The organism is Novosphingobium beihaiense, assembly GCF_022832375.1.
Classification (GTDB): Bacteria; Pseudomonadota; Alphaproteobacteria; order Sphingomonadales; family Sphingomonadaceae; genus Novosphingobium; species Novosphingobium beihaiensis.
This window is the reverse complement of sequence record NZ_JALHLG010000020.1, coordinates 1-83,227: the sequence shown is the minus strand read 5'-3', so window position 1 is coordinate 83,227 and position 83,227 is coordinate 1. Positions and strand designations below refer to the sequence as shown.

General features: G+C 60.9%; 87 protein-coding genes, 2 tRNA genes and 1 pseudogene. 43 read left to right on the top strand and 47 right to left on the bottom strand.

Annotated features, from left to right (window positions below):
• From MTR66_RS13955 to MTR66_RS13935, 5 genes are all read left to right on the top strand, one after another.
• The coding region (locus tag MTR66_RS13955; protein ID WP_243922052.1) for an SPOR domain-containing protein at window positions 1-523 on the top strand (523 nt) is incomplete at its 5' end.
• A gap of 15 nt (window positions 524-538) precedes the next feature.
• Window positions 539-1,795, top strand: a complete 1,257-nt coding sequence (locus MTR66_RS13950) for a DUF418 domain-containing protein (RefSeq protein WP_243922050.1) — start codon at window positions 539-541, stop codon at window positions 1,793-1,795.
• Window positions 1,792-2,058 carry a (2Fe-2S)-binding protein gene (locus MTR66_RS13945; RefSeq protein WP_327194508.1) on the top strand — a complete coding sequence of 89 codons (267 nt, stop codon included), beginning with the start codon at window positions 1,792-1,794 and terminating at the stop codon, window positions 2,056-2,058. The genes MTR66_RS13950 and MTR66_RS13945 overlap by 4 nt, the downstream gene beginning before the upstream one ends.
• A 127-nt stretch (window positions 2,059-2,185) precedes the next feature.
• The gene (bfr, locus tag MTR66_RS13940; protein WP_243922048.1) at window positions 2,186-2,665 is read left to right on the top strand and encodes a bacterioferritin; all 480 of its coding nucleotides are present in this window, start codon (window positions 2,186-2,188) and stop codon (window positions 2,663-2,665) included.
• A gap of 28 nt (window positions 2,666-2,693) precedes the next feature.
• Window positions 2,694-3,749, top strand: a complete 1,056-nt coding sequence (locus MTR66_RS13935) for an NAD(P)H-dependent flavin oxidoreductase (protein WP_243922047.1) — start codon at window positions 2,694-2,696, stop codon at window positions 3,747-3,749.
• Here the strand turns inward: MTR66_RS13935 and MTR66_RS13930 are convergent.
• Complete coding sequence (locus tag MTR66_RS13930; RefSeq protein WP_243922061.1) at window positions 3,739-5,757, bottom strand: alpha/beta hydrolase family protein; 2,019 nt, start codon at window positions 5,755-5,757, stop codon at window positions 3,739-3,741. The genes MTR66_RS13935 and MTR66_RS13930 overlap by 11 nt on opposite strands.
• Before the next feature lie 202 nt (window positions 5,758-5,959).
• On the opposite strand from MTR66_RS13930, the gene MTR66_RS13925 reads away from it, so the two are divergent.
• From MTR66_RS13925 to MTR66_RS13915, 3 genes are all read left to right on the top strand, one after another.
• Window positions 5,960-7,099 carry an AI-2E family transporter gene (locus MTR66_RS13925; RefSeq protein WP_243922046.1) on the top strand — a complete coding sequence of 380 codons (1,140 nt, stop codon included), beginning with the start codon at window positions 5,960-5,962 and terminating at the stop codon, window positions 7,097-7,099.
• Between the two features lie 30 nt (window positions 7,100-7,129).
• A complete protein-coding gene (locus MTR66_RS13920; RefSeq protein WP_243922045.1) occupies window positions 7,130-7,672 on the top strand; it encodes a flavin reductase family protein in 543 nt (180 codons plus the stop codon).
• 242 nt (window positions 7,673-7,914) lie between these two features.
• Complete coding sequence (locus MTR66_RS13915) at window positions 7,915-8,868, top strand: alpha/beta hydrolase (RefSeq protein ID WP_243922044.1); 954 nt, start codon at window positions 7,915-7,917, stop codon at window positions 8,866-8,868.
• A 72-nt stretch (window positions 8,869-8,940) separates the two neighbouring features.
• Here MTR66_RS13915 and der read toward each other — a convergent pair whose 3' ends face one another.
• Window positions 8,941-10,317 carry a ribosome biogenesis GTPase Der gene (gene der, locus MTR66_RS13910; protein ID WP_243922059.1) on the bottom strand — a complete coding sequence of 459 codons (1,377 nt, stop codon included), beginning with the start codon at window positions 10,315-10,317 and terminating at the stop codon, window positions 8,941-8,943.
• Between the two features lie 139 nt (window positions 10,318-10,456).
• Here der and MTR66_RS13905 point away from each other — a divergent pair, with 139 nt between their 5' ends.
• Window positions 10,457-11,113, top strand: coding sequence for a CHAP domain-containing protein (locus MTR66_RS13905; RefSeq protein ID WP_243922043.1), 657 nt, complete (start codon window positions 10,457-10,459; stop codon window positions 11,111-11,113).
• A 24-nt stretch (window positions 11,114-11,137) separates the two neighbouring features.
• On the opposite strand, the gene MTR66_RS13900 is transcribed toward MTR66_RS13905, so the two are convergent.
• On the bottom strand, window positions 11,138-11,452 hold the full coding sequence (locus MTR66_RS13900) for a DUF3297 family protein (RefSeq protein WP_243922042.1): 315 nt from the start codon (window positions 11,450-11,452) through the stop codon (window positions 11,138-11,140).
• Between the two features lie 79 nt (window positions 11,453-11,531).
• On the opposite strand from MTR66_RS13900, the gene MTR66_RS13895 reads away from it, so the two are divergent.
• A tRNA-Val gene (locus tag MTR66_RS13895) sits at window positions 11,532-11,606 on the top strand.
• Here the strand turns inward: MTR66_RS13895 and MTR66_RS13890 are convergent.
• The 11 genes from MTR66_RS13890 to MTR66_RS13840 form a co-directional block, all read right to left on the bottom strand.
• A complete protein-coding gene (locus tag MTR66_RS13890) occupies window positions 11,585-12,070 on the bottom strand; it encodes a hypothetical protein (protein ID WP_243922041.1) in 486 nt (161 codons plus the stop codon). The two genes, MTR66_RS13895 and MTR66_RS13890, sit on opposite strands and share 22 nt — an antisense overlap.
• Window positions 12,067-13,077, bottom strand: a complete 1,011-nt coding sequence (locus tag MTR66_RS13885) for a recombinase family protein (protein WP_243922040.1) — start codon at window positions 13,075-13,077, stop codon at window positions 12,067-12,069. The genes MTR66_RS13890 and MTR66_RS13885 overlap by 4 nt, the downstream gene beginning before the upstream one ends.
• Window positions 13,074-13,532: a hypothetical protein gene (locus tag MTR66_RS13880; RefSeq protein WP_243922039.1), complete on the bottom strand. Its 459-nt coding sequence runs from the start codon at window positions 13,530-13,532 to the stop codon at window positions 13,074-13,076. The genes MTR66_RS13885 and MTR66_RS13880 overlap by 4 nt, the downstream gene beginning before the upstream one ends.
• A gap of 137 nt (window positions 13,533-13,669) precedes the next feature.
• Window positions 13,670-13,990: a hypothetical protein gene (locus MTR66_RS13875; RefSeq protein WP_243922038.1), complete on the bottom strand. Its 321-nt coding sequence runs from the start codon at window positions 13,988-13,990 to the stop codon at window positions 13,670-13,672.
• Window positions 13,991-14,010: 20 nt separating this feature from the next.
• Window positions 14,011-14,310 carry a hypothetical protein gene (locus MTR66_RS13870; protein ID WP_243922037.1) on the bottom strand — a complete coding sequence of 100 codons (300 nt, stop codon included), beginning with the start codon at window positions 14,308-14,310 and terminating at the stop codon, window positions 14,011-14,013.
• Complete coding sequence (locus tag MTR66_RS13865; protein ID WP_243922036.1) at window positions 14,307-15,902, bottom strand: type IV secretory system conjugative DNA transfer family protein; 1,596 nt, start codon at window positions 15,900-15,902, stop codon at window positions 14,307-14,309. The genes MTR66_RS13870 and MTR66_RS13865 overlap by 4 nt, the downstream gene beginning before the upstream one ends.
• Before the next feature lie 28 nt (window positions 15,903-15,930).
• The gene (locus MTR66_RS13860) at window positions 15,931-16,227 is read right to left on the bottom strand and encodes a hypothetical protein (protein ID WP_243922035.1); all 297 of its coding nucleotides are present in this window, start codon (window positions 16,225-16,227) and stop codon (window positions 15,931-15,933) included.
• A 75-nt stretch (window positions 16,228-16,302) separates the two neighbouring features.
• A complete protein-coding gene (locus tag MTR66_RS13855; RefSeq protein WP_243922034.1) occupies window positions 16,303-16,875 on the bottom strand; it encodes a hypothetical protein in 573 nt (190 codons plus the stop codon).
• Complete coding sequence (locus MTR66_RS13850) at window positions 16,872-17,810, bottom strand: hypothetical protein (RefSeq protein ID WP_243922033.1); 939 nt, start codon at window positions 17,808-17,810, stop codon at window positions 16,872-16,874. Before MTR66_RS13850 ends, MTR66_RS13855 begins: the two co-directional genes overlap by 4 nt.
• The gene (locus tag MTR66_RS13845) at window positions 17,803-18,078 is read right to left on the bottom strand and encodes a hypothetical protein (protein WP_243922032.1); all 276 of its coding nucleotides are present in this window, start codon (window positions 18,076-18,078) and stop codon (window positions 17,803-17,805) included. Before MTR66_RS13845 ends, MTR66_RS13850 begins: the two co-directional genes overlap by 8 nt.
• Before the next feature lie 168 nt (window positions 18,079-18,246).
• A complete protein-coding gene (locus MTR66_RS13840) occupies window positions 18,247-18,723 on the bottom strand; it encodes a hypothetical protein (protein WP_243922031.1) in 477 nt (158 codons plus the stop codon).
• Between the two features lie 25 nt (window positions 18,724-18,748).
• On the opposite strand from MTR66_RS13840, the gene MTR66_RS13835 reads away from it, so the two are divergent.
• Window positions 18,749-19,204, top strand: a complete 456-nt coding sequence (locus MTR66_RS13835) for a hypothetical protein (RefSeq protein ID WP_243922030.1) — start codon at window positions 18,749-18,751, stop codon at window positions 19,202-19,204.
• Here MTR66_RS13835 and MTR66_RS13830 read toward each other — a convergent pair.
• Window positions 19,201-20,472, bottom strand: a complete 1,272-nt coding sequence (locus MTR66_RS13830; protein ID WP_243922029.1) for a M48 family metalloprotease — start codon at window positions 20,470-20,472, stop codon at window positions 19,201-19,203. The genes MTR66_RS13835 and MTR66_RS13830 overlap by 4 nt on opposite strands.
• A gap of 370 nt (window positions 20,473-20,842) precedes the next feature.
• Here MTR66_RS13830 and MTR66_RS13825 point away from each other — a divergent pair, with 370 nt between their 5' ends.
• The 4 genes from MTR66_RS13825 to MTR66_RS13815 all read left to right on the top strand — a co-directional run bounded on the left by MTR66_RS13825 (window position 20,843) and on the right by MTR66_RS13815 (window position 22,976).
• Complete coding sequence (locus tag MTR66_RS13825) at window positions 20,843-21,385, top strand: hypothetical protein (protein ID WP_243922028.1); 543 nt, start codon at window positions 20,843-20,845, stop codon at window positions 21,383-21,385.
• A gap of 28 nt (window positions 21,386-21,413) precedes the next feature.
• Window positions 21,414-21,680 (top strand): ribbon-helix-helix domain-containing protein, encoded by a 267-nt coding sequence (locus tag MTR66_RS13820; RefSeq protein ID WP_243922027.1) that lies wholly within the window; start codon window positions 21,414-21,416, stop codon window positions 21,678-21,680.
• On the top strand, window positions 21,665-21,970 hold the full coding sequence (locus MTR66_RS21445; protein ID WP_407673054.1) for a type II toxin-antitoxin system RelE/ParE family toxin: 306 nt from the start codon (window positions 21,665-21,667) through the stop codon (window positions 21,968-21,970). The genes MTR66_RS13820 and MTR66_RS21445 overlap by 16 nt, the downstream gene beginning before the upstream one ends.
• 256 nt (window positions 21,971-22,226) lie before the next feature.
• Window positions 22,227-22,976: a hypothetical protein gene (locus MTR66_RS13815; protein WP_243922026.1), complete on the top strand. Its 750-nt coding sequence runs from the start codon at window positions 22,227-22,229 to the stop codon at window positions 22,974-22,976.
• A gap of 3 nt (window positions 22,977-22,979) precedes the next feature.
• Here the strand turns inward: MTR66_RS13815 and MTR66_RS13810 are convergent, their stop codons facing one another.
• Window positions 22,980-23,441 carry a hypothetical protein gene (locus MTR66_RS13810; RefSeq protein WP_243922024.1) on the bottom strand — a complete coding sequence of 154 codons (462 nt, stop codon included), beginning with the start codon at window positions 23,439-23,441 and terminating at the stop codon, window positions 22,980-22,982.
• Between the two features lie 341 nt (window positions 23,442-23,782).
• Between MTR66_RS13810 and MTR66_RS13805 the strand changes: the two genes are divergently transcribed.
• The 3 genes from MTR66_RS13805 to MTR66_RS13795 all read left to right on the top strand — a co-directional run bounded on the left by MTR66_RS13805 (window position 23,783) and on the right by MTR66_RS13795 (window position 27,861).
• Entirely contained in the window at window positions 23,783-24,307 is a 525-nt protein-coding gene (locus MTR66_RS13805; RefSeq protein WP_243922022.1) for a recombinase family protein, read from the top strand.
• 31 nt (window positions 24,308-24,338) lie between these two features.
• Window positions 24,339-24,833: a hypothetical protein gene (locus tag MTR66_RS13800; protein WP_243922020.1), complete on the top strand. Its 495-nt coding sequence runs from the start codon at window positions 24,339-24,341 to the stop codon at window positions 24,831-24,833.
• A 268-nt stretch (window positions 24,834-25,101) separates the two neighbouring features.
• Window positions 25,102-27,861 (top strand): hypothetical protein, encoded by a 2,760-nt coding sequence (locus tag MTR66_RS13795; RefSeq protein ID WP_243922018.1) that lies wholly within the window; start codon window positions 25,102-25,104, stop codon window positions 27,859-27,861.
• Window positions 27,862-27,979: 118 nt separating this feature from the next.
• Here MTR66_RS13795 and MTR66_RS13790 read toward each other — a convergent pair whose 3' ends face one another.
• From MTR66_RS13790 to MTR66_RS13780, 3 genes are all read right to left on the bottom strand, one after another.
• The gene (locus MTR66_RS13790) at window positions 27,980-31,453 is read right to left on the bottom strand and encodes a DEAD/DEAH box helicase (protein WP_243922016.1); all 3,474 of its coding nucleotides are present in this window, start codon (window positions 31,451-31,453) and stop codon (window positions 27,980-27,982) included.
• 114 nt (window positions 31,454-31,567) lie between these two features.
• Window positions 31,568-33,046 carry a DUF6883 domain-containing protein gene (locus MTR66_RS13785; protein ID WP_243922014.1) on the bottom strand — a complete coding sequence of 493 codons (1,479 nt, stop codon included), beginning with the start codon at window positions 33,044-33,046 and terminating at the stop codon, window positions 31,568-31,570.
• A 38-nt stretch (window positions 33,047-33,084) separates the two neighbouring features.
• On the bottom strand, window positions 33,085-33,792 hold the full coding sequence (locus MTR66_RS13780) for a gamma-glutamylcyclotransferase (protein WP_243922012.1): 708 nt from the start codon (window positions 33,790-33,792) through the stop codon (window positions 33,085-33,087).
• Here MTR66_RS13780 and MTR66_RS13775 point away from each other — a divergent pair.
• From MTR66_RS13775 to MTR66_RS13765, 3 genes are all read left to right on the top strand, one after another.
• On the top strand, window positions 33,760-34,890 hold the full coding sequence (locus MTR66_RS13775) for a DUF3800 domain-containing protein (RefSeq protein ID WP_243922010.1): 1,131 nt from the start codon (window positions 33,760-33,762) through the stop codon (window positions 34,888-34,890). The two genes, MTR66_RS13780 and MTR66_RS13775, sit on opposite strands and share 33 nt — an antisense overlap.
• A gap of 272 nt (window positions 34,891-35,162) precedes the next feature.
• Window positions 35,163-35,678 (top strand): antirestriction protein ArdA, encoded by a 516-nt coding sequence (locus MTR66_RS13770; RefSeq protein ID WP_243922008.1) that lies wholly within the window; start codon window positions 35,163-35,165, stop codon window positions 35,676-35,678.
• A 1-nt stretch (window position 35,679) separates the two neighbouring features.
• Window positions 35,680-35,970: a hypothetical protein gene (locus MTR66_RS13765; protein WP_243922006.1), complete on the top strand. Its 291-nt coding sequence runs from the start codon at window positions 35,680-35,682 to the stop codon at window positions 35,968-35,970.
• 260 nt (window positions 35,971-36,230) lie between these two features.
• Here MTR66_RS13765 and MTR66_RS13760 read toward each other — a convergent pair whose 3' ends face one another.
• The 3 genes from MTR66_RS13760 to MTR66_RS13750 form a co-directional block, all read right to left on the bottom strand.
• On the bottom strand, window positions 36,231-36,689 hold the full coding sequence (locus MTR66_RS13760) for a hypothetical protein (RefSeq protein ID WP_243922004.1): 459 nt from the start codon (window positions 36,687-36,689) through the stop codon (window positions 36,231-36,233).
• 63 nt (window positions 36,690-36,752) lie between these two features.
• Window positions 36,753-38,192 (bottom strand): relaxase/mobilization nuclease domain-containing protein, encoded by a 1,440-nt coding sequence (locus MTR66_RS13755; RefSeq protein ID WP_243922002.1) that lies wholly within the window; start codon window positions 38,190-38,192, stop codon window positions 36,753-36,755.
• Window positions 38,193-38,199: 7 nt separating this feature from the next.
• Window positions 38,200-38,550 carry a hypothetical protein gene (locus MTR66_RS13750; protein ID WP_243922000.1) on the bottom strand — a complete coding sequence of 117 codons (351 nt, stop codon included), beginning with the start codon at window positions 38,548-38,550 and terminating at the stop codon, window positions 38,200-38,202.
• Window positions 38,551-38,804: 254 nt separating this feature from the next.
• Between MTR66_RS13750 and MTR66_RS13745 the strand changes: the two genes are divergently transcribed.
• The 5 genes from MTR66_RS13745 to MTR66_RS13725 all read left to right on the top strand — a co-directional run bounded on the left by MTR66_RS13745 (window position 38,805) and on the right by MTR66_RS13725 (window position 43,498).
• A complete protein-coding gene (locus tag MTR66_RS13745) occupies window positions 38,805-38,996 on the top strand; it encodes a YgaP family membrane protein (RefSeq protein WP_243921999.1) in 192 nt (63 codons plus the stop codon).
• Between the two features lie 66 nt (window positions 38,997-39,062).
• Window positions 39,063-40,343, top strand: a complete 1,281-nt coding sequence (gene serS / locus MTR66_RS13740) for a serine--tRNA ligase (protein WP_243921997.1) — start codon at window positions 39,063-39,065, stop codon at window positions 40,341-40,343.
• 84 nt (window positions 40,344-40,427) lie between these two features.
• Window positions 40,428-41,192: a 5'/3'-nucleotidase SurE gene (gene surE, locus MTR66_RS13735; RefSeq protein WP_243921995.1), complete on the top strand. Its 765-nt coding sequence runs from the start codon at window positions 40,428-40,430 to the stop codon at window positions 41,190-41,192.
• The gene (locus tag MTR66_RS13730; protein WP_243921993.1) at window positions 41,189-42,454 is read left to right on the top strand and encodes a LysM peptidoglycan-binding domain-containing protein; all 1,266 of its coding nucleotides are present in this window, start codon (window positions 41,189-41,191) and stop codon (window positions 42,452-42,454) included. Before surE ends, MTR66_RS13730 begins: the two co-directional genes overlap by 4 nt.
• A gap of 9 nt (window positions 42,455-42,463) precedes the next feature.
• On the top strand, window positions 42,464-43,498 hold the full coding sequence (locus MTR66_RS13725) for a potassium channel family protein (protein WP_243921991.1): 1,035 nt from the start codon (window positions 42,464-42,466) through the stop codon (window positions 43,496-43,498).
• On the opposite strand, the gene MTR66_RS13720 is transcribed toward MTR66_RS13725, so the two are convergent.
• Window positions 43,490-43,882 carry a DUF1761 domain-containing protein gene (locus MTR66_RS13720; protein ID WP_243921989.1) on the bottom strand — a complete coding sequence of 131 codons (393 nt, stop codon included), beginning with the start codon at window positions 43,880-43,882 and terminating at the stop codon, window positions 43,490-43,492. The genes MTR66_RS13725 and MTR66_RS13720 overlap by 9 nt on opposite strands.
• Before the next feature lie 310 nt (window positions 43,883-44,192).
• Between MTR66_RS13720 and rimO the strand changes: the two genes are divergently transcribed.
• The 3 genes from rimO (at window position 44,193) to MTR66_RS13705 (ending at window position 47,314) form a co-directional block, all read left to right on the top strand.
• On the top strand, window positions 44,193-45,575 hold the full coding sequence (gene rimO / locus MTR66_RS13715) for a 30S ribosomal protein S12 methylthiotransferase RimO (RefSeq protein WP_243921987.1): 1,383 nt from the start codon (window positions 44,193-44,195) through the stop codon (window positions 45,573-45,575).
• 430 nt (window positions 45,576-46,005) lie between these two features.
• On the top strand, window positions 46,006-46,767 hold the full coding sequence (locus MTR66_RS13710) for a competence/damage-inducible protein A (protein WP_243921985.1): 762 nt from the start codon (window positions 46,006-46,008) through the stop codon (window positions 46,765-46,767).
• 4 nt (window positions 46,768-46,771) lie between these two features.
• On the top strand, window positions 46,772-47,314 hold the full coding sequence (locus tag MTR66_RS13705; protein ID WP_243922057.1) for a hypothetical protein: 543 nt from the start codon (window positions 46,772-46,774) through the stop codon (window positions 47,312-47,314).
• A 25-nt stretch (window positions 47,315-47,339) separates the two neighbouring features.
• Here the strand turns inward: MTR66_RS13705 and MTR66_RS13700 are convergent, their stop codons facing one another.
• Together MTR66_RS13700 and MTR66_RS13695 are read right to left on the bottom strand one after the other, a co-directional pair.
• A complete protein-coding gene (locus MTR66_RS13700; RefSeq protein ID WP_243921983.1) occupies window positions 47,340-48,188 on the bottom strand; it encodes a TauD/TfdA dioxygenase family protein in 849 nt (282 codons plus the stop codon).
• Window positions 48,189-48,330: 142 nt separating this feature from the next.
• The gene (locus MTR66_RS13695; protein ID WP_243921980.1) at window positions 48,331-48,792 is read right to left on the bottom strand and encodes a tRNA (cytidine(34)-2'-O)-methyltransferase; all 462 of its coding nucleotides are present in this window, start codon (window positions 48,790-48,792) and stop codon (window positions 48,331-48,333) included.
• A 199-nt stretch (window positions 48,793-48,991) separates the two neighbouring features.
• Between MTR66_RS13695 and MTR66_RS13690 the strand changes: the two genes are divergently transcribed.
• Window positions 48,992-49,828: a class I SAM-dependent methyltransferase gene (locus MTR66_RS13690; protein ID WP_243921978.1), complete on the top strand. Its 837-nt coding sequence runs from the start codon at window positions 48,992-48,994 to the stop codon at window positions 49,826-49,828.
• 113 nt (window positions 49,829-49,941) lie between these two features.
• On the opposite strand, the gene rplA is transcribed toward MTR66_RS13690, so the two are convergent.
• The 3 genes from rplA to MTR66_RS13675 all read right to left on the bottom strand — a co-directional run bounded on the left by rplA (window position 49,942) and on the right by MTR66_RS13675 (window position 52,289).
• On the bottom strand, window positions 49,942-50,643 hold the full coding sequence (gene rplA, locus MTR66_RS13685) for a 50S ribosomal protein L1 (RefSeq protein WP_243921976.1): 702 nt from the start codon (window positions 50,641-50,643) through the stop codon (window positions 49,942-49,944).
• 4 nt (window positions 50,644-50,647) lie between these two features.
• Entirely contained in the window at window positions 50,648-51,079 is a 432-nt protein-coding gene (gene rplK / locus MTR66_RS13680) for a 50S ribosomal protein L11 (RefSeq protein WP_243921973.1), read from the bottom strand.
• Window positions 51,080-51,245: 166 nt separating this feature from the next.
• Window positions 51,246-52,289 (bottom strand): acyltransferase family protein, encoded by a 1,044-nt coding sequence (locus tag MTR66_RS13675; protein ID WP_243921971.1) that lies wholly within the window; start codon window positions 52,287-52,289, stop codon window positions 51,246-51,248.
• Between the two features lie 143 nt (window positions 52,290-52,432).
• Here MTR66_RS13675 and MTR66_RS13670 point away from each other — a divergent pair, with 143 nt between their 5' ends.
• Entirely contained in the window at window positions 52,433-52,930 is a 498-nt protein-coding gene (locus tag MTR66_RS13670) for a MarR family winged helix-turn-helix transcriptional regulator (protein WP_243921969.1), read from the top strand.
• A complete protein-coding gene (locus tag MTR66_RS13665) occupies window positions 52,927-53,628 on the top strand; it encodes a GNAT family N-acetyltransferase (RefSeq protein ID WP_243921967.1) in 702 nt (233 codons plus the stop codon). The genes MTR66_RS13670 and MTR66_RS13665 overlap by 4 nt, the downstream gene beginning before the upstream one ends.
• A gap of 24 nt (window positions 53,629-53,652) precedes the next feature.
• Here the strand turns inward: MTR66_RS13665 and nusG are convergent, their stop codons facing one another.
• The 4 genes from nusG to MTR66_RS13645 all read right to left on the bottom strand — a co-directional run bounded on the left by nusG (window position 53,653) and on the right by MTR66_RS13645 (window position 56,367).
• Window positions 53,653-54,189, bottom strand: a complete 537-nt coding sequence (gene nusG / locus MTR66_RS13660) for a transcription termination/antitermination protein NusG (protein WP_243921965.1) — start codon at window positions 54,187-54,189, stop codon at window positions 53,653-53,655.
• 34 nt (window positions 54,190-54,223) lie between these two features.
• A complete protein-coding gene (gene secE / locus MTR66_RS13655) occupies window positions 54,224-54,418 on the bottom strand; it encodes a preprotein translocase subunit SecE (RefSeq protein ID WP_243921963.1) in 195 nt (64 codons plus the stop codon).
• A 136-nt stretch (window positions 54,419-54,554) separates the two neighbouring features.
• The gene (locus MTR66_RS13650) at window positions 54,555-56,075 is read right to left on the bottom strand and encodes a hypothetical protein (protein WP_243921961.1); all 1,521 of its coding nucleotides are present in this window, start codon (window positions 56,073-56,075) and stop codon (window positions 54,555-54,557) included.
• Between the two features lie 216 nt (window positions 56,076-56,291).
• Window positions 56,292-56,367: transfer RNA gene (locus MTR66_RS13645), tRNA-Trp, on the bottom strand.
• A gap of 94 nt (window positions 56,368-56,461) precedes the next feature.
• Between MTR66_RS13645 and aat the strand changes: the two genes are divergently transcribed.
• Window positions 56,462-57,250, top strand: coding sequence for a leucyl/phenylalanyl-tRNA--protein transferase (gene aat, locus MTR66_RS13640; protein WP_243921959.1), 789 nt, complete (start codon window positions 56,462-56,464; stop codon window positions 57,248-57,250).
• Window positions 57,251-57,285: 35 nt separating this feature from the next.
• Here the strand turns inward: aat and MTR66_RS13635 are convergent.
• Window positions 57,286-57,468, bottom strand: a pseudogene (locus MTR66_RS13635) (DUF2155 domain-containing protein); the annotation flags it as partial.
• 248 nt (window positions 57,469-57,716) lie between these two features.
• The gene (locus MTR66_RS13630) at window positions 57,717-58,118 is read right to left on the bottom strand and encodes an NADH:ubiquinone oxidoreductase subunit NDUFA12 (RefSeq protein WP_243921957.1); all 402 of its coding nucleotides are present in this window, start codon (window positions 58,116-58,118) and stop codon (window positions 57,717-57,719) included.
• Between the two features lie 99 nt (window positions 58,119-58,217).
• Here MTR66_RS13630 and MTR66_RS13625 point away from each other — a divergent pair, with 99 nt between their 5' ends.
• Window positions 58,218-59,693 (top strand): MFS transporter, encoded by a 1,476-nt coding sequence (locus MTR66_RS13625; RefSeq protein ID WP_243921954.1) that lies wholly within the window; start codon window positions 58,218-58,220, stop codon window positions 59,691-59,693.
• Between the two features lie 10 nt (window positions 59,694-59,703).
• Here the strand turns inward: MTR66_RS13625 and MTR66_RS13620 are convergent, their stop codons facing one another.
• Window positions 59,704-60,816 (bottom strand): PLP-dependent cysteine synthase family protein, encoded by a 1,113-nt coding sequence (locus MTR66_RS13620; protein ID WP_243921952.1) that lies wholly within the window; start codon window positions 60,814-60,816, stop codon window positions 59,704-59,706.
• Window positions 60,817-61,016: 200 nt separating this feature from the next.
• On the opposite strand from MTR66_RS13620, the gene MTR66_RS13615 reads away from it, so the two are divergent.
• Both MTR66_RS13615 and MTR66_RS13610 read left to right on the top strand, forming a co-directional pair.
• Entirely contained in the window at window positions 61,017-61,469 is a 453-nt protein-coding gene (locus MTR66_RS13615; RefSeq protein ID WP_243921950.1) for an Lrp/AsnC family transcriptional regulator, read from the top strand.
• A 72-nt stretch (window positions 61,470-61,541) separates the two neighbouring features.
• On the top strand, window positions 61,542-62,303 hold the full coding sequence (locus MTR66_RS13610) for a YkgJ family cysteine cluster protein (protein WP_243921948.1): 762 nt from the start codon (window positions 61,542-61,544) through the stop codon (window positions 62,301-62,303).
• Here the strand turns inward: MTR66_RS13610 and MTR66_RS13605 are convergent.
• Both MTR66_RS13605 and MTR66_RS13600 read right to left on the bottom strand, forming a co-directional pair.
• Window positions 62,273-62,803 carry a DUF192 domain-containing protein gene (locus tag MTR66_RS13605; protein WP_243921946.1) on the bottom strand — a complete coding sequence of 177 codons (531 nt, stop codon included), beginning with the start codon at window positions 62,801-62,803 and terminating at the stop codon, window positions 62,273-62,275. The genes MTR66_RS13610 and MTR66_RS13605 overlap by 31 nt on opposite strands.
• Window positions 62,804-63,349 (bottom strand): regulatory protein RecX, encoded by a 546-nt coding sequence (locus tag MTR66_RS13600; RefSeq protein WP_243921944.1) that lies wholly within the window; start codon window positions 63,347-63,349, stop codon window positions 62,804-62,806. It lies immediately after the preceding gene.
• Window positions 63,350-63,498: 149 nt separating this feature from the next.
• Here MTR66_RS13600 and MTR66_RS13595 point away from each other — a divergent pair, with 149 nt between their 5' ends.
• Complete coding sequence (locus MTR66_RS13595) at window positions 63,499-65,259, top strand: fatty acyl-AMP ligase (RefSeq protein ID WP_243922056.1); 1,761 nt, start codon at window positions 63,499-63,501, stop codon at window positions 65,257-65,259.
• Window positions 65,260-65,327: 68 nt separating this feature from the next.
• Here the strand turns inward: MTR66_RS13595 and MTR66_RS13590 are convergent, their stop codons facing one another.
• The 5 genes from MTR66_RS13590 to MTR66_RS13570 all read right to left on the bottom strand — a co-directional run bounded on the left by MTR66_RS13590 (window position 65,328) and on the right by MTR66_RS13570 (window position 69,888).
• Window positions 65,328-66,602 (bottom strand): MFS transporter, encoded by a 1,275-nt coding sequence (locus MTR66_RS13590; RefSeq protein WP_243921942.1) that lies wholly within the window; start codon window positions 66,600-66,602, stop codon window positions 65,328-65,330.
• A 95-nt stretch (window positions 66,603-66,697) separates the two neighbouring features.
• A complete protein-coding gene (locus MTR66_RS13585; protein WP_243921940.1) occupies window positions 66,698-67,138 on the bottom strand; it encodes a DUF2721 domain-containing protein in 441 nt (146 codons plus the stop codon).
• A 16-nt stretch (window positions 67,139-67,154) separates the two neighbouring features.
• The gene (locus tag MTR66_RS13580; RefSeq protein WP_243921938.1) at window positions 67,155-67,967 is read right to left on the bottom strand and encodes a class I mannose-6-phosphate isomerase; all 813 of its coding nucleotides are present in this window, start codon (window positions 67,965-67,967) and stop codon (window positions 67,155-67,157) included.
• A 13-nt stretch (window positions 67,968-67,980) separates the two neighbouring features.
• A complete protein-coding gene (locus MTR66_RS13575) occupies window positions 67,981-69,024 on the bottom strand; it encodes a mannose-1-phosphate guanylyltransferase (protein WP_243921936.1) in 1,044 nt (347 codons plus the stop codon).
• A gap of 129 nt (window positions 69,025-69,153) precedes the next feature.
• Window positions 69,154-69,888, bottom strand: coding sequence for a TonB family protein (locus MTR66_RS13570; protein ID WP_243921934.1), 735 nt, complete (start codon window positions 69,886-69,888; stop codon window positions 69,154-69,156).
• A 125-nt stretch (window positions 69,889-70,013) separates the two neighbouring features.
• Here MTR66_RS13570 and MTR66_RS13565 point away from each other — a divergent pair, with 125 nt between their 5' ends.
• Both MTR66_RS13565 and MTR66_RS13560 read left to right on the top strand, forming a co-directional pair.
• Window positions 70,014-70,727, top strand: coding sequence for a dienelactone hydrolase family protein (locus MTR66_RS13565; RefSeq protein ID WP_243921932.1), 714 nt, complete (start codon window positions 70,014-70,016; stop codon window positions 70,725-70,727).
• A gap of 371 nt (window positions 70,728-71,098) precedes the next feature.
• Window positions 71,099-73,603 (top strand): TonB-dependent receptor, encoded by a 2,505-nt coding sequence (locus MTR66_RS13560; protein WP_243921930.1) that lies wholly within the window; start codon window positions 71,099-71,101, stop codon window positions 73,601-73,603.
• 74 nt (window positions 73,604-73,677) lie between these two features.
• On the opposite strand, the gene MTR66_RS13555 is transcribed toward MTR66_RS13560, so the two are convergent.
• Window positions 73,678-74,748, bottom strand: a complete 1,071-nt coding sequence (locus MTR66_RS13555; RefSeq protein ID WP_243921928.1) for a phosphotransferase — start codon at window positions 74,746-74,748, stop codon at window positions 73,678-73,680.
• A gap of 149 nt (window positions 74,749-74,897) precedes the next feature.
• Here MTR66_RS13555 and MTR66_RS13550 point away from each other — a divergent pair, with 149 nt between their 5' ends.
• The 4 genes from MTR66_RS13550 to MTR66_RS13535 all read left to right on the top strand — a co-directional run bounded on the left by MTR66_RS13550 (window position 74,898) and on the right by MTR66_RS13535 (window position 79,058).
• Complete coding sequence (locus MTR66_RS13550; protein ID WP_243921926.1) at window positions 74,898-76,112, top strand: CaiB/BaiF CoA transferase family protein; 1,215 nt, start codon at window positions 74,898-74,900, stop codon at window positions 76,110-76,112.
• A complete protein-coding gene (locus MTR66_RS13545; RefSeq protein ID WP_243921924.1) occupies window positions 76,112-76,540 on the top strand; it encodes a Zn-ribbon domain-containing OB-fold protein in 429 nt (142 codons plus the stop codon). The genes MTR66_RS13550 and MTR66_RS13545 overlap by 1 nt, the downstream gene beginning before the upstream one ends.
• A complete protein-coding gene (locus tag MTR66_RS13540; protein ID WP_243921922.1) occupies window positions 76,537-77,721 on the top strand; it encodes a thiolase family protein in 1,185 nt (394 codons plus the stop codon). Before MTR66_RS13545 ends, MTR66_RS13540 begins: the two co-directional genes overlap by 4 nt.
• Before the next feature lie 137 nt (window positions 77,722-77,858).
• Window positions 77,859-79,058 carry an amidohydrolase family protein gene (locus tag MTR66_RS13535; protein ID WP_243921920.1) on the top strand — a complete coding sequence of 400 codons (1,200 nt, stop codon included), beginning with the start codon at window positions 77,859-77,861 and terminating at the stop codon, window positions 79,056-79,058.
• Window positions 79,059-79,094: 36 nt separating this feature from the next.
• Here MTR66_RS13535 and MTR66_RS13530 read toward each other — a convergent pair whose 3' ends face one another.
• From MTR66_RS13530 to MTR66_RS13515, 4 genes are all read right to left on the bottom strand, one after another.
• Window positions 79,095-80,135, bottom strand: a complete 1,041-nt coding sequence (locus MTR66_RS13530; protein WP_243922054.1) for a phosphotransferase family protein — start codon at window positions 80,133-80,135, stop codon at window positions 79,095-79,097.
• 190 nt (window positions 80,136-80,325) lie between these two features.
• A complete protein-coding gene (locus MTR66_RS13525; protein WP_243921918.1) occupies window positions 80,326-81,159 on the bottom strand; it encodes an IclR family transcriptional regulator in 834 nt (277 codons plus the stop codon).
• Window positions 81,160-81,276: 117 nt separating this feature from the next.
• Window positions 81,277-82,851 carry a class I adenylate-forming enzyme family protein gene (locus MTR66_RS13520; RefSeq protein WP_243921916.1) on the bottom strand — a complete coding sequence of 525 codons (1,575 nt, stop codon included), beginning with the start codon at window positions 82,849-82,851 and terminating at the stop codon, window positions 81,277-81,279.
• 192 nt (window positions 82,852-83,043) lie between these two features.
• On the bottom strand, window positions 83,044-83,227 hold a 184-nt coding region (locus MTR66_RS13515; RefSeq protein WP_243921914.1), incomplete at its 5' end, for a short-chain fatty acyl-CoA regulator family protein.

Sequence of the window (83,227 nt, the reverse complement as noted above, 5' to 3'; positions counted from 1 at the left end):
CGGAAGCCCTAGTGCCGCAGCGGCCATGCCGCCAGCCGGGATGGCCATCTCAGTGCCCCCGTCCGGTTCCGCTCCCAAGCATATTCGCGTGCCGCAAACATCCTCGCCGGAGACGGCGATCGCCAGCGCCGTGCACGTGGCCGGAAACGACAGCCCGGCCACGGCAGGCGCGGACTATGCCCGCCCGCTCGCTCCCCCGGCGCCTGTCACAGCGGCTCCCGCCAGCCGCCCGGCCCCTGCCCGGCCAGCCCCCGCGCCGCACAGGACCGCCGCCGCCCCTTCCGTTTCGGCTTCCGGGCCATGGCGCGCGCAGCTGGGCGCTTTCGGCGTTCCCGGCAATGCCGATGCGCTCTGGGCGAAAGTGAAGAACCGCCCCGAACTGTCCGGCCATGCTAAGCTGCTGGTTCCGGCCGGACGGCTGACGAAGCTGCAGGCTGGCGGTTTCGCCTCGCATGCGGACGCCAGCGCGGCCTGTTCCCGCCTGACGGCAGGCGGGTTCACGTGCCTCGCCGTGCGGAACTGACACTGGGCGGCATCCTTGCCTGAGCCGCCGCCGGAAACGCAGGCTCCGGCTGCCGCCTCGCATCGGCTCGGCTCGCTCGACCTGATCCGCGGCATTGCCGTGCTGGGTATTCTGGCGATCAACATCGCCGGTTTCGCCGGGCCGATGATCTCCGCCACGTCGCCCAGCCTGCCCCATCCGGCCAGCCCTATGGACGAGGCCGCCTTCGCCTTTTCCTTCCTGTTCTTCGAAGGCAAGATGCGGGTGCTGTTCTCACTGCTGTTCGGCGCGGGCCTTGTCCTGTTCTGGGAACGCAGCGAAGCGGCAGGGCGCGACGGGGACGTGCTGCAGGTGCGGCGGCTGTTCTGGCTGATGGCGCTCGGCGCGCTGCACTACCTGCTGTTGTGGTGGGGCGACATTCTCTTTCTCTATGCCGTGTGCGGCCTCGCCGCACTGCTGCTGCGGCCGCTAAGGGATCGCACGCTGCTGATCATCGCGCTGGGGCTCTATTACGTCTGGCACTTGTGGGGCCTGTTCGATTCGGCCGCCGCCATCACCGCAGAAACCGCCGTGCGCCATGGCAATGCCACGCCCGCACAAGTTCATCTGCTATCCGAATGGCTCCAGCCCATGCGCGACTGGGCCGCGCAGGAAATGCGCGAAAGCCATCTTGGCTTCCTGGGCCTGCTGCGGGCCAAACTGGAACTGCGGCCGTTCTGGCAAGTGCAGATGGTCTCGGGCAATTTTTCCGAAACCCTGCCGCTGATGCTGATCGGTATGGTGCTCTACCGGCGCGGCTTTTTCACCGGCACGCTGTCCCGCAAACGGCTGGTGGCGGTGGGCGTGGCCTGCACCGCTGGCGGGTTGGCATTGACGGCGCTGTTTCTGGGCTGGGCCTGGCCCCGGCACTTTCCGCCGGTGGCGATGCACGCCGCACTCGTGTGGGGGCTGGCCATGCCGCATCTGCTGTGCGGCTGCGGCTATGCCGCGCTGCTGGTCATGGCAGCGCCGCGCCTGATCCCCACCGCGCTGGGGCAGCGGCTGATCGCGGCCGGGCGCATGGCCTTCAGCAACTATATCCTGACCAGCCTCGTGATGACTTTCGTGTTCCACGGGTGGGGCCTTGGCCTGTTCGGAACCGTGGGCCCTGCCGGGCAGATGCTCTTCGTGCTGGCCGGGTGGACACTGATGCTCGGCTGGAGCGCGCCGTGGCTGCGCCACTGGCGGCGCGGCCCCCTGGAATGGCTGTGGCGATCGCTGGTTGAACGTAAAGTTCTAAAAAACAGGCATTGATAATCATTCGCAAAACTGTTGCGATCAATTCTCATTTGCGTATAGTGGGGATTGAAGAGGATTCGCTCATGTACGTCTGTATCTGCAACGCCATTCGGGAAAAGGATTTGCGCACGGCCGCACGGTGCTGCGGCGGCAGCGCACATGCAGTTTACGCGGCACTCGGCCACATACCGCAGTGCTGCCAGTGTCTGGAAGAAGCAGAAGACATCATTACGGAAGAGGTTATCGCCGGGGACACAATCGTTTCAGCCGCTGCCTGATCAGGCGCTGCACACGCGGCACACTGTCGATAATACCAGGTGTAGTTAATTCTTGCGCCCTGGTGGGCTTGTGCTCATTTCCCTGAGACTGCATAGTACGCTTTCTCAGACACAGGAGTTGCGCCCCATGCAAGGCGACAAGCAAGTCATCGATTTCCTCAACAAAGCCCTGTTCAACGAGCTGACCGCCATCAACCAGTACTGGCTGCATTACCGCATGCTGGACAATTGGGGCATCAAGAAGCTCGCCGAGTACGAGCGCCACGAATCGATTGACGAGATGAAGCATGCGGACACGCTGGCGGACCGCATCCTGTTCCTCGAAGGCCTCCCGAACTTCCAGGCACTGGGCAAGCTGCGCATCGGCGAAGGGGTGGAGGAAATCCTCAAGGCCGATCTCGCGCTCGAACACGATGCGGTGCCGCTGCTCAAGGAAGCCATCGCCCACTGCGAAGCCGTGCGCGATTTCGTGAGCCGCGAGATTTTCGAGCGCATCCTTGAGAGCGAGGAAGAGCATATCGACTTCCTCGAAAAGCAGTTCGACATGATCGAGCGCATGGGCCTGCCCAACTACTGCCAGCTTCAGAGCAAGCCTGCCGAAGACTGATCCCCAAAGGCGTGCAGCCCGCTCGGTTATGGACTTGATTGCACGCCTCGGGCTTTCCGTTCCCCTGATTCAGGCACCGATGGCGGGCACGTCCACGCCCGCTCTGGCTGCTGCTGTCAGCCATGCGGGCGGGCTCGGCTCGATCGCGGTGGGCACGCTTTCGCCCGATGGCGCCCGGCGCGATATCGCCGCCGTGCGCGCCGCGACCGGGCGGGCCTTCAACGTCAATCTCTTCGCCCATGCCCCTTGCGAGCCCGATCCGGCGCGCGAGGCGGCGTGGCTCGATGCCCTGCGTCCGGCCTTCGCACAGTTCGATGCCAGGCCGCCAGCTGCGCTGGAGACGATCTACCCCACGTTCACCGGCAACGCGGAAATGCTGGCAGCGCTGGTGGACACGGCCCCGCCGGCAGTGAGCTTCCACTTCGGCTTGCCCGAACCGGCCGCCGTGTCCGCGCTCAAGGCCGCCGGATGCCTGCTGCTGGCTTCCGCCACTTCGCTTGCCGAAGCGCGGCTGGCGCGTGAAGCTGGAATCGATGCCGTGGTGGCGCAAGGCTGGGAAGCTGGCGGACACCGGGGCGTGTTCGATCCCGATGCGCCCGACGGCAGGCTGGGCACGATGGCGCTGACGCGGCTGCTGGTGGCGCAGTCCGGCCTGCCGGTGATCGCGGCAGGCGGCATCATGGATGGCGGGGGCATCCGCGCCGCGCTCGATCTCGGCGCCGTGGCCGCGCAGCTCGGCACCGCCTTCATCGCCTGCCCCGAAAGCAACGCGGACGAAGCCTACCGCGCCGCGCTGGCCAGTAACGCTGCGGAACACACCACGATGGTCCATGCCATTTCCGGGCGCCCTGCACGCTGCCTCGCCAACCGCTTTACCGCCTTAGCCGAAACGCCAGGCCTGCCGCCCGTGGCGCCCTACCCGCGCGCCTATCACGCGGGTAAAGCCCTGAACGCCGCCGCCAAGGCCAAGGGCGAGGGCGGTTTCGGCGCGCAATGGGCGGGACAAGGTGCGCCCTTATCCCGCGCCCTGCCGGCGGCAGAGCTGGTGGCCCTGCTCGCCGGAGAGCTGGCCGCTAGTCGCTGACCAGCGGCGGCTTCTTCGCCTCGGTCCGGTACTTATCAAACCATGCCAGCACAGCCGAAGCCTTGGCCGCCGCTTGCGAGGGCCGTGCGGCAATGCCGCCGTGGCTCGCGTCCGGCACCTTGACCATTGCGGTGGGCACGCCCCGGATTTGCAGCGCGGCGTAATACTGCTCGGATTCGCTGTCCGGCGTGCGGTAGTCTTTGGAGCCGACCACCACCAGCGTCGGCGTTTTCACGTTGCCGGCAAGACTGAGCGGCGAGCGCTTCCAGTAGCTCATCGGGTCTTCCCACGGCTTCTTGTCGAACCAGTAGCGCGAGGTGAAGGGCGTGGCATCCATCGTCAGCGCTTCGCTGATCCAGTTGATCACGGGCTTTTGCGCCGCCGCCGCCTTGAACCGGTCCGTCTTGCCGACGATCCATGCGGTGAGCACGCCGCCGCCCGATCCGCCAGTGACGAAGAGGTTGTCGGGATCGGCCACGCCATCGGCAATCGCGGCATCGACGGCGGCCATCAGGTCGTCATAGTCGGTGCCGGGATAGGCCCGGTCGATGAGGTTCGCAAATTCCTCGCCATAGGACGTGCTGCCGCGCGGGTTGGTGTAAAGCACGGCATAGCCATGCGCGGCATAGAGCTGGTCGTCGGTCGAGAACGAAGGGCCATAGGCGGCGTTCGGGCCGCCGTGGATTTCGAGGATCAGCGGCACCCGCTGCCCCGGCTTGAGCCCCGGCGGCGTCACCAGCCAGGCATCGATCGCGCGGCCGTCCGGCGCCGTCACCGGCAGTTTGCGCACCGGCGCCATCGCCTTGGCATCGATCCAGGTGCCGTTGAGATCGGTGAGCTTCTTGCCGCCCACCCAGAGGTCCGCCGGTTCGCGAGTGCTGCCCTTGGTATAGGCAACCTTGCCCTTGGCCGAAACGCTGAACGAACCGCCGGTATAAGGCCGGTCGAAATGCGTGCCCGCCGTCAGCCCCTCGGCCACGGTTTTCATCGAACCGTCGAGCGAGACGCGCGCGACCTTGGTTTCTCCATGATCGTCATACTGCACGTAGATCGCGCCGTTGCCTGCCCACGCCAGCCGGTCAATCGAGCGGTCGAGCTTCGGCGTCAGCAGCCGCACGCCGCTGCCGTCCGCGTTCATCACGTAGAGATCGAAATTCTCGTAGGAGCGGTTGACGTCGTCGTAGCCGGTATAGGCGATATGCTTGCCATCGGGCGAAAGCCGGGCGCCGCCGTCCGGCCCCTGACGGCTGGTGAGCGCGGTCACGGCGCCGCTCGCCAGATCGACGCTGTAGACTTCGCTATTGTTGATATCGCGCTGCCAGTCCGCGTGGCGGTTGGCGTTGAACACGATGCGCCGCCCGTCCGGGCTCCAGGACAGCGGGCCGCCATCGTCGAACTTGCCAAACGTCACCTGGCGGGGCGCGCCGCCTTCGGCCGAGACCACGAAAATGTGATCGAAACCCGCCGGGAGATAGCCCGCGCCGTCGAAACGGTAGGTCACGCGGTCGATCACTTGCAGCGGATCGGCCCACTTCGCGCCCTCGGGCTTGTCCGCGGGCTGCGAGCCCAGCTTCATCGGTTCGCCGGGAACGCGCATGGTATAGGCGATCCGCGTGCCGTCCGGCGACCAGGCGATGGCGCCGGGGCTGTCCGGCAATTCGGTGACTTTCACATTCGCCCCGCTTGCCAGCCACAGCACATGGAGCTGCGGCGCCCCCTTGCCGTCGCTCGACACATAGGCGAGCCGCTTGCCATCGGGAGACCAGCGCGGCGAGACATGCGCGCCCGGCCCCGTCACCAGCGGCCGCTGCGCGCCCGAGGCCGCATCCACCAGCCAGATCGAGGGCACGTCGCGATCAGTCATGATATCGCCGCTGGAGCGGACATAAGCGATTTTCGAGCCGTCCGGAGAAATCTGCGGATCGGTCGCGCCGTCAAGCTTGAACAAGTCCGCAGGGGTAAAGGCGCGCTCCGGGCCATCGGCTTTCGCCGGGCTATCGGCCGCCATGGCAAAGGGAGCGGGAACCAGCGGGCAGACCGCCAGCGTGATCGCGGCGATGCGGGAAATTCGGATAGAGGACAAAAGTCGCACTCCTGTAAAAGGGAGGATGGCGCACGTCTTGCCCGGTTCGGCGAAAAATTCCAATCCACCGCCCCACTTTATCAGGCAGATAGCTGGCAAAGCAGGAAAACATGCTAAAGACTTGGCTATGAGAGCATCGCGCAAGCGCACATTCGAATTCGAGGACGGCGGCTTCATCACGCTTGTCGTCCTGATCACCGTTGGTTTCGCCTATCTTCTGGCGCCTTACTTCGGCGCCGTGCTGTGGGGCGTGATCGCCGCGATCATGTTCCAGCCGATGACGGCACGGCTGGCCCGCATGCTGGGCGGGCGGGCGAATCTGGCCACGTCGATCGTGCTGCTGGGGCTGGTCGCCGTCTTCGTGGTGCCGACGATCCTGCTCGGCATCAGCCTCGTCAACGAGGCGACCAACCTCTACGGCCAGATCAGCAGCGGCCAGATCGACATCGGCAAGATGATCCACGATCTGCACGCCGCCCTGCCCGAAAGCGTGCAGCGCTTCATCGCGCAATATGGCCTCACCGATTTCGGCAGGCTGCGCAGCGAGTTCGGATCGAGCATCTCCAGCAGCCTGCAAAGCATCGCCGGGCGGCTGCTGACGGTCGGCCAGGGCGCGCTCAGCTTCGTCGCGGGGCTCGGCGTCATGCTCTACCTCAGCTATTTCCTGCTGCGCGACGGCGAGCGCTACGGCAACCTCGTGCGCGATGCCCTGCCGCTGCATGACGACACACGCGATTCGCTGATCCAGCACTTCCTGCTGGTGGTGCGCGCGACGATGCGCGGCACCGTGGTAGTGGCCGTGGTGCAGGGCCTGCTGGGCGGCGTGATCTTCTCGCTGCTGGGGATCGAGGGCGCGCTGATCTGGGGCGTGATGATGGGCTTCTTCTCGCTGCTGCCCGCTGTGGGCACCGGCATCGTCTGGGTGCCCACCGCAATCTACCTGTTCGCCACCGGGGAACTGGGCAAAGCCGCGATCCTGGTGTTCTGCGGCGTGTTCATCATCGGCATGGTCGATAACGTGCTGCGCCCGATCCTGGTCGGACGCGATACCCGGATGCCCGATTTCGTGGTATTGATCGCCACGCTGGCGGGGCTTGAGCTGTTCGGGCTCAACGGTTTCGTGATCGGGCCGGTGATCGCCGCGCTGTTCATGGCCGTGTGGACCCAGCAGCGCGACCGCAAGCTGGCCGCCTCCCGCGCCGCCAGCGAGGCGGCCAACGAGGCTCGGCGCACAGCGGAAGCGAATGCGGAGGCGCATCCTTCATAGCAACCGGCGGGCGCCGGAAAGCGAGGCGACATGGAAGAGCTGCCACTCAGCCGGGCCTTCACCCTGATCGAGCCGGGACCTGTCATTCTGCTCACCACGCACGATGGCCAAGCGGACAACATCATGACTCTGACCTGGAGCATGGTTCTGGATTTCTCCCCCACTTTTGCCATCGCCACCGGCCCGTGGAATCATTCCTACGCGGCGCTGCGCGACACTGGTGAATGCGTGCTGTCGATCCCTTCCGCCAGCATGATCGATACGGCCGTGGGCATCGGCACTTGCTCGGGCGAGAACACGGACAAGTTCGAGAAGTTCGCTCTCACTCGCGCCAAGGCCCGTCACGTGCAGGCTCCGCTCATCCGCGAGTGCATCGGCCAGGTGGAATGCCGGGTGGCCGATATTACCGGCCGGCACAACATCATCGTGCTGGAAGGGCTGGCAGCCTGGACCGGCGGCACGCACGCAGACCAGCGCATGATCCACGCTGTTGGCGACGGCACTTTCATTGCCGATGGCGAACGGTTTGACCGCAAGGACATGATGCGTTCCAAGCTGCCTGGCGGACTGTAAGAGCGGGATCTGAGAGGCATGGAAAGAATGGAGAAATTCCAGCCCTCCGGCGAACATCCGTGCGCCTGGTGCGTTCTATCCGAAGCGTCCTTTGTGGGGCTGAGGGCAGGCCTCTCATTCGTGCAAATGAAGGAGCTTTGAAAAATCAGGAACTAATTTCAAGGCAATGACCTGCCGATCTCACAAACAACGCCGTTTCCCCGGCCCTTGCGCCGGGACATAGAACTTTGGAAGGATACGCAATGGAACTCTCTCAGGACTGGGACAAGACATTCCCGAAGAGCGACAAGGTCGAGCACGAGAAAGTCACCTTCACCAACCGCTATGGCATCACGCTGGCGGGCGATCTCTACACGCCCAAGGGCGATGGCCCGTTTGCCGCGCTTGCCGTCAGCGGCCCGTATGGCGCGGTCAAGGAACAAGCTTCCGGCCTCTATGCGCAGACCATGGCCGAACGCGGGTTCGTCACCCTGGCGTTCGATCCTTCCTTTACCGGCGAAAGCGGCGGTGAACCGCGCAACGTGGCCTCGCCCGATATCAATACCGAAGATTTCAGCGCCGCCGTGGACTGCCTCGGCCTGCTGCCGCAGGTTGACCGCGAACGCATCGGCATCATCGGCGTGTGCGGCTGGGGCGGCATGGCGCTGAATGCCGTCGCCGTGGACAAGCGCGTCAAGGCCGTCGTCGCCAGCACCATGTATGACATGTCGCGGGTTCAGGCGAAGGGCTATTTCGACAGCACCACGCCCGAACAGCGCACCGAAGCGCTGGAGCAGATGAGCCGCCAGCGCTGGGAAGACGCGAAGAACGGCACGCCTGCCTATGGCCCGCTGTCGCTGGAACTGCAGGGCGGCGAGCCGCAGTTCGTGGTGGACTATGCGGCTTACTACAAGTCGCCGGATCGCGGCTTCCATCCGCGTTCGATCAACTCGAACGCCTCGTGGACCGTGACCACGCCGCTCTCGTTCATGAACATGCCGCTGCTGACCTACATCAGCGAGATCGCGCCGCGCCCGCTGCTGCTCATCCACGGCGAAAAGGCGCATTCGCGCTACTTCAGCGAGGACGCCTACAAAGCGGCGGCCGAGCCCAAGGAACTGATGATCATCGAAGGCGCCAGCCATACCGATCTCTACGATCAGCTGGACGTGATCCCCTTCGACAAGATCACCACCTTCTTCAACGACAACCTGTAACGCGAAAGCCGGGGCCGCCTGTGGGCGACTCCGGCCCTAGCCACGACTCGCGAATGACCCGGCGGCCTGCGCTCAGGTCTTCTTGAACGGGTTCTTCGGGCTGCGCAGCGTCAGGCGGATCGGCACCGCCTCGAAACCCAGTTCGCGGCGGATGCCGTTCACCAGATAGCGCTTGTAGCTTTCGGGCAGCATATCCAGCCGGGTGCCGAACAGCACGAAGCCCGGCGGGCGCGTCTTGGCCTGGGTGATGTAGCGCAGCTTGATCCGCTTGCCGCCCGGCGCCGGCGGCGGATTGGCGGCCAGCGCATCGTCGAACCAGCGGTTGAGCCCGGCCGTCGGCACGCGGCGGCTCCACGCCTCGCGGATCGAGAAGGCCGCGGCGATCATGTCGTCCAGCCCCTTGCCGGTGCGCGCGGAGACCGCCAGCAGCGGCACGCCGCGCACTTGCGCCAGCCCTTCGTCGAGCGCGGCGCGAATGCCGTTGAACAGCTTGCTCGCGTCCTCGGCCACGTCCCACTTGTTGATGGCGATCATCAGCGCGCGGCCCTCCTCGATCACCATCGAGGCGATCTTGAGATCCTGATGCTCCAGCCCGCGCGTGGCATCGAGCAGCAGCACCACCACTTCGGCAAAATCGATCGCATGGCGCGCATCGGCCACGGCCATGCGCTCCAGCTTCTCGATCACTTGCGCTTTCTTGCGCATGCCCGCCGTGTCGATCAGGCGCACCGGACGGTCCTCGTCCAGCTTGGAATCGTGCCAGGTCCAGTCGATCGCGATCGAATCGCGGGTGATGCCTGCTTCCGGCCCGGTCAGCAGCCGGTCTTCCTTCAGCAGCTTGTTGATGAGCGTGGACTTGCCCGCGTTCGGACGCCCGACGATGGCGAGCTTGAGAACCGACTTGGGATCGAATTCCCACTCGTCCCCGCCCTCTTCATCCTCGGCAGGCTGAAGCGGGTCGAGATGCGGCAGCAGCGCTTCGAACAGATCGCCCATGCCCTCGCCATGTTCGGCGGAGACGGCGACGGGATCGCCCAGCCCCAGCGAATAGGCCTCCAGCAGCCCGCCCTCGCCCGCGCGGCCTTCGGCCTTGTTGGCGAGCACGATCACCGGCACCGGCGAAGCGCGCAGCCACTGGGCGATCTCCTCGTCGAGCGGCGTCAGCCCCGCGCGTGCGTCCACCACGAACAGCGCGACATCGGCGGTTTCGAGCGAAGCCTCGGTCTGCTGGCGCATGCGGCCGGGCAGCGTTTCGGCCTCGTCGTCCTCCCACCCGGCGGTATCGACGATCTGGAATTTCAGCCCCAGCAGCTCGGCATCGCCAAAGCGGCGGTCACGCGTGACGCCGGGCTGATCGTCCACCAGCGCCAGCTTCTTGCCGACGAGCCGGTTGAACAGCGTGGACTTGCCGACATTGGGCCGGCCGATAATGATCACTTGAGGAAGCATATGGATACGCCGCTTGGTCATTTTGCACGGGTTTGGCAAGCATAGGCGGCAAATCCGGCAAACAAGCGGCATATCCTTGCCGCAATATTAACCTATCTTTGCAGGATAGCCCTAACCTTGCTCCCGTATTCCGGGTGGCATGAAGATAGTCAGAAAAGCCATCTTTGTGGGCGCTTGCGCAATGCTGGTTTCACCGGTTTTCGCCCGTTCGGCCATCGACCGGATCGTTTCCGGCAACTATGCCCGCGGCGGAATTACCGGAACGGTAAGCAGTTCCCCTTCCGGAGATCTGCAATGCGTGCCCTATGCCCGCCAGCTTTCCGGCATCCAGATCTATGGCGATGCCCATACCTGGTGGAAGCAGGCGAAGGGCCGTTACGCCCGCGGACATGTGCCGCGAGTCGGCGCGGTCATGGCGGTTCGCCCTTTCCACAATTCGCACCTTGGCCATGTCGCCATGGTCAGCGAAATCGTCGATTCGCGCACGATCCTGCTCAGCCACGCCAACTGGTCCTATCCCGGCAAGATAGAACGCGATGTCACTGCGCTCGACGTTTCCCCGGAAAACGACTGGAGCGAAGTGCGCATCTGGTACGGCCCGAGCCAGAACCTGGGAGCTACCCATTGGCCTGTCGCGGGCTTTATCTACAACGCCAAGCCGGGGGCCATTCCGGACCTTGGCAGCGACCGCCTCGCCCAAGTCGCCGCCCCCCCCAGGACAGCGCTTGAAGCGAAGACGGCGCGCAAGCACCGGCATGCCGATCCCATTGGCGAGATCATTGCCGGTACATATTGAAGAACGGCGCTTGCCTGCGAAAGTTTAGTCTTTTTTCGCAACCGGCGGATTTTCGCCGAGATCCTCGTACCAGGCCTCGACCGGGCCGGTCAGCTTGATCGTCAGCGGCTGCCCCTTGCGGTCGAGCGTCTTGCCCGCCTGCACGCGCACCCAGCCTTCGGAAACGCAATATTCCTCGACATTGCTGCGCACGGTGTCCTTGAAGCGGATACCGATACCGCGCTGCAGCTTTTCGGCATCGAAAAACGGGCTGCGCGGATTGATCGCAAGGTGATCGGGCGGCACGTCAGCGCCGGATTGCTGCGGGGCCTGCTCAGGCGTGCTGGTCTCTTCGGTCATGGCGGAGCGCTTTAGAGTGAGATCAGTGCTTGTCAATTCGATCCGAGTTGTTTAGGGGCGCGCTTCCGCAACGGAAAGCGGGCGCGTAGCTCAGCGGTAGAGCACACCCTTCACACGGGTGGGGTCACAGGTTCAATCCCTGTCGCGCCCACCATTGCGCAATTCGGGTAAAAATTGGCCAATTTCTGGCCCTAAAGCCCTGAATGGCAATGATAATTTCGGAGTTCTATAACCGTCAAACCGGTCATAGGATAAATGCTCTGAAAACACGATTCTGAGCACCAGTCTCCTGATCTCAAACACGCCGGAACTCCATATTTTATAAGGACTTGCGAGGAACCTCAGCGCGAGTTCTAGATTTTCTTCGAAGGGTGGCGGCGGACGAGCTGAATCAGCGGCCTTTTCCGTCAACAAAAGCTTATGCCGCTCCAGTTCGGAAATCTTGTTCTCCAGTGCGCGCGCCACCGAATCGTTATTGGTTTCGACAATCCGATTGACGAGTTTGCCGATCTGCAATTCGGTTTCCGCAATTTCAGCCTTGATGGCTTGTGCGTTTTCGTTAGCGCGCGCGACCTTCATGTCCCAATAGGTGCGGAACATGGCAATCGTGACCTTCACGAGGTTCCTGGCAGGCTGAACACTTTGCAGCAGTTCCTCGAATTCGCCCTCGATCTTGGCGCGTGGGATTGACTTGCCGTAGTAGTCGCAGCCCTTTCTTTGAGATGTCCACCGCACGAAGCGCAGGAGACCGCACCCCGAAGCACGAAGCCCCGGTTCAGGTCGCGCCTTGCCGCAGCCTTTTTGCGTGACGTGAGCCGTTCCTGATTTTTGGCGAAAGTTGCTTTGCTGATGAGGCCTTCATGCTTTCCATCACGCATCGTGACGCCAAGCTCTTTGGAGACGACGTAGCCTGCGTAAAGCGGCTGTGTGAGCATGTCGAAGACCTTCCCTTTCCGCACCGTGCCTCCGGGTGCGTGTTTGGGAAACCCCGGATGTGCGTTCAGAAAATTAGCTACTTCGACCTGCGTTTCAAAACGTCTGGATGCAAACCCCTCCAATGCCTCTTTTACAATCGGGGCGTGCTCGCTTGGCACAAGCACCTTGTTGCGCCCGTGTTGGGCCTTCACATACTTGTACCCGACGGGTGGGCGGCTGTAGACCGCATAGCCTGCTTCAAGCCGTGCAATTTGCTTCTGGCGCGATTGGCGAGCGATGGTTTCGCGGTCCAGTTCGCCGACTGCCGCGTTGATCGTTTCGTTAAACCGGCCTTCCGGCGTGTCATCAAAGTTGAAGTTGAGACATTCTCGGGTGGCGCCACGCTCTTTCATCATGCGGCGCAATTTCAAGTGAAACTCGGTGTCACGGGCATAGCGTCTGAGATCGTCAAAGATCACGACGAAGTTCTCTTCTGGGTGATCGTCGAGAAAGCGCAAGAGCTTCACCATGCCCTCACGTTTCATGAAATCGCCACCGCCCGTAACCTTATCGTAAAATACTTCTACGACGTCGTATTGTTTGGCGTCGGCATACTGACGGCAACGATGTTCCTGACTGCCAAGACCTGTCTGGCTCTTGTCCGAAATCCGGCAATAAAGAACCGCTTTACGCTTCTTATCAACGATCATGCTTTCCTTTCCGGCAGCGACTTCGTTGCGGCGGCCTTTTCTTGATTGTGCGAGAAATGAATACCCTCACAGTTTAGCATAAATCCCTTGGTCTGATGCTGACTTCGAGGACTTTTGCCATTCGACTCACAGCCAATTTTCGCCACCGGTGAGCGCATGCACTCCCACCGGAAATCGATAATTCCTACCACGACATTCCAAAGCGTTTGCAGGAACTCTTGCCGTTGATCAGCGGACATTCCGGGCTCATTCAGCACGTCTTCAAAGGAACGCAATTCTTCAGCATTGAGCCGGTGATTATCACTCAAAATAGCGGCGACGATGCGCTCGACCTCAAGACCACTGCCACCTTTCACTGCATCAGATTGGTTTTCCCAATCTGAGCTTGGAGTTGGATCATCCTGGGCAGCTTTGCGAGCAAAGCTATTGGCTAAATCGTTATCACGGTGGTCCATGCTTCTTGCCTCCTTGCGGCTGGTGCGGGTTACCTTCTCATTCGATCTCCTCTTCTTTCATCGAATAGAACAAAAGAGGAACATTAAGCCAAAAATCAAGCATTTGGTCAAGTTGAATTTGCTCTTGGGAAGCGGATTCAGCGCGAATGCTCGGAGCCACGTGAGCCGCGATCTTGCTGTGAGCGCTGAGCCGTAAAAGCCTCCCGCTTTTCATTCCGGCTTGGTGCGTTTTCCCGGTGCAATTCGCGAGTACGGTCGTATGCCTTGCGAGCCAGCTCAGACAGGCGCAACAACTCGTTTCCGGCAAAGCTATGGCTGTCGCGCGGCTGGCCTTGATCGTCGGTGTAAGTGCGGGCGAAGGTCGTCGAATAGAACGGCCCTTTCTCACCATCGTTGCGGAACACACTGGCTTTGAGGTTTGAATCGCGCAGCACGTCTACAGGTCGGCTCTTTTCCATGTCGTCTTCTCCTTGGGTGACTATCGGTCTCGCTGGCGGGTACGCTGGCGCTCAGCTTCCCAATCAGCATTGAAGGCGGTTCCGTCCGGCCCCAGCGCGAGGCCGGGGCGCGGACGCTGTACGGGTGCGGGCCGCTGGCGCTTGGCGAGGAAGGACACACGCCGCTCCTCGCGGCTGGCTTCCGGCTCCATACGTTCAGCCTCGAACGCGGTGCGGGCGGAAGGTGCGCGGGCATAGAGCGGATTATCAGCACGCAGCTCTGCCCGTTCATGTGTGAATGACAGCCGCGTTGTCGTTGAGGGCGTGGGCGTGTCGGTCATGCTGCGATCCTCGTCCAGAATCCGTCAGCGTATTGCGGCATGTCAGCAAATTCTTGGGGGACTGGCTCGCGGATCACGCGCTTCCATGCATGGCCCAGCAGCGTCTTCACGCGCACTTTGTCGAGCGGAGGGAAGAAGCGCGAGGGATGAAAATTGCCTGCCATCCAGCGCTGTTCGTAATATGGCCAACGTTCAGCATAAATTGAATGTTCAAGCCCATCGGCTGAAATCCACATCCGATTGCGCGGCATGCCGAGTATTTCGGCAGGCGTTTGCAACAAGCGTTGCTGGCAGGAACGATGCTGCGAGGCACGGCGGTAATGTTCCGCCCGCATGCCTGCTTCGATGGGGTCGCCACCGCTAATGATATCCCGAACGGCCTTCTTTCTGGCCATGTCGGCTTCATGCTGACGCAGGGTATCGTCGAAGTATAGAGATTGCATGCCCAAGCGCTGGGAAAGACGTTCTGCGCTGGCCGTGTCCCTTATGCCGAACTGCCATGAAAGGCCTGCGCTGGCAGGTAGAATGGAATCTGCGTCCTTGGCGATAGCCTTGGCTTGCGAATGCGTCTGGAAGACCGCAAAAGCTCTGATTTCATAGGTCGCACCCAGGGAAAAGACGATAAGTACAATGGGGAAACCCTTGAGCAGAGCGCATTCGTCCAGCAGCCAGAGCTGGGGCGTGCAATGACCTCCTGCTCTACGTTTGTAGATGAAGGCACAAACGAACAGCGCTTTGATGATCGGCGCCCAGCTTTCAACGAACTCAGCGGGAGCCATGATGTAGACATGATAGGGTTGCGATCCACACAGATCGGCCATCGACATCGTATAAGGGGGCGAAACGGACTCCATCAATCGGTTGTCCGTGAGCGGCGCCAACGCCTTTAATAGCTCGCTGATGATATTTTGAACGGTACGATTGTCGCTCTGACGGCTGGCAGCAATCTCTTCTTCTATGGCGCGTTCAAGCTGCGATCCTTCGTGCATTTCCCATGCGAAGGAGAGCCATTCATCGCTATTGCCCGGAATGAGGTTGATGATCTGGTAAAGGCGCGGGAATGTCAGAACACCGTCGAGACGGACGATGGTAAGGATAATAGCCTCCATAAAGGCCTGAGCACGAAGTTCAAAGAACTCCGCCTGTGGACTGCCAGACAACGGCAAGATGTTCTGACAGAACAGCTTCACATCGGATATGAGCGACGGGTTATCGATCCGAATGTAGCAAACGGGATTGATACGGTGTTGTGGGTGAGCCGGATCGCCCGTTGGGTTCCAGTAGATGCAGTATTTGCGCCCGATAATTTGCTGGCGCGAGATATCTGCCAACTCAAATTTGCAATCCATCGCGATGATGGAGTGCATATAGATGCCCTGACACAGAGAAAATGCAATTATATCAGTCAGTTTCCCAGACCTGCTTCCGGCTTGGAGGTAGAAGCTGGCATCCTGATTGCCGAAAAGCGGTTTGCCATAGGCAAAGCCTGCAAACACGCTTTCGGGTCTTCGTTCAAAATACCCGGCCTTGCGTATTTCCTGTTTGGTGGCAGGCCGGGCGCTTCCGAAGCGAAATAATTCATTCTGGTCCATGGATTGATCTCCCAAGCCGGGATTTCACTCAATTGCCCAGAAGCATGCTGCCGACCTTTGCCCACACGAAGCGAAGGCTGGCCGTGAGAGCCATCAGCGTGACGCCGAAGAGACCCAAGAAGCAGACTGTCCCCCAGCCCAGCGAGAGCAGCCACAGACTGAGCCACGGGAAATGCTCGGCTACGTGCGCTTCTGCACGATCAATCGTCGCCTCGTACACAGGGGCGGCGAAGAAGAAGGCAACAAGAAAGCCTCCGATACCGGCGCAGATTTTCTCGCCAGGCATGGCGGAGCCGGAGCGGCTTCCTGACTGCGAATTGCTCATAGCGCACTCCTTTCAAAATCCGGTTTTGGTGGTGATTTAGGTCATGCTTGGGCCTTCGCGGCTAAGCGAAGGTCTTCATGGTTGAGGGACAATCAGGAAAGGTTTGCAGACAGACCTGCCGAAACTCAGAGTGGCCTCGTCCACCCCCGAATTGCGCAAGGTTTCAGGTGACACATCCACACGGCCCGACGATGTGTAGAAGTAGAGCGAGCGCTTCTCTCCGGCTGCTCCGCTCGGCAGGGTGATGTAGCAAAAGTGATTTTCAGGCTGTGGCGATGCGCTCAAGAGATCGCGGTAGACCGTACCGATAGTGACCTTGAATCCACTTCGCGGGTCGGTTTCTGTTTTGAAGAGCGTAACTTGATCGACAGAACGTTCGATTGCCTCGATACCGGCAAGACGGTCTTCCATCTCCGCCTTCTCATGCTGCGCTCCAATAGGTTCTTGACCGTATTCCGGGCAGTACGTGCTCGTGAAACCGAGAGTGCAAGCCAGCGTCCTGATCTCCGGCGTGTCTTCAAAGTTCTTGATAAGCGTGAGCGCCGCAAGCCCGGCAACCGTGGCAAAGACAGCGGCGTTCACACCGACCAATAAGGCATGGGTGACGCGCGTCGAAACTGTTCGCTTAAAAGCTGCCAGCATGGTCATACTCCTTTCCGCATTGTCTGATTGGTGCGGTTCGGGCGGGCGCGATTGCGCTCTTTTGTGGCGAACGCATCTTGCATCTCGCGCAGACTTGCGCGGTTCACCGCCAAAAAGGCGGCCATCCACAAAATAATGAAATCAACGGCTACACCGAGTGCAATCTGTGGAATCATACGCGGCCACCACCGCGCGATGGCTGCGCCGGACCACAACAAATCGGCCGGTTCCGCCATCTCTTGCGCTTCATCGGCATTCCCTGCGCCGAGAAAGTCGCTGACTATCTTCTCAACCTCTCCGAGTTGGCTCTTGAGGTTGGAGATGGCAGCAGCCTGCCGCGCTCCGAAGCGACCGTCCTCACCCTCCAGCTCGATGACGGAGCTACGCAAGACCGCTAGCTGGGCATTGATCTTTTCACGAAGGTTTTCGGCGCTGCCATCGGCCAGATCAGCTTTGATTTTGTCGGTTGCCTTACGGAAGGCTCGCTGCCTTTCGAATACCGACAGGTCTTCCCGTTCCGGGATTGCCCGCAGCCTGTCGATCTCCTCGGTGAGCGATTTCGACCGAGCAAGATCGCGTTCAGCAGCCGCCTCAATTGTCTCCAAGATCGTTTTGAGGCCCGCGCAGGAAGACTGAAGCGCGCCCGAAACAGCGCCCGGCCCGCCTGAACCGGTAATCGTTCCCCCCGAGCTTTCCAATTCGGCTGCTGTACAGATGGACTGCTTTAGTGGTGCCAGAGTATCAGCAACGGATCGCGCCGCCGCCGGGTTGGTTTGCTGGCGTTCGACATAGGTCTGCCATTGCCCGGCCTCATAAACCATGTCAGCCTGGAGTGCGGGGGCGGTTGTCAGCCCCTTGACCGCCATGGTCGTCGAAATACACAAGACAAACGGCGTCAGACCTATCCCTAGCCACAAGGCGCGCTTGGTTCTGTTATTCATGGCCGTCTCCATCACCGGAGAAAGCCAAAAGCATCGAGCAGGAACCCGCGACGACGACCGCGCTAACAATGCTGGCGATCAAGGCCTGCACCGCGCCTGTGAAGCCAGAGGTTGCGTTTTCCTCAGCCGTCATCATGAGGCCGTTGAATGTCCAGTAGCTGCTGGCGATCCACGCCGTGGAAAGCATCAGCGTGCAGGTCGTTGTGCGCGCCTTCTGTTTCGCAATCTGCGCTTCAAGTGTTTTGATGTCGTTTCTTTGATCCACCATCGGACACACCTCTACTGCTGCCGAAAAGCACGATGCTTTTCAGTGGGTTGGGCCGTATCTATTTTTGTGGATGGCGACGCGAATCAGCGTGTCACATCACTCATCTTCTGATGGTGATATATCTATAACTGGTACCAGTTACAAGGGCGAGCTATAGCCCCGGTGTTGCTACTCTGCTTCTGGAGGAGTGGGCACAGAAAATTCTATCGGGGTATCAAGCTCATAATCGACATCAAGACCCTCCCGTAACGCTTTGCGGATGGCCGCACGCAACCACTGCGCCTGATCGACGCCCAGGTGGGCTGAGCTTTGCCCAACCGCATCGATGATCTCAGGAATGGCCAAAACACCCAACTTTTTCATACGATAACTTGCATCGCTCAGGGGTGCCGCACTTTCCGAAAATTGCTTTTTGGTCCGTCTTACATATCTTTGTTCAGCAGGTATTATCGTTATTTGCTTTTTCGCTACCTGACCAGCTTTCTGGTCTTGCGCCTCCTTCGATGATTGCTCTACTTGCTCTTGATCTCTTGCCAGGTCTTCTCGTGTCTGGTCAGCAAGCTTTTTCAGGCTAACATCTTTGTCAGAATCGGCGCGCGACTTATCTTTGTTGAGCTTGGACTTTTCCCCAACTTTTGCCATCATTTAAACCTTGAATTTGTGCGCTCGAATGGCGTTTATGACATCGCAATATGCAACACGTCAAACAGCTGCGAGACACAGGAAAAAGCCGTTTCCCAGTCCATGCCGAGCAGCAGCGATAGGCACTTCCACCAATCAAGCCGAGGGTAAAATGACGACATTGACGTTCAAAGCGGCTGATGGAGAAAGCTTGACGCCTCTTATCGAGGCGTTGGTCAAGTCCAATCCCGAGTTTTTCGTGGAATATAAAGATCAAATCAAACTGATCCACGAAACACCGCGCTTCGGCGGATCGGCGCAGCGTACCTACCTTCGGATGCAGTTTGAATTTGATGGCCTGACCCAAGAAGAGGCTGAAAAGCTCAGAGCATTGATAAAATTCACAAAGGCTTTGATTGACGTTATTTCAGAGCAAAAAACCTCTGGTGACATCACCTTTGACAATGATGATCCGAACGAAAAGCCTGAAATCATCGTATTCTAGCTAATCACTCTTTTTTTGAAGTAGTTTACTCCATGCTGACCAAGCCATATGACGCAGCAAAGCGCAAATGCGATGGCAGTAAATAAAAAGACAAAAAGGAATGACGCAATCGCGCCAAAAGCGAAAAGTGCGTTCTCACTCCCATTGTAAGCAGGCAACAGTACGTCTGGTACGTAGAAAACGATATAGGCTGCCATCCATCCCGCCACTGTTACTGCCGATGCGTAAAATATTCGCCATAAAAGGTTTGCTCCATTTCGAATAAAAAATGGCAGCATAAAAAGCACACCTAGGAGGGTGAGAAAATTTGCGAGCAGTACATTTGTCAGCAATTGCCATTGATAGCTGTAATCACCGCCCATAATTATCTCGATCTGAAAGAACGCAATTAGTCCCGCTGCCACCCCGGTGAAGTGACCACCCGATAAACTTAGGCGTTTCCAGAATTGCAGTTTCGTAGCACCATCCAACGTCCAGCCGATAACGCAGGCAACTGAAAATATGTATAAGCAGATGGCCAGCGGAAATAGGACTCTGCCAGCCTCTCGCTCAAGCGAGGCGTAGATCATGAAGACCGTTATAAATAAGCCAAAAAGGAAACATCGGAAAAAGATGTTCGTGCCGGAGTAGGTGCTAGCTCCACTTTGATATTCGAGGCGCTTTTTCCAGCTTGGGTGCCATAATGTCGTGAGAAAAGCGGTCAGCCGGTTTTCAGGCTCCTCTATGTCCCCGAACACGAGCCTTTCGCGCAAAAAGGCAAGATATATATCGGGCACAAACTTCATCGCATAAAAATCGGCAAGATGCTCCCTATCATGCTTCACCACGACAAGCGCTGACAGTGCGATCAGAGCAAAAACAACTCCCATAGCCTGCGGCATGCCGGAGTTCTGGTCGTAATACCCATCCATGCGGATGTAATATATAAGCGGCTGCAATATATAGAAAAGCGATACCGCGACAGCTAAAAAGAAGAAAGCCATATCCCATCGGTTGCAATGGCCAAATTCATGATAAACAACAGCCCTCTTTGTATCATCCATCTTGGAAAAAAATTTACTGTTGTGGGCAATTAGATTGAATCCTGGAAACGATATCGTAAACATATCGTCCTTGCAGAAACCGTCATCAATGACAAAATGAGTTCCTTTTGGGAGATCAAAATCCTCCCCCAGGTCTTGATGAATATGATCTTTTGTTTCTTTTCTAAACTTGTTTCGAACGAGAAGTACGACAACGACCATAAGCAACGCGGAAAGCGGTTGCATTGTTAAGGCCGTAAGAACAGCGCATGCGATGAGAATCTTTTGTTGGCTTAAGAATGTCTCGGTTAGAGATTCCGTTAGCGCTCTGCGCTCATCATACAGGAAATCTGAGACCACCCTGTCGACCCCCCTCTAATATACGAGTGCGTTTGACGCAAAATTTCCATTCTTCAAATATTCAATGTAGATACCTGGGATAACGGGGCGGCTATCAAGCGTCATCAATGCGTCACTCCATTGGCACAGCGTCTTCTCGAAGCTTGGTTGAGTATGGCATGGAGATCATGTTAACTTTTAGTAATCTGAAATAACACAATCACATCATGCAATGCCGCAAAAACCAGGCCTGTCATCCACCTCAACTATTTACATCATGACCGAAGCAGATCGGGATGTTCTGGCCGGTGAATTTGAACGCACGGGTGTGCAGCCGCATGTGGTTGGGCGTGAAATCACTATACAGACAGGCCACACCTTGACGGCAGCACGCATTCGCGGATTGCTGAAGGGTACGAAATCACAAATCCGCGAAGACCTTTGGCACGCTGTCCTGCAATGGCTAGGTAAAAAGCCGGATGCCAACAAGCCCTACCATGTCGAGCCGCCGCCGCATAAGGCTCACGGGCTTAGGCTTGGCTACATCCCGATCACCGATGAAATGCGATGCGAGCTGAACCGCGAACTTGCACGCACCAAGGTTGAATTGAAGCGATGGGTCAGAACCTTCCCTTCAAGATACTCAAAAATCTCTGCGCAGCGCATCTCAAACTGGAAAACGGGCCGCAGCCGGTCGGCCAACGGTAAGGAATGGCAATTTGTGGTCGACACACTCTTGCTGGGATACCCGACCGACAAGATTGATACGCCAGCTTCACGTAGATTGCCTCGCCACGCTTGCCCCCACATCCAAAAGTAGGATATAATCTTACCAAGGAGGCTAAAACATGGAAAAAGCCAGCATTACCATTACGGATGCGCATTTCCGCCTCGCCCAAGATGCCATCAAGGCCGGAGAATATGCCAGCCTGAGCGAAGTCATTCGCGAGGCCATGCGCGAGTGGGAATACAAGCGCGAGCGGCGTGAAGCCGCCCTTGAATCCCTGCGCCGGGATGTCGATGAAGCCCTTGCCGACCGGGATGCCGGACGCATGAGCGAATTCGATCCCGATGACATCATCATGCGGGGGCGAGAGCGATTGAAAAGCAGCTAAAACTCGTCCTGACGGATACGGCGCGGCGCGATCTCGACGATATATTCGACTATATCGCCCTCGATGATCCGCATGCGGCGGAAAGCTTCATTCGCCGTATCTACGAGAAGTGCTTAACCCTCACGGCCAGCCCCTTCATCGGCGCCCCGCGTGGCGAGCTACGCGAAGGCCTGCGTGCCCAATTCCTGGGCCGCTATGTTATCTACTACATGGCTGGCGAGGATGAACTCCAGATCATGCGCGTCCTCAACGGCGCGCGCGACCGTGAAGCCATCTTCCGTGAGGAGTAGGCCTAGCGCTCGCCTCCTCCAAAGCTAAGTATTTCAAATTTTAGATAAATTGCATCTAATTTTACATATTTCTTAATATCCCCTGTGTATATTATTCGGGAAGTCGAAATTAATTCGACCAACAATAATAAGTGTGCGGGGGCACATCATGTATACAAGGGAGACGATTGAGGCGTTAAAGGCCTCAATACCTGAAAGATACCAACCAACGGCAGGCAACATGCCGCAGGTGTCACAGAATTTAACACAGCCGGACGTGAATACGGTCGATGCGCTATCGCTTGGGATCACCGGAGCATGGGCACAAATCGCGCAAGTGAATGCCGCCCGTCAGGTCGCGAGTGGCATTGTTGAGCGTTCTTCCGTTGCGTTGGCCGCCAGCGTTGAAGGCCGCATGGCCCAGCAATCCAAAGACGCGGACAAGAAAGCCGAACAGCGCCGCAGCGACCAGATGCTTCTGGTGCTGTTGGACGATGCAAGCAGGTTATCCCGAGAATTGGGTGCCAAGATCGATCGCATGGAAGCGGTGTTTGAAGCCAAGCATGGTGATGCGTGGCGCGAGATCATGGCGAACAAGGTGCTTGATCCCGATGAAATCCCGCAACAGCGCGAAGGCGAGACGATCACAGAATATCGCGAGCGGCTCGAAAAGGAGCTGATCGAAAAGATGATCGATCCCAAAACCGGTAAAATCAAACCGGAATACGCAAATTCAGATGATCCAGAGGTGCGGGCGTTGGCTGATTGGGCGCTGGCTCAGAATGCTAAACGCGGCATTGATAAGCCAATGTCAGTTCTTACCGACGAAAATTCTACCGAAGCTGAGAAAAAAGCAGCTCAAGCTGACTTGGGTTCAAGTCTAGAAAAAGCCATTGTAGCCAACAAAGAATTGAACAAGCACGGGCATGGCAGCGCGGAATTAGAAAAACGAGCAGACAGTTTAGCTGACGGCCAAACATCAGGCCCCGCCTCTGACAGCGAAATTACGACGTTCTTTAAGCCTTAATCCTCACTGATTGAGAGCAAACACAGGGTTATCCCTACGCAACCTTACTTGATCTGCGGCCCGAGGCACGTTTGCCCGTACATCGCCAATGCTGCGTACACCACCTATAAGATCACCGCCTACGTGAAATGTGAAACCGGTTCCGGGTGTATCGTTTTGCTCGTAGAAAAATTGGACACTATCGATCCCGTTAGCATGGAACTCCCGTCGAAGAACAGTTTCAACTTGCTCAGAAGTGAGTTGTTTGACTGTTCCGAATCTTACTGCCACGCCAACACCAAGAGGATTTTTCTCTGACCAAATAGCAGCTTTTGTCATTGCGCTGGGCTGGTACGCCACATTTGTAACCTGCGGTGCGTCCTGCGCCTGCGCAGTAGCGGACGGCATTGCAAAGGCGGCTGTCGCCAATCCGACTGCGCCGAGGGCTTTTCCTTCAAAGTTATCTTTCAGTTTTGTCAAATTCATTTGACAATATCCTTGTTCAACATGCGTGAACTTAGAAGGATATTTGCCAGCTTATTCAAAGCACTACGAAGTATAAAACGGTCGTTTTTGTTGCATTACTAAACGCAACGTAGTAATATGCCATAAAATAATGTGAATACGAGGATATTCAAAGGCTTAGCGGCAATACGGAAACCTCGGGAGTGGGACGGAATACGCCCCGTAACAAACGACCGTTTTCCCGAGTCGAGCCGCGCCGGAACCCGAAAAGTGATTGCGCAACGTTCCGATTCCTAAGCGCAGCCGTCCTCTTTTTACGAAAAAGGAGGACTACAATGAGCGCTACCCCACATCATCCGCGCATGATCGGCTATGCCCGTGTCTCGAAAATCGATCAAAACCTTGACCTTCAACTCGATGCGTTGCGCGCCGAAGGATGCGAGGCGATCTACGCCGATCACGGCGTATCGGGTGCGAAACGCAAACGCCCCGAGTTCGACAAGGCGCTCAACGCCCTTCGCGCCGGGGATACGCTGGTGGTCTGGAAGCTGGACCGCATGAGCCGGTCATTGCGTGACTTACTGGATATCGTGGAAGAGATTCATGGCCGCGATGCGCATTTCAAATGCATCACCGACCAGATCGACACGACCAACCCCATGGGCGAATTCTTCTTCCACATCCTCGCCTCCCTTGCCCATTTCGAGCGGCGGTTGATCTCCGAACGCACCAAGGCCGGACTGGAAGCCGCACGAAAGCGCGGCGTAAGATTGGGAAGACCACCAAGGGATCGATGGATAAGGGAACGGCGGTGCAACCGACAGGTTCAGAAGCGGGTCAGCCGAGGGCACGGGAGCAAAAGAACAGCCGAAGGCACTGTGGCCTAAAGTCAGATATACGCTACGCGCAAGCTATGCCTTGGCTGCCACCAAGGCGCTTGGCTCGGTGCTGGCGCACCTTCGGCAAGGGGCGGTGCCCGCCCCTGTGCAACCCCAAGCGGTGGGCTTCACCGGCATTGAGCCGGATCAGCGCCATTCAATCGTATCGTCTATTGATCCCTCGCAAACATTCGGCGTGTTTGCATCCACCGTACATAAGTTAATGTTGACGGCGGTCATTCTTGGAACGGCAAGTTCCGACGGGAGGAAGCATATGGAAAAATGTGACGGCTATGATCGTATGTGGGATTTACTCAAGCTGTTGCTTGCCGACTGGCGGGCCGAAGGGATCACAGACGAGGACGTTTTCCCGGCACTTGCCGATTTCCTGGTCATGAACCTGTTGGCTGCGGGTCAAGCTAACGGGGTAAGCGAAATTGCCGTCAAAGCTATCATCGAGCGCATGCAAAATACCCTTGAGGACTGGCGCCAAGGCAATCCACCCTTCGAGAAATTCAATAAGAAAACTATCTGAGACTACCGTGCAAGCGCTACTTTCTGGGCTGCGCGTTTGTCGACACGGTGAAATGGCACGACTTAGAGCTTACATCCATAAGCGATCAAAGCTGCAATGCAACTTAGATCGGATTGGCATTCGCCAAAACCAATTCAGTTGATATTATACAGATATGACTGAGGTTAAGGAGATACCCAAAAGGCTTGAGCCCAAGAATGACGTCAAGAGGCAATTGTACCTAAAGTCAGGCAATCAATGCGCATATCCCGGTTGCGACACGGTTCTGATGACCAATGACGGCACGATGATTGGGAGAATATGCCATATAGAGGCCGCGTTGCCTGACGGCCAACGCTTCAATGAAGCGATGACAAACGAAGAGCGTCGTTCTTACGAGAATCTCATACTTCTCTGCGGCGATCACCATACCATCATCGATGACAATCCAAACAAGTACACCATAGAAAAATTAAGGCGTTTAAAAAACGATCACGAAAAAGCACGCTCGGCTGTTGCTAATACATTGAAAATTCGTTCCGCCGAACAAATGGAGATTTGGGAAGAACTGGCGTTTTCCGAAGTTCGCGATCTGCGTCCAGCGTTGATGGGGAGATCACTTGGCCCTGCCGATGCGGCAGCGTGTCCTGAGCTAGCGGAAACTGCCATTTTGCTGCGTGATCTCGAAGCGGCCTATTCGACCAGACTTGCTGGTGTTCCAGGAGCAGGCAAGTCGGTATGTGTCATGCAAGTTGCATACATCTTGAAACAACGCGGCTGGCATGTCCTCCGAGCGCGCAATCCAGCAGTTGGTAGACTTCCCTTCCTCACCTCGGAAGCATCGGTGCTTTATATCGTCGATGACGCCCATTTAACGCCCGCGCATGTTCTCAATATGGCCGAACAGGCTACAGGCCCAAACGCTTGGCTGCTCACGACATTTAACACTGCACACAGCCAAATTGATGCTCCGGGTACGACGCATATTGATCCTAAGCGTGCGGTGCGCACAATTGCCAACAAGCTTCGCGCTCAGCGGGCGACCACACTGGAAATCGTCAGCAAGGCCGACACTTCAGTTGGTGACAGGCCCTTTGAGGAATCACTCGAAAGAAGAATAGACGCGGCTGAAAAGGCTGACGTGCCTTGGCAGTTCTGTTTCATCTTGGGCGGTGGATGGACGCGCGCCGATGCAATAGCATCGTCGGCAATTAGCGTTGGAGCCGATTCAGTTCTTGCAGCTATCGCCGCACGACAGATTGCCAGCAGAGATGAACAGGCGACGCGAACAGAAATTGATCAGATCGTTCAATGCTTGGAACTTGACCCCGAAGCGGTAGATCAGACCATTACGTGGTTGATCAAGCATAGGTTGATCTCGGGACGCGGGGATTTGCGCACACCCCACCAAAGGTTCGCCGCGGTTCTCTTGCGTCAGTTACTCAAGCATGCCGCAGAAGCTAAGAACACCCAAGCCCTAGAGGCGGTCATCAATGCGGTAATTGGCGACGATTGCTATCCTCTCATCGGACTTCGCAATCTGTTACAGGAGCTAAGATTTGGGATCGGAAACTGGCGTTTCCATTGGTTTGTTAAACAACAACATCGTGAAATGCTTGTATCTCGCTGTTGGGCGCAAAGAAGTGAGGAGGAACGCAATCACGCTTGTCTTCTTTTATGCGAACTTGAGTGCTATTTCGATGATTGGCTTGCAAACATTATCAATGACGATGGAGCGAAGCTTACCCGTTGGATTAATGATGCATCCGGTCAGTCTGCGTATGGGACCGGCTATCTACTTGGCCAACTATCCCTGAAAGATGAAGGCCTCGCCAAGAAGGTCACCAGCCGAGTCGATCTGACGAGTCTTGCAAAGAAACTCTCAGACGTTACCCCCGATCAAGTCTACGCAATGACTGAACTGGTCTCTAATGTTGCGCGTTCAGATTGGGACACATGGAACAAAAACTTCATTGACTTGCTAGATAAGGATAAACTGCGCTCTCTTGCAAGTAATTGGCCAGACGATGCATATCTTTCCTCATTTGCGAATCTCTGTGCCCACCTAACTTACCATGACCAACCCTTTGGTTTGGAGTTGGTTATGATTTTCACGACAGGCGTAGCACATCGTCTGCGAGCCGATCCCGTCGGTTCGTTCCACGAAATGGACGACATCTTCTGGCACGCTCTGCGCCTCCACGATCCGCTAGGTATCTATGTTGGAAAGAAGCGCGCGACAGGGCAAATGAAAGAGGTTGGAAAGCGCATTGCCAAAACGTGGTCGATTGACGATCTCGCAGCAAAAATATCACGCTGCCAAATGCGTGATATGCAAAGTGCTGCAGGGCTTTTACTCTTAATCCGCAAGGTAGATCAAAAGCGATTCACGCAAATCGTCAAGCAGCTTGATTGGAACATAATCGAGGCGACCTTGGAGCCCCATCTTGACGATCTGTTTCATGATGCTGACGTATTTCTTTCCGTTTGCGGCATGGTAGCGAGCGCACAGCGGGCAGTATCTTTGATACTAAAACGGCATCAAGATAAGATCACGATCCTTACCCCAAGACTGGCATATACGGCCCCAGACTTTTCAGACAAATTTGTTGAAATGGGAGGTCTGATTGGCGTCTCCACCTCCCACCACTTTTACTGGGATTGGGCAGCAATTTTACTGGCGCGATGGGCAAAAGATCGACCGGATTTGATTGACTCATTTCTTGCGCCTCACATATCGAACGCCGCAACCAGACTTTCACAAAAACATGCCAGCTGGTACGAAGAGGCAATCTTGTTTCTTCGATTGGTTCAGCAACTCAATCGCAAACGGTTCGAAGAAATATTGTCTTTGATTGATGCTGAAACCGCGGAAGTTGGCTGGACTAATGCATTGCGGGGAAAGACCAGTGCCCAGCACACGGTTGCCTACCTGATCCACTTCTCGCTTAAACGAAGCGATGCACTCGGTAGTGCAGCGCGAAGGTTGCGCCAATTTTTCCCGAAATCCTCAGTACCACCAGAAAAACTTCTCAAAGAATTTAAGTAGCGCAGCGCCATGTTACGAATGAGCCATCAGCCAATGCCCAATGTTCTCTTACTGCAACCATGCGATAATTGCGGGGCTATCCTCTAGACGTAGGCAACACTTTGGAGATGATAGGCGGCTAGGAAGCTCCATCAGGAAGATACCGATCCAGCACGGCAAATACCCCTGCGGACTTCCAAAGTTGCCGGTTTCCAATCACGTATAGAGAAGTCTTGGCGCGCGTAACGGCAACGTTGACAAGATTGGGTCTGCCTCCGGCCCACGCACGAGCTCCATTTTGAGAAGACATCTGAGCACCAAGGACGAAGAACACAATCTCCGCTTCCCGCCCCTGCACCGTATGAACTGTCCCAACATGCTCCCAAACCCAAGTTCTTGGATTCTCCACCCATCCATCCAGCACACCGCTTTTGAGGATTTCCTGCCGTAGATTATCCTGAACAATCACAAACGGTGTCACCACATACAGGTCAGGTTCCGCGCCGCCATACTTCAGCCTGTTCAAGCCATCGATCAGGATTGCGGCCTCATCAGCGCACCACTTATCCGGTCCCGGTTTGCCCTGAACATCAATCCACTTGGATTGTCCGAGAATCGCGTTTTCAGGAGAGGCTTTCTTCGCCTGCACCATCAGGTTGGAATAAGCGATCTCGTTCGAGATATCGAACATCGGGCTATTACACCGCCTATGCACCAGAAGGGGTGCGCCAACGTCCCGATGGCCGCTGCCAATCTGAAAGCGTGCGCAGTACAAGCTGGCGCTATCGGCAACCGTCTGCACAGAGGCGTCCGGCGCATTGTATTTGAGAGGATCAATTCCAAAGAAGGCACAAACCTCTTCGGTCAGGCTGTTTGGCAGTGTGACCACGGGTTCAATCTGGAGCGGATCACCGACAACGACCGAGCGTTTGGTCCGCAGCATGGCCCCTACAGCGGCCTGCGGCAGAGCTTGACCAGCTTCATCCACCAGCAACCAGCCAAGAGATTCCGTGCCAAGGCGCGAGAACATCCTGTTGACCGAAGCGAACGTCGTGGAAACCACCGGCACCACAAGAAAGAACGATGCCCAAAGATCGGCAATGAGTGCGTCCTTTTGTGGTGTGCCGAGAGATCGGGTGCCAAATGACTCTACGAAGATGGACAGGTTTTGACGCAGCGGGTCAGCGGCAGCGTCAATAAAGGCGCGATGGAGGTGAATGGCGGCTTCAAACACATCATCCCGCAGAATGCTCGCAGCCTCGTCGAACCAAACACTGGACGTTTGAATATCTTCATGAGCGCCGGAGAAAAACGCGGCATCCGGCACCTCTACGTTCAAGGCGCTCCTCGCCTGTTCCGTCTGTCCCTCAAGCTGGCACTTTTCGACCTCCAACGTCTCTATGTTTTGGCCTAACTGCTGTAGCAAAGTTTGCTTTGCCGCCAGCTCAGTGTTGAGCCCATCAACGCTCGCTTTGCGAGAAGCCTGCGCACGCGCGGCTTCCTTGGCTTTGTTCTCCAAGGTGCGAAACGCAATGGACCAATCTTTAAACCGGCGCGTCCTGAAAAGGCGCGCGAGCAAGCCAGGCCGAACAGCGAAGTGGGTATCCTGTTTGTGCTGCCGCTCTGTCGCATAGGCCTCTGCCGCCTGAAGAGCCGACTGGGCTTCTGACAGTCTGGGTTGAAGAGCTTCAATTTCGAGCCGAATTTCCGGCAGTCGTGATTGAAGATCGTTGATCTCGGTCGCAACTGCCACCAAGCGCACCAAAGCGACATGAAGCGTTTGCAGCTTTGCTTGGTTCTCCCGAGACGTTTTCAGCGCTTGCAGAAAGTTGGTGCGGGCCTTTTCCCAGCGCACCGCAGCTTCCCTTGCATTGGCGGGCGGGCGTTCCCGATCAACGATTTCCCGGTTGCGCCGGATAGGCGGCCCATCCTCCTGCGGTTCCGAAACCACCTGCGGAATACCGCTGGCATGGTTGAGATAGGTGGATAGGCCGTTTTCATCGTCGCGCCAGAAGCTTTGCGAAAACAAAAAGCGGTTGCTGGAATTTCCAAGGACGGCGGCAATAGCACCCCAGGTGTCACGCTCCAGCACGTTGTCTGAAATCGTCTTGAAGTAGCGCAACTCTGGCGCATCGCTGGCAATGGCATCAAGAGCCGGAAGCTCAGCACTGACATTCTCAACGGCTTTGTTGTTGGAAGAAGCCACGATCATCTCGAAGCCCTTCAGTTTCTCGTCGAGCTTGTGGAGTGTGATCTTCGCGCCGTTTCTCTGAAAGCTTTGAGATGTAGGAGAGAAAGCATCGGCTGGATTCTTATAGGTGCACATTACCGAAGCGCGTTCAATGATCCGCGCTGCGACCACATCCCGTAAAAGTGTTGTTTTTCCTGTTCCCGGCGGGCCGTTTACCGCCAGTATTCCTGTTTCCATTAAGCTAGGCGCGGTCGCGTTGACAGCAGCTTGCTGCAATAATGCCAAGGGGAAACGACCATTGCCCGGCCACCTACCAACTGAGGTCAGTGCGGGCTGGAGAAGATGCTGCAATCCCGCATCATCTTTCAAAAGGTCAGTTTTACGAGACGGCTTGTCCAGCGCCAGATAATAGCGAAGAGCATGTGGCAGAGTGCCATTTTGCGCATGGGTGCGTGCCGTTGCCAAGTCTTCCAAGAAGAACGAATTGAGCAGGCCGGGTTCTGGCGGGGTTTTGCTGGCAAAGAACTCATAGCGCCGTAACGCAAAATAAGGAGGCTTAACCTCCAATTGGCTTAGGCCCATCCTATCGACAAGAAACCCGAAAAGCTCTTCAATATGCCGCTTGGTAAGGGGCAGAACTTCATCGTCACGGTCGCGGCGGATCAGAATTTTGCGAAACGCGTGCTTGAGGCTTGCTTCTTGATCTGGCCATTCCGCCAACGCCTTCAGATCACCCTTAAGTGCGATCGGCACGCCCCAGGCAAAGCTGGAAATGGCAAAGCTGCTATCCTCTTCAAGGGGGCGGCCTTCCTTATCGAGCAGGATGCTTGCAATCGGGCAGTGCCCCCTCATGCTCGGCTTTTCGGGGCGCTTATCCGCATAAACCTTCAGCAATCTCTCGACCGCAGGACCAAGGGCAACGGCCCCCAATATCAGCTCATAATATAGCCTCTTCTTGGGACGCGACCGCTCGCCCAATTCCCACGGCAAATCTCTGTCTTCAAAGCGGGCTATCCGGGACTTGTCACCCGCAACCAGATCGGTTTCCCGTCGAAACCCTTGCGGAGAGAGCACTTCAAGCGCCGTCCAGGCGCGCAGGATATTCTGAGGATCATTCATAACGGGCGGCTTGGGGCCGGATTTTGCCATCAGGCGTACTGGCTCTTTCGCCTCAATTGGCTCGTGTTGGCGGACGTGGATGTCATCCGGTCTGGTTGCCTGATGGGCCTGAGGTGCAAGCGCTATGCCTCCTGACGTATCGTTAGCAGCCTGAACTTTTTCCTTCAGCGCAATGGCGCGTTGCGTGCTGCGGAACTCCAGCTCATGTAATAATCTGAGCAGTGTTGCGCCGTCCTTCCTGCCATTGGCAAAGGCAGCTTCCAACTCCGCTATGGATTTGTTGAAGTAAGGTCTGAGCGCCATCAATTGTTACCTTGTCCGGGTTTCAAGCGTACAAGTCTTTGGCCCGTACATTATTATTTTTGCGCATTTTTTCACAACCGAAGGATGATGACAAGAAGTTCGCCCTACAAACTCTTACGTATAATATTTCTCGACGCTTGATGGAACGCCATTCAACGCCAATACTCTTGCAAACGCCTTCGCATAGGCTTCGGCCCGCTCAACGGATTGAGAGGCCATCTGACATGAAATGGCCGCACCGCCTTTGTGGTGACGATCACCACGGCCCTCGTTGATGAGCCAACGAGCGAAGCCACGCCGAGCATCAGCAACCAAGATATACGCGGAGCCGCATTCTCCCTCTTCGATGATGCCAAAGTCTTTGAGAAGCATTGGTGTTGGTACAGTTGCTTCATACGCTTTTTGCCCGTGTTCGTCGGCTAACTCGAACAACGCACCCCAATAATCCGCATTTTTGCTCATCGGGGGTAAAACCGGAGGTTCGGGGGCGACTGCAAGTCCATCCTCAGTACGGTCAGGAACGGCAGTTACGAGGCGTGGCAGCTTTTTCGGCTCCAGCATCCACCCCGTGCGCAAAATGCCGCTATTACCGCGCCGAGAGGTAACCTTTATGAACGCATTAAATTGAGCGCCTTGGCCACCATTCCACTGCCTGACAACAAGATTGCGTGGCTCCGACAAAAGCAGGCCATCGTAGAACTGCGCGGCGAGATATCGCCAATCATCGGCTGCAAAGCCGAGCTCATCTATGATGAAGCGCGCCTTTGCACCACCTTTTTCATGGTCCCGATTGAACAAGTATCCAGTAAATTTTCCGTCAGGCAGAACTGCTTGTAAAATGTCTTGACCGGGCTCAGCCGCAGCGAATTTATAGGTCACCCCACTCCGGTCACTCCACGACGCCTCCATTAGCGCTTGAAAGACCCGACCTTCCACCGTCACATGAGTTTTTCGTTGCAGGCGATCAACCGAAAGCGCTCCTCTCTCTGACAGCGGTGCCGTTCCGATTTGATATGCAGTGGGCGTCGAAATGAAGCTGTAATTAATCCACTTCAATCCGTTCGGTGCAAAGTTCTTTGCACCTTGAAGTTCAAAATCCTTCTCACCTTCAATGCTTAGCTGCTGAATGACACTGCCATCGGAGATGAGGGCAAGATGCATCAAGTCGTCATAGAAAGCACGGCGTAGTATAGGGTTACCTAAATCGATCGGATATGACCCAATGTAACCTGGTTGAGTTCTAAGTATTACATCGCAAGCCTCGCGTAGGCTTTCTGGTATATCCGAAAGAGCCAAGCATTCTTCCTGGCGCTTGCGCAATACATCGAGAATATTCTGCACATCAGAGGTTTGCGCACCTTCACTCAACGCCACGGACATATCCCACAGCAAGAGCTTGTAGACATCCATGTCGTGGCTTTGAGTGTAACTGGTTCGTCGCGGTTCGGAAGACACTTCACTTATTTGAGCGGCAAAGTCCGACAACGACGGCAAACCCCCACGCAATTCCGCAATAAGCGTGCCGCTGGGATCAGCAGTAGAAACCGCGCCGAGAAGTGCACTCGTGAATGTGCTTAGTGCAGGCTCTTTCACCCCTCTCGCCCCACCATCAAACAGAAAAAGGCAAGGGCTCATAGACCGCCCTTCCGCTGCATGACCTTAAGGAGCGCTTCAGTTGCCTTGTCGCGAATCTCCATGGTGTCCAGTTCGCGCTTGACCGCACGAACATATTCAATTCCGGTCCCATCCTTGCCGCTCGCCGTCAAAACGAGATCGGCAATCTCATCGAGATTGCGATCAGTCAGCACATTTGCCCCGGCATAGAAAAAACAATCGCCTTTTACCGTTTCGCCATTTTCAAGTTTCAGCACAACCTCTCTGCGCTCGAAGCCTTTTCCTTCACGTTCCTGCAGATAGGCAAGCACCGCATCAACGCTGTCGGCATCGAATTCAAACGCGACGCCATGGCAAACGCCTCCATCACGAGGAACGACTTGTAAGGTTGGAGCAGGATGCAATTTTGTGCCCCAATTGACTGTAGAAGCTTTGGTGAAGGCACGCTCATGGTGGAGAAGGCATGCCTTTTCTCGTCGGATGCAGCGAAAGGCCGCTTCCCATTCATCACCCATCAGCGAACCGTATCCAAATATCCACATCGCAATCCCCTCACTTTGATCCCACGATATCACATGCGCGGACATGAGGGCCAATAAGTGACTCGCGATAATGGACACAAAAAGCGCTTCAACCTCGGTGTCATTGGTGTAATCTCGAAGGCATCGCGAGCATACAGGAAAATAGTAGATTTGATCGATATTGACGAAATACGAGATGCGCAAATACAAGCCTATGGCTTGTCAAAAGCGAATTGCATCTACACCTTTTACCACGACGAAACGAACAATATAAAAAAGCTTCGCCTTGATGCTCAGGGTTTAAATGTTGCCGAACCCGCTATCTTTATCTTGGGTGGCATCGTTCACGAGGGCATGCCACGTCCGTTGGATATTCAGCCGCTCCGTAATGCGATGCGAATCCAACCGAGTGCGGATGAAATCAAGCTCAAGCACGTCGCCAAGGGCGAGTTTCTAGAGCTTCTCAAATCCGAAAAGCTGATCACGTTTCTTCAATGGATTTCCGAAAACGGCTTGGTTGTACATTATCATGCGCTTGATCCGTTGCACTGGTCTCTCGTAGATATCATGGATTCCATCCTCTACGGGATCGGCCAGCCGCGCCTGATGCAATTCCACGCAGTGCTCAAAGCTGATTTAACTACGCTGCTACGGGTCAATCTGGCGGCGACGATGGAAGTGTTTTTTCGTTACAACTACCCTGACGTCGCAACCAAAAACCAAAGGGCTTTCGTAGACGAGCTACTCCGGCTGTTGGAACGCAACGGTGATGTTTTGCCCGAATTCAACGCAATGATGCTCAAGGGAGTGTTGCAGGCCGGACGTAACTTGCCAAACCTCGATTTCATTGAAGGCTTTACGCCTCACCTCCTGCTCGAGAATTTCGCCGCATTCTATCTGAACCGAATTGCGATTTTCAAATATTCCAACCACATCCTCGACATGGAGGATTCCATTCGGGATGAATTGGACGCCATGCAACTTTCTTCCCATGGCGTGCCCGTGACACATTTTCGATTTGCTGATTCCAAGTCGGAGCCTGGGATACAAGTTTCCGATATCGTAGTCGGTCTTATTGGAAAGATGCACAGTTATTTTGCGCAAACTCCACGTGAGAAGGTCGCCAAGGCAAGAGATGCGCTACAGGGCACAAGCCTGAAGAATGTTGAACTGCTAAAGGCGTTGATTGATGCGTCGCACGACACCAACGTCGCATTTCTTCACCACATTTCCAGCGTCGCGGATGTCGATAAGATGAACTTGTTTCTGCGTAATGGCGGCAGTCCCTACGAGGATTTATAACGTTCAATCCATAAGATTGGCCACGCCCTTCGGGCCGGGCTTTCGTAAACCGAGCCGCGCCCGCTGGTTTCGTCTCGGCCATCCGGCTTCAATCCCTCGCGCTTGCTTAGGGGCCAGCCCCTCACCGCACTTCACGAAAAATAGACGGTCTCCCGAGGCTCGGGCCTTCAGCCCTGCGCCCGCCGTCGATTTTCTCGTTCCGCTTGGACTCCCCGATCTCGCCGATGGGCAAGGTTGCATGAGCAACCCCTAACCCATTGGAGGGAAAAAAAATGTGTAAAGGAGACATCAAAATCTATGTGGCCTGTCTGGCCGCATACAATAACGGCATTTTGCACGGACGCTGGATCGATGCCGAGCAAGAGCCATCCGCAATCCATGATGAAATCCGCCAGATGTTGGAATCCTCACCGATCCCCGATGCGGAGGAATGGGCAATCCATGACTATGAAGGCTTTGGATCAATCCACCTCTCTGAATACGAGGGTATTGAGCGTGTGGCCGAACTCGCGAACTTCCTTCGCGAGCATGGGCAGCTAGGGGCGGAGCTGTTCGAACATTACGGCGACATCGGCGAAGCCCGTGAGGCCATGGAAGAGCGCTATCATGGCTGTTTTCCATCTTTGGCCGACTACGTGCAGGACTTGACCGAAGAGTCCACGCAAATCCCCGAGCACTTGCACTTCTATATAGATTGGCACGCCATGGCGCGGGATGCGGAATTGAGCGGTGATCTATTCACCATCCAGACCGCCTTCGATGAAATCCACGTGTTTTCGGGGTTGTGAGATGGAGCCGCAGACCTACCGCTTCACATGGCAAGCTATAGACATAGAGGCGGTTTACACGCCGCTTCGCTGGAACGTCATCGCCCATCTCGAAATCCGTAGCATCTCGCCAGAGCGCGCGCCGTTGCCCATCACGCGCACCGGTTATCGTTCACACTTCCACCAGCCTGGAACCATCGAAGCCAATGGCGGTGATGTGGTTGCGCAACTCACGGCGTGGCTAAACGAAGAATCCCAAAAGCCGGAATGGCAGAACTATGTGGAGGCAAGCAGACAAGGGGAGCTGTTTTAAGAAGCGTGCCACCAAAGGACAAGCGAACAGAACCAGATCATAGGATTAAAGACCTATAGCAATACAATAATCTAAATGCTAGTAATAATCATTATCAATTAAATACAGTACTTTTTACAATGAAAAGCATCGTTAAAGCCTTCGGGTTGGCATCACTAGCATTCGGTTCAGCATATTTATTGGGTTCTTGCGAATTCGACGCACTGCATTCTGCTACTTCGCAAAGCGTTGCCGAAGGCGTTGATTTAGATCCAAAATAATTACTGCACCCGCACCCAATAAAAATGTTTGTTTGTGGGCTCATATCCGAGGCGAGCGCTTCGCCTCTGGAAGGTGAACTTCATTTGATTGTTGCTAGAGAAGCTCACCAAATACAATACTGTGTTCTTTTGGCCGTTATTGTCAGTTGTGATATTCAGGTCCATCTTGCCAAATTGCGGATAAGTTCTTTCCGCTGCCCAATATCCGCTGCCGCTACGAACCCCTCCCTTATAGATATCTAGATATCCATTTGGGGAAAAATGCATCTCCGTTTGCGTGCCCGAGAGCCTCCATCTGCCCAATATTCTTACTTCTGGGTCTTCAAAAAACAGACCGAAAATACAATCAGAAAAATTCCGGCAAGAACCATCGGCTTTGTGAAGGGTAGCGCCATAATCACTATAGGAGCCGAACGCGGCCTGCGACATTACCAGCACAGAAAATAATTGAGCCTTCAATAGAACCTCCATCCTGTCTGTCGGGCATATTCTATCGCAGAACCTCGTTTTTGTCTGCCAAAGTTAACGCTCGATATCCGGCTGCCGATCATGTGGATTCTCAATGCTTTGCGCTTTCCTTGTCTCAAGGAAGGCCTGACGGCGTGCTTCGCGGTCATCTCCTTTTTCGTCCACGCTGGCTTTGGTGAAGTCCATCTTGGCGCTCGGCGTAGGTGGCGCGCGGCTTTCGGACTTGATGGAAGAACGCGGTTGCGAGGGAGAACGCTGCACAGCGTTTGAAAACTCTGCCCGAGCCCGAATGTCCGTATCGAGTTCGCGCCGCCGTACGGACAATTCGTGTTGCTGAGCTTTGTGCCGTGCCAACAACTCACGGCGTTCTTCCATATGCCGGAATATCAGCGCATCTTTCTCAGCACGGTCACGCAACACGGCTTGATAGCTCTCAGCCATGTTCTGTTCGCGAATGCGCTTCAATCGCCCTGAGAAGTGATCGATCAGGCCGCGCCACCCTCGATTGAAGCGGGCTTGTCGTGCGGCAGCTTCGCGCTCCCACCGATCTTTCATGGCAGCATCCCGCGCAGCACGTTCCTCCCGCTGGCGCTCTACCATGGACTTGCGGGCGATCTCTTGCCGTTCGCGCTCTTGTGCGGCTTTGCGGTCTTCCTCGTGGCGCAACTCGTGCAGTCGATTTCCGATCTCGGCAGCGAATTGCTCTTTGCGCTTTTCGATGCCGGGATAGTCCGGCTCCAATTCACCGAGGCGTTCGCGCACCTGTTTTGTACGCACCCCGGCGTATCTGGCGACGGCATAGGGTTCGCCGTGCATATCAACGGCTACAAACCCGCGCCTGTCTCCCCTGGCAAGCTTAAATCCTCGTTCCTGCAAGGCATGCTCGAACGCGGCGCGTGAATCCGATATTGCCCAACAATCCTGAATTGCGCCTTTGATCTCGCGAGGGTCACGCTTTGCCCGCTTGGCCTGCTGCCACTCTTCAAGGCTGAAATTGCGCGGGTCGCGTTCCTCGCTCTTCATCATGCCGCGCGGCATCTTCCAGCCATGCTCACGGTACAGCTCGCGTGACACCTCCATGAGTTTTTCGCGGTCTTTGGACATGTGAACGGCCTTCATCTCGTCGGCCTTGATCCGGCTCCACACCGCATGGGCATGCCGACGCGGTAAACCATCCGCTCCAGCTTTTTCATGGAACACAATCGCGCGGGGCTGACCGTTCAAGCCCAGCTCGTTTTCCGCGCGATCAATTGCCGCTTCAAAGTCTGCTGTGCTTACGTTCTGATCGGGCGGCGGATTGAGACTGAGCGAATAGAGAAAGCGGGAACACCTCGTTGCACGACTCACCGCATACGCCTCATTGAGCGCACCGTTCAGATTGTCGGAAGCAAAGCCCCGCAGCGCATGGACTTCGACATGATCGTTCTCCTCCACTTTGAGAAGGTGTTGCGCCAGATCTTTTGCGCCGCCGCGCTGGTTGCCGACAAGAATCATGGCTCGCTCACTCCGGCTTCACGTCCAGAGCTTTGATCAGATCGAAGCGCATCTTCTCTATGGCGAGGCAGGCTGCACGAAGATTGAGCAATACATCTTCGCTTTCCGGTAGCGCGCCAATACGGGCAGCTTCGGCAATCTCGCGCATATTGCTTGGAAGATCGGAGCTACCCAGCGCCGCCAGAATATGAGCGAGCATGACCGTATCGGCTTTTGGGCGACGAGAAGGTGCTCGCTTGCGGGTATCATTGCCCAGCAGCTTCTCCCGCGCATAAGCGGCAAGCGGTCGATTGCCCGCCCTTCTCTCCAATACGGTTCGTTCTGTATCGTCTAAGCGAATGGTGAGGCGTGTTCCCATGACCTACCTCACAATTCCGGCTCGGATGGCTCAGGGGGATCGACTGCATCCCAGTCAATATCAGCGTATTTCAGCTGATGTTCCCAGTCCTGCAACTCGTCGAATATCTTTTCTAGATTAGAGTTATAGGGCCCACCATCCTTTGGATGGCCCTTCCCCATACATCGCCGGTTCTCTCTGTCTTGACGGCAGTCAATGCACGATGCTGCCGGCCCCGCTATATTGCCGCCCAATCGCCTCTGGGGAGATTGGATATGTTCAAAGTCAATGTCGGCGGGATCGACCGCCTGCTTCGGATCATTCTGGGGATCGTGCTTCTGGCGCTGGTCTTCGTGGGGCCCAAGACGATGTGGGGCCTGATCGGCATTATTCCGTTGGCCACCGGCCTGCTGCGCACTTGCCCGCTTTACAGCATTCTGGGAATCAGAACCTGTCCCATGAAGTGACGGGTGATGGCTTTCGAATCATCTGCGGCTTGCGCGGGGCCTGCTGGCACGGCATAGCCCCGCGCCATGCATGATATCCGCCTGATCCGCGAAAACCCGGCCGCTTTCGACGCCGGGCTCGCCCGCCGCGGGGTAGAACCCGTCGCCGAAACCATCCTTGCGCTCGACGAACAGCGCCGTTCGGCCGCCACGCGCATGCAGGAAGGCCAGAACCGCCGCAACGAGGCCTCCAAGGCGATCGGCAAGGCCATGGGCCAGGGCGACACGGACACCGCCGAGGCGCTCAAGGCCGAAGTCGCGCAGCTCAAGGACACGCTGCCCGCGCTCGAAGCCGAGGAAAAGGAACTTTCGGCAAGGCTGCAGGACGAACTCGCCCGCCTGCCGAACATCCCGGTCGACGAAGTGCCCGATGGCGAGGACGAGAGCGAGAACCTCGAAGTCAGCCAATGGGGCACGCCGCGCACCTTCGCCTTCACGCCGAAGGAACATGCCGACATCGGCCCGGCGCTTGGCCTCGATTTCGAGACCGGCGCGCTGCTTTCGGGCGCGCGTTTCACCTTTCTGAAAGGCCAGATGGCGCGCCTGCACCGGGCGCTGGCGCAGTTCATGCTCGACACGCAGACGGCCACCAACGGCCACATGGAATGCGCTGTGCCGCTCCTCGTGAAGGACGACGCGGTGTTCGGCACCGGCCAGCTTCCCAAGTTCGCCGAAGACCTGTTCCAGACCACCGACGGGCGCTGGTTGATCCCCACCGCCGAAGTCAGCCTGACCAATGCGGTGCGCGAGCAGATCCTCGAACCCGCCGCTCTGCCTCTGCGCATGACCGCGCTGACCCCGTGCTTCCGCTCCGAAGCGGGCGCGGCGGGACGCGACACGCGCGGGTTCATCCGCCAGCACCAGTTCGAAAAGGTCGAACTCGTCACCGTGTGCAAACCGGAAGAGAGCGAGGCCGAGCACGAGCGCATGGTCAAGGCGGCGGAATCGATCCTGCAAGCGCTGGAGCTGCCCTACCGCAAGGTTCTGCTCTGCGCGGGCGACATGGGCGCCACCGCGCGCAAGACGTTCGACCTTGAAGTCTGGCTGCCCGGGCAGAGCGCCTACCGCGAGATCAGCTCGATCTCCAACTGCGGCGATTTCCAGGCCCGCCGCATGAACGCGCGCTTCAAGCCCGAAGGCAGCAAGAAGACCGAGTTCGTCCACACCCTCAACGGCTCGGGCCTCGCGGTCGGCCGCACGCTGGTGGCGGTGCTGGAAAACTACCAGCAGGAAGACGGCTCGGTTCTCGTCCCCGAAGCGCTCAAGCCGTGGATGGGCGGGATCGAAAAGCTGGAACCGCTGGCATAACACCCCGCACACCGGCGGCTCAGCGCTCGCGCCCTTCGGCAGGAACGGGTCGAGCGGTTAACGGGAATTAACGAGGTCTCTTCAATGCGCATCCTCATCACCAATGACGACGGCATCAACGCGCCGGGCCTCTATGTTCTCGAAAAGATCGCCGCGCAGCTTTCGGACGATATCTGGATCTGCGCGCCGAGCGAGGAACAGTCCGGCGCGGGCCACTCGCTCACCCTGACCCGGCCGGTGCGGATGCGCCAGCATGCCGAGCGGCGCTTTTCGGTGTCCGGCACGCCCACCGATTCCGTGACGATGGCCCTGAAGAAGCTGCTGCCCGCACCGCCGGACCTGATCCTCTCGGGCGTCAACCGCGGCGCCAACCTGGGCGACGACGTGACGTATTCGGGCACGGTTTCGGCGGCCTTCGAAGGCGCCTTGGCCGGTATTCGCGCCGTCGCGCTCAGCCAGGTCTATGCCAAGGAAGGCGTCGGCAATGCGGTCGATTTCTCGGCGGCGGAGCAGTGGGGCGCGAAAGTGCTCAAGCCGCTGCTGGACTTCCCCTTCCCCCAGCGCACCCTGATCAACGTGAACTTCCCGCCGGTCGCAGGCAGCGAAGTCAAAGGGGTGCGCGTGGTCCGGCAAGGCTTTCACGACTATGCGCGCGGCTCGGTTGTGGAAGCAACGGACCCTCGCGGTTTCCCTTATTACTGGTTTGGACTACACGGGATAGAACATACCTTGGGAAGCAATACTGATCTTGAAGCAATCGCGGGGGGCTTTGTTTCAGTGACACCGTTACAGATCGACCTGACTCATGAGGGCTCTCTGGCCCGCCTGGCGGACGTTTATCAGGCATGATGCGCATACGTCTGCTCGCCACGGCCGCCATCGCCGCGGCCCTTGCCGGGGCTGCGGCTCCCGCACTGGCGATTTCGCCGGATCAGGAAAGCGTCCATGTCGTCGAAACCGGCGAAACGCTGAACGGCATCGCCAATCGTGCCGGTGTTTCGGCCGAGGCGATCGCCAAGGCCAACGGCCTCGAAGCGCCTTTCGTCGTGCGGATCGGCCAGAAGCTGGCCATTCCGCGCGGCACGGCGGAGGCGCCACCGGCGGCGCCCTCCTCTGCAGCCGAAACCGCGCATGTTGTGGAGCCTGGCGAAACGCTGAACGGAATCGCGAACCGCGCCGGCGTATCGCCTGCGGATCTGGCCCGCGCCAACGGCATTGAAGCCCCCTTCATCGTCAGGATCGGTCAGACGCTGGACATCCCGCGTGCCGGACCGGTGCGCACGGCCTCGCGCGTGATCGAGGCCCGGCAGCCCCCAGCAGCCTCCGGCACCGCTTCTCCCGCCGAAGAGACCACGCATGTCGTCCAGCCCGGCGAGACACTGGGCGGCATTGCCGTGCGCGCCAAAGTGCCGCGCGTGCTGATCGCCGAAGCCAATGGGCTGCAGCCGCCCTTCATCGTCAAGGTCGGCCAGAAGCTGCATATCCCGCGCACCCGCCACCATGCGGTCGTTCCGGGCGACACCGGGTTTTCGCTAGCGATGAAGTACGGCGTACCGTGGGAACAGATCGCGACAGCCAACAACCTCGATCCCGCAGCCCCGCTCAAGACGGGTGAGAATCTGCTGATCCCGACCCTGCTCAATCCGCCGCAGACCGGCGTTTCCAAGCTGGATCCGGTTCCGGTGCCGGAAACTCCTGCCGCAGCCCCGCCTTCTGCTCCCGCACCAGCCAAGACCGCGCGTTTCGGCTGGCCGGTCAGCGGCCCGATCCGGCGCGGCTATGCCACGGGCAGCAATTATCATGACGGGCTGGATATCAAAGCCGCGAAAGGTACCATGGTGCGTGCGGCGGCGGCCGGGACGGTCAAGTTCGCGGGCAAGGAAAAGGACCAGTTCGGCAACCTCGTCGTCATCGATCATGGCAACGGCTGGTACACCGCCTATGGCTTCCTCAGCCGCATTACCGTGAAGGAAGGCGCCAAAGTCGCCGCGGGCGAGCGCATCGGCCTTGTCGGCAGCACCGGCCTTGCCAAGGGGAGCGAACTGCACTTCGAAGTGCGCCAGGACGGCAAACCCGTCGATCCGCTGGAAGAGTTGCCCAAGACGCCCTAAGGCGGGCTTATGGCGAAGAAGCGGATCACGCCTGCCCTGTTCAAGCCCTTGCGCCGGGCCCTCTCGGTGCCGGTCTGGGCGGACGTGGCCTTGCGGCTGGGCGGCGCGCTGGCGCTGGTGTTCATTGTCGTCATGGTCCACTGGATCGACCGTGACGGGCTGAAGGACGCGCACGACGGCGTCATCAGCTTTCTCGACGTCGTCTATTTCACCATGATCTCGATCACCACGACCGGCTTCGGCGATATCGCTCCGGTCAGCGACAAGTCACGCCTGATCGAGGCGGTGATCGTCACTCCGATCCGGCTGGCGGTGATCTACATCTTCGTGGGCACCGCCTATAACTTCATCATCAAGCACAGTTGGGAGACATGGCGCATGAAGCGCATCCAGGAGCGCCTGGCGGGCCATGTGGTCGTGCTGGGCTATGGCGTCAGCGGTTCGGAAGCGGTGGCCGAACTGATCGCGCGCGGTACCGATCCCGCCGGCATCGTCGTCATCGACCCCAGCCCGCAACGGCTGGCCATGGCCGAGCAGGCGGGCTGCAACGTGATGGAAGGCGATGCCACGCGCGACGATACGCTGGAAGCCGTGCGTATCAGCCGCGCCCAGTCGATCCTCGTTTCGGCCGGGCGCGACGATACGACGATCCTGATTATCCTCACCGCCCGCCATGTCGCGCCGCACGTGCCGATCACCGCCGTCGTGCGTGCGGACGATAACGAACTTCTCGCGCGGCAAGCCGGCGCCAACAATGTGATCAACCCGGTCCGTTTCACCGGGCTGCTGCTCGCCGGATCGGCGGAAGGACGGCACATTTCGGACTATTTGTCCGACCTCGCCTCCGTGAACGGGCGGGTCCAGCTCGTCGAACGCGCTGTAACGGCAGACGAAATCGGCCAGCCGCTGGAGCGTATCAGCAGCGGCAAGGGCCTGCGGATCTATCGGGGAGAGCGCGCCATCGGCTTCTGGGAACCCGAAGCCCATGTGCTGGAAGCGGGCGACGTGATCGTGGAGATCACCGCCACGCCGCCGTCAGCCTAGCGCCCAGTAGACCAGCCCCATGGCCAGATAAGCGACCAGCCAGAACAGGCAGTCCACCACGCGGCGCATCGGCTCCGCGCGATCACGCAGATGCGTGAGCCAGACGGCGGGAATGACAAAGGCAATCGCGATCCCGCCCGTCTGCATGAAATAGAGCCAGGGCTTCGCCGACAGAGTCTCCGCGCCGATGCGGGCGAAGTTGTGCCCCAGCATGACCGAACTCACCAGAAACACGAAGGCAACCAGTCCATAGTTGCCGCCGCTCTCCGCATTGCCCGGCAGCAGTTGCCGCCCGGTGCGGAACAGCGGCCCGTTCCAGACCAGCCCGATCGCCACGGCCAGCGCCGCAGCCAGAAACACCCCCAGCCAGTTCACCGGACCCATCTGCATTCTTCCTTATTTTTCATAGAGTTTCTCTCGCTGAACTGGAACTGGCCAGGATAGACGCTCAACATGCCCTGCCTGTGCATCGATCCAGCGGCAAGCGAATTCGGCCAGCACGCCCCGAAGGACCGGCAGGGCCGTTTCCAGCCCGCCCGGAACCGGAACATGAGAGTAAGCGCAGGCCGTTTGCGCCGCGCCTCAATTTCATCGTCGCGCATGCCTTTCGTGATCGTGATTTCCATGATACTCGGGCACTCTTCGCGTTTTTCGTGACTCTGGGGCCCTTTCAGCGTATCGGGCGCGCCATCCCATGACCACAGAAATTCCCTCTCCGCCCAAAGTCGGCATGGTCAGCCTCGGCTGCCCCAAGGCGCTTGTCGATTCCGAACGCATCCTCACCCGCCTGCGCGCGGACGGATACAGCATGAGCCCGGACTATTCCGGGGCCGATGTCGTGCTCGTCAACACATGCGGCTTCCTCGATTCCGCCAAGGAGGAAAGCCTTGCCGCGATTGGCGAAGCGATGGCCGAGAACGGCCGCGTCATCGTCACCGGCTGCATGGGCAACGAAGCCGATGCGATCCGCGCCCGCTTCCCGGATGTGCTCGCCATCACTGGCGCGCACCAGTACGAATCCGTGGTCGAGGCCGTGCACGATGCCGCCCCGCCCGAGCTTTCGCCCTATGTGGACCTGATCCCGCAGGCCTATGACGAGGCAGGCGTAAAACTCACCCCGCGCCACTACAGCTATCTGAAGATTTCGGAGGGCTGCAACCACGCTTGCGCGTTCTGCATCATTCCCGCGCTTCGCGGCAAACTCGCCAGCCGCCGGATCGATGCCGTGCTGCGCGAGGCGGAAAAGCTGGTGCAGGCCGGAACCCGCGAACTGCTCGTCATCAGCCAGGACACTTCGGCCTATGGCGTCGACGTGCGGCATGAGGAGCGGATGTGGAAGGACCATCCGGTCCGCACTCACATGACCGATCTCGCCCGCGAACTCGGCCAGTTGACCGACGCGCAAGGGCGCAGCCCCTGGGTGCGGCTGCACTACGTCTATCCTTATCCGCATGTCGATGCGGTGATCCCGCTCATGGCCGAAGGGCTGCTGACGCCTTACCTCGACATTCCCTTCCAGCACGCGGCCCCGTCCGTGCTCAAGGCGATGAAGCGCCCGGCCAATGAGGCCAAAGTGCTCGAACGGCTGCGTTCCTGGCGCAGCATCTGCCCGGACATCGCCATCCGCTCCAGCTTCGTGGTGGGCTTTCCCGGAGAAACCGAGGCGGATTTCCAGTACCTGCTCGACTGGCTCGACGAAGCCCAGCTCGATCGCGTGGGCGCGTTCCGCTTCGAACCCGTCGAAGGCGCTGCCGCCAATGACCTGCCGGGCGCCGTGCCCGAAGCGGTCAAGGAAGAGCGCTACGCGCGAATCATGGAAAAGACCGCCGCGATCAGCGCCGCCAAACTCGCCGCGAAAGTCGGCCGCACCCTGCCCGTCATCATCGACGAAGTGGGCGAAGCGGACGAGGATGGCGACATTGGTGCAACTGGCCGCTCGCAAGCCGATGCCCCCGAGATCGATGGCAACGTCTTCCTGCGCAACGCCGCAAGAAATCTTCAAGTTGGTGATATCATTGACGTTTTTATCGAAGATGCGGACGAGCACGACTTGTTTGGCGTAGCCGCCGCGCAGTAGCGCACCATCGAAACGACGATATCATAGTTGCAAGTTATGCAACACCAGGCAAGGTTTTCGCATTTGCGGGAATCGGATGCGCGGCTCATACAGGACGGGCCTTTCAGGCATCCTCTCCCAAAAACTTTCTTAGGGCTGGTCTTCGGACCGGCCCTTTTTTTTGGCCGGTTTCAGCCACTTTCCCAGGCTTCATAGCCCTCCTGATCAAGTTGCAAGATATGCAACCATGCTAAACCTTTTCGCATTTGCAACATAATGTGCCGCGAAGCATAAGGATCAGGCCTTTCAGGCATCCTCTCCCAAAACTTCCATAGGGCTGGTCTCCGGACCGGCCCTTTCTTTTTGTCCGGCTGCTTCCCGATGGCCGTCAGGACCAAGTGAGCGCAAACGCTCTCTGGCCCCGGCGGAACATTTGGACTAGCCATTCGCCATGGCCAGCCCCTCGCGAATCTACACCGCCGCCCTCGTCGTGATCGGAGACGAGATCCTGTCCGGCCGCACGCATGACAAGAATATCGCCCAGGTCGCCTCATGGCTGCAGGTTCAGGGCATCCGCCTCAAGGAAGTCCGTGTGGTGGCGGACGACACGGCGGCAATCGTCGAGGCGGTGAACACGCTGCGCGCACGCAACGACTATCTCTTCACCACTGGCGGCATCGGCCCCACGCATGACGACATCACCGTCGATGCCATTGCCGAGGCGCTGGGCGTGGCCGTGATCGTCCACCCAGAGGCCCGCACGATCCTCGAAGGCTATTACGAGACGCGCGGCGGCCTTACCGAAGCGCGCCTGCGCATGGCCCGCACGCCAGACGGCGCCAGCCTGATCCCCAACCGCTACACCGGCGCGCCGGGCATCCGCTGCGGCAACGTGTTCATCATGGCCGGCGTGCCCAGCATCACGGCCGGGATGCTCGATGCCCTGTCCGGCAAGCTTGATGGCGGCGCTCCGCTGCTGTCCGAAACGGTCGGGTGCTGGGTCGGCGAGAGCGAAGTGGCGGACTTGCTGCGCGAGACGGAAAAGACCCACGAGACCTGCCAGATCGGCTCCTACCCGTTCTGGGCCGAAGGCAAGACCGGCGCGAACTTCGTGATCCGCTCGGTCAATGCCAAGGATCTGGCCTCCTGCACCCGTGCACTGGTGCAGGGGCTGAACGCGCTCGGCAAGCCGCCCGTTGCGGGGGGAATCTGACTTGATGCCGCTGATCGCCGCTGCTGCCGCCGTGACCGCATCATCCGCCTCCCCCCCCACCCTGGAAGACTTTGAAGCCGCGCTGCGCCGCCATGACAGTGCGACACTGGCACTGGAGGAATGGTGCGCCGCGCATGACATCGCCGATCCCGCCCGGATCACGGCACACAGCATCAGCGCGGCCAGCAACGATCCGCCGAAGTCCGTGCGCGGCCGGCTTCGGTTGAAACGAGGCGAGACGTTCGCCATGCGCAACGTGCGGCTCGCCTGCGGACAAACCGTGCTGTCGGTAGCCTGGAACTGGTACGTGCCTTCCCGGCTCACGCCGGAAATGAACGCGGCGCTGCGCAACAGCGACACACCGTTCGGCAAAGTCGTGGCGCCGCTGAACTTTCGCCGCCAGCCGCTGGAGACCGTTCGCGGCCGGGCCGAAAACTGCCCTGCCGATACGATCTCCACCCACCGCGCCATGCTGGTGCTGCCCGACGGGCGCCCCCTTGCCTACCTGATCGAGTGCTACACCGCCGCTAACCTTCCCGGCGGCTGATCCCTGCCACCGGGAAGACTGCGAATCACGCCGCGACCGCCTCGGCTCCGGCCACGGATGTGCGGTGCATCATGCGCCCCGTGGACTTGTCGTAAGGCACCGCCCGGTGCATCGCGCCGGTATTGTCCCAGATCACGAAATCGCCCTTCTTCCACTTGTGCCGCAGCGAATAGGCAGGCTGTGCGGCCCATTCCGCCAGACGCACCAGCATCGCGCGCCCGGCAGGCACTTCCATGCCCACGATGTGATCGGCCGTGGTCCCGATCACCATCGACTTGCGCCCGTCCCCATGCGTCCAGACCAGCGGATGCTCCTTGACGAGGCCGATGTTCAGCACCCGCTCCCGGTGCTTTTCAGGAATCGCATCGGCAATAGGCGAGAGACTGGCCTTGACCGAATGCACCGCCTTCAACCCTTCCAGAGCCTGCTTTTCCTCTTCAGGCAGACCTTCGTAGGCAGCATACGTGCTGGCGAACTCGGTCTCGCCGCCAAGCGCAGGCGCGATGCGGCAGGAGAGCAGCGTCGCAAAGGGCGGCGGCATGTCCACGGTTATGCCGTCCATGTGCCAGAAGAACGTGCCCAGCACATATTCGGGCTGCGGATTGATCTCCTCATCCAGCGTGACCTGATAGACGTCTTCGTCGTTGGACTGGACGTTGTTGCGCGCGGTCAGACGGACCTTGTCACCCAAGGCCTGGGTGATCGCGAGTTGCTCCTCATCGGTCAGGCTGATTTCGGGGAACACGAGCACGGTGCGCTCGGCCACTTTCTCCCGAATCGCCTGGGCGGCCTCGGGCGTGAAGAGGTCGGCGCGGTCATCCCACGAAACCCTTGTTCCGATGCATTCCTTAATGTTTTCAAAGCGTATGGCCATTTTATGCCTTCTCCCGGTATCTTATGCTGAACAGGTGTACAGCACGCTGATATAAGGAAATGGGGCACAGGTAAACGGATGCTGCACGCAGAATGGCGAATCGAGCCCGGGCAGGAAAAACTCCCGGCTTCCTGCACCCCGCCTAAGCGGTCAAATCCGGCAGGGTTCCGGTCTGGCGCAGGGCTTCGCCAAGGGCGAGCGCTGCCGACATTGCGAGATTCAGCGAACGGACTTGCGGACGCAAGGGAATGCGGATCCGCGCATCGCAGGCGTCGGCCACGGCCGGTGGCACGCCTGCGCTTTCCTTTCCGAACAGCAGGATGTCATCGGCACGGAAGCTGAAATCGTAGGCCGACTGGCTGCTCTTGGTTGTGAACAGAACCAGACGCGCAGATCCGGCAGTGGCCCTGAACGCATCGAAGCCCGCGTGCCGGGTGATCGTCACATGATCGATGTAGTCCATCGCCGCCCGGCGCACGCGGCGGTCATCCCATACGAATCCCATCGGTTCGATCAAGTCCACGGCCGCCCCCAGGCAGGCCCCCAGCCGCAGAATGGCGCCGACGTTTCCGGCAATTTCAGGTTCGAAAAGAGCAATGCGCATTCGGGCTGATTGACGCCGCCGATGGCGCCTTGCAAGCCCGCAGTCCTGGAGAACGCGGCATTCCCCCTTCTCTTCCCGGCAGCCATCACGCCGGACCGCTTCACCGCCTGCGACATCCCGAAGCCTCGCACTTGACCTCAAGTTCACTTGAAGTGGCAGAATGGCGGTCAATACGATTCGCCAAAAGGACACCACGACAATGACTTCTGCCCCCGCAAACCTCCTCCGCCCCGACTGGAACACCACAGCAGGCGATGGCTGGGTCGCCGCCCAGTCTGCGATGGAGGCTATGCTGAAGCCCTTCTCGCAGGCACTGTGCGGGCAACTGGAAGACATGCCGGATGCCAGCGTGCTCGATGTCGGATGCGGCACCGGCGCGACAACTTTCGATATTCAGGATCAGATGAGCCCCGGCGGCCGCTGCACCGGCATCGACATTTCCGCAGCCATGCTCGGCGCTGCGCGCGAACGGGCGGCACGCGAAGACTCGCCCGCCCGCTTCATCGAAGCCGATGCGCAAAACCACGACTTCGGCGAGGCGCGTTTCGAGGCCATCGTCTCGCGCTTCGGCGTGATGTTCTTCGCCGATCCCGTGGCTGCTTTCGCCAACTTGCGCAGCGCCTGCACCGCGCATTCACCGCTGCACATGGTGACGTGGCGGCCAGCCAGCGAAAACCCGTTCATGGCCGTCGCGCGCGAAACCGCCCTGCCCCTGCTCCCGCCCGAAGTGGCGCAGCTGGACAAGCCCACCGGCCAGTTCGCGTTCGCGGACCGGAACTATGTGGCGGATCTTCTGGCGCAATCCGGCTGGTCGAACATCGTGATCGAGGAATGCAACGCTGCCTGTGCCTTTCCGGCAGCCGCGCTGCATACTTACGCAGCCCGCATGGGCCCGGTGGCACGGCTGATGCCGCAAATGGACGAAAGCCTGCGCGAAACGGTCACGGCCGCCGTGCACGAAGCCTACCTGCCCTATGTGCAGGGCGACGAGGTGCGTTTCGATGCGGCCTGCTGGATGATCTCCGCCAAAGCATGAGATTCTCACTCCTCCCTGTTGCTAAGCGACTGGGGAGGATCTTTTGGTCAAAAAGAAAAAGGGCCGGAAGGTTTCCCTGCCGGCCCTTTTCTGTTCGTTCGGTCCTGAAAGGATCAGGCGCCGGCAACGTCCGTCGTGTCGATCTTGAGGCCCGGGCCCATCGACGAAGACAGCGAAATCTTCTTGACGTACTTGCCCTTGGCGCCCGAGGGCTTGGCCTTGACGATCGCATCGACGAAAGCGTCGAAGTTGGTCTTCAGGTCAGCGTCCGAGAACGACATCTTGCCGATACCGGCGTGGATGATGCCCTGCTTTTCGACGCGGAATTCGATCTGGCCGCCCTTGGCGTCCTTCACGGCCTGTTCCACGTTCGGCGTGACGGTGCCCAGCTTCGGGTTCGGCATCAGGCCCTTGGGACCCAGCAGCTTACCGAGGCGGCCGACGACGCCCATCATGTCGGGCGTGGCGATCACGCGGTCGTAATCGAGGTTGCCGGCCTGCATGTCTTCCATGAGGTCCTCGGCGCCCACCTTGTCGGCACCGGCGGCGAGAGCGACCTCGGCCTTGTCACCCTTGGCGAACACGGCGACCTTGACGGTCTTGCCAGTGCCGGCCGGGAGCGACACCATGCCGCGGACCATCTGGTCTGCGTGGCGCGGATCGACGCCCAGGTTCATCGCGACTTCGACGGTCTCGTCGAACTTGGTGGTCTTGAGGTCACGCAGCAGCGCGAGGGCATCGCCCACGGCATAGAGCTGCTGGTTGTCGCCCAGCTTTTCGGTCAGCGACTTCTGCTTCTTGGTCAGCTTTGCCATCGGATCAGCCCTCCGTCACTTCGAGGCCCATCGCACGGGCCGAACCTTCGATGATCTTGGTCGCAGCCTCGATATCGTTGGCGTTGAGATCCTTCATCTTCATCTCGGCAATCTCGCTCAGCTTGGAGCGGGCGATCTTGCCGGCCGAAACCTTGCCGGGCTCCTTCGAGCCGGACTTGAGGTTTGCAGCCTTCTTGATGAGGAAGGTGGCGGGCGGAGTCTTGGTGACGAAGGTGAAGCTGCGATCCGCATAGACCGTGATGATGGTCGGGATCGGCATGCCCTTTTCCATCTCCTGCGTGGCGGCATTGAACGCCTTGCAGAATTCCATGATGTTCACGCCGCGCTGACCCAGCGCCGGGCCGATCGGCGGCGAAGGGTTGGCTGCGCCGGCAGGCACCTGCAGCTTGATATAGCCTTCAATTTTCTTGGCCATGAGAGGCCTCCTTTCACACTGTCGCGCGCCGCGGGCGGCGCGCTCATGTTAAGCGGTCTGACAGGCGCAAAACGCCCTCCCGCGCGAGAATCGCACGGACCATCGAATCCGATGAGACCCGTCCGAAGGGCGCGCCCCTAACCGAAATCGGGAGAAAAGGAAAGCGTTATGCCGCGCGCGGCGCTGCTATCCGCGCATAACGGTCCCACGCCGCCCGGATCGCGCGGCGTGCAGGCATCTCGAAAAAGCGGTAGCACAAGTCCGAAAGCAGCAGCACGGCGGCAGCGAAACCGGCCGTCACCGCCCAGACTGCAGCCATGCCGCTATCCGCAGGCACCCACCAGCGCTCCACCAGCATGAGCAGCGGCGCATGGACGAGGTAGATCGTGTAGCTGCGCTCGCCCAGCCAGCGCATTGGCGCACTGCCCATCCACGGCGCCCGCAGCGCCAGCAGCAGCAGCGCGGGCCAGGCACAGAGACACAGCGGCAGAAGCGGGCTCATCCCGCCCATGTCGAGCAGCAGCCCGAACAGGAAGATACAGACCAGCAGCAGCACCGGCGTGCCCGCCAGCCGCCCGCGCATGCGCCAGAGCACCTGCCCCAGGAAAAAACCCGCCAATCCGCGCGGCAGGCCGTCGCCGACCCATGGCCCTCCGGGGCGCCCCTGCAGGATGAAGTGGGCCAATGCCCCGACAATCGCCAGCGCCGTCACCCAGCGCAACGTGCGGCGTCCGCCCGTCGCGCCCAGCGCGAACAGCACGTAACAGACCACCTCCACCGAGATCGACCACGACGGTCCGTTGAACGTGTGCCCCACCGGTTGCACGAAAGCCTGCAGCATCAGCATGTTCGCCGCGAATGCGGTCAGAGTGTTGGCCGGAACCGCCCAGAACAGCGCGGCGCAGAGCAGCAGCGCCGCCAGATGCAGCGGATAGAGCCGGGCCACGCGCGCCACGGCAAAGCCGCCGAGCTTTTCGCGCGTCAGCCCCTCGCCCTGCAGATAGACATGCGCGAAGACATAGCCCGAGATCAGGAAGAACAAGTCCACCATCGTCCAGCCCCAGTCCTGAAACCACAGCAGCGGGCGCGGTGCCCCCGCCAGTGCCGAAGCGGTGAACAGCGACTGGGGATGATAGAGAAACGCCACGCCGCAAGCCGCCAGCCCGCGCAGGCCATCCAGGCGCTCCAGACGTTTGACGGGGCTGTGCATCGATCGGGTCTGCCTTCTGCGGTGCCGCGAAGATGGCGGGGAATGGTTAAGATCGTGCAACCGGCCTGCCACCGCGGACGCCGCATCGCGTTTACTTCATAGGCATAGCTTGTTATATATCACGCTATGATATGGAGCAGGCAATGCAGCAGGATCTGATCAGCGAACTGGGATACATGTGCCTGGGAAGCCGGTTCCGCCGCCTGGGCGAACGCCTTCAGGCAGGTGTAGCGGAACTGGCTAAGCAGGAAGGCCTGACGGTGCAGACGGCGCAATTTCCGATCCTTTCCGCGTTGGCGGAAGGCCCGGCGACAGTGGGCGCGCTTGCCCGGCGGCTCGATCTCAGCCAGCCGGGAATCACGCGCAGCGTCGGCAAGCTTGTGAACGACGGTCTTGTCGAGACGGCCGGAGACACCGGCGACCAGCGCCAGCGCACATTCCGCCTGTCCGCGCAGGGGCGCAAGCTGCTCGATCATGCGGAACGGCACATCTTTCCGCTGGTGGAGGAAACCGTGGCCGAGCTTTGCGCGGGCCCGCCCGGCGATCTGCTCGGCTGCCTTGCAAGGCTCGACACCGCTCTGGCGCAGGCCCCGTTCGGCCAGCGCTTGCTGGCCCGCCGGGCCGGAAAGGCCGGGGCATGAGCGATCATCCACTCGATAACGCCATATGGCACGCGCTGACGGGCGAACAGGCGCGCTTTGCACTCGGCACAGGAAAGGCACGGAGGTTCCATACCGATATCGGCCCGCTGGCGGGCATGGCCGACAGGTCCGCGGAGAGCCTTGCCGATCTTGCGGCGCTTATCCGCGCTTATGGCACGCTGGCCCTGCTCCAGCCGGGCGATCCGCTGCCCGCGCGGGCCGGGGACATGGGCATCCTGGTCGAGAAACAGGCCGAATGCGTGCAGATGGCCTATACCGGCGGCGCGCTGCCTCCGGCCACGCCCGATCCGGACATCGCCGTGCTGGGACCGGAACACTATCCAGAGATGATGGATCTGGCGCTGCTGACCGAACCCGGCCCCTTTGCCGCGCGCACGGCGGATCTGGGCCGGTTCTGGGGCATATTCGACGGCGGCCGGCTCGCCGCGATGGCCGGGCAGCGCACGCGCCCGTCCGGCCATACCGAAGTCAGCGCGGTGTGCACACACCCGCAGGCGCGCGGACGCGGGCTGGCGCGGCGGCTGATGCGCGTGGTCTTGAGGCAGATTCTGGAGGAGGGGCGCGTGCCGTTTTTGCACGCCTATGCGGACAACGAAGCCGCGATCGGGCTCTACCAGCGGCTCGGCTTTACCGAGCGTGCCCGTGTACTGGTGACAGTCTGCAGCGCCGCGCCCTGAGCGGCACGGCGCTGCAGATATGTCTTACTTGCTGAGTTCGACGTGCTCGAAATCGAGCTCGACCGGCGTCGCGCGGCCGAAGATCGAAACCGAAACCTTGACGCGGTTCTTGTCGAAATCGAGTTCCTCGACAATGCCGTTGAAGCTGGCGAACGGGCCGTCCAGCACCTTGACCGAATCGCCGATCTCGTAATCGATGCTGACCTGCTGGCGCGGCGCGGCGGCAGCGGCTTCGGCAGCGCCGAAGTAACGCGCGGCTTCCGATTCGCTGATCGCCTGCGGCTTGCCGCTGGCGCCCAGGAAGCCCGTCACCTTCGGCGTGTTCTTCACCAGGTGGTAGATGTCGTCGTTCATCGCCAGCTTGGCGAGCACGTAGCCGGGCATGGTCTTGCGCTCGACCTGCACCTTCTTGCCGCGCTTCACTTCGGTGATGGTCTCGGACGGCACCTGCACGTCCTCGACAAGCTGCGACAGCCCCATCCGCTCGGCTTCGGACAGGATCGCTTCCTTCACCTTGTTCTCGAAGCCGGAATAGGCGTGGATGATGTACCAGCGGGCCATGGTTCTCTCTTCAGTCTCTATCGGGTTCAGGCGATCACAGCAGCGACAGCAGCGAGCTGACGATCCAGCCGAACAGCGCGTCGATACCAAGGAAGAACACGGCCAGCAGCACTGTCATGATGCCCACGAAGATCGCGGTGGTCACCGTTTCCTGGCGCGAGGGCCAGTAGATCTTGCGTGCTTCCGACTGGACCTGGCGCATGAATTCGCCGGGATTGATCTTCGCCATTGTTCCGTCGCTCTCGTATCTCTTGCGTGATTGCCTGAGCAAAAAATGTCTCGTCGCTTCCGCCTAGGGGACATCGCCGCCCCGGCCGGGGCCGGGAGGGGCAAATCAGATCCTCATGTCGGAAGAGAACGGGGATTTAGCGTCCGTCTGCAGGATTTGCAAGGTCCACCGCATCGGGCAGGCGCGCAAGGAACGAGTTGGGCGTGCTGAACACGATTCGCGCCCCGTCCGGCACCGCAACGGGATGCACGTCGCCGATGAACCACAGGTAATCCGCGTGGCGCGCGGGCTTGAATTTCCGGAGGTCGATGCGCTGATTGCTGGAGAACAGGATGCGCTGGGTCGGATCGTTGAAACGGTAGCGTGTCTCTCGCATCGCCAGCATGTGCACATCGGGCAGCGCGAAGTTCGAATTCTCCATCGCACTGCGCCGGACCACGGCGTAGCTGCCGAAGTGTTCGAACGGCCCGAACTTCCACTGGCGGCGCGGAATGGCCACAGCCGTGGCGACCCGTGCCCCTTCGGGCACATAGTCCATGGCCTTGATCATCTGGCTCGCGGTCTGCGCGTCCTGATACCAGACCACCGTGGTCACGGCGATTCGCGAGGTGAACAGCAGCCCCGCCAGCGCCATGCCCCAGCGCGGCACCGGCCAGTCGATAGCGAGGCAGGCCACCAGCAGCGCCGCAGTGCTGAGGCGGTAATCGGCATAGTCTCCGCCGAAAATCTGGCGCGGCACGATCAGCGTCAGGATCAGCAGCAGCAGCGCCGCCCACCCCACCCGCATGTCGAAACGTTTCGAAAACAGCGCAAAGGCAATCACCGCCAGCACCACGCACAGGCTGGCGATGTCGAACACCTGATCGTAACTGCGCATCGCCTTGTAGAGGATCGCCCACTTGTATTCGAGCACCCCCCAGCGCCCGTAGGACACCTTGGAATTGGCCCCCATCCCCGCCAGCATCGGCACCAGCGGGAAGATCAGCGGCCAGGGCTTGGTGAAGGGAATCCAGTCCAGCCAGCTGCGGCGCTTGGTCCATTCATAGCCGAACACCAGCACGCCCATGATGCCCCAGCCCGAGACGTGGCAGAGCCACACCACGAAGGCCATCGGCACGAAGACGACGTGGCGCCAGGCAGACCGCTCCATCCGCACCCACAGCGCGAAAGCAAACAGCGCCATCGCCAGCGACAGCGAATAGTTGAGAAAGCCCATCAGGAACGATGGCGACCAGATCATCGCGAAGGCGAGGATCGCGCCGACGCCGATGCGCTTGCGCAAGCTCCAGGCCACCGCCATGATCGACAGCCCGGTGAGGAACGGGATAGCCGCAACAATCAGCCGTCCGGCCTGCTCCAGCCCGAAAATAGGCGCCAGCGGCACCATCAGCAGCTCCGCGCCGAGGTTGCCGGTCCATTCCCATTTGAACAGGAAGTAATAGGTAAGCCAAGGATCGCTGCCGTGATCGAGCAGGACCTTGAACCCGGCAAGGTGCGAGGGATAGTCCGTCATCTGCGGCGCCCAGGCCACGATCACGGGCAGGGACGCGAGAATCGATAGGAACAGGCCCAGCCAGAAGGCCCCGTCCCGTTTCTTGCGGTAGGCTTCGCCGGTTTCGCCGGTTCCACTTGCCTCGGGCTGCGCCGTTCCGTGCATGTACGACCTAGTCTTTCCTCGTTACGCCGCAGCCGGACCGGACCATCGCGCCGTTCTTGCGCGAATCGCCGGAACACCGCTGCCTTGGCCGCCCTGCGAGCGTCTGGCAAGCGATGCGCAGGCTACAAGGGTTGCCGGACAGCCGCAAATCCGGTCCTTCCCGGACCGCGATTCGCCCGCCGGACATGCCTGGGCGGCGTGAATTTCGGGAGAGACTGGCAGGAGTGGCAGGATTCGAACCCGCGGCCCTCGGTTTTGGAGACCGATGCTCTACCAACTGAGCTACACTCCTGTGGGCGCCGGTGCCTCTAGAGGCAGACGCGGAGGATTACAAGTGCGCGTCAACAAGATATTCGCAGAGCCCTGCTTTTGCTATCGATGAGACCATGCACGCTCCTAGCCGCCCGGACATGATCGATCCCGATCTGCTTATGCTCGCCTATCGCAGCGGAATCTTCCCGATGGCGGACAGCCGCGACGACCCGGACATCTTCTGGGTGGAGCCGCGCCTGCGCGCGATTCTGCCGCTGGACGGGTTTCATCTGTCACGCTCGCTGGCCCGCACCCTGCGGCGCGGCCGCTTCACCATCACCTGCAACACCGCCTTCAGCGCGGTGATGGAAGCCTGCGCAGCGCCGCGCGACCCGCAAGCGGGAGAAGAAGAGGACGGCGCCGGTGATGAGGATGATGACGGCAGCCGCAGCTGGATCAGCCTGCGCATTCAGGCGAGCTACGAAAACCTGCACAGGCTGGGCAACGCGCATTCCATCGAGTGCTGGCAGGACGCGCCGGACGGCAGCGGCAGGCAGCTTGTGGGCGGCCTCTACGGCGTCGGCTTCGACCGGGTGTTCTGCGGCGAGAGCATGTTCAGCCGCGTGCCCGACTCATCGAAAGCGGCGCTGGCGTGGCTGGTCGCGGCATTGCGCCGGGGTGGAGCGGTTCTGCTCGACTGCCAGTTCATGACACCGCACCTGGCCTCTATGGGGGCGCAGGAAATCTCCCAGCAGCACTATGTAGAGCTGCTCAAGGCGGCTCAGTCCGCGCCGCTCCCCGGCGCGGGGGAGGTTCTGGCGCTGCCCGATGCGTTCGCCGCTCTTCTGGAGGATGTGGAGGCCGCGGGACTGGCATCCTCGCCCGGAAAACTCATCGCGCAGGATTTGACCCAGACGTCGTAGACCGGATGCTCGACGACATTGAGGCCCGGCGAATTCTTGAACAGCCAGCCCGAAAACACCTTGTGCCAGGCCAGTTTGTCCTGGGCCGTCGCGCGCTCTTCCACGAAGACCTGCACGAAAGCGCCCTCTTCGGCGGGATGCTCCCACGGCAGCGTCTTCTCACACGTCGCGACCTTGACCACGAGATTGCCCAGACGCTTCGATTCGCCCGGCTTCATCACCAGATCCTGCGTCAGGTTGTTACGCTTGTTGAGCACGCCCAGCGTGACCACGCGGTCCTTGTTCGGCGTACCGAGGTGCCGGCCCTTTTCGGCCTGCGCAGGCCCGGCCTGCATCCCCGCGATGGCATCGGGAATGGCGGTTTCCTGATCTTCGGGTTTGGGTTCACCCCCTCCGCAGGCCGCAAGCAGCGACAGCGAGGCAAAAAGCGGCAGGCAGACAGCGGCCCGTTTCACTGGGCCAGTCCTCAGCCTTCCGGCGACCAGGCTTCGTAGTCGCCCGTGGCGGCAGCACGGCGGCCGCCACGCTCCAGCGCGCCCTGCGGGCGGTAGGCCTGCACGGTGCCGGTGGCATTGGGCGTGTAATCGGCTTCCCAGATCCGCGGCGGCGCCAGGTGGCTTTCCGGCACATCGTCATAGGAGTGATGCAGCCAGCCATGCCATTCGGCAGGCACGTTGCTGGCATCGTTGGCACCGGCGTAGATCACCCAGCGCTTGTCGTAGCCTTCTGGCGTTTTCACCTTGTTCGAGCGGTAGTACTTGTTGCCCTGCGCGTCGGTGCCGACGTGCTCGCCATTGCGGGCGCTGAAGAGCGAGGTGCCAATGGTGGCGCCGTCCCACCAGGTGAAGATCTTGCCGAGGATTCCCATGAGCGGCGCGTTAGCCCTTCTCCCCCCATCAAGGCAAGCGTGTTGAGAGACTTGGGGCCGATTTGATCCCCCGCCGCCCGGCCGGTAGACTGGCGGACGATGAAGCCCCAGCCGCCTTCCGCCCCGGTTGCCGAATCGCCCGCCGCCGCAGCCCTCGTCGTCGAGACCAGCGTTCCGGCCCGCCTCGACCGCCTGCCCTGGGCGCGCTTTCACTGGCTGGTCGTCGTGGCGCTGGGAATCACCTGGATTCTCGATGGCCTGGAAGTGACGCTGGCCGGTTCGGTCGCCCCGGCCCTGCGCGAAAGCCCGGTGCTGCGATTCACTGCCGCCGAAGTGGGGCTTGCCAACAGCGCCTATCTGGCCGGGGCCGTGACCGGCGCGCTGTTCTTCGGCTGGCTGACCGACCGGATGGGGCGCAAGCGGCTGTTCACGATCACGCTGCTGCTCTACCTCACCGCCACGGCGGGCACCGCCCTGACGTGGGACCTGCCGGGCTTTGCGCTGATGCGTTTCCTGACGGGGGCGGGGATCGGCGGCGAATACAGCGCGATCAATTCGGCCATTCAGGAACTGATCCCTGCCCGCCACCGCGGCTGGACCGATCTCGTCATCAACGGCAGCTACTGGATCGGCGCGGCCGTGGCGGGCAGCCTGGCCGTGATCGTGCTCGATCCGGCGGTGCTGGACGTGGACCTGGGCTGGCGCTTCGCCTTCCTGTTCGGTGCGCTGACCGGCCTTGCGATCATCTTCCTGCGCCGGCATCTGCCCGAAAGCCCCCGCTGGCTGATCACGCACGGCCATGCGGACGCGGCAGAGGCCATCGTCGAAACCGTCGAACGCCGGATCGCCGCCTCCGGCCACACGCTTGCCCCCGTGGAACAGACGGTGCGCCTGAAGGCCCGGCGTTCGACACCGTTGGGCGAAGTATTCTCGACGCTGCTGCGCACATATCCGGACCGCACGGCACTGGGCCTGCTGCTGATGGCTTCGCAGGCGTTCCTCTACAACGCGATCTTCTTCACTTACGCGCTGATGCTCAGCGATTTCTACGGCGTGCCTTCGAAGGACGTGGGCTGGTACGTCCTGCCTTTCGCTGCAGGCAACGTGCTGGGACCGCTGCTGCTGGGCCGCCTGTTCGACACGATCGGGCGGCGGCAGATGATCGCGTTCACCTATGGCATATCCGGAGTGCTGCTGGCCGTGACGGGGCTGCTCTTTCACGCGGGCCTGCTCGATGCCACCACGCAGACATTGTGCTGGAGCGTCACCTTCTTCTTCGCTTCCGCCGCTGCCTCATCCGCGTACCTGACAGTGGCGGAAAGCTTCCCGCTGGAAATCCGCGCGCTCGCCATTGCCCTGTTCTATGCCATGGGCACCGGGATCGGCGGTGTCCTGGCGCCCTGGGCGTTCAGCCTGCTGATCGAAAGCGGATCGCGCGGGCAAGTGCTGATCGGCTACCTCTTCGCCGCCGGGCTGATGCTCGCCGCAGCGGCCGCCGCCTGGGCATTCGGCCTCAGCAACGAACGCAAGCCGCTGGAACACGTCGCCCGCCCACTATCGTGGCACGAGGACTGAGGTCTCCTCCTCAGCCCGCCAGCGGCAGATAACGGCCAAGGCGCGGATCGCATGGTTCGGCAGCCATGCCTTTCTCTTCCAGCCAGGCCTCGTTGTAACAGGTGGAACGGTAGCGGTCGCCGCAATCGCACAGCAGCGTGACGATCGAGCCCTTCTCTCCCGCTGCCGCCATTTCTTCGATCAGATCCAGGCAGGCATGCAGGTTGGTGCCGGTGGACGGGCCGCAGCTCCGGCCCAGATAGCGGCTGAGATGGCGCGCGGCCCGGAAGCTGGAAGCATCGGGAACCGCGATCATCCGGTCCACCACGCCGGGCAGGAACGAGGGCTCCACGCGCGGCCGGCCGATCCCTTCGACCAGCGAGACGAACCCGTCCACCGCCTGCACAGCGCGGTCCTCAAAATGGCGGTGGAACACCGATCCCGCCGGATCGGCCACGCACAGCCCGGTCTTGTGGCGGGCATAGCGCAGATAGCGCCCGATCGTCGCGGACGTGCCGCCCGTGCCCGCGCCGCATACGATCCAGCGCGGCACCGGATGCTCCTCGCCCTGCATCTGCTGGAAGATGGACATCGCAATGCTGTTGGTGCCGCGCCAGTCGGTGGCGCGCTCGGCATAGGTGAACTGGTCGAGATAGTGCCCGCCGCATTGCGCTGCGAGCCGCTCCGCCGCGGCATAGATCGTGCGCGGATCTTCCACTTTGTGGCACTGCCCGCCCTGTTCCTCAATCAGCGCGATCTTTTCGCACGCGGTCGCGGCCGGTACCACCGCGATATAGCGCAGCCCCAGCAGGCGGGCGAAATAGGCCTCTGACACCGCCGTCGAGCCGGACGATGCCTCGATCACTGTGGTTTCCGGGCCGATCCAGCCGTTGCACAACGCGTAGAGAAACATCGAACGCGCCAGCCGGTGCTTGAGACTGCCGGTAGGATGGCTCGATTCGTCCTTGAGATAGAGCGCGATCCCCGGCGCATTCGCCAGCGGCACCGGAATCAGATGCGTATCGGCCGAGCGCGACTGTTCCGCCGAGAGCACGCCCACCGCCCAGACCAGCCAGTCACGCGATGACCGGGCCGCATCGCCCGCCGCAGCACTGGCCGTCTGGAGTGTCGAAATCGAAGGCATGGAATTGAACGCGTTGTGCACGGCCGTCTCTCTGAAGGATGGGAAGCGGCGGCATGATAGGCGTGCCGGGGAGCATGCGGGGTGCAATGTTCGGCACTCCCCAGCCCCTTCGTGCATGAAAAATCGAAAATACACGCTATATACGCATGAAACGTGTGCACTGGATCAAACCAACGCACAGCGCCTCAGGAATTTGTCCCATGCTCGACCGCCGCGACCTTGCCATTCTCGATCTGCTGCAACGCGATGCCGAAATGCCGGTCTACCGTATTGCCGAAGCCGTCAGCCTCTCGGCCTCGGCCTGTTCGCGGCGCATCGCGGAGCTGAAACGGCTGGGCTACATCCGCCGCACGGTCGCGGTGCTCGACCGGGAGAAGCTGGGGCTGGGGCTGACGGTCTTCGTTATCGTGCGCGCGCAGCACAGCGCCGACTGGCTGGAGCGGTTCCGCACCGTGCTCGCCGATACGCCCGAAGTGCTCGAATGCCACCGGCTTACCGGGCAGGCGGACTATATCCTGAAGCTCGCCGTGCGGGACATCGCCAATTACGACACGGTCTACAAGGCGCTGATAGCCCGGCTGGCGATACAGGACGTCTCGGCGCACATATCGATGGAAGTCATCAAGGACGCGCTTGCCGTGCCCTTGCGTTAACAGCGCGGCTTGCCGCGGCCGGACTGCCCGCCTAGGGCGGCTTCACGAGGCATCAATTGTCCGGGGGAAGCCATGACCGTCCACTTCGATTGCACGCAATGCGGCAAGTGCTGCCATAACCTGCGCCTGACGCTCAGCGTGGACGAAGCGATCGTCTGGGCCGGGCGCGGGCACACCGTGCAGCTGCTGGCCGAGGCGCTGCCCTGGGTGAGCGAACCCGATCCCGCCGATCCGCAGGCGCTCCACCAGCGCGACCGCTCGTTCCCGGCGATCAGCGGTTCGGTGCCGTTTCGCATTGCCGTTACCCTCGTGGCCTATCACAACGGCCCCTGCCCGCACCTGCTGCCGGACATGCGCTGCGGCAACTATGCCGGGCGGCCGCGCATCTGCCGGATCTATCCGCTGGAAAGCCGCCCCTTCACCGCGATGAGCCCGGAAAACCGGCTCTGCCCGCCGGAAGCCTGGGCAAGCGAACTTCCCGTACTGGAACGCGATGGCGCCATCGCCGATCCCGAAGCCGCCCGCATCGTTGCGGACCACCGGCAAGCCGTCCTCGCCGGCGTGCCCGTCCTCGCCAAGGCTTGCGAAGCGCTGGGCCTGTCCTCGGCGGCTTTCGCGAACGAGGGGCTGGCCGTTCACATGCCAGAGCCGCTCGTGCTGTCCGAAACGCTGCGCGGCGCGCGCGATGGAGGCGAAGAACCGGCCGAAGCGCGGCCATGGACCCTCGTCACCAACCGCCGCCCGACGCTGACCATGCTTACCGATGCGGGATGCGATGCCGCCCTGATCCGGCAGGGCCCCGGCTATCTCGGCTCCTTCCCGGACGAGCCCTGAACCGCCTGCCAGTTCACCGTATCGCCGGGATTGATCCCCAATTCCGCCGCCCGGCCTCCATTGAGTTCCAGCACAGCGCTGGCCAGCCCCGCAGAAGGCAGCGGCGTTTCGTCGTAAGGCACGGCATTGGCGGCGATGTTGAGAATGCGGTGATCGGTACCAATATAGATGATGTCCAGCGGGATCACGGTGTTGCGCATCCAGAACGCGGCGCGGCGGGGATGCTCTTCGGGAAAGATCATGCCTTCGTCCGCGCCCATCTCGGTCCGGAACATCAGCCCTTTCGCCTGTTCTTCCGCACTGCTGGCCACTTCCACCCGAAACCTGTGAACCTTGCCGCCTGACGTGACCGTCAGCGGAACCACCGGCAGACCCGAAACCGGATGCACTGCAGGCGCCGAGGCAACGGCGCTGGGCGCGGTATCCGGCACGCCTTGCGAACAGGCGGACAAGCAAGCGGAAACCGCCAGCAAGGCGGCCATGGCAGCGTTCAGGCGCACTCAATCGTCTCCCCATGCCGATTCGGCCCATGCCTGGACCTCATCGGGATCGCTGGCATCGACGATCCGGCGCGCGATGTCGAGCGAATGCCCCGCCCGCAGCATCGCCGCGATCTGCTTTTCCTTTCTGGCCCGGTCCGGTGCCTCGATCCCGAAAGGGCCGAAACGCCGCCGCCGTGCCAGAACCAGTGCCGCACGCCGCTGCCCGCCCTCGCCCGGACGGTTTTCCGCACGCAGGTCTTCCTCGATCCCGGCCTGCCCCAAAGCCTCGCCCACGCGCCGCGCGCCATAGCCGCGCCGCAACAGACTGCCTGCCTTCATTCGCGCCCATGCCGCATCGTCGACATAGCCCAGATCGGCATAGCGGCTGACCAGCGCCTCGACCGGCGGCGGCTCTTCCCCGTCCCAGCCCCGCTCGCGAAGCTTGCGCTGGAGATAACCCTGCAGCTTGGCTTGCGTCGTGGCGAAACGCGCGACATAGGCCAGCGCCAATTCCTCCAGGCGCTGGGCATTCAGGGGCTGTGGATTACGACGCTGGACCGGCATGTTGCCCTATTCGTGCCACACTCCGCTCAGAATGGGGAGTGCGCGTGGGATCATGCGGAGCCAGCGAGTTATCTCCGGTTAAGCAAACACCGGCCAGAAAGCCCCGGTTTCCGCAGGAATAATGGTATAACAACAACGGGTTAATGAAAATGGCCGAAACCGTCAGCATAGTGACGAACTCGGAACAGGCACTGGCACCGACGCCAAACGACGACGCTTTGCCCCGCCGTTTCGCCGATTTCGAAACATTTGGCGAGGCGCTGGATTACGCGGCGACCGGCCTTCGCGGGTTCAATTTTCACGATCCGCGCGGCAGGCTGGCGCGCGTCTACCCCTTTCGCGAGTTGCGCGAGGATGCGCTGGCCGTGGCCTATGCGCTCGTCGCGCGCGGCGTGAAGCCGGGGGACCGCATCGCCCTGATCGCCGAAACCGGGCCGGACTTCGCCGCCCTGTTCTGCGGCACTGTCTATGCCGGTGCCTGGCCGGTGCCGCTGCCGCTGCCGACCAGCTTTGGCGGCAAGGACAACTATATCGAGCAGCTTTCCGTCCAGCTTTCCAGCTCGGACCCAGCGCTGCTGATCGGCCCGGACGAAATCGCCGAAATGACCGCTTCGGCTGCCGCGCGGCAGGGCTGCAGCCATGCCACCTGGGCCGATTTCGCGGCCAGGGATACCGCGCCCTGCGATCTGCCGCAGCTCAGCCCGGACGATATCTGCTATCTGCAGTATTCCAGCGGCTCGACCCGCTTCCCGCACGGTGTGGCCGTCACCCACCGTCAGCTTCTGGCCAATCTTTCGGCCCACAGCCACGGTATGGAGCTGGAAGCGCAGGACCGCTGCATTTCCTGGCTGCCCTGGTATCACGACATGGGGCTGGTCGGCTGCTTCCTCTCACTGATCGCCAACCAGGTTTCGGGCGACTACCTCAAGACCGAGGATTTTGCCCGCCGCCCGCTGGCATGGCTGGACATGATCACGCGGAACGAGGGCAACTCGATCTCCTATTCGCCTACGTTCGGCTATGACATCTGCGCCCGCCGCATTTCCACGCAGACCGCGGTGTCCGAGCGGTTCGACCTGTCGCGCTGGCGGCTGGCGGGCAACGGCGCCGACATGATCCGGCCCGACGTAATGCAGAGCTTCGTCAATGCCTTTGCCGATGCCGGCTTCAAGGCCAGCGCGTTCCTGCCCAGCTACGGCCTCGCCGAAGCGACGCTGGCCGTGACCATCATGCCCCCGGGCGAAGGCATCCGCGTCGAGCTAGTCGAGGAGGAACGCCTGTCCGGCAGCCCCCGCGATCTCTCGCGCCCGGCCCGCTACCGCGCCATCGTCAATTGCGGCAAGCCGGTGAAAGACATGGAAGTCGCGATCCTGGGCGAAAACGGCAAGCCGCTCACCGATCACCACATCGGCAAGGTCTGGTGCCGCGGCACCAGCGTGATGCACTCCTATTTCCGCGATCCCGAAGCGACCGCGGAATGCCTGATCGACGGCTGGCTGGACACCGGAGACATGGGCTACATGGCCGATGGCTACCTGTTCATTGTCGGCCGCGCCAAGGACATGATCATAATCAACGGCAAGAACCATTGGCCGCAGGACATCGAGTGGGCCGTGGAACAGCTTCCCGGCTTCAACCACGGCGACATCGCCGCGTTCTCGGTGGAGATGGAAAACGGCGAGGAAGCCCCCGCGGTGCTGGTCCACTGCCGCGTTTCCGACCCGGCCAAGCGCATCGAACTGCACGAACAGATCCGCGACAAGGTCCGCGCGATCACCGGCATGCACTGCGTGGTCGAACTGGTGCCGCCCAAGAGCCTGCCGCGCACCAGCTCGGGCAAACTGAGCCGCGCCAAGGCCAAGAAGCTCTACCTCTCGGGCGAGATCGAACCCTTCAAGCTCGCCGCCTGAGCGGCTTTACGAGGTGACGAAAGGCGGGCTGGAAAGCGCAGGCTTTCCGGCCCGTTTCTTTGTTCCCTTCAAGAGACAGGCGCAGCGTCATCCGCGGGTTGCCACCGGGGATAAGGCGGCAGCAGAATCAGAAGCAGCCCGCCTGCCGTGCAGCCGATCACACCGAACCACAGGAACGGGCCATAATCGCCCATAGTGTCATAGATGCGCCCGGCCAGGAACGGGCCAAGCCCCGATCCCAGCGCGACAAGGGCCGACATCAGGCCATAAATCGAACCGAAGTTGCGCATGCCTGCATAGCCGACCGTCAGGAAGGCGCAGATCTGCATCTTCGTGCCCGCCGCATAGCCATTGATGACCACGGCGATAATCACTGCCGCCGTCGAACCGATGAAACGGTCCAGCATGAAGAACGTCACCGCCGTCACGCCCATGGTGAGGCCGCCGATCCAGTTGGGGCGAAAGCGGTCCAGCAGGGCGCCGGTTGTGAGCTTGCCGATAACGCCTGCAATGCCGCCCAGCGACATCATCCAGGCCGCCGTTTCGCGCGGAACTCCGCTTTCGGTGAGAATGGGAAACAGATGAATGCCCAGGCCAATCGTCAGCAGCATGACGATGAAAGTGGACGCCCCCACCATCCACAGCGCCGGGCTGCGCCAGGCCTGCGCCTTGGTGAGGCCGGGCAGGGATACGCTGCCGCGCGCTCTGGCGGCCTCTCCTTGCCGGGCGGCTGCGCGCGCATAGCGGTCATGCGCGTCATAGAGGAACAGCCAGCACAGCAGCAGGGTCAGCCCGCCCCAGCCCGCACCGAGCCAGAAGAACGCCCCGCGCCAGCCGGTCGTGGCGATCAGCCAGTTGCCCAGCGGCGGCACCACCGTCTGCGCGATCGCTGTGCCCGCCACCACGATCCCGAGCGCAAGCCCCCGCCCCTTCTCGAACACTCCGGCGACCGCCGTGGTCCAGATGGTGGATTTGATCGAGGTGAGGAGGAGTCCGAAAAGCGCCCACATCATCAGCCACTGCGTGCGGCTGCCATCCGCCAACGCGAACATGGCCGTGCCCGCTATGGTGATGACAATGCCGGGAAGCGCCAAGCGGCGCGAACCGAACCGGTCGATCATCGCCCCGTAAAAGGGAGAGAGCAGCGCCGTCACCCCGGTCGCGATCGCAGGCCCGGCCGAAAGCACCGACTTGTCCCAGCCGAATTCACGGTGGAGCGGCTCCATGAACAGGCCGATGGCCGAGAGCAGGACCGAGAAAAAGGAAAACCCGATCGCCGAGGCCAGAACCAGCGACCAGCCCGACGACCATTCCTGCGCCTGCGTGCGCGCGCTGTATTCCATGCGGGCAAGCCCTCCCTCTCGGCCGCAGCCTAGAAGAGCCTTACAAATTGGCAATCGGCCCGCTGCCAGCGCCGCCCGGGCGATGGCAGGAAGGATCAGATCTTGCGGTGCAGTTCCAGATAGTCGCGCGGAATGCGCAAGGATGCCGCCGCCACCTGCGTCTCGCGCAGAAACAGGACCAGCCCCACCATCAGCAGGGTCAGCGCGGCAATGAAGGTTCCCGCGGCCACCAGCCGGATCTCGGTCCCGACCAGTTCCTCAAGAAACAACAGGAACACGGTGGTGCCGATGAACAGGCCGCTGAGCACCAGCAGGCGCATGGCCAGGCCGATCAGTCTTATGCGGTCATCGACGGTGCGGATCTCCAGGACGACCATGTCATGCTCGTCCCCCTGCGTTGCCGCATACCGGTCTTGCAGCACCCGCGCGCGATCGACTACGCGGCTCAGGCGGCTCGTCAGCAGGTTGAGAATGTTGCCGATCGCCACCAGCATGAACACCGGGGCAAGCGCGAGCTGGATGGTCTGGGCGATCATGACGCCCCGATCCTTATCAGGCCGTGCAGGCCCTGGCGAGCAGGCACACACCGCTTTCGGAGAAGGTCACATCGTCAAGGCTGGCGGCCAGCGCGCAACCGCCCGGTGCAACCGCCTCTCCGCCCACCAGCACCTCGCCCTCGCGCGGAATCACCAGCAAGGCGCCGGGGTAACGCGCGGCCGTAGCAGCGGGAAGCGTGCCTTCTATCTGATCGAGCAAGAACAGCGGGCCATCGACCAGCACTTGCGTGCCGCGCTGCGGTACGGCCTTGTACCATGCGGCCAGGTCGTAAGGCTCGCCCTTCGCGACGGCCATGCCTTCTTCCAGATGCAGCTCTCGCGGGCGGCCATAGTCGAACAAGCGATAGGTAATGTCGGAGTTCTGCTGGACCTCGATCAGGCTCACCCCGGCACCGATGGCATGCACGGTGTTGGCAGGGATATAGAAGAAGTCCCCCGGCTTCACTGCATGCCAGGTCATCAGCCCTTCGATAGAGCCATCGAGCGCGGCGGCGCGCATCGCCTCTTCACCGATTTCCCGGTCAAAGCCAATGCCCAGCGTCGCGCCGGGCTCTGCCGCGACGATCAGCCAGCATTCCTCCTTGCCCTGACGCCCGATCCCTGCGGCCAGAGTCTGCGCATCGGAAGGGTGGACCTGCACCGACAGCTTCTCGCTGGTGAAGATGTATTTCACCAGAAGATCGGGCAGTTGCGCCGGCGGTTCAAACCAGATCTCACCGATGCGCTGCCCGGCAGGCGCGGTGAAGGGCGGCGGGAGCGTGTCCTTGCCCCACGGCTTTTCCACCTGGCGGATGGGTAATGCGGCCATTAACCGAGCCCCTTCACTGGTTTGCTGCGCCATCCAGCTTGCCGACTTTCTGGACACCGGCCACGGTCGTGATCATCACGTCGTTCCCATCAACCACGACGATGACATCTTCGAGACCGATCACGGACACGCGCGGCCCATCACTATCGACCAGCACATTGCGGCAATCGACCAGTTCCGCCTTGGCATTGCCGCGCACGGAGTTTCCGTCCGCATCGCGTGCCAGCGCTTCGTGCAAGGCGTGCCAGTTGCCGATGTCGGACCAGCCCATGTTCACCGGCACCATTGCGGCGTGGCTGGTGTTTTCCATCACGGCATAATCGACGGAATCGCTTTCCACCGTGGCGAACGTTTCGGCATCGGGATGAAAGCGCTGTCCGTCCGTTCCGCCCTTGGCCACGGCATCGGCCACGGCCTGAGCGATCTGCGGACGATGGGCTGCAAGTTCGCCCAGAAAGTCCTTGACCCGGAACGCGAAAATTCCGCCATTCCAGGCATAGCCGCCCTCGGCCAGGAAAGCCTTGGCCCGCTCCAGATCCGGTTTTTCGACGAACTGCGCAGTACGAAAGCCCTTCGCACCGATCGGCTCGCCCTGCTTGAGGTAGCCGAAACCGGTTTCCGGCGCAGTCGCCTCGATCCCGAAGGAAACCAGCCAGCCTTCGCTGGCTAGATCGGCAGCCGCATGCGCGGCCTCCGCAAAGGCCTGTGCATCGGCGATGTGATGGTCGCTGGGGCAAACGAGCATGATCGCATCTTCCGGAAGACGGCAAGCCGCAAGCGCAATGGCTGCCGCCGTATTCCTGGCCGAGGGTTCGACGATGATCTGTGCCCCATCGGCGGCGCCCAACTGCTGCTCGACGTGATCGAGATGCTGGCGTCCGGTCACGACCACCGGCGCCGCGAACCCGCCATCGCCCGGGCAACGGGCCAGCGCAGCCTCAAACAGGGTACTATCGCCGACCAGCGGCAGAAACGGTTTCGGCTTGCTGGCCCGGCTACGCGGCCAGAGGCGCGTTCCGCTGCCTCCACACAAGATGACTGGGACGATATCAACCATGCTTTCCGGTTTGTTAGCGTACATGAGAGGCTCACCGCTATGAATGCCAACAGACTTCTTTGCAACGGCTCCTCAGGGGTAAAACATCGCCGAAATGGCTAGTTCGGTCACCACAAGACACATCCGAATTCAATAAAACCAGCGCTGGCGCCAGCGGTATATCGCGTCCACCGGGTGCCCAGCAGTGTCCGTTGCGGGCCGGAAACGAAAGCGTTTCGTGGCAAGTTTGCACGTGATCCGGTCTGCTTCGGAATCGGGACTGGGGCGCACGATCCGGCAGGCCTTGACGCGGCCATCCGTGCCAACCGTCAGGTCAATGGTGACGGATGCGCCGATCCGCAGGCTGCGGCTGGCGCGCGGATAGTCTTTCGCAGAGTTGATATCGCCCTTGATCTTCACTGTCGGCGCGCCCTTTCCGCCGCCGCCCTGCCCTGTCCCGCCAGCCCCGGCACCCGTGCCCATGCCGGGGCCCGAGGCTCCGGTTTCATCGCCTTCGGCGCGCGCGCCGGAAGCATTTTCGTCGCCCTGGCCCGCCACGGGCGGGGCCTGTGTCGGCTTGACCGCGATAGGCGCCTCGGGAGCCGCTGTATCGCGCGGTTTCGCTTTGCGGCCGGGCGCGCCCGCCGCTCCTTCCTCTGCCGGAGGCGCCGCGCTTGGTGACGGTGCGGGAGACGGGGCCGGTTCAGGCGCTGGCGCCGGTGCGGGAATCGAAAACACCTGCACGACAGCATCGGCCACGCCCGCCGCGAACCGGGGCGTGAAGGCCCGGATCAGCCCCGCGATCAGCACAAGGTGGAACAGCAGTACGAATATGGCCACACCCCACCGTGTGCGGCGCCCCGTCCGGAGATCGGCCTGCGTCATGCGGCCGCCATGCCACGGCCCGCCCGGCCATGGCAACGGTGCGCTTTGACAAGGCGGATGCGGCACGCCATCCTGTTTTGCGAAATAAAATTCACAATTACGACACAAGGGAGGATGACCAAAGCATGGAGGACTTCGAACCGCTGCTTTGCATGCACCGCGATATCGCGCTGAAGGGCATTCTGGCGCGGCCGGAGCGGGATGACGTGCGCGGCACCGTGCTGATGTTTCCCGGCGCCACCGGCCCGGGCCCGAGCTTTCTGAAAGCCATGCGGGAGCTGACTGGCCATGGCTATCTCGCCATTGGCATAGACATGTACGGCGCCGGTGCGGACATCTCCACTCCGCAAGCGGCAGGCCAACACTTCGCCGCACTGATGGCCGCCCCCGAACTACTGCGCGAACGTGCCGTGGCATGGTTCGAAACCGTGCGCGGCCTCCCCGGCACTGACCCGCACCGCATCGCCGCGATCGGCTATTGCTTTGGCGGCAAGTGCGTTCTGGAACTCGCCCGCAGCGGCGCCGCGATCGCCTGCGTGACAAGCTGCCACGGGTTGCTGACCACGCATGCCCCGGCCCGGCCGCACGTAGTCCAGGCGCAAATTGCCGTCTGGTCGGGCGCGCGCGATCCTTATGCCCCCGCAGCGGACCTCGATGCGCTTCGCGCGGAACTCGATGACGCGCAGGCCTGCTACCAGATCACGCTGTTCTCCCACGCGCAGCATGCGTTCACCGATCCCGACCACGACGGGTTCGCGGAAGGGATTGCTTACGACCCGCTCGCCCACCGGGTCGCCTGGGCCGGGACGCTGGCCTTGCTGGCACAAACGATCGGCTAGCGGGTTTTCCCCGCAGTGTTACCCGCGCGTCACAAAATACCCGGAGTAATTCTATTTAGGAAATCATAGTTCCATATACAGAATAGATATGATCCACTTTTGCTTGCATCGGCATGCAACTGCAGTAATCTGCCTCCAAAAGAGAAACGAATGATGTCGGCAACCGGCACATCGGGATAGAGGAAGCATGAAGGGACATATGGGGGACATCCGCCTCAGGACGGGCTGTGCCTGCCCATAATCTCTCCAAAGCTGGCCAAAGCAGCGGACCGGAACACCGGCCGCCCGGTGTTCTTGTTTCCGGCGCATGAGAACAGGTTTTCAGGAGGGAGAGAGAAACCATGCTGGCCAAGAATATAAAAACAGCACTGATGCTTGGAGTCGCATTACCGGGGGTATCGGCCGCGATGCCCGCGCTGGCGCAGGAGGCTTCCGACGCCGATGCCATCATTGTCACCGCCCGCCGCGTCGAGGAACGCCTGCAGGACGTGCCGATCTCGATGACTGTCTACAGCAACGAGCAGATCGAGAAACGCAACATCGCCGTGGCATCGGATCTGGCCACATATACCCCCTCGCTGTCGGTCAACACCCGGTACGGCCCCGAAAAGGCCAACTTCTCGCTGCGCGGGTTCAATCAGGACCAGTCGACCGCGCCAACCGTGGGCGTCTATTTCGCCGATGTCGTGGGCGTGCGGGCGCAGGGCGGCACCTCTTCGGGCAACTCAGTGGGGGCCGGTTCCTTCACCGACCTGCAGAACGTGCAAGTGCTCAAGGGCCCACAGGGCACCCTGTTCGGGCGTAACACCACCGGCGGCGCGATCCTGCTGGTTCCGGCCAAGCCCACCGATCTGCTGGAAGGCTACGTCGAAGGCACAGTTGGCAACTACAACCAGCGCCGCGTGCAGGCGGCCGTCAACCTGCCGCTTGCCGATACCTTCAAGGTCCGCCTCTCGTTCGACCGCAACACGCGCGACGGGTACATGAAGAACCGCTCGGGCATCGGGCCCAAAGACTATAACGACACGGATTATGTCTATGCCCGCCTGAGCATCGTCGCGGACCTGACACCCGATCTCGAAAACTACACGATCTTCCACTACAGCCGCTCCGACACGAACGGCTACGCCAACCACTACGAAAGCTGCGACCGCGATGCCGTGAGCCCGCTCGCGGGCGGATCGTTCACGCACTACTTCACCGCGACTTCGGCCTGCGACCAGATCGACCGCCAGGCCGCGCGCGGGGACGGCAGGCTCGATGTCGAAGTCAGCCATCCCGATCCACGTATCCTTCTGGAAACCTGGCAGGCGATCAATACGACCACCTGGCAGGCCAGCGATACGCTGACCGTCAAGAACATCATGAGCTACGGCGAATTCCGCGAGGATTCCGCCTTCGGCCTCTACAGCGACAACTTCTTCATTTCCGACACCCCGACGGCCGCCGCGTTCGGCATCACCCCCGGCACGCCGTGGAACTACATCGCGCTTGACATCCAGCCCGATTACCATGCCGCCGCGGAATCGACCGTGACCGAGGAACTGCAGCTGCAAGGGCGCTCTTCCGACGGCAAGTTCAATTACGTCATCGGCGGTTATCTGGAATTCAGCCGCCCGATCGGCTGGAACCAGCAGCGCACGGGCATCTATGGCAACTGCGCCGATCCGGGCACGCTGCAGTGCACCGGAGTGCTCCCGCTCGGCCTGCCGCTCTCCACCAACGGCCTCGCGCTCGTTTCGGAATCACGCACGCGTTTCGATTTCGACAACCACGGGATCTTCGCACAAGGCACGTACAACCTGACCGATCAGTTCGCGATCACGGCAGGCGCGCGCTACACGTTCGACAAGATCGACGGATACTCCGAAAGCAACCGCTGGGGCCTGATGACGATCCCCGGCCTGGGAACGATCCCGGTCAACCGCGTCTGCAACGACGTGCTCAATCACCCGACCGTCGATCTTCTGGCCAATGGCGGCGATACCTCCGCCTGCGGCACCCGGATCAAGAACAAGTCGAACAAGCCGACCTGGCTGATCGATCTCGATTTCAAGCCCACGCCCGACATGCTGTTCTATGCCAAGTATGCCCGCGGCTACCGCCAGGGCGGCGTCAACTTCACCAACCCCGGCCTTGAGACCTGGAAGCCGGAGAAAGTCGATGCCTTCGAACTGGGCTCGAAGCTCACATTCCGGGGCGCCGTTCCCGGCTATTTCAATATCGCGGCCTTCTATAACGACTTCAGCAATCAGCAGATTTTCGGAGCGCTGGTGGCAAAGCAGGGCAGCGGGCTGGCGGGCGGTGCGGCCATCATCAATGCCGGCAAGTCGGAAATCAAAGGCATCGAAATCGACGCGGGCGCCACGCTGTTCGACATGCTGCGCCTTTCGGCGGGCTACACCTATCTTGATACCAAGATCAAGGAACTGGTCGCCCCCACCCTCTCGGCCGACAGCCCGTTCGAGACGATCATCCCGCGCGGCGCGCCCGGCGACTCGCTCAGCTATTCGCCCAAGAACCGCCTCACCGTTTCGGCGGACGTGAACCTGCCGGTAGACGAGAGTCTGGGCCAGATCTCGTTCGGCGCCACCTACACCTACACCTCGCGCCAAGCGGTGGACGGCTATTACTACACCGCCACCACCCCCTCGGAACGCGTGACCATCCCGGCAACCAACCTGCTGAACCTCAATGCCAGCTGGAAGAACATTGCGGGCTCGGGCATCGATCTGATCGGCTTTGCCACGAATATCACCAACGAAATCTACAAGACCGCCTCGGGCGGCGGTTACGAAAGCTCGGGCATCCTCGATTTCGCCTATGGCCCGCCGCGCATGTACGGCCTGCGCGTGCGGGTAAACTTCGGAAAGTGACCCGAACGGCAGGAGCCCCGGCTTTACGCATAGCCGGGGCTCCTGCCGGTCAGGGCTAAGCCAGTCCCGGCGGTTCAGGAAATTCCCAGCAGGCCGAAACTGTCATGCCGCATGACGGCCTGCCCCAGCCTGCGGGTAAACTGGACGATGACCGGCGGATCGACACGGCGGGTGATCGACCACAGGTAATAGCCGTAGACAACCGCCTCGCGGTACTGCGCCCAGGCCTGTTCGGCCCCGGGCATCGCGATTCCGTGGCCGCGCATCATCGCCAGGTATTCGTCCAGCAGGCGGCGTTCCCCGGCCTCGGCCGCGTCCACCGGCAGCACGGCATTCAAGTGATAGGCCACGTCCAGCGCCCAGCCGCCGCGCTGGAGCAATTGCCAGTCGATCACGCCCATGCCCCCGCCGGTGCGGTAGATATTGCCCGCATGGGCATCGCCATGGATCATGAATTGCGGGCGGCCGCCGTCACGCTCCGCCAGCGCCCCGATCGCAGACGCAAGATTGCGCGCGCTGCGCACCTTGGGCGAAAGCCCCTCCCCGCGCGGCCCGTCGAGCAGCTCCTGCAGCATGTCCGGCGTAACGTAAGTCATCTTCGCCAGCTGGGCCGCGCGCGGGCGTATCCAGCCGGCATCGTCAAGGAATGCACTGCGCGCATGGAGACGCGAGAGCTGATCCAGGCTCATCAGCGCATCTTCGGCCGTGAACGGATCGAGCGCGGAACAGAACACCGCGCCCTCCGCGATCAGATCGCGCATCACCGTCACCGCCTGCTGGGCCTTTCGGTCTATCACGGTGCTGACGGCATCAGGCACGCGCATGTCCACGATCGGAGCCACTTTCCCGTAGAAGTCGGCCTCCAGCACGCATGTCGGCCCGCCGCGCGCTGTCGCGGCATCGGCATCGAGGAGCCCCTTCAGGCAGAAATGGCCCCGCTGCCCGTTCTCGAACGCCGCGGCAAAGCGCACTTTGGTGGCCACCGTGCGGATCACTTCGGTTTCCTCCACCGCGATCACCCGGCTGCCCCCGGACGTGCCGGACAGGGCCTGCGTCAGCCATGCGGGATCGAGCGCTTCGGCGAGCGTGGCGGGAACCGCGATCTGCGGTTCGAACGGGCGGCTGCGGGTCAACACTTCGGGCATCCTCTCTCCTCCGGCGATGTTCTGGCGACGATCCGCGCAGCTTGACCTAATTCGCTATTTCGGTCCACTATTCATAATACAGAATTATGAGGGCGAAATGACAGCCACGGCATAGTGGCCCGAAACGCGAGGGAGAGGCGGGAAGCGCCATGAGCAAGCCACTGGAAGGAATCAAAGTCGTCGAAGTGGCCATGTGGGCCTTCGTGCCTGTCACCGGCGGCATGCTTGCCGATCTGGGGGCCGAGGTCATCAAGGTGGAACCGCCCAGCGGAGACCCGATCCGGGGCCTGCAGACCGGCGGCACCGAAGGCGCGGCACGCGGCCTCGACTATTCCTGGGAATCGTACAATCGCGGCAAGCATTCGATCACGCTGGACCTCAAGCAGGAAGCCGGGCGCGCGGTGCTGATGAAGCTGCTGGCCGATGCGGACGTATTCCTGACCAGCCTGCTTCCCCCCGCACGGCGCAGCATGGGGATCGATGCCGGAACCCTGCGCGCTGCCTTCCCCGGGCTGATCTACGCCAGCGGCAGCGCCTCCGGCCCGAACGGCCCCGAAAGCGGGAAAGGCGGCTATGATGCGATCAGCTTCTGGGCGCGCGGCGGCGTCAGTTCCTCCATCACCGAAGACGGGGCGGACCGGCCTGTCGGGCCGCCGGGCCCCGCGTTCGGCGATTCCCTGTCGGGCTCGATGCTGGCCGGCGCCGTGTCCGCGGCGCTGGTCAAAAAAGCCAGAACCGGCGAAGGCTCGGAAGTGGACGTGTCGCTGCTCGGCACCGCGATGTGGGCGATGCAGCGCGTCATTGCCCAGGCCACGGACAACGACGTGCTGAAATTTCCCCGCCCGGCGGACCTGGCACCGCACAACGTGCTGGTCTGCAACTACCGCACCCGGGACGGCCGCTTCGTGGCACTGTGCATGCTGCAGGCGGACAAATACTGGACGCGGCTGTGCGAAGCTGCGGGCCGCCCCGATCTGGCCGCCGATCCACGCTATGCCACGGCCGCGGCCCGGCGCGAGAACCGCGCCGCCTGCTTCGCGGACATGCAGGCGCTGTTCGCCAGCAAGACGCTTGGCGAATGGAAAACGATCCTCGCCCGGCAGGATGGGCAGTGGGATGTCGTCCAGCACGTCGGCGAGATGAAGGACGACGTGCAGGTCAGAGCCAATCGCTACCTGCAACGCGTGGATTGCGGAGACGGCACGGACCTGCCCCTCGTCAGCCTGCCGATGCTGTTTGAAAAGCAGGCGATGCCCGCACGCCGCGCGCCGGAACTGGGCGCAGATAGCGACGCGGTGCTCCAAGGCCTCGGCTACAGCGAAGAGGCGATCATCACTCTCAAGGTGCAAGGGGTGGTGTTCTGATGGCTGATACGTCCAGCCCCGCCCGCAAGCTGCCCCGGCTCGAACCGGAGACCGCCTTCTACTGGACTTGCGGAGCGCAAGGCGTGCTGCGCATCCAGCGTTGCGGCGACTGCGGCATCTGGCAGCACCCGCCCTTGCCGCGCTGTGCGGCCTGCACCAGCGAGGCCGTGGCGCCCGAACCGGTTTCGGGCAAGGGCCGGATCGCCAGCTATACGGTCAACCACGAAGCCTGGCTGCCCGGCCTCGACGTGCCCTTCGTGTTCGCGGCCGTGGAACTGGCCGAACAGCGCGAACTCTATGTCTTCACCAATATCCTTGCGCCGGCCGGTGCCGTGCGGGCCGGAATGGCCGTGACCGTCGCTTTCGAACAGCACGAGGACGTTTGGCTGCCGATGTTCCGCCCCGATACCGGGGAGGATGCGGCATGACGCCCTATCCCGAAAAAGAGGCCTGCATCACCGGCGCCGCGCAATCGCAGGCCGGGCGCCCGTCCGCGCGCAGCGCGTTGCAGCTTACCGCCGATACCTGCCTTGCCGCGATCGCCGATGCCGGGCTCGAACCCGCCGATATCGACGGCATCGCCACTTATCCCGGCAAGTCGCCCGAAGGCGGCGGTATCGCGCCGGTCAGCCCCTCCGAAGCGGCCGCCATGCTCGGGATCGAGCCGCGCTGGATTCTCGCCTCGGCGGAGGGGTTCAGCCACATGGCGCCGGTCTTCAACGCCGTGACCGCGCTGGCCTGCGGACTGGCGCGCCATGTCGTGGTGTTCCGCACGGTGGCGCAGGCCAGTGCGCGCATGGCCGCCCGGCAGTCCACGCTGATGGCCGGATCGCGCAGCCGCGTGGAAGGCAACAACGCCTGGACCGTGCCGTTCAACGCCTTGTCGCCCATCAACACGTTCGCGCTCTATGCCCAGGCCTATTTTGCGAAGTACGGCGCCAGCGAAGAGCAACTCGGCATGATCGCGGTGAACAGCCGCCGCAATGCAGCGCACAATGCCAACGCGATCTACAGAAAGCCGCTCTCGCTGGAGGACTATCTGGCCGCGCGCATGATCTCCACCCCGCTGCGCCTCTACGACTGCGATTCCCACATCGACGGATCGACCGCGATCGTGCTGTCCCGCGCTGATGCCGCCAGAGACCTCAGGAACCCGCCACTGCACATCGAAGCCATGGGCATGGCCGTGGGCGGCCTGTGGGCGGGCCATCACGAGGGAGACTTCACGGCCCTGCCCGCAGCCGGAAAGGCCGGTGCCATGCTGTGGCAGCGCACCGCCCTCAAGCCTTCGGACATGGACTGCGCGCAGATCTACGACGGGTTTTCCATCCATGTCTGGCTGTGGATGGAAGCGCTGGGCCTCGTGCCCCGGGGCGAGGCCTGCCGCTTCGTCGAAGGCGGACAGCGCATCGCGCTCGATGGCGAATTGCCGCTCAATACCGGCGGCGGCCAACTCTCGGGCGGGCGCTTTCACGGTTACGGGCACCTTCACGAGGCGACCGTCCAGCTCTGGGGCCGGGGCGGCGGGCGGCAGGTGCGCGATGCCAAGACCTGCATCATCTCCAACGGCGGCTACGGGTACGGCGCCATGATCCTGCGGCGCGATTGAGCGTGCCTGCCCCATGGCGGGCGGATGAAAGCCCGGCGAGTCGCTCGCTTGACTCCTAAATTCAATATAGCGATAATAAGTTCTGTATTTCGAATTTATGGCCATAGCCGGGAAACGGCAGGAGAGGAGACCGGGACATGAGCGAGGCAGATCCAGCAATCCGGGACGGCCAGACCGCCGAATGGACATACGGCCCCATCTTCGATGCCGACGCCCACATCGATCCCCCGCATGACATGTGGAAGGACTACCTGCCCGCGCATCTGCGGGACCGCGCGCCCACGATCGAACACGCCGAAGACGGCGACTACATCTGCTTCGAAGGGAACCGCCGCCCGTTCATGATGATCAACAACCAGGCAGGCCGCACCGGCGAGACCTTCAAGATGAAAGGCCGCCTCGAAGAACAGCGCAAGGTCTGGGAACCGGCCACCCGCCTGGCCGACATGGATGCGGACGGGATGGACGCCGCCCTGCTGTTCGGCGGCGGCCCTCTGGGCTCGTTCGACAACGAACTCTACATCGCCAGCTATGAAGCCTACCAGAACTGGGTGCTCGATTTCTGCTCGGCCGCGCCCGACAGGCTCTATCCGGTGGGCTATGTCCCGATGCGCGATATCGGCGAGACCTGCGAGCATGTGGAACGGCTCGCCAGAAAGGGCTTCCGCGCGATCAACCTGCCCGCTTTCCCGCAAAATCCGGAAGCGTGGAAAACGTCTTCGGGCGTGAAGGCGCTGAAGGAAGGGCAAGTCTCGGCGCTGACCGGCGATCCCAAGGGGGCGCTGCAATATTCCGGCCCGGCGTTCGACAAGCTGTGGAAGACGGTCTGCGACGCGGGTGTCGTCATCACTTTCCACCTTGGCGCGCGGGTGCCGCGTTTCGGGCAGGCCGAATTCTTCCTGCCGGACATGCCGATGAGCAAGCTGGCCATGGCCGAACCGATCGGCATCTTCATCTTCAACGGCATCTTCGACCGCTTCCCCGACCTCAAGATCGGCAGCATGGAAAGCGGCGTGGGCTGGTTCGCGTGGTACACCGAATACATCACCCGCACCTGGGAGAAGCAGCGCTTCTGGACCAAGAGCACGCTGAAGAACCCGCCATCGTACTACATGGACCGCAATGTCTACGGCTCGTTCATTCAGGACCGCACGGGCATCCTGTGCCGCGATTTGCCGGGCGGGAGGAACATCATGTGGTCATCGGACTATCCGCACTCGGAAACCACCTTTCCCAAATCGCGCCAGATCATCCAGCGGGATTTCGAGGGCGTGCCCGAAGCAGACGTGAAAGCCATCATCAACGGCAATTGCCGCAAGCTGCTCGGGCTGGATTGACCCCGGCCGCACACGGCGCCGGGAACAGCACACCGCTCAGTCCACTTTCAGCCGCTTGCGCATTGCCGCCTCGTCCATCAGCGGCGTGCCGCGCAAGTGGCCGAGGCGGATGCCGGTGCAGGTCATCTTGAACCGGGTGAAGTCTTCGTACCACGCCAGCCCGGCGGCGGACTTGCCGCTCAGCTCTTCCCACAACGCGACGGTTTCCTCGCGGCTGCCCATGCCTTCGAGCGGCGCGCCGTAGGTCGAGTCCGGACCGTGCATGGTGTCCGCGATGACGCAGAACCACGCCAGATCATGCAGCGCACCGCCAAGCGAGGGCTGTTCCCAGTCCATCACCGCAACGACATCATAGTCTTCGCCGAACATCATGTTGCCGATGCGTGCGTCGCCCCAGACGAGGCCTTCGGGCTGCTGTTCGGGCCATAGCGACTTGAGCCGCGCCAGTGCATCGTCGAGCACCGGCAGCGGCTCCACGTCCTGCAGCCAGCGGGCGAAGCGAGTGTACTTGTCCCACTCCTGCGCAAGGCCGCGTGTGGCGCCCGGCGGGCCTTGCAGGAACTCCATCCCTTCGAGCGGAACCCGTTGGATCGCGGCAAGCTGGCTCACCGCATTGCGCCACAGGGTACGGCGCTGCCCCGGGGTGGAATCGTGCAGCCACCCTTCGCGCGCGTAAGGCGGGATCGAGACGGGCACGCGGCCTTGCTTCTTCTCCATCACGAAGAACGGATTGCCGAGAATGCCCGGGTCCTCTTCGAACCAGAGCGGACGGGCGACACGGACCTGCCCGTCTTCGGCCAAAAGCTTCATCATCCGGTACTGCTCGTCGAACAAGGTATCAGGGTACACGGTGAAACTTTTGGGCTTGATGCGCACGACGCAGCCCTGTTCGCGGGTGCGGCCGCCCTCGTCCCAGCACGCGTCGAACAGCACGGTCTCATGACTCTGCCCCGCTCCGCGCGGATAGGCGAGACCGGTAATCGCAATGCCGCTGGCCTGTGGAAGCCGCCGCGCGAGCCAGTCCGCCAGCCGTCCGGCCAGATCCTCCAGATCGCGCGTTTCCGGTGCAACAATCACATCCGACAAGGTCCCTCTCCCGCCTTCGTCAATAATTCTATATTGTGAATTTATTTTCACTTATCTGATACGGAAACGCAAAAGGCCGGTCAAGCGAGGAGCCTCTCGCCTGCGCAGGAATAACGAGAAGAAACGGGGAAGCCGGGACGGAAACGGGAGCGCACAACGCAGCCCCCGCTCTCTGCCGGGCTCAGTCGAGCGGCGCGGCGCGGCCCGAAAGGAAGCTGGAAATACGCGCGCAGGCCTCGGCGAGGCGGCGCCCTGCCTGCGTCACGGCGGCGCCCGTCATCGCGCCGTGAAAACCGGCCAGGACCAGCGAGATCGTCACCCGGTCCCGGCTGTCATAGATCGGCGCCATGATCGCCATGAGCGGATAGACAGTGCTTTCTTCCAGCGTCAGCTGCGGCACCACCGGCGGATCTTGGGTCCCCGCGCTGATGCCTTCCTCGCCCCGGTCCGGACGGCGCATGAGCGGGAGGAAGCCCTGCTCGCGCACGAAGTCGAGACCGGCGCGGAACGGGACGAGTTGCTCTTCGCTCAAGGCCGGGGTGGTGCGGGCCGCCCAGTTTTCCGCCTCGCGCGGGGTCCGGGCGAAGAACGACATCGCCTGGATCCAGCGCAGCGGCATGCGTGTGCCCAGCGGCACCGGATAGCCCACGTGGCTGAGCGAGGCGGCGCGCTCGCGCAAGTGGATCGTCTCCCCCTCCAGAAAATAGGCGCCGCACACCACGTCGAACTCATCGGCAAGGCTCCGCATCTCGGGCTGGACCACCTGCAGCGGCGAGAAGTGTTCGGCCGCCGTCCGCCCGATCGCGGCAAGGGCCGGGCCCAGCACGTATGTCTTGTCGGTCGTGCGATAGAGGTAGCCCACATCGACCAGCCCGGTCAGCAGGGCATGGCAGGTCGCCCGGCTGAGCTTGAGCGCCCGCACGAGATCGGTCAGCGCAAAAGCCTGGCCCGGATGGCCGGCAATGAAGTTCAAAATGGCGGCCACACGGGCAACGCCGGGGGAGGAACGCGACATGGGCTCTTTCGCTATTTCGAATTCCCACGCGTATGGGCAATTGGCGTGCTTCGTCAATAGAAGCGGCTCTTCGCTGGAGCAAATGGCGCAGAGTAAACCGCGGGCCTCGCCCTTCCCCTACGCTTCCACGCGGCCCAGCTGCTCCGCCATCATCCGGGCAATCTCGCGCCGGGCGACCTTGTTGGAGTGCAGCAACGGCACGTCTTCCCGCGCCAGTTCCATATAGACGCGCGGGACCTTGTAGCTGGACAGGCGGCGGCGCATCTCGGCCTCTATGAAGCTGAAATCCAGCTTCACCCCATCCCGCGGGACAACGGCGGCAACCAGCAGATTGCCCCGTTCCTGATCCGGCACGCCGACGACATAGGCACTGTGCACGCCGTCCAGCCCCTGCATCTCCATTTCCACTTCGGCAGGCGAGACATTGGAGCTGGCGACCTTGATCATGTCACCGTTGCGCCCGGTGAAATGGATGCGGCGGCCCTGCGGACGGTCCTCGACAAGGCACATGTCCCCGGTGCGGTAATAACCGTCGGGCGTATAGTGCTCCGCCTTCTCGATCTTGTGGAGGCCGCTCGCCACCGGATAGCCCCGCACCTGCATCTCGCCCACTTCCCCCGCCGCCACCGGACGGTTGCTGTCATCGGCGATGCGGATGTCATAGCCGGGGGCGAAGTGATCCATCGGCGCGCAGACCGGATAGCCCGGCGCGCGGAAATCGTCGCCCCAGGAATAGGGGCCCAGCGTCTCGCTCATGCCCAGCCCCCACCAGGGCTTGGGGCCCTGTATCTTCTTGAGGTCCTCTTCGGCGAGCACGCTGCCCATGGCGAAACGGCTGTTGCTGAGCGTGCGGTCGGTGCAGACCACCACCGAGCCCGCCTCCAGACCGGGCACGAGATACAGCATCAGCCCGCCCACCCAGAACATCGGCAGCATGCACACGACCCGCTTGCCCGGCGTGTGCTCCATCATTTCGCGCAAGGTGTGGCTGCGGAAGCAGACCGGGCCATGGTGGTGCTTAACCCCCTTGGGCAGCGCCATCGAGCCGGAGGTGTAGATCTCCACCATCTGATCGGTGGGATGCACTTCGGATTCAATCTCGCGCAGCAGGTCTTCGCCGAAGCCCGCCGCCGCATCGGTCAGGAATTCCATCGGCGCAATGCAGGATGGCAACTCTTCCCCCGAAGAGACGATCCAGCGCAAGTACGGCGCGCGCGGCAGGCGCAAAGCCTCACTGTCTTGCCCTTCCAGTTCGGGCAGCGCTTCGAGAAGGCGCTCAACGTAGTCCTTGCCCAGCATCGTGCGGGTCAGCACGAGGCCCTGCACGTCGGACTGGCGCAGCACGCGGACAAGTTCGTTGGCGCGGATCATTGTGCTGACCGGCACGGCAATCGCACCGATCCGGCTGATCGCCGCCAGCATCAGCGCGAACATCGGGCCATTGCCGAAGATGAAACCGACCCGTGCGCCCTTGCCGATACCCCGGGCCGCCAGCCCGCGCGCGATCAGGGCGGAACGGTCGTCGAGTTCGCGGTAGGTGATCGCTTCGATCTCCTGGCCGTCCTCCTCCCGCATCACCGCCGGAGCCTCGCCATACGCCGCTGCCGCCGCGCGGATCAGTTGCGGAAACGTGCTGGCCGAACCCGGTCCGTCCTGCCCGCCGATATCCGTGGTCCCGGTATCCCTGGTCAATGTCCGTCATCCTCTCGCTCGGCCATGCCCGCCATAAGCGCCGTGCCCGTTCTCCCCCGCGATCCTGCCGCCTGCATAGAGGCAAGACAAGCGTCTAATCCCAGTCATCGCCGGGCTGCACATTATTCGAAATTGCAGATCTTTTATCGATATTGAGGAATTGCGGAGCGAAGTGCAAGAGCAGGAAGCCGCTCAGCTCTCCGCAAAGGTATAGGGCTGCGCGGTCCGCGTGTAGTCGTCCGCCAGCACATCGCGCCCGATCGGCGGCACGGCGCGCGCGGTGCAGGCGGCGCGGTGGCACAGGCGGCAGGTTACGCCGATCGGCGTCGTCGGCGCGCTCGCGGGATCGATGCCGCCCGCATAGACCAGCCGGCCT

What these genes read in the sequence shown, in the direction of transcription:
- bfr (WP_243922048.1), top strand. Translation starts at nt 2,186, where the DNA reads ATGCAAGGCGACAAGCAAGTCATCGATTTCCTCAACAAAGCCCTGTTC.
- MTR66_RS13935 (WP_243922047.1), top strand. Translation starts at nt 2,694, where the DNA reads ATGGACTTGATTGCACGCCTCGGGCTTTCCGTTCCCCTGATTCAGGCA.
- MTR66_RS13930 (WP_243922061.1), bottom strand. Translation starts at nt 5,757, where the DNA reads ATGGCGGCCGATAGCCCGGCGAAAGCCGATGGCCCGGAGCGCGCCTTT.
- MTR66_RS13925 (WP_243922046.1), top strand. Translation starts at nt 5,960, where the DNA reads ATGAGAGCATCGCGCAAGCGCACATTCGAATTCGAGGACGGCGGCTTC.
- MTR66_RS13920 (WP_243922045.1), top strand. Translation starts at nt 7,130, where the DNA reads ATGGAAGAGCTGCCACTCAGCCGGGCCTTCACCCTGATCGAGCCGGGA.
- MTR66_RS13915 (WP_243922044.1), top strand. Translation starts at nt 7,915, where the DNA reads ATGGAACTCTCTCAGGACTGGGACAAGACATTCCCGAAGAGCGACAAG.
- der (WP_243922059.1), bottom strand. Translation starts at nt 10,317, where the DNA reads ATGCTTCCTCAAGTGATCATTATCGGCCGGCCCAATGTCGGCAAGTCC.
- MTR66_RS13905 (WP_243922043.1), top strand. Translation starts at nt 10,457, where the DNA reads ATGAAGATAGTCAGAAAAGCCATCTTTGTGGGCGCTTGCGCAATGCTG.
- MTR66_RS13900 (WP_243922042.1), bottom strand. Translation starts at nt 11,452, where the DNA reads ATGACCGAAGAGACCAGCACGCCTGAGCAGGCCCCGCAGCAATCCGGC.
- MTR66_RS13885 (WP_243922040.1), bottom strand. Translation starts at nt 13,077, where the DNA reads ATGATCGTTGATAAGAAGCGTAAAGCGGTTCTTTATTGCCGGATTTCG.
- MTR66_RS13880 (WP_243922039.1), bottom strand. Translation starts at nt 13,532, where the DNA reads ATGGACCACCGTGATAACGATTTAGCCAATAGCTTTGCTCGCAAAGCT.
- MTR66_RS13875 (WP_243922038.1), bottom strand. Translation starts at nt 13,990, where the DNA reads ATGGAAAAGAGCCGACCTGTAGACGTGCTGCGCGATTCAAACCTCAAA.
- MTR66_RS13870 (WP_243922037.1), bottom strand. Translation starts at nt 14,310, where the DNA reads ATGACCGACACGCCCACGCCCTCAACGACAACGCGGCTGTCATTCACA.
- MTR66_RS13865 (WP_243922036.1), bottom strand. Translation starts at nt 15,902, where the DNA reads ATGGACCAGAATGAATTATTTCGCTTCGGAAGCGCCCGGCCTGCCACC.
- MTR66_RS13860 (WP_243922035.1), bottom strand. Translation starts at nt 16,227, where the DNA reads ATGAGCAATTCGCAGTCAGGAAGCCGCTCCGGCTCCGCCATGCCTGGC.
- MTR66_RS13855 (WP_243922034.1), bottom strand. Translation starts at nt 16,875, where the DNA reads ATGACCATGCTGGCAGCTTTTAAGCGAACAGTTTCGACGCGCGTCACC.
- MTR66_RS13850 (WP_243922033.1), bottom strand. Translation starts at nt 17,810, where the DNA reads ATGAATAACAGAACCAAGCGCGCCTTGTGGCTAGGGATAGGTCTGACG.
- MTR66_RS13845 (WP_243922032.1), bottom strand. Translation starts at nt 18,078, where the DNA reads ATGGTGGATCAAAGAAACGACATCAAAACACTTGAAGCGCAGATTGCG.
- MTR66_RS13840 (WP_243922031.1), bottom strand. Translation starts at nt 18,723, where the DNA reads ATGATGGCAAAAGTTGGGGAAAAGTCCAAGCTCAACAAAGATAAGTCG.
- MTR66_RS13835 (WP_243922030.1), top strand. Translation starts at nt 18,749, where the DNA reads ATGGCGTTTATGACATCGCAATATGCAACACGTCAAACAGCTGCGAGA.
- MTR66_RS13830 (WP_243922029.1), bottom strand. Translation starts at nt 20,472, where the DNA reads ATGCAACCGCTTTCCGCGTTGCTTATGGTCGTTGTCGTACTTCTCGTT.
- MTR66_RS13825 (WP_243922028.1), top strand. Translation starts at nt 20,843, where the DNA reads ATGACCGAAGCAGATCGGGATGTTCTGGCCGGTGAATTTGAACGCACG.
- MTR66_RS13820 (WP_243922027.1), top strand. Translation starts at nt 21,414, where the DNA reads ATGGAAAAAGCCAGCATTACCATTACGGATGCGCATTTCCGCCTCGCC.
- MTR66_RS13810 (WP_243922024.1), bottom strand. Translation starts at nt 23,441, where the DNA reads ATGAATTTGACAAAACTGAAAGATAACTTTGAAGGAAAAGCCCTCGGC.
- MTR66_RS13805 (WP_243922022.1), top strand. Translation starts at nt 23,783, where the DNA reads ATGATCGGCTATGCCCGTGTCTCGAAAATCGATCAAAACCTTGACCTT.
- MTR66_RS13795 (WP_243922018.1), top strand. Translation starts at nt 25,102, where the DNA reads ATGACCAATGACGGCACGATGATTGGGAGAATATGCCATATAGAGGCC.
- MTR66_RS13790 (WP_243922016.1), bottom strand. Translation starts at nt 31,453, where the DNA reads ATGGCGCTCAGACCTTACTTCAACAAATCCATAGCGGAGTTGGAAGCT.
- MTR66_RS13770 (WP_243922008.1), top strand. Translation starts at nt 35,163, where the DNA reads ATGTGTAAAGGAGACATCAAAATCTATGTGGCCTGTCTGGCCGCATAC.
- MTR66_RS13765 (WP_243922006.1), top strand. Translation starts at nt 35,680, where the DNA reads ATGGAGCCGCAGACCTACCGCTTCACATGGCAAGCTATAGACATAGAG.
- MTR66_RS13755 (WP_243922002.1), bottom strand. Translation starts at nt 38,192, where the DNA reads ATGATTCTTGTCGGCAACCAGCGCGGCGGCGCAAAAGATCTGGCGCAA.
- MTR66_RS13750 (WP_243922000.1), bottom strand. Translation starts at nt 38,550, where the DNA reads ATGGGAACACGCCTCACCATTCGCTTAGACGATACAGAACGAACCGTA.
- MTR66_RS13745 (WP_243921999.1), top strand. Translation starts at nt 38,805, where the DNA reads ATGTTCAAAGTCAATGTCGGCGGGATCGACCGCCTGCTTCGGATCATT.
- serS (WP_243921997.1), top strand. Translation starts at nt 39,063, where the DNA reads ATGCATGATATCCGCCTGATCCGCGAAAACCCGGCCGCTTTCGACGCC.
- surE (WP_243921995.1), top strand. Translation starts at nt 40,428, where the DNA reads ATGCGCATCCTCATCACCAATGACGACGGCATCAACGCGCCGGGCCTC.
- MTR66_RS13730 (WP_243921993.1), top strand. Translation starts at nt 41,189, where the DNA reads ATGATGCGCATACGTCTGCTCGCCACGGCCGCCATCGCCGCGGCCCTT.
- MTR66_RS13725 (WP_243921991.1), top strand. Translation starts at nt 42,464, where the DNA reads ATGGCGAAGAAGCGGATCACGCCTGCCCTGTTCAAGCCCTTGCGCCGG.
- MTR66_RS13720 (WP_243921989.1), bottom strand. Translation starts at nt 43,882, where the DNA reads ATGGGTCCGGTGAACTGGCTGGGGGTGTTTCTGGCTGCGGCGCTGGCC.
- rimO (WP_243921987.1), top strand. Translation starts at nt 44,193, where the DNA reads ATGACCACAGAAATTCCCTCTCCGCCCAAAGTCGGCATGGTCAGCCTC.
- MTR66_RS13710 (WP_243921985.1), top strand. Translation starts at nt 46,006, where the DNA reads ATGGCCAGCCCCTCGCGAATCTACACCGCCGCCCTCGTCGTGATCGGA.
- MTR66_RS13705 (WP_243922057.1), top strand. Translation starts at nt 46,772, where the DNA reads ATGCCGCTGATCGCCGCTGCTGCCGCCGTGACCGCATCATCCGCCTCC.
- MTR66_RS13700 (WP_243921983.1), bottom strand. Translation starts at nt 48,188, where the DNA reads ATGGCCATACGCTTTGAAAACATTAAGGAATGCATCGGAACAAGGGTT.
- MTR66_RS13695 (WP_243921980.1), bottom strand. Translation starts at nt 48,792, where the DNA reads ATGCGCATTGCTCTTTTCGAACCTGAAATTGCCGGAAACGTCGGCGCC.
- MTR66_RS13690 (WP_243921978.1), top strand. Translation starts at nt 48,992, where the DNA reads ATGACTTCTGCCCCCGCAAACCTCCTCCGCCCCGACTGGAACACCACA.
- rplA (WP_243921976.1), bottom strand. Translation starts at nt 50,643, where the DNA reads ATGGCAAAGCTGACCAAGAAGCAGAAGTCGCTGACCGAAAAGCTGGGC.
- rplK (WP_243921973.1), bottom strand. Translation starts at nt 51,079, where the DNA reads ATGGCCAAGAAAATTGAAGGCTATATCAAGCTGCAGGTGCCTGCCGGC.
- MTR66_RS13675 (WP_243921971.1), bottom strand. Translation starts at nt 52,289, where the DNA reads ATGCACAGCCCCGTCAAACGTCTGGAGCGCCTGGATGGCCTGCGCGGG.
- MTR66_RS13670 (WP_243921969.1), top strand. Translation starts at nt 52,433, where the DNA reads ATGCAGCAGGATCTGATCAGCGAACTGGGATACATGTGCCTGGGAAGC.
- MTR66_RS13665 (WP_243921967.1), top strand. Translation starts at nt 52,927, where the DNA reads ATGAGCGATCATCCACTCGATAACGCCATATGGCACGCGCTGACGGGC.
- nusG (WP_243921965.1), bottom strand. Translation starts at nt 54,189, where the DNA reads ATGGCCCGCTGGTACATCATCCACGCCTATTCCGGCTTCGAGAACAAG.
- secE (WP_243921963.1), bottom strand. Translation starts at nt 54,418, where the DNA reads ATGGCGAAGATCAATCCCGGCGAATTCATGCGCCAGGTCCAGTCGGAA.
- MTR66_RS13650 (WP_243921961.1), bottom strand. Translation starts at nt 56,075, where the DNA reads ATGCACGGAACGGCGCAGCCCGAGGCAAGTGGAACCGGCGAAACCGGC.
- aat (WP_243921959.1), top strand. Translation starts at nt 56,462, where the DNA reads ATGCACGCTCCTAGCCGCCCGGACATGATCGATCCCGATCTGCTTATG.
- MTR66_RS13630 (WP_243921957.1), bottom strand. Translation starts at nt 58,118, where the DNA reads ATGGGAATCCTCGGCAAGATCTTCACCTGGTGGGACGGCGCCACCATT.
- MTR66_RS13625 (WP_243921954.1), top strand. Translation starts at nt 58,218, where the DNA reads ATGAAGCCCCAGCCGCCTTCCGCCCCGGTTGCCGAATCGCCCGCCGCC.
- MTR66_RS13620 (WP_243921952.1), bottom strand. Translation starts at nt 60,816, where the DNA reads ATGCCTTCGATTTCGACACTCCAGACGGCCAGTGCTGCGGCGGGCGAT.
- MTR66_RS13615 (WP_243921950.1), top strand. Translation starts at nt 61,017, where the DNA reads ATGCTCGACCGCCGCGACCTTGCCATTCTCGATCTGCTGCAACGCGAT.
- MTR66_RS13610 (WP_243921948.1), top strand. Translation starts at nt 61,542, where the DNA reads ATGACCGTCCACTTCGATTGCACGCAATGCGGCAAGTGCTGCCATAAC.
- MTR66_RS13600 (WP_243921944.1), bottom strand. Translation starts at nt 63,349, where the DNA reads ATGCCGGTCCAGCGTCGTAATCCACAGCCCCTGAATGCCCAGCGCCTG.
- MTR66_RS13595 (WP_243922056.1), top strand. Translation starts at nt 63,499, where the DNA reads ATGGCCGAAACCGTCAGCATAGTGACGAACTCGGAACAGGCACTGGCA.
- MTR66_RS13590 (WP_243921942.1), bottom strand. Translation starts at nt 66,602, where the DNA reads ATGGAATACAGCGCGCGCACGCAGGCGCAGGAATGGTCGTCGGGCTGG.
- MTR66_RS13585 (WP_243921940.1), bottom strand. Translation starts at nt 67,138, where the DNA reads ATGATCGCCCAGACCATCCAGCTCGCGCTTGCCCCGGTGTTCATGCTG.
- MTR66_RS13580 (WP_243921938.1), bottom strand. Translation starts at nt 67,967, where the DNA reads ATGGCCGCATTACCCATCCGCCAGGTGGAAAAGCCGTGGGGCAAGGAC.
- MTR66_RS13575 (WP_243921936.1), bottom strand. Translation starts at nt 69,024, where the DNA reads ATGGTTGATATCGTCCCAGTCATCTTGTGTGGAGGCAGCGGAACGCGC.
- MTR66_RS13570 (WP_243921934.1), bottom strand. Translation starts at nt 69,888, where the DNA reads ATGACGCAGGCCGATCTCCGGACGGGGCGCCGCACACGGTGGGGTGTG.
- MTR66_RS13565 (WP_243921932.1), top strand. Translation starts at nt 70,014, where the DNA reads ATGGAGGACTTCGAACCGCTGCTTTGCATGCACCGCGATATCGCGCTG.
- MTR66_RS13560 (WP_243921930.1), top strand. Translation starts at nt 71,099, where the DNA reads ATGCTTGGAGTCGCATTACCGGGGGTATCGGCCGCGATGCCCGCGCTG.
- MTR66_RS13555 (WP_243921928.1), bottom strand. Translation starts at nt 74,748, where the DNA reads ATGCCCGAAGTGTTGACCCGCAGCCGCCCGTTCGAACCGCAGATCGCG.
- MTR66_RS13550 (WP_243921926.1), top strand. Translation starts at nt 74,898, where the DNA reads ATGAGCAAGCCACTGGAAGGAATCAAAGTCGTCGAAGTGGCCATGTGG.
- MTR66_RS13545 (WP_243921924.1), top strand. Translation starts at nt 76,112, where the DNA reads ATGGCTGATACGTCCAGCCCCGCCCGCAAGCTGCCCCGGCTCGAACCG.
- MTR66_RS13540 (WP_243921922.1), top strand. Translation starts at nt 76,537, where the DNA reads ATGACGCCCTATCCCGAAAAAGAGGCCTGCATCACCGGCGCCGCGCAA.
- MTR66_RS13535 (WP_243921920.1), top strand. Translation starts at nt 77,859, where the DNA reads ATGAGCGAGGCAGATCCAGCAATCCGGGACGGCCAGACCGCCGAATGG.
- MTR66_RS13525 (WP_243921918.1), bottom strand. Translation starts at nt 81,159, where the DNA reads ATGTCGCGTTCCTCCCCCGGCGTTGCCCGTGTGGCCGCCATTTTGAAC.